Origin of the sequence: Sodalis sp. RH22 (assembly GCF_047324165.1) — a bacterium.
Classification (GTDB): Bacteria; Pseudomonadota; Gammaproteobacteria; order Enterobacterales; family Enterobacteriaceae; genus Acerihabitans.
This window is the reverse complement of sequence record NZ_CP178731.1, coordinates 803,224-918,566: the sequence shown is the minus strand read 5'-3', so window position 1 is coordinate 918,566 and position 115,343 is coordinate 803,224. Positions and strand designations below refer to the sequence as shown.

At 58.4% G+C, this 115,343-nt stretch carries 99 protein-coding genes and 1 pseudogene (2 of these 100 only partly in view); 46 read left to right on the top strand and 54 right to left on the bottom strand.

Annotated features, from left to right (window positions below; translation table 11 throughout):
* A protein-coding gene (locus ACL2XN_RS04200; protein WP_410014823.1) for a class II aldolase crosses the window boundary here: on the top strand, nucleotides 1-688 show its 3' portion. Its footprint begins 173 nt before the window's first position; only the last 688 of its 861 coding nucleotides appear in the window; its start codon lies beyond the left edge, outside the window; its stop codon occupies nucleotides 686-688.
* A 27-nt stretch (nucleotides 689-715) separates the two neighbouring features.
* Entirely contained in the window at nucleotides 716-985 is a 270-nt protein-coding gene (locus ACL2XN_RS04195) for an HPr family phosphocarrier protein (RefSeq protein ID WP_410014822.1), read from the top strand.
* Between the two features lie 12 nt (nucleotides 986-997).
* Here ACL2XN_RS04195 and ACL2XN_RS04190 read toward each other — a convergent pair.
* From ACL2XN_RS04190 to ACL2XN_RS04180, 3 genes and pseudogenes are all read right to left on the bottom strand, one after another.
* A pseudogene (locus tag ACL2XN_RS04190) lies at nucleotides 998-1,204 on the bottom strand (integrase core domain-containing protein); the annotation flags it as partial.
* Nucleotides 1,205-1,427: 223 nt separating this feature from the next.
* Nucleotides 1,428-2,213 (bottom strand): class I SAM-dependent methyltransferase, encoded by a 786-nt coding sequence (locus tag ACL2XN_RS04185; protein WP_413728227.1) that lies wholly within the window; start codon nucleotides 2,211-2,213, stop codon nucleotides 1,428-1,430.
* Nucleotides 2,214-2,853: 640 nt separating this feature from the next.
* Nucleotides 2,854-4,023 carry an MFS transporter gene (locus ACL2XN_RS04180; RefSeq protein WP_413731064.1) on the bottom strand — a complete coding sequence of 390 codons (1,170 nt, stop codon included), beginning with the start codon at nucleotides 4,021-4,023 and terminating at the stop codon, nucleotides 2,854-2,856.
* A 142-nt stretch (nucleotides 4,024-4,165) separates the two neighbouring features.
* Here ACL2XN_RS04180 and ACL2XN_RS04175 point away from each other — a divergent pair, with 142 nt between their 5' ends.
* From ACL2XN_RS04175 to ACL2XN_RS04155, 5 genes are all read left to right on the top strand, one after another.
* On the top strand, nucleotides 4,166-5,164 hold the full coding sequence (locus tag ACL2XN_RS04175) for an AraC family transcriptional regulator (RefSeq protein ID WP_413722961.1): 999 nt from the start codon (nucleotides 4,166-4,168) through the stop codon (nucleotides 5,162-5,164).
* A gap of 484 nt (nucleotides 5,165-5,648) precedes the next feature.
* Nucleotides 5,649-7,370: an IlvD/Edd family dehydratase gene (locus tag ACL2XN_RS04170; protein ID WP_413730358.1), complete on the top strand. Its 1,722-nt coding sequence runs from the start codon at nucleotides 5,649-5,651 to the stop codon at nucleotides 7,368-7,370.
* Between the two features lie 86 nt (nucleotides 7,371-7,456).
* Nucleotides 7,457-8,149 carry an RraA family protein gene (locus ACL2XN_RS04165; protein ID WP_413730357.1) on the top strand — a complete coding sequence of 231 codons (693 nt, stop codon included), beginning with the start codon at nucleotides 7,457-7,459 and terminating at the stop codon, nucleotides 8,147-8,149.
* Nucleotides 8,150-8,238: 89 nt separating this feature from the next.
* Nucleotides 8,239-9,567, top strand: coding sequence for an MFS transporter (locus tag ACL2XN_RS04160; RefSeq protein WP_413730356.1), 1,329 nt, complete (start codon nucleotides 8,239-8,241; stop codon nucleotides 9,565-9,567).
* A gap of 120 nt (nucleotides 9,568-9,687) precedes the next feature.
* On the top strand, nucleotides 9,688-10,434 hold the full coding sequence (locus ACL2XN_RS04155) for an IclR family transcriptional regulator (RefSeq protein WP_413730355.1): 747 nt from the start codon (nucleotides 9,688-9,690) through the stop codon (nucleotides 10,432-10,434).
* A 145-nt stretch (nucleotides 10,435-10,579) separates the two neighbouring features.
* Here the strand turns inward: ACL2XN_RS04155 and ACL2XN_RS04150 are convergent, their stop codons facing one another.
* Genes ACL2XN_RS04150 through ACL2XN_RS04125 form a run of 6 tightly spaced genes read right to left on the bottom strand, consistent with a single transcriptional unit; the run spans nucleotide 10,580 to nucleotide 17,037 of the window.
* Entirely contained in the window at nucleotides 10,580-11,350 is a 771-nt protein-coding gene (locus ACL2XN_RS04150) for an ABC transporter ATP-binding protein (RefSeq protein ID WP_413731063.1), read from the bottom strand.
* A 24-nt stretch (nucleotides 11,351-11,374) separates the two neighbouring features.
* On the bottom strand, nucleotides 11,375-12,241 hold the full coding sequence (locus ACL2XN_RS04145; RefSeq protein WP_410014815.1) for an ABC transporter ATP-binding protein: 867 nt from the start codon (nucleotides 12,239-12,241) through the stop codon (nucleotides 11,375-11,377).
* The gene (locus ACL2XN_RS04140; RefSeq protein ID WP_413730354.1) at nucleotides 12,213-13,118 is read right to left on the bottom strand and encodes an ABC transporter permease; all 906 of its coding nucleotides are present in this window, start codon (nucleotides 13,116-13,118) and stop codon (nucleotides 12,213-12,215) included. The genes ACL2XN_RS04145 and ACL2XN_RS04140 overlap by 29 nt, the downstream gene beginning before the upstream one ends.
* Nucleotides 13,115-14,170: an ABC transporter permease gene (locus ACL2XN_RS04135; protein ID WP_413731062.1), complete on the bottom strand. Its 1,056-nt coding sequence runs from the start codon at nucleotides 14,168-14,170 to the stop codon at nucleotides 13,115-13,117. Before ACL2XN_RS04135 ends, ACL2XN_RS04140 begins: the two co-directional genes overlap by 4 nt.
* A 2-nt stretch (nucleotides 14,171-14,172) precedes the next feature.
* Nucleotides 14,173-15,831: an ABC transporter substrate-binding protein gene (locus tag ACL2XN_RS04130; RefSeq protein ID WP_410014813.1), complete on the bottom strand. Its 1,659-nt coding sequence runs from the start codon at nucleotides 15,829-15,831 to the stop codon at nucleotides 14,173-14,175.
* Nucleotides 15,832-15,882: 51 nt separating this feature from the next.
* Nucleotides 15,883-17,037, bottom strand: a complete 1,155-nt coding sequence (locus ACL2XN_RS04125) for a mandelate racemase family protein (protein ID WP_413730353.1) — start codon at nucleotides 17,035-17,037, stop codon at nucleotides 15,883-15,885.
* A 512-nt stretch (nucleotides 17,038-17,549) separates the two neighbouring features.
* On the opposite strand from ACL2XN_RS04125, the gene ACL2XN_RS04120 reads away from it, so the two are divergent.
* Nucleotides 17,550-18,623, top strand: coding sequence for a glycosyltransferase family 4 protein (locus tag ACL2XN_RS04120; protein ID WP_413730352.1), 1,074 nt, complete (start codon nucleotides 17,550-17,552; stop codon nucleotides 18,621-18,623).
* Nucleotides 18,624-18,628: 5 nt separating this feature from the next.
* Nucleotides 18,629-20,785, top strand: coding sequence for a glycogen debranching N-terminal domain-containing protein (locus ACL2XN_RS04115; RefSeq protein WP_413730351.1), 2,157 nt, complete (start codon nucleotides 18,629-18,631; stop codon nucleotides 20,783-20,785).
* A 51-nt stretch (nucleotides 20,786-20,836) separates the two neighbouring features.
* Here ACL2XN_RS04115 and ACL2XN_RS04110 read toward each other — a convergent pair whose 3' ends face one another.
* The 3 genes from ACL2XN_RS04110 to ACL2XN_RS04100 form a co-directional block, all read right to left on the bottom strand.
* Nucleotides 20,837-22,381 carry a methyl-accepting chemotaxis protein gene (locus ACL2XN_RS04110; protein ID WP_413731061.1) on the bottom strand — a complete coding sequence of 515 codons (1,545 nt, stop codon included), beginning with the start codon at nucleotides 22,379-22,381 and terminating at the stop codon, nucleotides 20,837-20,839.
* 402 nt (nucleotides 22,382-22,783) lie between these two features.
* On the bottom strand, nucleotides 22,784-24,325 hold the full coding sequence (locus ACL2XN_RS04105; RefSeq protein ID WP_413730350.1) for an MFS transporter: 1,542 nt from the start codon (nucleotides 24,323-24,325) through the stop codon (nucleotides 22,784-22,786).
* A 121-nt stretch (nucleotides 24,326-24,446) separates the two neighbouring features.
* Nucleotides 24,447-25,358, bottom strand: coding sequence for a LysR family transcriptional regulator (locus tag ACL2XN_RS04100; RefSeq protein WP_413730348.1), 912 nt, complete (start codon nucleotides 25,356-25,358; stop codon nucleotides 24,447-24,449).
* A gap of 199 nt (nucleotides 25,359-25,557) precedes the next feature.
* Between ACL2XN_RS04100 and ACL2XN_RS04095 the strand changes: the two genes are divergently transcribed.
* Together ACL2XN_RS04095 and ACL2XN_RS04090 are read left to right on the top strand one after the other, a co-directional pair.
* On the top strand, nucleotides 25,558-26,739 hold the full coding sequence (locus ACL2XN_RS04095; protein WP_413722974.1) for an epoxide hydrolase family protein: 1,182 nt from the start codon (nucleotides 25,558-25,560) through the stop codon (nucleotides 26,737-26,739).
* Between the two features lie 91 nt (nucleotides 26,740-26,830).
* Nucleotides 26,831-27,481, top strand: coding sequence for a glutathione S-transferase family protein (locus tag ACL2XN_RS04090; RefSeq protein WP_413730347.1), 651 nt, complete (start codon nucleotides 26,831-26,833; stop codon nucleotides 27,479-27,481).
* A 130-nt stretch (nucleotides 27,482-27,611) separates the two neighbouring features.
* Here the strand turns inward: ACL2XN_RS04090 and ACL2XN_RS04085 are convergent, their stop codons facing one another.
* Both ACL2XN_RS04085 and ACL2XN_RS04080 read right to left on the bottom strand, forming a co-directional pair.
* Complete coding sequence (locus ACL2XN_RS04085; RefSeq protein ID WP_410014804.1) at nucleotides 27,612-28,268, bottom strand: GntR family transcriptional regulator; 657 nt, start codon at nucleotides 28,266-28,268, stop codon at nucleotides 27,612-27,614.
* Between the two features lie 212 nt (nucleotides 28,269-28,480).
* Nucleotides 28,481-29,365, bottom strand: a complete 885-nt coding sequence (locus ACL2XN_RS04080) for a transporter substrate-binding domain-containing protein (RefSeq protein ID WP_413730345.1) — start codon at nucleotides 29,363-29,365, stop codon at nucleotides 28,481-28,483.
* A gap of 212 nt (nucleotides 29,366-29,577) precedes the next feature.
* Here ACL2XN_RS04080 and ACL2XN_RS04075 point away from each other — a divergent pair, with 212 nt between their 5' ends.
* Entirely contained in the window at nucleotides 29,578-31,014 is a 1,437-nt protein-coding gene (locus tag ACL2XN_RS04075; RefSeq protein WP_413730344.1) for a protoporphyrinogen/coproporphyrinogen oxidase, read from the top strand.
* A gap of 416 nt (nucleotides 31,015-31,430) precedes the next feature.
* Here the strand turns inward: ACL2XN_RS04075 and ACL2XN_RS04070 are convergent, their stop codons facing one another.
* The 5 genes from ACL2XN_RS04070 to ACL2XN_RS04050 form a co-directional block, all read right to left on the bottom strand.
* On the bottom strand, nucleotides 31,431-32,411 hold the full coding sequence (locus tag ACL2XN_RS04070) for a dihydrodipicolinate synthase family protein (protein ID WP_410014801.1): 981 nt from the start codon (nucleotides 32,409-32,411) through the stop codon (nucleotides 31,431-31,433).
* A 60-nt stretch (nucleotides 32,412-32,471) separates the two neighbouring features.
* Nucleotides 32,472-33,380 (bottom strand): dihydrodipicolinate synthase family protein, encoded by a 909-nt coding sequence (locus ACL2XN_RS04065; RefSeq protein ID WP_413730343.1) that lies wholly within the window; start codon nucleotides 33,378-33,380, stop codon nucleotides 32,472-32,474.
* A 24-nt stretch (nucleotides 33,381-33,404) separates the two neighbouring features.
* Nucleotides 33,405-34,466 (bottom strand): proline racemase family protein, encoded by a 1,062-nt coding sequence (locus ACL2XN_RS04060; protein WP_413730342.1) that lies wholly within the window; start codon nucleotides 34,464-34,466, stop codon nucleotides 33,405-33,407.
* Nucleotides 34,456-35,571, bottom strand: a complete 1,116-nt coding sequence (locus ACL2XN_RS04055; RefSeq protein WP_410014798.1) for a mandelate racemase/muconate lactonizing enzyme family protein — start codon at nucleotides 35,569-35,571, stop codon at nucleotides 34,456-34,458. Before ACL2XN_RS04055 ends, ACL2XN_RS04060 begins: the two co-directional genes overlap by 11 nt.
* A gap of 84 nt (nucleotides 35,572-35,655) precedes the next feature.
* Nucleotides 35,656-36,876 (bottom strand): D-arabinono-1,4-lactone oxidase, encoded by a 1,221-nt coding sequence (locus ACL2XN_RS04050; protein WP_413722978.1) that lies wholly within the window; start codon nucleotides 36,874-36,876, stop codon nucleotides 35,656-35,658.
* Nucleotides 36,877-37,017: 141 nt separating this feature from the next.
* Here ACL2XN_RS04050 and ACL2XN_RS04045 point away from each other — a divergent pair, with 141 nt between their 5' ends.
* The 4 genes from ACL2XN_RS04045 (at nucleotide 37,018) to ACL2XN_RS04030 (ending at nucleotide 41,888) form a co-directional block, all read left to right on the top strand.
* A complete protein-coding gene (locus ACL2XN_RS04045; protein WP_410014796.1) occupies nucleotides 37,018-37,956 on the top strand; it encodes an amino acid ABC transporter permease in 939 nt (312 codons plus the stop codon).
* Nucleotides 37,957-37,958: 2 nt separating this feature from the next.
* A complete protein-coding gene (locus ACL2XN_RS04040; RefSeq protein WP_413722979.1) occupies nucleotides 37,959-38,750 on the top strand; it encodes an amino acid ABC transporter ATP-binding protein in 792 nt (263 codons plus the stop codon).
* A 19-nt stretch (nucleotides 38,751-38,769) separates the two neighbouring features.
* Entirely contained in the window at nucleotides 38,770-40,242 is a 1,473-nt protein-coding gene (locus tag ACL2XN_RS04035) for an aldehyde dehydrogenase (RefSeq protein ID WP_410014794.1), read from the top strand.
* 62 nt (nucleotides 40,243-40,304) lie between these two features.
* Nucleotides 40,305-41,888, top strand: a complete 1,584-nt coding sequence (locus ACL2XN_RS04030) for an aldehyde dehydrogenase (NADP(+)) (protein WP_413722980.1) — start codon at nucleotides 40,305-40,307, stop codon at nucleotides 41,886-41,888.
* 169 nt (nucleotides 41,889-42,057) lie between these two features.
* Here the strand turns inward: ACL2XN_RS04030 and ACL2XN_RS04025 are convergent, their stop codons facing one another.
* From ACL2XN_RS04025 to ACL2XN_RS04015, 3 genes are read right to left on the bottom strand one after another with little or no spacing between them, the layout of a single operon-like run.
* The gene (locus ACL2XN_RS04025; RefSeq protein ID WP_410014792.1) at nucleotides 42,058-43,104 is read right to left on the bottom strand and encodes a proline racemase family protein; all 1,047 of its coding nucleotides are present in this window, start codon (nucleotides 43,102-43,104) and stop codon (nucleotides 42,058-42,060) included.
* On the bottom strand, nucleotides 43,101-44,156 hold the full coding sequence (locus ACL2XN_RS04020) for a proline racemase family protein (RefSeq protein WP_410014791.1): 1,056 nt from the start codon (nucleotides 44,154-44,156) through the stop codon (nucleotides 43,101-43,103). Before ACL2XN_RS04020 ends, ACL2XN_RS04025 begins: the two co-directional genes overlap by 4 nt.
* A gap of 60 nt (nucleotides 44,157-44,216) precedes the next feature.
* A complete protein-coding gene (locus tag ACL2XN_RS04015) occupies nucleotides 44,217-45,143 on the bottom strand; it encodes a transporter substrate-binding domain-containing protein (RefSeq protein WP_410014790.1) in 927 nt (308 codons plus the stop codon).
* A 279-nt stretch (nucleotides 45,144-45,422) separates the two neighbouring features.
* Here ACL2XN_RS04015 and ACL2XN_RS04010 point away from each other — a divergent pair, with 279 nt between their 5' ends.
* The 4 genes from ACL2XN_RS04010 to ACL2XN_RS03995 all read left to right on the top strand — a co-directional run bounded on the left by ACL2XN_RS04010 (nucleotide 45,423) and on the right by ACL2XN_RS03995 (nucleotide 49,323).
* Nucleotides 45,423-46,181: an IclR family transcriptional regulator gene (locus ACL2XN_RS04010; RefSeq protein ID WP_413728218.1), complete on the top strand. Its 759-nt coding sequence runs from the start codon at nucleotides 45,423-45,425 to the stop codon at nucleotides 46,179-46,181.
* A gap of 134 nt (nucleotides 46,182-46,315) precedes the next feature.
* Nucleotides 46,316-47,596 (top strand): MFS transporter, encoded by a 1,281-nt coding sequence (locus tag ACL2XN_RS04005; RefSeq protein ID WP_410014788.1) that lies wholly within the window; start codon nucleotides 46,316-46,318, stop codon nucleotides 47,594-47,596.
* On the top strand, nucleotides 47,593-48,618 hold the full coding sequence (locus ACL2XN_RS04000) for an amidohydrolase family protein (protein WP_413730340.1): 1,026 nt from the start codon (nucleotides 47,593-47,595) through the stop codon (nucleotides 48,616-48,618). Before ACL2XN_RS04005 ends, ACL2XN_RS04000 begins: the two co-directional genes overlap by 4 nt.
* 9 nt (nucleotides 48,619-48,627) lie before the next feature.
* Complete coding sequence (locus ACL2XN_RS03995; RefSeq protein WP_413730339.1) at nucleotides 48,628-49,323, top strand: 4-carboxy-4-hydroxy-2-oxoadipate aldolase/oxaloacetate decarboxylase; 696 nt, start codon at nucleotides 48,628-48,630, stop codon at nucleotides 49,321-49,323.
* Between the two features lie 36 nt (nucleotides 49,324-49,359).
* Here the strand turns inward: ACL2XN_RS03995 and ACL2XN_RS03990 are convergent, their stop codons facing one another.
* The gene (locus ACL2XN_RS03990; protein WP_410014785.1) at nucleotides 49,360-49,740 is read right to left on the bottom strand and encodes a DUF4267 domain-containing protein; all 381 of its coding nucleotides are present in this window, start codon (nucleotides 49,738-49,740) and stop codon (nucleotides 49,360-49,362) included.
* A 114-nt stretch (nucleotides 49,741-49,854) separates the two neighbouring features.
* On the opposite strand from ACL2XN_RS03990, the gene ACL2XN_RS03985 reads away from it, so the two are divergent.
* Nucleotides 49,855-50,466: a WHG domain-containing protein gene (locus tag ACL2XN_RS03985; RefSeq protein WP_413722982.1), complete on the top strand. Its 612-nt coding sequence runs from the start codon at nucleotides 49,855-49,857 to the stop codon at nucleotides 50,464-50,466.
* A gap of 12 nt (nucleotides 50,467-50,478) precedes the next feature.
* Here ACL2XN_RS03985 and ACL2XN_RS03980 read toward each other — a convergent pair whose 3' ends face one another.
* Complete coding sequence (locus tag ACL2XN_RS03980) at nucleotides 50,479-51,186, bottom strand: GntR family transcriptional regulator (protein ID WP_413722983.1); 708 nt, start codon at nucleotides 51,184-51,186, stop codon at nucleotides 50,479-50,481.
* Nucleotides 51,187-51,387: 201 nt separating this feature from the next.
* On the opposite strand from ACL2XN_RS03980, the gene ACL2XN_RS03975 reads away from it, so the two are divergent.
* The 8 genes from ACL2XN_RS03975 (at nucleotide 51,388) to ACL2XN_RS03940 (ending at nucleotide 59,902) form a co-directional block, all read left to right on the top strand.
* On the top strand, nucleotides 51,388-52,203 hold the full coding sequence (locus ACL2XN_RS03975; protein ID WP_410014782.1) for an alpha/beta fold hydrolase: 816 nt from the start codon (nucleotides 51,388-51,390) through the stop codon (nucleotides 52,201-52,203).
* Between the two features lie 170 nt (nucleotides 52,204-52,373).
* Nucleotides 52,374-53,462 carry a substrate-binding domain-containing protein gene (locus ACL2XN_RS03970; RefSeq protein ID WP_410014781.1) on the top strand — a complete coding sequence of 363 codons (1,089 nt, stop codon included), beginning with the start codon at nucleotides 52,374-52,376 and terminating at the stop codon, nucleotides 53,460-53,462.
* Nucleotides 53,463-53,483: 21 nt separating this feature from the next.
* Nucleotides 53,484-55,055, top strand: a complete 1,572-nt coding sequence (locus ACL2XN_RS03965; protein ID WP_413730338.1) for a sugar ABC transporter ATP-binding protein — start codon at nucleotides 53,484-53,486, stop codon at nucleotides 55,053-55,055.
* Between the two features lie 33 nt (nucleotides 55,056-55,088).
* Nucleotides 55,089-56,072 carry an ABC transporter permease gene (locus tag ACL2XN_RS03960; protein ID WP_413730336.1) on the top strand — a complete coding sequence of 328 codons (984 nt, stop codon included), beginning with the start codon at nucleotides 55,089-55,091 and terminating at the stop codon, nucleotides 56,070-56,072.
* A 43-nt stretch (nucleotides 56,073-56,115) separates the two neighbouring features.
* Nucleotides 56,116-56,532: a RidA family protein gene (locus ACL2XN_RS03955; RefSeq protein WP_413730335.1), complete on the top strand. Its 417-nt coding sequence runs from the start codon at nucleotides 56,116-56,118 to the stop codon at nucleotides 56,530-56,532.
* 31 nt (nucleotides 56,533-56,563) lie between these two features.
* Nucleotides 56,564-57,448: a fumarylacetoacetate hydrolase family protein gene (locus ACL2XN_RS03950; RefSeq protein WP_410014777.1), complete on the top strand. Its 885-nt coding sequence runs from the start codon at nucleotides 56,564-56,566 to the stop codon at nucleotides 57,446-57,448.
* Nucleotides 57,449-57,517: 69 nt separating this feature from the next.
* Nucleotides 57,518-58,516: an extradiol dioxygenase gene (locus ACL2XN_RS03945; RefSeq protein ID WP_410014776.1), complete on the top strand. Its 999-nt coding sequence runs from the start codon at nucleotides 57,518-57,520 to the stop codon at nucleotides 58,514-58,516.
* Between the two features lie 219 nt (nucleotides 58,517-58,735).
* Nucleotides 58,736-59,902 carry an FAD-dependent oxidoreductase gene (locus tag ACL2XN_RS03940; protein ID WP_413730334.1) on the top strand — a complete coding sequence of 389 codons (1,167 nt, stop codon included), beginning with the start codon at nucleotides 58,736-58,738 and terminating at the stop codon, nucleotides 59,900-59,902.
* A 77-nt stretch (nucleotides 59,903-59,979) separates the two neighbouring features.
* Here the strand turns inward: ACL2XN_RS03940 and ACL2XN_RS03935 are convergent, their stop codons facing one another.
* A complete protein-coding gene (locus tag ACL2XN_RS03935; protein WP_413728215.1) occupies nucleotides 59,980-60,927 on the bottom strand; it encodes an alpha/beta hydrolase fold domain-containing protein in 948 nt (315 codons plus the stop codon).
* A gap of 89 nt (nucleotides 60,928-61,016) precedes the next feature.
* Between ACL2XN_RS03935 and ACL2XN_RS03930 the strand changes: the two genes are divergently transcribed.
* Nucleotides 61,017-61,955 (top strand): GlxA family transcriptional regulator, encoded by a 939-nt coding sequence (locus ACL2XN_RS03930; protein WP_410014773.1) that lies wholly within the window; start codon nucleotides 61,017-61,019, stop codon nucleotides 61,953-61,955.
* Nucleotides 61,956-62,191: 236 nt separating this feature from the next.
* On the opposite strand, the gene ACL2XN_RS03925 is transcribed toward ACL2XN_RS03930, so the two are convergent.
* The 6 genes from ACL2XN_RS03925 to ACL2XN_RS03900 form a co-directional block, all read right to left on the bottom strand.
* Entirely contained in the window at nucleotides 62,192-64,135 is a 1,944-nt protein-coding gene (locus tag ACL2XN_RS03925) for a methyl-accepting chemotaxis protein (RefSeq protein WP_413730333.1), read from the bottom strand.
* 649 nt (nucleotides 64,136-64,784) lie between these two features.
* Nucleotides 64,785-65,561, bottom strand: a complete 777-nt coding sequence (locus tag ACL2XN_RS03920) for a molybdopterin-binding protein (protein ID WP_410014770.1) — start codon at nucleotides 65,559-65,561, stop codon at nucleotides 64,785-64,787.
* A complete protein-coding gene (locus tag ACL2XN_RS03915) occupies nucleotides 65,558-66,424 on the bottom strand; it encodes a cytochrome b/b6 domain-containing protein (protein ID WP_413730332.1) in 867 nt (288 codons plus the stop codon). Before ACL2XN_RS03915 ends, ACL2XN_RS03920 begins: the two co-directional genes overlap by 4 nt.
* 52 nt (nucleotides 66,425-66,476) lie before the next feature.
* The gene (locus tag ACL2XN_RS03910; protein WP_410014768.1) at nucleotides 66,477-67,103 is read right to left on the bottom strand and encodes a hypothetical protein; all 627 of its coding nucleotides are present in this window, start codon (nucleotides 67,101-67,103) and stop codon (nucleotides 66,477-66,479) included.
* A gap of 209 nt (nucleotides 67,104-67,312) precedes the next feature.
* Complete coding sequence (locus ACL2XN_RS03905) at nucleotides 67,313-67,900, bottom strand: TetR/AcrR family transcriptional regulator (protein ID WP_410014767.1); 588 nt, start codon at nucleotides 67,898-67,900, stop codon at nucleotides 67,313-67,315.
* A 210-nt stretch (nucleotides 67,901-68,110) separates the two neighbouring features.
* A complete protein-coding gene (locus tag ACL2XN_RS03900; protein ID WP_410014766.1) occupies nucleotides 68,111-69,058 on the bottom strand; it encodes a LysR family transcriptional regulator in 948 nt (315 codons plus the stop codon).
* A gap of 72 nt (nucleotides 69,059-69,130) precedes the next feature.
* Between ACL2XN_RS03900 and ACL2XN_RS03895 the strand changes: the two genes are divergently transcribed.
* Nucleotides 69,131-70,066 (top strand): alpha/beta hydrolase, encoded by a 936-nt coding sequence (locus ACL2XN_RS03895; RefSeq protein WP_413722994.1) that lies wholly within the window; start codon nucleotides 69,131-69,133, stop codon nucleotides 70,064-70,066.
* A 129-nt stretch (nucleotides 70,067-70,195) separates the two neighbouring features.
* Here ACL2XN_RS03895 and ACL2XN_RS03890 read toward each other — a convergent pair whose 3' ends face one another.
* From ACL2XN_RS03890 to ACL2XN_RS03860, 7 genes are all read right to left on the bottom strand, one after another.
* Nucleotides 70,196-71,356, bottom strand: a complete 1,161-nt coding sequence (locus ACL2XN_RS03890) for a cobalamin-independent methionine synthase II family protein (protein WP_413722995.1) — start codon at nucleotides 71,354-71,356, stop codon at nucleotides 70,196-70,198.
* A gap of 76 nt (nucleotides 71,357-71,432) precedes the next feature.
* Entirely contained in the window at nucleotides 71,433-73,082 is a 1,650-nt protein-coding gene (locus ACL2XN_RS03885; RefSeq protein ID WP_413730331.1) for a dipeptide ABC transporter ATP-binding protein, read from the bottom strand.
* Entirely contained in the window at nucleotides 73,082-73,900 is an 819-nt protein-coding gene (locus ACL2XN_RS03880; protein WP_413730330.1) for an ABC transporter permease, read from the bottom strand. Before ACL2XN_RS03880 ends, ACL2XN_RS03885 begins: the two co-directional genes overlap by 1 nt.
* Entirely contained in the window at nucleotides 73,897-74,841 is a 945-nt protein-coding gene (locus ACL2XN_RS03875; RefSeq protein WP_410014761.1) for an ABC transporter permease, read from the bottom strand. The genes ACL2XN_RS03880 and ACL2XN_RS03875 overlap by 4 nt, the downstream gene beginning before the upstream one ends.
* A gap of 15 nt (nucleotides 74,842-74,856) precedes the next feature.
* Entirely contained in the window at nucleotides 74,857-76,413 is a 1,557-nt protein-coding gene (locus ACL2XN_RS03870; protein WP_413722997.1) for an ABC transporter substrate-binding protein, read from the bottom strand.
* A gap of 41 nt (nucleotides 76,414-76,454) precedes the next feature.
* Entirely contained in the window at nucleotides 76,455-77,573 is a 1,119-nt protein-coding gene (locus ACL2XN_RS03865) for a C45 family autoproteolytic acyltransferase/hydolase (RefSeq protein WP_413730329.1), read from the bottom strand.
* A gap of 9 nt (nucleotides 77,574-77,582) precedes the next feature.
* The gene (locus ACL2XN_RS03860; protein WP_410014758.1) at nucleotides 77,583-78,449 is read right to left on the bottom strand and encodes an alpha/beta hydrolase; all 867 of its coding nucleotides are present in this window, start codon (nucleotides 78,447-78,449) and stop codon (nucleotides 77,583-77,585) included.
* Nucleotides 78,450-78,749: 300 nt separating this feature from the next.
* Here ACL2XN_RS03860 and ACL2XN_RS03855 point away from each other — a divergent pair, with 300 nt between their 5' ends.
* A complete protein-coding gene (locus ACL2XN_RS03855) occupies nucleotides 78,750-79,382 on the top strand; it encodes a GntR family transcriptional regulator (protein ID WP_413730327.1) in 633 nt (210 codons plus the stop codon).
* Nucleotides 79,383-79,479: 97 nt separating this feature from the next.
* Here ACL2XN_RS03855 and ACL2XN_RS03850 read toward each other — a convergent pair whose 3' ends face one another.
* The 3 genes from ACL2XN_RS03850 to ACL2XN_RS03840 form a co-directional block, all read right to left on the bottom strand.
* Nucleotides 79,480-80,460: a D-threonate 4-phosphate dehydrogenase gene (locus tag ACL2XN_RS03850; protein ID WP_413730326.1), complete on the bottom strand. Its 981-nt coding sequence runs from the start codon at nucleotides 80,458-80,460 to the stop codon at nucleotides 79,480-79,482.
* Nucleotides 80,453-81,742 (bottom strand): D-threonate kinase, encoded by a 1,290-nt coding sequence (gene dtnK, locus ACL2XN_RS03845; RefSeq protein WP_413730325.1) that lies wholly within the window; start codon nucleotides 81,740-81,742, stop codon nucleotides 80,453-80,455. Before dtnK ends, ACL2XN_RS03850 begins: the two co-directional genes overlap by 8 nt.
* 241 nt (nucleotides 81,743-81,983) lie before the next feature.
* Complete coding sequence (locus tag ACL2XN_RS03840; RefSeq protein ID WP_410014754.1) at nucleotides 81,984-83,039, bottom strand: LacI family DNA-binding transcriptional regulator; 1,056 nt, start codon at nucleotides 83,037-83,039, stop codon at nucleotides 81,984-81,986.
* A 225-nt stretch (nucleotides 83,040-83,264) separates the two neighbouring features.
* Here ACL2XN_RS03840 and ACL2XN_RS03835 point away from each other — a divergent pair, with 225 nt between their 5' ends.
* Together ACL2XN_RS03835 and ACL2XN_RS03830 are read left to right on the top strand one after the other, a co-directional pair.
* The gene (locus tag ACL2XN_RS03835) at nucleotides 83,265-84,632 is read left to right on the top strand and encodes an MFS transporter (protein ID WP_410014753.1); all 1,368 of its coding nucleotides are present in this window, start codon (nucleotides 83,265-83,267) and stop codon (nucleotides 84,630-84,632) included.
* Nucleotides 84,633-84,668: 36 nt separating this feature from the next.
* Nucleotides 84,669-85,832 carry a mandelate racemase/muconate lactonizing enzyme family protein gene (locus ACL2XN_RS03830; protein ID WP_410014752.1) on the top strand — a complete coding sequence of 388 codons (1,164 nt, stop codon included), beginning with the start codon at nucleotides 84,669-84,671 and terminating at the stop codon, nucleotides 85,830-85,832.
* A gap of 65 nt (nucleotides 85,833-85,897) precedes the next feature.
* On the opposite strand, the gene ACL2XN_RS03825 is transcribed toward ACL2XN_RS03830, so the two are convergent.
* The 7 genes from ACL2XN_RS03825 to ACL2XN_RS03795 all read right to left on the bottom strand — a co-directional run bounded on the left by ACL2XN_RS03825 (nucleotide 85,898) and on the right by ACL2XN_RS03795 (nucleotide 93,144).
* Nucleotides 85,898-86,626: a glycosyltransferase family 2 protein gene (locus ACL2XN_RS03825; protein ID WP_410014751.1), complete on the bottom strand. Its 729-nt coding sequence runs from the start codon at nucleotides 86,624-86,626 to the stop codon at nucleotides 85,898-85,900.
* On the bottom strand, nucleotides 86,626-87,840 hold the full coding sequence (locus ACL2XN_RS03820; protein WP_413730324.1) for a glycosyltransferase: 1,215 nt from the start codon (nucleotides 87,838-87,840) through the stop codon (nucleotides 86,626-86,628). The genes ACL2XN_RS03825 and ACL2XN_RS03820 overlap by 1 nt, the downstream gene beginning before the upstream one ends.
* Nucleotides 87,841-87,844: 4 nt before the next feature.
* Complete coding sequence (locus ACL2XN_RS03815; protein WP_413730323.1) at nucleotides 87,845-88,423, bottom strand: DedA family protein; 579 nt, start codon at nucleotides 88,421-88,423, stop codon at nucleotides 87,845-87,847.
* Between the two features lie 214 nt (nucleotides 88,424-88,637).
* Complete coding sequence (locus ACL2XN_RS03810; protein WP_410014748.1) at nucleotides 88,638-89,312, bottom strand: MarC family NAAT transporter; 675 nt, start codon at nucleotides 89,310-89,312, stop codon at nucleotides 88,638-88,640.
* Between the two features lie 298 nt (nucleotides 89,313-89,610).
* Nucleotides 89,611-90,633: an LLM class flavin-dependent oxidoreductase gene (locus ACL2XN_RS03805; protein ID WP_410014747.1), complete on the bottom strand. Its 1,023-nt coding sequence runs from the start codon at nucleotides 90,631-90,633 to the stop codon at nucleotides 89,611-89,613.
* Between the two features lie 170 nt (nucleotides 90,634-90,803).
* Nucleotides 90,804-92,153, bottom strand: coding sequence for an MFS transporter (locus tag ACL2XN_RS03800; RefSeq protein ID WP_413730322.1), 1,350 nt, complete (start codon nucleotides 92,151-92,153; stop codon nucleotides 90,804-90,806).
* An 88-nt stretch (nucleotides 92,154-92,241) separates the two neighbouring features.
* Nucleotides 92,242-93,144: a dihydrodipicolinate synthase family protein gene (locus ACL2XN_RS03795; RefSeq protein ID WP_413730321.1), complete on the bottom strand. Its 903-nt coding sequence runs from the start codon at nucleotides 93,142-93,144 to the stop codon at nucleotides 92,242-92,244.
* A gap of 360 nt (nucleotides 93,145-93,504) precedes the next feature.
* Between ACL2XN_RS03795 and ACL2XN_RS03790 the strand changes: the two genes are divergently transcribed.
* Together ACL2XN_RS03790 and ACL2XN_RS03785 are read left to right on the top strand one after the other, a co-directional pair.
* Nucleotides 93,505-95,052: an aldehyde dehydrogenase (NADP(+)) gene (locus ACL2XN_RS03790; RefSeq protein WP_413730320.1), complete on the top strand. Its 1,548-nt coding sequence runs from the start codon at nucleotides 93,505-93,507 to the stop codon at nucleotides 95,050-95,052.
* Between the two features lie 202 nt (nucleotides 95,053-95,254).
* Nucleotides 95,255-96,106 carry an IclR family transcriptional regulator gene (locus ACL2XN_RS03785; protein WP_413730318.1) on the top strand — a complete coding sequence of 284 codons (852 nt, stop codon included), beginning with the start codon at nucleotides 95,255-95,257 and terminating at the stop codon, nucleotides 96,104-96,106.
* 70 nt (nucleotides 96,107-96,176) lie between these two features.
* On the opposite strand, the gene ACL2XN_RS03780 is transcribed toward ACL2XN_RS03785, so the two are convergent.
* Nucleotides 96,177-97,175: a hypothetical protein gene (locus ACL2XN_RS03780; protein ID WP_413728210.1), complete on the bottom strand. Its 999-nt coding sequence runs from the start codon at nucleotides 97,173-97,175 to the stop codon at nucleotides 96,177-96,179.
* A gap of 265 nt (nucleotides 97,176-97,440) precedes the next feature.
* Between ACL2XN_RS03780 and ACL2XN_RS03775 the strand changes: the two genes are divergently transcribed.
* From ACL2XN_RS03775 to dppA, 4 genes are all read left to right on the top strand, one after another.
* Nucleotides 97,441-98,319: a DMT family transporter gene (locus ACL2XN_RS03775; RefSeq protein ID WP_410016805.1), complete on the top strand. Its 879-nt coding sequence runs from the start codon at nucleotides 97,441-97,443 to the stop codon at nucleotides 98,317-98,319.
* A 235-nt stretch (nucleotides 98,320-98,554) separates the two neighbouring features.
* Nucleotides 98,555-99,964 carry a YeiH family protein gene (locus ACL2XN_RS03770; protein ID WP_410014741.1) on the top strand — a complete coding sequence of 470 codons (1,410 nt, stop codon included), beginning with the start codon at nucleotides 98,555-98,557 and terminating at the stop codon, nucleotides 99,962-99,964.
* Between the two features lie 65 nt (nucleotides 99,965-100,029).
* Nucleotides 100,030-100,179 (top strand): hypothetical protein, encoded by a 150-nt coding sequence (locus tag ACL2XN_RS03765; RefSeq protein ID WP_413730317.1) that lies wholly within the window; start codon nucleotides 100,030-100,032, stop codon nucleotides 100,177-100,179.
* A 29-nt stretch (nucleotides 100,180-100,208) separates the two neighbouring features.
* Nucleotides 100,209-101,783, top strand: coding sequence for a dipeptide ABC transporter periplasmic-binding protein DppA (gene dppA, locus ACL2XN_RS03760; RefSeq protein WP_410016804.1), 1,575 nt, complete (start codon nucleotides 100,209-100,211; stop codon nucleotides 101,781-101,783).
* A gap of 84 nt (nucleotides 101,784-101,867) precedes the next feature.
* Here the strand turns inward: dppA and ACL2XN_RS03755 are convergent, their stop codons facing one another.
* Genes ACL2XN_RS03755 through ACL2XN_RS03745 form a run of 3 tightly spaced genes read right to left on the bottom strand, consistent with a single transcriptional unit; the run spans nucleotide 101,868 to nucleotide 104,564 of the window.
* Nucleotides 101,868-102,842, bottom strand: coding sequence for a homocysteine S-methyltransferase family protein (locus ACL2XN_RS03755; RefSeq protein ID WP_413728208.1), 975 nt, complete (start codon nucleotides 102,840-102,842; stop codon nucleotides 101,868-101,870).
* A gap of 46 nt (nucleotides 102,843-102,888) precedes the next feature.
* Complete coding sequence (locus ACL2XN_RS03750; protein WP_413730316.1) at nucleotides 102,889-103,740, bottom strand: amino acid ABC transporter permease; 852 nt, start codon at nucleotides 103,738-103,740, stop codon at nucleotides 102,889-102,891.
* Nucleotides 103,740-104,564 (bottom strand): transporter substrate-binding domain-containing protein, encoded by an 825-nt coding sequence (locus tag ACL2XN_RS03745; RefSeq protein WP_413723010.1) that lies wholly within the window; start codon nucleotides 104,562-104,564, stop codon nucleotides 103,740-103,742. The genes ACL2XN_RS03750 and ACL2XN_RS03745 overlap by 1 nt, the downstream gene beginning before the upstream one ends.
* A gap of 576 nt (nucleotides 104,565-105,140) precedes the next feature.
* On the opposite strand from ACL2XN_RS03745, the gene rhaS reads away from it, so the two are divergent.
* From rhaS to ACL2XN_RS03715, 6 genes are all read left to right on the top strand, one after another.
* Nucleotides 105,141-106,100: a rhamnose ABC transporter substrate-binding protein gene (gene rhaS, locus ACL2XN_RS03740; protein ID WP_413723449.1), complete on the top strand. Its 960-nt coding sequence runs from the start codon at nucleotides 105,141-105,143 to the stop codon at nucleotides 106,098-106,100.
* A gap of 73 nt (nucleotides 106,101-106,173) precedes the next feature.
* Complete coding sequence (locus ACL2XN_RS03735; protein ID WP_413730314.1) at nucleotides 106,174-107,685, top strand: sugar ABC transporter ATP-binding protein; 1,512 nt, start codon at nucleotides 106,174-106,176, stop codon at nucleotides 107,683-107,685.
* 3 nt (nucleotides 107,686-107,688) lie between these two features.
* Entirely contained in the window at nucleotides 107,689-108,699 is a 1,011-nt protein-coding gene (locus tag ACL2XN_RS03730; RefSeq protein WP_410014735.1) for an ABC transporter permease, read from the top strand.
* Nucleotides 108,696-109,703 (top strand): ABC transporter permease, encoded by a 1,008-nt coding sequence (locus ACL2XN_RS03725; RefSeq protein WP_410014734.1) that lies wholly within the window; start codon nucleotides 108,696-108,698, stop codon nucleotides 109,701-109,703. The genes ACL2XN_RS03730 and ACL2XN_RS03725 overlap by 4 nt, the downstream gene beginning before the upstream one ends.
* Nucleotides 109,704-109,836: 133 nt before the next feature.
* Complete coding sequence (gene yghU, locus ACL2XN_RS03720; RefSeq protein ID WP_410014733.1) at nucleotides 109,837-110,706, top strand: glutathione-dependent disulfide-bond oxidoreductase; 870 nt, start codon at nucleotides 109,837-109,839, stop codon at nucleotides 110,704-110,706.
* Nucleotides 110,707-111,670: 964 nt separating this feature from the next.
* Nucleotides 111,671-112,879 carry an IS256 family transposase gene (locus ACL2XN_RS03715; protein WP_413729587.1) on the top strand — a complete coding sequence of 403 codons (1,209 nt, stop codon included), beginning with the start codon at nucleotides 111,671-111,673 and terminating at the stop codon, nucleotides 112,877-112,879.
* Between the two features lie 570 nt (nucleotides 112,880-113,449).
* Here the strand turns inward: ACL2XN_RS03715 and ACL2XN_RS03710 are convergent.
* Together ACL2XN_RS03710 and ACL2XN_RS03705 are read right to left on the bottom strand one after the other, a co-directional pair.
* Entirely contained in the window at nucleotides 113,450-114,808 is a 1,359-nt protein-coding gene (locus ACL2XN_RS03710) for an MFS transporter (RefSeq protein WP_413728204.1), read from the bottom strand.
* A gap of 378 nt (nucleotides 114,809-115,186) precedes the next feature.
* Nucleotides 115,187-115,343, bottom strand: partial view of a TIM-barrel domain-containing protein gene (locus ACL2XN_RS03705; RefSeq protein WP_413730313.1) — the final stretch only. It continues 2,210 nt past the right edge of the window; 157 of the gene's 2,367 nt are visible here — the last part of the coding sequence; its start codon lies off the right edge, out of view; its stop codon occupies nucleotides 115,187-115,189.

Here is a 115,343-nt window from a genome sequence, read left to right as displayed (position 1 = left end):
TTATGATTATATTTATGAAATTGTTAAGCGGCATGCCGATAAAATGGATGTCCCGGTAAGTTTGCATCTCGATCATGGTAAATCGCTGGATGATGTGAAACAGGCGGTGCGCGCTGGGTTCACCTCGGTGATGATTGATGGCGCGGCGTTTTCATTTGATGAAAATATTGCGTTTACGCGTGAAGCGGTTGATTTCTGCAAATTATTCGGTGTGCCTGTTGAAGCGGAACTCGGCGCCATTCTGGGTAAAGAAGACGATCATGTCAGCGAAGCCGACTGTAAAACCGAACCGGAAAAAGTAAAGGCGTTCGTCGAGCAAACCGGCTGCGACCTGCTCGCGGTCTCGGTGGGCAATGTCCATGGTTTGGACGATATTCCGCGTATCGATATTCCGTTGCTCCAGCGTATTGCCGCGGTGTCCCCGGTGCCGCTGGTTATTCATGGCGGTTCAGGTATTCATGAGGATATCCTGCGCAGCTTCGTCAATTACAATGTTGTCAAAGTGAATATCGCCAGCGACCTGCGAAAAGCGTTTATTACATCCGTGGGCAAAGCCTATGTTGATAATAACAATGAGGCTAACCTGGCCCGCGTAATGGCGCGCGCAAAATATGCGGTTGAAGAGGATGTCTACGCCAAAATCCTGATGATGAATAAAGGTCACCGCTATATTCGTAAAGCATCTTAAGGTTCACCGAAACCATCTGAGGATAGTATGATCAGGCAAAGCGTCAAAGTAATAAACAGTACGGGATTACATGCCCGCCCGGCGGCTTGTTTAGCCAAGATAGTAAAAAAATATCATTCATCACTTACCCTGATAAACAACGGGAAGGAAATCCCAATTAAAGGAATGATGAGTATATTAGGCGCCGGCGTGAAAGGAAATACCACGATTGATTTGCTGTGCGACGGTCAGGATGAGCATGAGTTTTTGGAGGAACTTAAAACGGAATTTGCCCGTGGCTTCGGTGAAAAAGATTAGTCATTTTAATCTTCAACTTGATGTGATTACCACTACTGCCGCATCTTCAACAAACTCGGGCGGGGTCATCCCGCCCAGGGCAGAATGGGGATGGTATTGATTATAGTGTACGCGCCAGGCTTCAATCTTGCACCGCGCATCGGCCAAGGACATGAACCATTTCTCATTCAGGCACCCCAGCCGGAGTCTGCCGTTGAACGACTCGACCGTCGCATTATCACCGCGCTGATGTTCGCCTGCCCAGAATGGGCGGGCGGGCAGTAAAGTTTCTTAATCATGAAGCGCCAGAATTTCCGCCGCTCCCATGGCATGGTCAAGACTGCTCAACCAGCCATGGCAGTTATAAAAATCATCGTCGGTCAGTTAGCTGTTCCATGGCGGCGCATCACTTTGCTGGATTTGATATTACATAGCTTCATTTCCTGTCATCCCCTATATCTCTCTACCCACGCGTGCATTCTATTATCGCTGCATGGGGTTGCTGCTGATAAGGTTGCAAAAAAGCCGTATCCTCGGCGGAGGTATTTTCCGCCCATATTAGCGGACGCCATAGTATATTGTTAAATCCAGCCGCGGCCAAGGTACTTTCAAGAGTATGAGCTGACCAATAGTAAGTTTGCAGGTCGATATCATAAGGCGGTTTATGAAGGTGCAACCCAACTTTGCTTCCATCAGCCCTGGCTTCTGTTTCAGTCAAACTGAAGCCGAATGGGAGGTAATACAACGGATCCGTATTGAAATCAGGGTGAAGTGGCAGAGTTATTAGTTTTCCGCCGGGCTTAAGCAGGGATGCAAAAGACATGAACAAAGTTGATAAATCTTCCAGGCTGTTGATATAAGGTATGACATAGATCGATAGTACAATATCAAAAGTGTTATTTAATGATTCATCAAGATGGGAAAGAAATGTGATACCCTTGGCATCCTTTTTTTCTTGATAAATGGCATGATCAAGCATACCTTTCGATATATCATAGCCAAATACCTCTTTAGCGCCATTATCTATCAGCCACCGCGCATAAAACCCCGGACCACAGCCGAAATCCATAATTCGCTTGCCGCTTAATTTTCCTAAATGAAACTTTATGGTGGGTGTTTCCAATTGTGTCCGATAGGGTTGAAGAGAAAAAGAATCATAAAGTTCAGCATATTCATCAAAAGTTGCGGGGTCAAAAGTGGTCGCGGACTCTTGGCCTATATTGTTGTCTTGAGAATTGGAATCACTCATTTGTCCTCCGTAAAGCCCTAGAAGGGTGTTACATTTTTTTAAACAGTAGGCATCTCTAATTGACAAGATAATATGATTTAACAGAATTCATTTTTCTGGTTCACCCGAAGAGCGACATGTTATAAACTTAATACCAGTGGAGACAATGATAATGTTCATGAATAACATAAATTTTTTTGATAAACATTTTGATCAAGGTATCAAGCCGGCCTGATTTACATCTTTATATATAGAAGACAGATAACGCATAGATAACATTCATATTAACTGAGAAGGGAAGCAAATCAATTGCCATTTTTGATGGGCCTGTGTCAAAAAAAGCAATTTCCATGACACCTGTGCTATCAAAGGTGAGTGAAGCCGCTTCATGTCCCGTTGATAACTGGCGGGTTGTCAGGCTGTGCGTCCAATTCAGGCACCGGGTCGACCCCATCTCCCGCCACGACCCCGGGGCTGTGACATTTGCCAGGATTATAGTTAAAGTTGAATCGGCCCCGGTCGCGCTAGCGATAGCGATAGCACGGGGCCTTTTTGCGCCGTCGGTTTACCAGCACCCGGTGGTGGGTGTTAAATATGTTCCGCAACCGGTGACGATCAGCGCCGGGATACCATCATTGACCCGCCCATGGGACTATGTTGGTCAAACGTGCGGTACTTGGCCGGCTGTCGCACCGTGCTGTGGCAACGCCACCCGAACACCCAGGGCAATCACGAGCGCAGCGAGCAGCATCACAGCGCCTGCGGCGATAAAGACGCCGGTGACGCCGCTAAAACCGAACACTATGCCGCCCACTGCGGCGCCGGCGGCTATTGACGATTGCACCGCCGCGACGACCATGCCGCCCGCGGTCTCCGCTTGATCGGGAACGGCACGCGCCACCCAGTTAGACCATGCCACCGGCACGCCGCCGAAGGCCAGCCCCCACAAAGCCACCAACAGCATCAGGCCTGTTTCGTGGACGGGGAGCCAGATCATGCCGAACGCCGCCACGCCCACCAGCACAGGCATCAATACCAACGTAGCGCGCAGGCTACGTTCCATCAGCCAGCCGGCCAGCAGCGTGCCGACGAAGTTAGCGACACCAAACCCCAGAAGCATCAGAGACAAACCGTCAGCATCAATAGGGGCCACGCTTTCCAGCGCGGGGCGGATATAGGTGAACAAGGCATACTGGCCCGTATGAGCCAGCACGCAGCCCATCATCCCGATCCCAATGCCTGGGCGGCGGAGCAATTCCAGAACCGATGCGGTGCGCGCCATCTTGCGCGCAGTCATGCGGGGCAGCGTGAACAATTGGAAGACAAGTGTTAACCCGCCAACACCCGCCGCCGCCACAAATGCACTGCGCCAGCCATAGAGTCCCCCCAGGTAGCTTCCCAACGGCACAGAAACCACCGTCCCGATCGCAATGCCGCTGAAGATGATGGATAGCGCCCGCGGCACTGATTTCGCAGGCACCAGCCGCATAGCCACGGCTGCCGCCATGCTCCAAAAACCGCCCAACGCGATGCCCAGCAAAATACGCATCACCAGTAACACTGTCAGGCTGGAGGACAACGCCACAAGCAAGTTGGAGGCGATCATCAGCACGGTAAAAGCCAACAAGACGACGCGCCGGTCAAACCTACGCGTCAGACCGGGCACCAGCAGCCCGGCAAACAGGGCGATGACGGCGGTTACCGTCACCGCTTGGCCGGCAAGCGCCTCCGACACGCCGAGATCGGCTGCCATTGGCGTCAACAGGCTGGCGGGTAGATACTCCGCCGTCAGCAACCCGAACACACCCATCGCCAATGAAAACACGGCCATCCACGCGGGTGCCGCAGGCGCTACGCCGGCCGCACTGCCTGTGTTGGCGGTGGGTCGGCCATCAAAAACGTCATTACTCATCTCGAACATCCCTGGCTATTGGTTGTAGCCGCAAGTCTAGCGGCGCAACACAGGATGATCTATGATGCTAAGTCTTGATGTTTTGCTCGAAACGCCGAAAATGACTGAACAAGAACAATTTGCCCTATCGTCAGATCTCATCAGCGAACTGCTGACCGGCATGCGCCTGCAGGGTGTTCAGTACCGTCGCATCCAGACCGGCCCCACCTTTGGCCTGGGTTTCGATGCCAGGCCGGGACATGCTTACTTCCATTTCCTGGCCGTCGGCAATGCCGTACTGCGCACCGATGATGGTACATTGCATGCATTGTCTGCGGGTAGCGCCGTGTTCATGCCTCAAGGCGAGGCTCATCAACTGCTGTCCGCGGCCGAAGTTTCATTTCAGGACATCGGCATGTTCGACGCGGCGCCCCTCGGCGAGGCCGTGAGCGGGGTGAACACATGCCCCAGTACGCATGCTACGCCCAGTGCGGTTCTCTTTTACGGCTGCATGGAGTTCGATCTCGGCGCCATGCAGGGACTCGGCAAAATGATGCCAAGCGTCATGGTGGCTGACACACAAGAGCAGCGCTACCCTGGTTTGCTGGCGATTCTTGACGCAATGAAACGTGAAATCTGCGCAGGCCGCATCGGCTTCGCCGGTATTCTGGCCCGGCTCGCTGAGGTGGCAGGAGCCATGATCGTGCGCGGCTGGATCGAATGCGGTTGTGAGAACGCCTCTGGTCTTGTCGCGGCATTGCGTGATCCGCGCCTGGCCCGCGCCATATTGGCGTTGCACCGCCAGCCTGGCCGTGCATGGACAGTTACAGCGTTGGCCGCGGAGTCGCATGTCTCTCGTTCTGTCTTCGCGCAACGCTTTCACGCCACCATCGGGATGCCGCCCCTGCGCTATGCCACGGAGCTGAGGATGCGTCTTGCCAGTCAATGGCTGCTTCACGAGAGATTGTCCATCGACGCCGTCGCCCAGCGTCTCGGCTACACCTCTCAAGCTGCATTCAGTCGCGCCTTCAAGCGCGTCATCGGCCAGCCGCCGGGCGCCAGTCGGCATCGGCTTACATAAGCAAGCGCTTTGGCCGCACTGGACTGACGTTATTTGCGCCGCGCGCACGCTAGGATAAGGCGGACTTTGATCGCGGGTGGAGACCAGACATCAGGTATCATACTCATCACATAAGCGTGATTTCCGTCGCAAATTCAATATAAGAAGAAAATTTTTTGACTTTTATATATAAAAATCATTATGCATCTTTACGCGATTAACTCTCTGAATCAAATACTCTTTATTCGCACAACGCCTCTCAGACAATCACCGGATTTTTATATATAAAAGTCCGAGATGCGCCCTCGCACTGAAATGCCTTTTTTATCGCAAAACCGAAAAAAAGAGTGATGCCGCCCCCAGGTTGACTTGATCGGCAAGCCTCCTAGAATCCGTCATTATGTCAACACATTGAAGCCAAGATAACAGGTCGGCACGTGATAAAGACCAGTCATGATAGGCGGATAACCACGGGCGCCATTGCGCGAAACAGAGTGCATAAACGATGACGAACAAGAGACGAAGCCAGGAATGGTTTGGACGAACGGATAAATCCGGTTTTATCGCCCGCAGCTGGTTGAAAAACCAAGGCTTGCCAAACGATGTGTTTGACGGCCGGCCGGTTATCGGCATTTGTAATACGTGGTCGGAGCTCACGCCATGTAATGCGCATTTGCGCGACCTGGCCGACCAGGTAAAACAGGGCGTGCTGGAAGCCGGCGGCATCGCGTTCGAATTCCCGGTGATGTCCCTGGGCGAAGCGCTCATGAAGCCCACCACCATGTTATTTCGCAATCTTGCCAGCATGGACGTGGAAGAAACGATCCGCGCCAATCCCATAGACGGGGTGGTGCTGCTGGTCAATTGCGATAAAACCACGCCCGCCTGCCTGATGGGCGCCGCCAGCGTCGATCTGCCCACCATCGTGGTCAGCGGCGGCCCGATGCTTAACGGCAAACACCATGGCAAAGATCTGGGTTCCGGCACCGATCTGTGGAAATTCAGCGAAGATTTGCGCGCGCAAAAAATCACCCAGGAAGAGTTTAATCAGGCGGAAAACAGCATGTCCCGCAGCCCCGGCGCCTGCAACACCATGGGCACCGCCTCCACCCTCGCCTGCATGGTGGAGGCCCTGGGCCTGACGCTGCCGGGGGGCGCCGCCATTCCGGCGGTGGATGCCAACCGCCGGCGCCTGTCGCGCCTCGCCGGCCGGCGCATGGTGGCCATGGTCAAGCAAGACCAGCGGCTATCGCAGATCCTGACGCGGCAAGCATTTGAAAACGCCATCGTGGTCAACGCGGCGATCGGCGGCTCGACCAATTTTATCCTGCACCTGCTGGCCATTGCCGGACGGCTGGGGGTGGAATTGACGCTGGATGACTTTGATCGCCTCAGCCAACACGTGCCGCTGCTGGCTAACCTGAAACCCTCGGGCGACTACCTGATGGAAGATTTTTATTACGCCGGCGGGGTACCGGCGGTCATCGGCCAGTTGGCGCACCGGCTGCACGGCGAGGTGATACAAGCCAACGGCCTGTGCCTGGCGGATAACTACCGTGGCGGCCGCAGTTATAACAATGCGGTGATCGCCGATGCCGCCGCCCCGGTGCAAGAAGACGCCGGCACCGTGGTGTTGCGCGGCAATCTCGCCCCCGACGGCGCAATAATCAAGCCCTCCGCCGCTTCACCTGATCTGTTGTGCCATACCGGACGGGCGTTCGTATTCGAGAATATCGAACACTATAACGCGGTGATTAACGATTTGACCCTGCCGGTGGAAAAAGACGACATCCTGGTGATGAAAGGCGCCGGCCCGCGCGGCTATCCGGGAATGCCCGAGGTAGGCAATTTCGGCTTGCCGAAAAAACTTTTGCTCGAAGGTGTGCGGGATATGGTGCGCATCTCCGACGGACGCATGTCCGGCACCGCTTTCGGCACTATTGTCCTGCACGTCAGCCCGGAATCGGAGATTGGCGGCACGCTGGCCCTGGTGCAGACCGGCGATTTTATCGAGCTGAACGCCCGGGAAAAAATCCTGCATTTGCGCGTGTCCGAGGATGAGCTGGCCCGGCGCCGGCAGCGCTGGACGCCGACGCTGCCCGCCATCACGCGCGGCTATGCCAGTTTATATATCGCGACCGTGCAGCAGGCTCATCTCGGCGCCGATCTGGACTTCCTGGTAGGTCACTCCGGCGATCATATCGACCGGGAACCGCACCCCGAGTAGCGCCTGCGTATTACCCTCAGCCCAGGCCGCCATGACGGCGACCATTCCAACCCTTGCACTTGATGATGAATCGACTGGAGAGAACGATGAAAAACCATTGGCCTGATGATGCCGCCCTGTTTGCCCTGGCGCGTGAAAAATTATTCGTGGCGTTGGTGGGCGATATCCTGGATACCATGGGTTTGCAGCACCAGTATTTACATCCGCACTTGAAACCCGTCGATCCCGCCGCGGTGATCCTCGGTCGCGCCATGCCGGTACTGGAAGCGGATTTTTTCGATACGCAATATGAGGGTCATAATCCCCTGAGCGCCCAGCCATTCGGCCTGATGTTCCAGGCCCTGGACGACCTGCAAAAGGACGAGGTTTACATTTGCGCCGGCGGTTCCCATCGCTATGCCCAATTTGGCGGATTAATGGCGACCCGCGCCCTTTATTGCGGCGCCGCGGGCGCGGTCGTTCACGGTTTTCACCGCGATACCAACGAAATTCTGAAATTACGGTTTCCGGTAGCGTCTTTCGGCAGTTATGCGCAGGATCAAGGGCCGCGCGGCAAAGTGGTGGACTGGCGGGTACCGATAGAATTGGACGGCATCAAAGTGATGCCCGGCGACGTCATTTACGGGGACCGCGACGGCGTACTGGTGGTGCCTGCCGCCGCAGTGGACGATGCGTTCCACGGCGCATTCGAGAAAGCCAAAGGCGAAAATAACGTATTGGAGGCGTTACGGCAAGGTATGCGCACCACCGATGCCTTTGCGAAATTCGGCATTATGTAGCCGCCGCTTATTGCGGTAAGCCTATCCTTCTGCGAGACAATAAGCGGTTCACTGGGTGCCCTCACCTTTTATTGCCTGGAGTCTGAAAAATGGAAAGTCATATCCACCTCGAAGAAAAGGCGCTGATGAAAAAAATAAGCGTCAAAATTATCCCTCTAATGTTATTAATGTATATTATTGCTTATATCGACCGGCAGAATATCGGTTTTGCCAAATTACATATGGTTGATAGCCTGGGCTTAAGCGAAACCGCCTTTGGCCTGGGCGCATCGCTATTTTTTATCGGTTATTTATTTTTTGAAATTCCAAGCAATATCTTTTTGCATAAAATAGGTCCGCGTATTTGGTTTGCCCGCATCATGATCACGTGGGGTATCATTACCATTCTGCTGGCTTTTACCACCAGCGCCACCATGTTTTATATCTTACGGTTTTTAATCGGCGCGGCCGAGGCAGGACTGTATCCCGGTTTGCTTTATTATATGACCCGCTGGTTCCCGCTTGAATATCGGCCAAAAGTCGTCAGCTATCTCATTATGGCCAGCCTGTTTGCCAATCTGGTCGGCGCCCCGCTCAACGGGATGTTGCTCAGCATGCACGGCGTACTGGGGCTTGACGGCTGGCAGTGGATTTTTATCGGCACCGGCGTGCCGGCGGTGCTGTTGATTATTCCGGTCGTGATGTTTTTAGCCGAAACCCCTGAAAAAGCCAACTTCCTGGACGAAACGGAAAAGCGCTGGCTGGTCAACCGTCTCGACCTTGAGCGCGAGGCCCATCAGGATCATCGCATAACCGGCGTATTGCAGACGTTGATCGACCGCCGCGTCCTTCTGCTGGCGTTGGTGCTTGGGTTTATTTCCTTTGGCGCCTACGGCTTGAGCTACTGGATGCCCACTATCGTCAAAGGATTCGGCGTATCCGACTTGCATAATGGCTTTATTAATATGCTGCCCTGGCTGATGTCGATTCTGCTGCTGTGGTGGTTAACCGCGAAACCGGGTCGCACCGCCAGCCCGGTGCTCAACATTGCGCTGCCGATGTTCGTCGCGGCGGTGTTCCTGGTGGCCAGCGCCTGGTTTATCAACACGCCCGTACTGAGTTTTTTCTCGATTACCCTGGTGATAATGGCGATATTTTCCATCCAGCCGTGCTTTTGGAACCTGACGCGTTTTCTGAGCGGCAGCGCCGCGGCAGCCGGGCTGGCCGCCATCAATTCCCTGGCCAACCTGGGCGGATTTTTTGCGCAGAATACGGTTCCGGCGATCCGTGATATGACCGGCAGCAGCAGCGCCCCTATGTATTACCTCGGCGTTTGCATGGCCGTCGGCGGCGTGGTCACCTTGCTGGTTATCCGCTATTTGCGCCGCAGCGAAACGCCGCAAAAAGCCACCGAACGGGCGGATATCATCCCGCGCTAGGCGCGGCGCCCTACTGCTGCGATTCTTGCCCGCGCGGATAGCAGCAGTTATTTTTGACAGCGCCAGCGGGGTTACCTAAGGTAGGATTTATCCTTTTGCGCCTGATAACCGAAAGCCACCATGAATACGCCCAGCCAGGAATACAAAGCGCCGGCCCTCACTCGCGGACTTAAAATTATCGAATACTTCGCCAAAACCGGGGCGCCGAAAAGTATGGGGCAATTGGCGGCTGAACTAGGGCTGTCATTCAATCACATTTATCGCATCGTGCAGTGCCTGTCGGCAGAAGGCTATTTGTATCAAGATGCCGCCCGGCTTTACCATCTGACCGATAAGGTGCAAGTCAAATACGCCGTCAGTCCAATCCAGCAATTCGCCCTTTCCGAGCAGTGCCAGCGCCTGATGCGCGATTTCTGCTGGCAAACCAATCAGCCCTGCCACTTAGCCTCGTTGAAGGAAGATGATTTTGTGGTGCTGGCGCATGCTTATCCTGAATTCTCCCCCGCCATTGGCGCCCGCGCAGGGGCTACCCTGAATGCGGTCAAATCCAGCTCGGCGTTGTTGTTCCTGGCAATGGCCTCCGACCAGGCCGCCCTGCGCCTTATTCGTCATGCCCCGCTGGGACCGGAACTGCGGGCCAACCTGCATCAACAATTAGCGCAAATCGGCGAGCAAGGATTTTCCGAGATCAAACACGATCGGATAATCGGCCTGACATCGGTTTCGTTTCCTGTTTTGGGCCATGACGACCGGGCCGAGGCGGTGATAACCTGCCCCTATTTTGATCATGTGCCCGGTGATTATGATGAACTCAAAAAAAGCTTGCGCGAACTGGCCTCGGCATTAACCCAAATGTATCGCCGATAGACATCCCGGTCCTACTTTTAAGCGGCTTTTTAAGGGCCATCCAGGACCCATTCCGGCGCGATAGAGAATTGCCCCACATGCCTCAATCCGACAATGTTATCCAGCAAGCCAAACCCCGCTGAACGCTGAAGGGAAGGTGCGGTCCCTATAACATCACTTTTGCCGCCATTTCCCTGCTGTAATTGCGGCTGGCATCGACCAGCACGCGGGTGTAATCCTGCTGAATATCGCCGCGCAGCAGCGCGTCGGTTTCCAGCGTTTCGAGGATTTTGCCGTATTGCATGACGGCAACACGCTGGCAGAGGTGGGCGATGACGCCCAGATCATGCGTCACCATCAAATAGGTCAGCCCTTCCTCTTTCTGCAGGTCGAACAACAAATTGAGGATTTCCGCCTGCACCGACACATCCAGCGCCGAAGTCGGTTCGTCAAGCAGCAGTACGCGCGGCTTGAGGATCAGCGCGCGGGCGATAGCGACACGCTGCCGCTGGCCACCGGAAAGCTGATGCGGATACCGCCGGCGGAACGCGCGGTTCAGACCGACTTTGTCCAGGATAATGTTAATCCGCCGATCACGCTGATCGATACGGTGGATTTGCAACGGCTCCTCAACAATATCGCCGATCGTGTGACGGGGATGCAGCGAGCCATAGGGATCCTGAAACACCATTTGCACCAGACGGCAGCGGTCGCGGCCAATGCGGTGCTGGAGCGGCTGACCGTCGATTTCCAGCTCACCGCGCCAATGGGTAAACAGCCCGGCGAGACATTTCAGCACCGTGGTTTTCCCGGAGCCCGACTCCCCCACCAGCCCGAAGATTTCTCCTTCACGGACATCGATATTCACCTCCGTCAGTACCTGGGTGGTTTTCGCGCCTTCACCGAACGCAAGATTCAGATTGCGCACGTCGATCATGGTTTTCGTTTGCATTTCGGCTCCTTAATCGGTAAGCCAACTGGCCTGACGGTGCATCACCGGCAGCGGATAACGACGGTTATCCATGTCCGGCAGCGCGCTAAGCAAACCGCGCGTATAGGGATGCCGCGCATTATCCAGATCGGTGGCGGCAATCGACTCCACAATGCGTCCGGCATACATCACCAGCACGCGGTCGCAGAAGCTGCGCACCAGATTGATGTCATGGCTGATAAAAATCAGTCCCAGTCCACGGGTTTTCACCAGATCGTCGAGCAGCGCCAGCACCTGTAAACGCACCGAGACGTCCAGCGCGGAGGTCGGCTCATCGGCAATCACCATTTCCGGGTCAGTGATAAGCATCATGGCGATCATGATGCGCTGCCCCTGCCCGCCTGAAATCTCATGCGGATACAGATGATAAACACGTTGCGGATCGCGGATGCGCACCACATCGAGCATATTGAGCACTTTGCTTTTCGCCTCCCGATAGGAACAGGTGTGATGCGAACGCCACGCTTCGGCAATTTGATCGCCGACGCACAGTACCGGATTGAGCGAGTATTTCGGGTCCTGCATAATCATCGATATGCGTTTCCCGCGCACCCGCCGCATCTGCCGCGGGCTGGCGTTAAGCAAATCGATATCACCGAACTGCATTTTTTCAGCGGTAATGCGTGCTTTTGCCGGATGAAGCTGCAACAGCGCCCGTCCGACGGTGGATTTGCCCGAACCGGATTCACCGACAATCGCCAGTTTTTCCCGCCCGAGTTGGAAGGAAACGCCGCGCACCGCCTGCGTTTCCTGACGTCCATTGACAAAGCTGACGTGCAGATCGCGCACATCGAGTAACGCCGGGGCGTCATTCACTACGGGGATCGAGGATGTCACGCAGGCCATCTCCTAAAAAGTTGAACGCCAGGCTGTTAATCATGATCGCCAGACCGGGAAAGGTCGCAACCCACCAACACTCCATCATGTACGTCCGGCCACTGGAAATCATTGCGCCCCACTCGGGATCGGGCGGCTGCGCGCCCAGGCCGAGGAACCCCAGGCCCGCGGCGGTGAGAATAATTCCCGCCATGTTCATGGTGATACGGATAATGACCGACGGCAGACACAGCGGCACAATGTGGCGCCACAACACCCGCGCCGGGGATGCGCCCAGCAAACGCACCGCCGAGATAAAATCGGCCTGGCGCAGCGAGAGCGTTTCAGCGCGGGCCAGGCGCGCAATCGGCGGCCAGGCGGTGAGCGTAATGGCGATCACCACATGTTCCAGCCCCGGGCCGAGCGCGGCGACAAACGCCAGCGCCAGCACCAGGCTCGGAAAGGAGATGAAAATATCCGTCACCCGCATCAGCACCATATCCGTTTTACCGCCGAAATAACCCGCGGTGACGCCGAGCAGCAACCCGAGCGGCCCGACGGTGACGGAGACCAGCAGCACGATATACAGCGTGATGCGCGAGCCGTAAACCAGCCGGCTGAAGATATCGCGGCCAAACTCATCGGTGCCAAACCAATGCGCCGCCGACGGCGGGCTGAGCGCGTTATTCAGGTCCTGCACCAGCGGATGGAAGGGCGCGATCCAGGGTGCGAAGAGCGCCACAACCATCAGCAGCAGAACAATGGCGCCGCCGATAGCCGTCAGCGGGTTGCTCGCCATCCGCCACAAAAAATTGCCGATGCGGCCCAACGCCTGCTTCACGCGCCGGCGTTTTTCATCACCGGCGCTGAGCGCCGCAGAATCAAGGGATATCGTCATACTTTTGTCCTCGGGTCAAAAACCTGGTACAGCAGGTCAGAGAGCAGATTCAGCATCACGAAAATTAAACCGACCACCAGCACGCAGCCCATCACCGCGTTCATGTCGCCAAGCATCAGGCTGCTGGTGAGATACGAACCGAAGCCCGGCCAGGAGAAAACCGTTTCAATCAGCACCGCGCCTTCGAGCAGCGAGCCGTAAGCCAGCGCAACCACGGTCAGCAACTGGACCAGAATATTGCGGAACGCGTGATTCCACAGCACATGCCATTCGCTCAGGCCTTTCACCCGGGCGGTGATAATGAATTCCTGCGATAGCTGCGCCAGCATAAAGCTACGCGTCATGCGGCTGATATAGGCCAGCGAGTGAAAGCCGAGTAACGACGCAGGCAGGATCAGGTGATTCAGCGCGTCGCGAAATACCGTCCCGTTGCCGGCAATCAGCGCGTCGATCAGCATAAAACCGCTGTGGCGCGTGACCTGTCCGTCGAGGCTGAAATCCAGCCGGCCCGCACCGCCCACCCAACCGAGCCAGGCGTAAAACACCAGCAGCCCCATCATCCCGACCCAGAATATCGGCGTGGAATAGCCGGCCAGGCTGATAATCCGCACGACGTAATCCGCAATGCTGTTGCGTTTTGCCGCTGCCAGCACGCCCAGAGGAATGCCGACGCCGGCACCGAGAATGATCGCCAGCGTCGCCAGTTCCATGGTGGCCGGGAACACGCGCAAAATGTCCCGCGTCACCGGCTTGCCGGTCAGCAGCGCATTGCCCAAATCACCGTGCGCCAGGCCGGAAAGGTAAATGCCGAATTGTGTCCACAGCGGTTTATCAAAACCGAGCTGATGGTAAACCTGTTGATAAGTGCTGTGGTCGGCGTCGGGGCCGACAATCGCCAGCACCGGATCCACCGGCATTACGCGGCCAATAAAAAACGTCAGCAGCAGCAGGCCGAACAACGTCACCAAGACCTGGAGCAGGCGTTTGCCGATCCGCCCCGCGGGGAAAGGCGCGCGCGCGGTTTGCTTTGTAACCGGCGCCGGAATGGGCATGGTCATAATCCCTTCCCTCCGGCTGGCTGCGCACCCGGCGACACAGGCTGCCGGCTCTCGTCTTTATAGACATCGCGCAAAAAGGTGGTGGCCGACGGATGCGGCAGATAGTTTTTGACGTCCCTGCGCACCACGATGGAATCGATCATTTGCGAAACCGGCACCAGCGCCGGGATCAGGGCGTCGTAGCGTTCCTGAATGGCAAAGTACTCCTGCTTTTGTTTTTCAGGATCACGTTCCAGCAGCGCCCGGTCGATGTCTGTATTGAGCTGTTTATCGTAAAAACCCGTGCGCCAGCCCTGGAAATTGGTGAGACGCGCCGCGTCGCTGTTATCCGGGTTATAGACCAGCGCGCGCAGGCTGGAATGCGGATGCGGTTCCACACCGCTGCCGCCGCGCCCGACCAGCATGGCGAACTTGCGTTCACGCATGGCGCCGTAGATCTGGTTGCCGGTGCCGGTGACTATTTTGGCGCGTATCCCCGCCTGCATCAGCGTGGACTGTACGGCAATCGCGATATTGAGAAACGGCTGATCGGCCAGCACCCGCAGCGTGGTATCAAAGCCGTCGGGATAACCGGCATCGGCCAGCAACGCTTTGGCGCGCGGGATATCCAGTTTGTAGCCCGGATCCGGCAGGGTTGCCGGCATGCCCACCTGGATCGGCCGCTGGTGCACAATGCCGTAACCGGTCATCAGCGCTTTACCGATGCCCTGATAATCGATGAGATAGCGCACCGCTTCGCGTACTTTCGCGTTGGCGAAATGCGGATCTTTCATGCTCATCGCCACGTAATAAATCGTGCCTTTCTTTACCTGCTCGACAACCAGCGCCGGGTCGTGGCTGAGCGCGTTGACATCGGCAACCGCCATGTTATTGGCGATATCCAGGTCGCCCTTTTCAATCATCAAACGCAGTGTTTGCGATTCCTGAAAATGGCGGAACACCACGCGGGATAGCCGTGGATTTCCGCGCCAGTACTGCGGGTTGCGGCTCATATTCAGCACGTCTTTGGCCTGCCACCCGTCGAGGCGAAACGGGCCGGAACCCGCTTCATTGGTGGTTAGCCAGCGGTTGCCCCAATCGCCGTTCACCTCGTGGGCCTGCACCGTTTTGCGATCCAACGCCACCACGCTGCCGAGCGCGGCCAGCGAATAGATCACCAGTTTCGGGTCATTCGGTTTCGGCAGTTGGATTTCAACGGTATCAGGCGACGGCGCGCGTACCATTTCATCGACGTTATCTTTGCTGAATCCATAGGATTTCCATACCGATGCCTGCGCCAGGTTCAAATGCAAAATGCGGCGCATCGACCACACCACATCGTCTGCGGTGACCGGATTGCCGGAGTGGAATGTCACGCCTGCGCGCAGATGGAACGTCAGAAGATTGCCGGCATCGTTGACCTGCCACGAGGTCGCCAGCGCAGGACGCACATGCGTCAGCTGTTGCGGATCGAGCTCAATGAGCGGGTCATAAAGGTTGACCACGATACCGACGATATCATTACCGGTCATCGCTGCCGGATCGAGCGTCAGCAGGTTGTTCATATTCATGCCGACGATCAGCTGGTCGGGCGGCGTTTTCGCCTGCGCCGTCCAGCAGCTCATCATCAGCAGGAGCGCGAATAACCACGCCCCGGGGGGTGTGCCAGTGTTCATGATGTACCTTCCGGGTAGAGTCAGAGGTTTAGTATTTTTTCTGCCCGCAGGTCAGTCGCGGCTGACGGTATGCGTTTCTATGTAGTCAAAATTAATGTCCTCTCCGAGGCCGGGGCGATTGGAAAGATGGACAAAACCCTGCTTATCCATCGGGTCGACAATACTGTTCAGGTAGGCGGCGGGTTCGTCGTATTCGAGGAACGGATGCAACAGGCCGCGTTCGTACCACCGGCAATTGCGGATCGCGCCGACCACGGCCAGGCTGGCCGCGCCGTTGCCGTGCACTTCGCAGTCCATGCCGAACGCTTCAGCCAGACCGGCGACTTTCATGCACGGCGAGATCCCGCCGACGCCGTTGGCTCCGGCGCGTAGGATGTCGCAGGCGCCCGCCTTCACCCAGTCGGCGCGGCTGTGGTGTTTGCCGCCCAGGCTTTCCGGGCCGATCACATCGATAGCGAGGTTTTCCGCCAGCCAGGCATAGGAGGCCATGCTTTCTTCTTCCATCGGCTCTTCGAACCAGGCAAAGTTGAGTTTTTCCAGCGCCTTGCCGATGGTCAACGCCTGGCTGCGGCTGTACCAGTGATAGCCGTCGAGCATCAGTTCAATGTCCGGCCCGACGGCTTCGCGCACGGCGGCGCAGGCTTTGATGTCCATTTTCGGGTCCGGCGCGAACGCCACCGGCGGCATCCAGGTATGCAGCTTGATGGCCTGATAACCGCGCGCCACCAGCTTCTCGGCAAACCGGGCGAACTCATCCGGCGTGGAAAGGCCGCCCTTCAGCTCATCACCGCACATGGTGCTGCCGTATGCCGGCACTTTTTCCCGGAATCCGCCCAGCAGTTTGTGCACCGGCATGTTCAGTTTACGGCCGATTAAATCCCAGAGCGCCTGCTCAACAAACGACAGCGCGCGCTCGGTCAGCTGGTTTGCGCTGCCGCGCTGCCAGTGCGCCAGATCCTGCCACAGCCGTTCGCGGTCAAACGGATTCTGCCCCACCAATACTTTTCTAAAGAAAGCGTTGACCACGTGTGGCCGCACCACTTCCGGCGGCGCGAATGAATATCCGCAGTCACCCTCGTCAGTGGTCAGCGTCAACAACGCCATTTTTGCCTGACTTTCTTCACCCGGATGCGAATGGCCCGCGCTATCAGAAACGCGACGTGTCGGATACGTAAAAACAGAGACCTCAACTGACGTTATTTTCACAGCGATACCTACCATTTCTGGGAGAGTTAACGCCCGCCTGGGCGCGCCGGAGTTACGGCCACATCGAGTAATGTGAGCGCACTCACAATTTTATGAAACTTACAATCACAAATAATAAAATGGCATTTCATTATCGAAGTTAGTCAGTTTGTTTTCATATTTCCTCTGCCAGACGCCGAAAATTTCACCGTAAGTTTGGGCATCCGCATAGGGATATGTGAACAGCTTCACGAAAGAGAGGGGAAATGAGCGCGGCGCAGAAAATAGGCGTAGAGAAAGTGGGGGAATTATTGGCCGGCCTGATGTTGCCAAGGGCTTTCGCTACCGGGCTAGGATGCGCGCAGTTCGCCCACTATCCTATCCCAACCCTCTGGCCGCGTTAGGGTTTTATCCGCGGCCGGCAAAATCCTGTCGCGGACTTGAAAATTTTGCGCACGCACCCTATTTTCTTTTTTGCTATCGCTGCGTTTGACGCGCCTTTCATCACTTATTGTTGGTATGGAGATAAGCTAATGAAAATTGCTCAAATTGCGCCGCTGTACGAAGCGGTTCCCCCCAAACTCTATGGCGGCACCGAACGGATCGTCGCCAATCTTACCGACGCATTGATCAAAAAAGGACACGATGTCACGCTGTTTGCTTCCGGCGACAGCCAAACCCTGGCGCCATTGCATGCCGGCCGCGATCGGGCGCTGCGTCTTGATCCCGCTCCGCTGAAATCGGATCTGGCCGCCCATTATGTGATGTTCGATGAGCTGCGCGAGCGCGCCGGCGAGTTCGATGTGCTGCATTTCCATACCGATCTGCTGCATTTCCCGTTTTTCGAGCCCATGGCCGCCAAGACCCTGACCACGTTGCACGGCCGGTTGGATATGACCGATCTGCCCACGGCTTTCCATCGCTGGCGGCAATATCCCCTGGTATCCATTTCCGATTCGCAGCGCCAGCCGCTGCCGTTCGCCAACTGGGCCGGCACGGTATGGCATGGGCTGGATCCCGAACGCTATAGGTTCACCGCCGCTCCCCGGGGGGACTACCTGGCTTTCCTCGGCCGCATCTCGCCGGAAAAACGCCCGGATCGGGCTATCGCCATCGCCCGTCAGGCCGGGATTCCGCTCAAGATTGCCGCCAAGGTGGATGATGCCGATAAAAACTATTTCCGCCAGGTGATTGAACCGCTGCTGCAGGGCGGCGGCGTGGAGTTTATCGGTGAAATCAACGACCGGCAGAAAGCGGATTTCCTCGGCCAGGCGCGGGCGTTGCTGTTCCCCATCGACTGGCCGGAGCCGTTCGGGCTGGTCATGATTGAAGCGATGGCCTGCGGCACGCCGGTCGTGGCCTGGCGCTGCGGTTCGGTGCCGGAAGTGATCGAACCGGGTGTCACCGGCTTTATCGTAGAAGACGAAACGCAGGCGGTGGCCGCCTGCCGCGCCGTGGACACGCTGGACCGCTGCCGGGTACGGACAGAGTTCGAGCAACGCTTTTCGGCCGACGTCATGGCCGATCGCTATGTACAACTGTACCGCCGTTTGCGGCAACCGGCCGCCAACAGCGATGCCCTGCTGCATGTGGAAAAGGCGGGGTAAGCGCCATGGAAAATCAGCCCCGCTTATCATGCGACGTGCAGGAGCAATCCCCGCACACGGAAGCGAAACGTCCCTCGCTGTATGTCCTTAAGGAAGGCGACAGCTTTCTGGTGACCGATGATTTCGGCGATATCACCGGCCGGAGCGACGGACTCTTTACCGATGATACCCGCCTCTTGTCCGGACTAGGGCTGACTATTGGCGACAATGTGCAGCCGGCGTTTCTCTCCTCGACCGTCAGCCGCGACAACGTATTCTTTACCGCGCATCTGACCAACCCGCCGCTGACGGTAGACGGCCAAACCTTGCCCGCCAACGCGCTGCATATCGAACGCACCTGCTTTTTGTGGCAAAACCGCTTGTATCTGCGCATCGCCATCCGCAATTACAGCGAATACGCGCTGAGGTTGCCGGTCGGCCTGCGTTTCGCTACCGATTTTCGCGACATCTTTGAGATTCGCGGAGCCCGGCGGCCGTTGCGCGGCAGCACGCTGGCGCAACAGCCCATTGAACAGGGCGTCGCCCTGGCCTATCAGGGACTGGACGCGGTTCGCCGGCAAACCGCGCTGACGTTTTCACCGCAGCCGGAGGCTTTGGGCGACGGCCTGGCGCGCTTTCAGGCACCCTTGCCGCCCCATGGCCACTGGCAATTGCTGATGGAAGCCGGCCGGCAAGCCAATATCCCGACCGCCGGCCGTTTCCGGCGCGGCGCGGTGGAGGCGAGACGCAAGATGCGCCAGCGCCGGCGCCGGGGGGCGCAACTGACGTGCTCCCAGCCGCTGTTCCAGGCCTGGCTCGACAAAGCGCGCGCCGATTTGGCATTGCTGACCAGCGATTTGCCCACCGGCCCGTATCCTTATGCCGGTATTCCCTGGTTTTCCACGCCGTTCGGACGCGATGCCATCATCACCGCCCTGCAAACGCTTTGGATCGATCCGGCCCTGGCCAAAGGCGTGCTGGCCTATCTGGCCGGCCATCAGGCGGCGGAAGCGTCCACCTTCCGGGATGCCCAACCGGGCAAGATCATGCACGAGACCCGCAAGGGCGAGATGACCGCCACCAATGAGCTGCCGTTCGGGTTTTATTATGGCGGAGTGGATACCACGCCGCTGTTTATCATGCTGGCCGGCGCCTGGTATAAGCGCACCGGGGACGAGGCGTTTATCAGCCGGATCTGGCCGCAGCTGACCGCCGCCATCGCCTGGATAGAATCCAGGCTGGATGCCAGCCCGCTCGGGCTGCTCGACTACCAGCGCGGGGAGCGCAGCGGGCTGGCGAACCAGGGCTGGAAAGACAGCCATGATTCGGTGTCCCATGCCGACGGACGGCTGGCCGAAGGCCCTATCGCGCTGGTGGAGGTGCAGGGCTATGCCTGGCGCGCGCTGCTGGACATGGCGAGCATGGCGGCCAGACGGGGCGAGGCGGAACCCGCCGGGCGCTGGCGCGAACGGGCGGAACGGTTGCGCCAGACCGTGGAGCAGCGGTTCTGGCTGCAGGAGCGCCGTTTTTATGCTTTGGCGTTGGACGGCGCCGGCCGGCCCTGCCAGGTGGAGGCGTCCAATGCCGGCCATCTGCTGTACGTCGGCCTGCCGGACCAGCAACGCGCATCCCAGGTGATCCGCCGGCTGCTGTCGCCCGCCTTCAACACCGGCTGGGGCATTCGCACGCTGTCCGGCGAAGCGGCCCGCTTCAATCCGATGTCATATCACAACGGCTCGGTATGGCCCCATGATGTCGGTTTGTGCGCGGCCGGCCTGGCGCGCTACGGCGAACGCCAGGGCACGGCGGCGCTATTAAGCAATCTGTTCGAAGCGGCCCTGGCGTTTTCCCTGCGTCTGCCCGAGCTGTTTTGCGGCTTTTCCCGCGCGGCAAGCGAGCAGCCCATCGTCTATCCGGTGGCGTGCCAGCCGCAGTCATGGGCTTCAGGTGCGGTATTCATGCTGCTGCAAGCCACGTTGGGACTGGAAATCGACGCCGACCGCCGCCGGATCCGCGTCAACCGTCCCGCATTGCCGGACGGCGTGGACCGCCTGACGGTGGATGACTTGCCCCTTGGGGAAGGCAGGGTATCGCTGGAATTCCGCCGGGTAGCGGGCCGCACCGTCGCTTTCCTGCAACAGCAAGACGGCATCGACGGAGTCACGCTACAATTCAATCAATAACCATGATGCCCGGCTCGCATCGAGACCGGGCATTGTCGTCTGTTACGGAAATTACCTGCCAGTATTAAAAAAGGCCACGGTTTCGGTCAGCCTACGGGTTTGCTCTTCCAGGCCACTTGCCGCCACCACCGCCTGCTGCACAAGCACGGAGTTCTGGTGCGTCACCGCATCGATTTGCACTACGGCTTCGTTAACATGGCTAATGGCTTTGCTTTGTTCATCCGTGGCGTAGGAAATTTGCGACATAATATCCGAAACCCGCTGCACGGCCTCTATCATGTCGTCGATATTGCTCCCGGCCTTTTTGATCTGTGAGGAGCCGCTGTTGACGCGAGCCATGGACTCTTCCACCAGCCCTTTTATCTCCTGCGCCGCCTGAGAGCAGCGTAACGCCAGGCTGCGCACCTCGCCGGCGACCACGGCGAAACCCCTGCCTTGCTCACCGGCCCTGGCCGCTTCCACCGCCGCATTCAGGGCAAGGATATTGGTCTGAAAAGCGATACCGTTTACCACTTCAATAATACTGGCTATTTTGATGGCGCTTTCAGAAATACCGGTCATGGTGTCATTCACGCTCTGCATCATCACGCCGCCGCGAGAAGCAATATCCACCGCGCCGCGCGCCAGTTCGCGCGCTTGCCCCGAATTCTCCGCATTTTGTTTTACGGCGGCGGTAATCTCTTCCATGCTGGAGGAGGTTCTTTCCAGCGATATAGCCTGCTGCTCGGAATGAGCGACTATCTCCTGATTTCCGGCGACGATATCATGGGTGCTGGCGTTGATGATATCAGCGCCATCGCGGATCTCTTCAATGACCGTGGTGAGTTGTTTGCGCATAACACCCATTTCATATATCAGGCTTGAGCTGTCACTGGTTTTTTTATCCACCGCGTGGGAAAGATCGCCTGAAGCAATCCGGGCGGCGACTTCAACGGCATAGCGCGGCTCGCCGCCCAGGGTTCGCAATATACCCCGGTTGATCACATAGACGAGCAGCGAGAGCAAAATGCTGATGGTAACGAATTCAACGATATTCTGATAAAGAGAAACCAGAAATGCCTCGTTAATATCATCAACATACAGGCCGGTCGTGATGATCCAGCCCCAGGGCGACCACGGAATGCTGTAGGCGATTTTCGGCTGAGGTTTCGTCTCGCCCGGACGGGGGAAAACATAGGCGGTATAACCGGCATTATTGTCCCTGGTGACGGCCACCATGTCTCTGAAAATATAGGCCCCGTTGGCATCAGCGATGTCAGACCCTTTGCCAATCAGCATTGCATTGATGGGGTGCATGATGACCTGCGCCTGGGTATTCAAAATCGTGAAATACCCCGTTTTACCATAACGCAGATTCTTGATGGTCTGGAGTGCGCGCTGTTGCGCTTCCGCTTGTGAAATCAATCCTTTGTCAGCAAGATCAGCCTGCATTTTCACTACGCTCTGGGCCAGTTGCGAGACATCCTGTATCGCATTTTTCCGCAGTGTCAGTTGGTCTTGTTTAATCGTCACCGAGCCAAAAAATAACGTTCCGGCCAGGCACACCAGCGCGACAACGAGCGGGAGCCATAGTTTATGGGCAAGTGATAATTTCATGGCATGATTCCCTGTGGTTTTATATGGCTGGCATCGCATCGTGCCCCGGAAGTCGGACTGCGCCTTCATATGTTTATCGGAAATAAAAAAAAACAAATTAATCGTTAAAAGTGATATAGAGGCTCAATATGTTAGTTTTTTGCTATAAGCGAATTAATTGTCTAATAATTAATGATATATTTTCGACCAGGTAATTAACGCGTTGATTTATTAAGATGTAAACACGCGCGTGATCACACTATTAATGGGCAAAGCGTGGGAAGAACGCAGGCTTGTTTGATTGATAGGAAGCAGCGCCACAGCGGGAATACCGGGGGGCTGCGATGGCATGATGATTAACTGCGGGAAGCCCCCGCGGGAGCGGAAACCGGGGGCTAAGACCCTGCAACCCGCGGCGGGCCGTTATTCCGTCAGCGTCCGATCCGGGCACGGCGTTCCCGCGTCCCGGGGTGAAAGCAGGATAAATACCGAGACCGCGGCGGCCAGGGTGACGGTCATCAATACATAGAGCAGCATGGTGAATGCGGTGTCATAGGCCATGGTCAGGGCATCGCGTCCCAGAGGGGCGAGCATGCGCGTTGCCTGATCGAGGTTGCCGGTAGCGAGCTGGCGCGACGCCTCGACGAGAGGCTGATGTGCGCCATCGCCGGCGCCCGCCCGTGTCACCGCCAAGAACACAAAAGCCGATAGCAGCGCATTCACCATGGCCAAGGCGATACCTTCACTGGCCACCTTGGTGGTGTTGAAGATGCCACTGGCCATACCGGCCTGGTCCCGCGGCACGACGGTCACCGACAAGCCGTCCATCAGGCCCCAGGGAATGCCGGTCCCGAGGCCGATCACCAGCAGCGGGCCGGTCAACGCCAGCATTGAGCCGCCGGATCCGACCCGGCTCAGCCAGAACAACCCGCCGGCGGCGACGAACAGGCCTGCGCTTGCCAGCCAGCTTGCGGGTATCGTCCGGGCAAGGATGGCGGCGCCGGCGGGAACGATAAGCATGGGCGCGGAAAGCGCAAGCATCAGCAGACCGGTTTGTATTTCGCTGTAACCCTCCACGCCGATGAAACGCATGGGGAGCACGATAAGCAGGACGACATACGCATAGCAGGTTGCGATGGGCAGGATCTGAACGCCGACGAATCTTCCGTAGCGGAACAGGGAGAGTTCGAGCAGCGGTTGTTTAATGCGGGTCTCTATCGTTGCGAAGAGGACAAACGCAGCGATGGACAGGGCAAACGCGCCGAGCACGATCGCCGCGGACCAGCCGCGATCGGGCGCTTCGTTCAGCCCGAGCGTCAGGAAACCGAGCGCGGCGATAAAAGCCACGGCGCCGGCGCTGTCGAAGCGGGAACTGCCCGGATTGCGCGTTTCTTTCATCACGCCTTGGGCGATAACCAGGGCAATCACGTCCAGGATCGTGCCCGTCAGGAAGATTGAGCGCCAGCCGAAATGTTCTATCAGGCTGCCGGAAACGATCGGCCCCAGGGCAAGACCGATGCCAAACGTGGTACCGATCATACTGAACGCCCGGGTCTGCGCATGGCCGGTAAACTCCTGCGCCAGCGCGGCCGAGCCGCCGGCCAGGGCCGCGGCGGCTCCCGCCCCCTGTAGCGCGCGCAGCAGGTTCAGCGTAGTGATATCAGGTGCAAAATCGAGCGCAAGGGAGCCCATGGCGAACAGCGCGGCCCCGCCCATAAAAACGCGCTTCCTGCCGTAAACATCCGCCAGTGCGCCTGCGGGGAGCATAAAGCTGCCGAAGGTGAGCATAAAACTATTGGTGATCCAGTTAAGTTGGGCGGCGCTTGCCGAGAACTCAATCCCGATGGTATGCGTGGCCAGCGCCGCGCCGGTAAAGCTGAGCGGCAGGGCCAATGCCGCCAGGCAAACGGCAAACAGCACCAGCGGGCCGCTGCGGGCGTACGAAGACGCCGGGCTTGATGACATGATAAACACCTCGTATGAAAGGGACGATATTGTCCTTCACCGCGACGATAGGCGTTGTTGATGCGGGGATAAATACCGGCAGCGGCGCAGCTGTGTCTCCGGTGAGGAGACAATCACGCGCTTATTCCGCGGTCGCTGAACGCATAAGATCGGCCAGGTGATCGAGTACCACGCGCGTTTTCAGCGGCATTCGCCGGCCAAGGGGGAGAAGCGCATGCACCGGGGGTCCCGCAACGGATGCCGCCGGCAGCACCCGCCGCAGTTCGCCGCAGGCGACATAGGGGTCGCCGACGCGGTCAAAAACCTGCGCAATGCCAAGCCCGCCCCTGGCGGCATCCACCAGCGACCGGCCGTCGGACACAATGGTGCTGATATTGGGGGAAAATTCCCGCACGCGGCCCTCGTCAAAGATATGCCATTGTCTGAGCTTGCCGGAGGCAGAACGGAAAATAACCGCTTCGTGGCGCATCAGCTCGCTGACGGAACGGATTGAGGGCCGGCCGTCGAGATAGGCCGGCGCGGCATACAGGCACAGGCGCAGGCCACAAAGTTTTCTTACGGTCATTTCACCGTCCGCCGGCAGTTCTCCCACCCGCACCACGATATCCCATCCTTCGCCCACGGCATCAGTGGCCTTATCGGTGAGTGAAATATCCAGGGTCACCAGGGGATAACGCGCACGAAGCGCGGGAAGCGAGGGAAGAATAAATCCGCCGAACCCCACGGGAATGTCCAGTCTGACCCGGCCGGCGGGATGGTCGCGGCGGGCGGCCAATGCCGTTTCCGCTTCGTGTAAACCGCCTAATGCCGCACGGGCCGCGTCAAGATAGGTATTGCCATCTTCGGTCAAGGTTACCGATCGGGTGGTACGCTGAAAAAGCTTGGTCCCGAGGCGCGCCTCCAGGCGCTGCACCGCTTTACCCACGTTTGCCTTGCTGGTTCCCAGCTGTTCGGCCGCCCGGGTAAAGCTTGCATGCTGGGCCACGGCCACAAAGGCGGCGATATCCTGCAGTGAGGGAGATGATTGGGTCATGATTGATCTTCCGCAAACAATAACGTCCTAAATTAGGGTATCGCCGTCGTTTAGTAAATGGTTATCCCAACGGCATTGTCGCTCCAGGAGCTACAGAGCGTCGCTTTTACCGGCGTTTATTTCCCCGGCGCGGCCGGTTATGTTTTCCGTCATCGAAACGCCGCGCGTCTGCCGGCGATCGCCTTAACGGAGCCCTGTTATGCAAAACATCACTGAAAGCGAGCTGAACACTACCCTTTCGCCTTTCGTTATCAACATCCCCCAGCCAGTGCTGGACGACTTAAAGCGCCGCCTGGACGCGACCCGGTTTCCCGAGCGGGAAACCGTACCCGATGCTTCCCAGGGGCCGCAGCTGGCGCGGGTCAGGGAACTCATCGAATACTGGCGCACGCGGTATGACTGGCGCCGCGTGGAGCAACGCCTGAACCGGTATCCCCAGTTCAAAACGAAAATCGATGGGCTCGGCATTCATTTCCTGCACGTCCGATCCCGTCATCCGCATGCGATACCGCTGATCATAACCCACGGCTGGCCGGGTTCGGTGCTGGAATTCCTGGATACCATCGACTTGCTGGTCGATCCCACCGCGCACGGCGGCCGGGCGGAAGATGCCTTCCATCTCGTTATTCCCTCCCTCCCCGGCTATGGCTTTTCAGACAAGCCGGCCGAGACCGGCTGGAACCGGGACCGTATCGCCAAAGCCTGGCATGAACTGATGCACAGGCTGGGCTACGCCGAATATGTGGCCCAGGGCGGCGATTGGGGCAGTCATATCACCATTGCAATGGCCCGGCTTGAACTCCCCGGCTTGCGCGCCATCCATACCAACCTGCCGCTGGTGGCGCCGAAAGAAAAACCGGCGAACCCGACGCCTGATGAACAGCGAGTGTTTGATCAGCTTGACGCGTTCGCTCGGGATGGCTCCGGCTATTATTGGGAAATGGTCACGCGTCCCCAGACTATCGGCTATGCCCTGGCGGATTCCCCCGCCGGACAGTTAAGCTGGATTTACGAAAAATTCGAGTCTTGGTCGGACTGCGACGGCGACCCGGTAAGCGCCTTTGGTTACGATAAAATCCTCGACGATGTGACCTGGTACTGGGTAACCAACTCGGGCGCTTCTTCTGCGCGCATGTATGCCGAACATCCGCACCTGGATTTCTACTCGCTGCCGGTGCGGATCCCGGTCGGCGTATCGGTATTCCCGCGCGAGATCTGGACCGCGCCGCAATCCTGGGCGCAGCAAACCTATCCGAACCTTATCTATTGGAATAAAACGACGCGCGGCGGCCATTTCGCGGCATTCGAACAGCCGCGGATCTTCGCGGATGAAATACGCGCGGCCTTTCGCAGCCTGCGCCCGGCGCACGCGCCCCGCTGAGCAAGACCGGGTTTTGCCTCACGGCCCGTTTATCCGGCACGCGGGCAACCCTATACATCCCATAACGCCGCAACTATCCTAGGATCACCCAATGAAACTGTATATCGCTGATAAAACCTGCTCTGAAGCCGTCCAGATTATCGCCAACGAACTCGGCCTCGAGCCTGAGCTTATTCACTTCGACGTGTTCGGCAAATCCACCTCGAACGGCGATGACTTTACGCAGCTCAACCCCATGCAATACGTTCCTCTGCTGGTTATCGATGAAAAAGAACATCATCCGATTTCCGAGACAATCGTGATTATTTCCTACCTCGCCGACCAGTATCCCGCGACCGGACTGATCCCATTGCGCGGCACGCTTGAGCGCGTCAGGTACGACCAGCTCCTGGTGTTTATCGCCACCGAAATCGCCCAGAAACATATCCCTCTGATGCGCAAACTGATGACGGAACAAGGCATTGCCTGGACCAGCGGCAAAATCGCCGCGGCCTACAGCATCCTTGATGACCGTCTTGCCGACGGCCGCGCTTTTCTGACCGGCGAGACAATGACGGTGGCGGATGCCTATCTCTGGGCCACATTCTGGGGCGATCGCTCGGGGGTCGACATCAGCCACCTTAAAAACGTGGCGAGCTGGAAAGATCGGATGGACGCACGGCCATCGGTGCAAAAGGCGCTCAGCGACGAGAAACGCCTTGTCAACGCGCACCGCGCCGCGCTGACCGCACCGGCGGAATAAGGCAAGCGGGCTCACTTCGCCGTGGTCCAGGCACGGCGTAACCCTTATATTCGCGCCGGCCGGCGGGCCACGAGCACGGCACGGCGCGCCGGCGAATTACGAGGAAAGATAACCAGGGCGGCGGCGGAAATCAGCCCGCCCAGTCACTCATTAAATGGCTCAGATGATCAGTCATCAATTGAGTGGTTAATTCACCATCCCCGGATAACATGGCATCAAGGATAGGTTGATGCTCTTGCGCGGATTTTACCAGCCCGCCACTTTCACGCAGCGCCTTGAGACCATACTGACGGGACTGATCGCGCAGGTTTTCAACAATGGTCACCAAGGGTTCATTTTCGAGCAGCGACAGCAGGCCAAGATGGAACTGGCGATCCATTTCCAGATAACCCGCAATATTCCCTTCCTTGGCATACCCCACCATGTCGGAGGCAATATGTGAAAACTCCTCCCGGCGCGCTTCCACCCGCGGCCTGAGCCTAGCAAGTTTGGCCATCGACGGCACTTCAAGCAATAACCGCAGCTCATAGACGTTATGACGCTCTTTATCGCTGAAATGCACCACGCGAAAACCGCGATTACGCACCGTTTCCATCAATCCCTGGTTAACCAGCGTCAGCATGGCCTCACGAACCGGGCTATTGGAAACGCCTAATTCTTCGGCCAAGGCCGAGGCGGAATAAATTTGGCCCGGCGCCAGATCGCCGGAAACCAGACGCAATTTCAAAATGGACAGCGCCTGATCGCGCAGATTGGCTTGCCGCAGTATAGGATGTTCCTGTTCCATATAAACCTCAGACTGACATCTTAGTAGTCGATAACATGCTACATTTTAGCCCGAATGAAGGTTCTACTCAATATAGATTCTATTTTCTTATGACCCGGCCGCTAAATTGTTGCTCACCGTGGCGGTACCAGGGCGATGACATAACATTTCCTTATTATAATAAGTAATAGTTATCTGCCTAATCGTTAAACTTCCCATCCCTGGGAGCCTCATCAGAAACTGTATTTCGGCGGCGTTGACCCTTCCTGGTAAATTTCCGCGCTTTTGACGGCGCCGAAGGCGGTATCGTTCTTTTCTAGGATCTTGGCGTATTCGCCGTTCTGAATCAAACGATCGTAGGCGGCTTTCAATGCTTGCAGCAATTGAGCCGAATTCGCGTTACGCGCCACCGCCGTCGCGGTCGGTCCCCCGCCGATTTCGCCCGAGGCGCTAAGTCCCGCATCGACGCGTATCGATTCCTGCGCCCCGCCGCGGTTAATCAACACGCCGTCGACCCGGCCGCTGTTAAGGGCCAGCACGGCATTATTAATGGATGGAAATGCGCTGACCACAGACGCCTTGTCCGTACATTTCAGCGCGGCGGAGTTGAGCGTGGCCAGCTCAGCGGAACCGGCCATGGCGCCGACTTTATGGCCGCAAATATCAGCCAGCGCCTTGGCCTGGAAGGGATGGCCTTTTTTCACCAGGAAAGTGCTGTAATCCTGCCAGTTAGTCACAAAATCGGCGACTTTTAATCGTTCCGTCGTGACATAGAACTCGCCATAGGAGATATCGTATTTATTCGATTGCAAGCCGGCCAGCGCGGTGGCGAAAGGGATCAGGCGAATATCGGCCTTCAGACCCAGTATGGCGGCAACCGATTGCGCGAGATCGACATCCATCCCCTTAAGCACGCCGCCTTCTTTATAAGCCAAGGGTTTTCCGGTGTCCGGAACGGCGATGCGCAGTTCGCCGGCGTCCTTTATCGATTGCGGCAGCTGCGCAGCCACGTCATCGGCCTTGCCAATCGCCTCCTGAGACCAGGCGCCGGCGGCGGGAAGCGCGCCTGCCGCCAGCGCGGCAATCAGGCACAAAAGTCGTGAATAATTGAATTTCATATAACTCTCCTGGGATGAATTAAGGGCGCGACGCGGGCTTGAACACTCACTGAACGTTGACAATAGCGTGTTACACGTAATATATTACCCGTAACACTTAGCTGCTGCAAGCGCGATGTTTATCCCACCGTCCGGGCCAGGGTCCTCCAGGAACATCCTCTGCGAGGCGAGGCAAGTCAATTCAACACGTAAGCGATTGAGGTGAAATAAAAATGGTTAAACCGGAATTTGATGTTGTGATTATCGGCGGCGGCCCATCGGGCTTGTCGGCGGCCTGGGAGCTAAGGGACAAGAATATTCTGGTCCTGGAAAAATCGCATCGTCTTGGCGGACGTCTCTACTCGGTATCACGGGGAGACTATTGGCTGAATCTCGGCGGTCACTTGTTTCCACCGCCGGGATCGCATATGCGCAACATCCTTCATTCCATAGGCCTGGATATCATCAAGATCCCCGGCAATAAATTCGCGATTTATTGGGGCGGTAAAGTGTATAAGCCCAAAATGGTTTCCGCCCTGCCGCTGACCATGCCGATGACCCTGCGTGAGCGTTTCGCCCTGGCGACCAAAGGCATGCGGATCCTAAAGGCGGTGAAAGGCTGGCAAAAAGCGATGGCGCCGGTATATGGCGAAAGTAACCAGCGCCGCCGGGCGCGGGTCGCCAGCTATCTGTCGGATAAATCCTTTCGCGAATTTATGGGACCGCTGCCCAAACGGCTTGAAGCGCTTTTTCAATCCGCGGCCCGGCGCGCGGCGGCGGAAATGGAAGACCAGCACGCGGGAGTCGGCGTTTCGCTTTTTGGCGCCGTATGGGCCGGTAAAGGCGATGCCATGGCGCTGAATCTTGACGGGGGTTCGGGCCGTTTCGGCGAGGTAATGATGGAACTGCTGGGCGATCGCGTGCGCTATGACGCTACCGTGAAATCAGTGAGTAAAACCGGCGACCTGGTTACCGTGGTCTATGAAACCGACGGGCGTGAACATAGCGTAACCGCCGCGGAAGTGGTGGTGGCGGTGCCGGCTTACCAGGCATCTGACATGGTCCGCGATATACCCGATGATGTTCGCCAGACCCTTATAAGCGTTCAGTACGGTCCGTTCCCCACCATGGGAATCATCACCGACGAGCCGGGCCCGATGCCCTATGACGATATCTATGCCATCACCACGCCGGATGCCTCGTTTGACATGTTTTTTAATCATGCTAATCCGCTGAGAACAGGCCCGCGCAAACCGGGCGGCAGCCTGATGGTTTATTCCGGCGGTACCCCGGCGCGCGAAATGCTTAAGCTGACCGATGATGAGATTCGTGATCGTTATCTTGCCGATATCTACAAAATGTTCCCGCAATTGCAGGGGCATGTGAAGGAAACCATTGTGCAACGCTGGGTGCCCGGCAATACGTATCGCCCGGCCGGGTTCAATTTTGCCCCCATGCTCGCCTACTGCGAACGCAACGACGTCAATATCCATTTTGCGGGTGACTACTTTGCCGAAATCGGCAATATGGAGATCGCCACCGGCTCCGGCCACGAAGCGGCGCGGCGCGCCCGCGTGCACCTGATGAGCCAGGCGCAAAAAAAGACGCAGCCGAGCATCGTCGAACGGGACCGTATCGCCACCGCCGGGCAGGTGAAGGAAAATGTCTGAATAAAGCCGCGCTCCCGTTTCGCATCGGCATTATTGGGGCGGGCGTGGCGGCAGAACCCCCTGCCCGCGAGTTAACGCGGGTCGAAGGTGCGGTCGTCTGCGCCGTTTTCTGCCGTGACATGGACAAAGGGGCGGCCTTGGCGGCCGCTTTTTCAATACCGCAGGCCTGTCACCGCCTGGACGCGGGGCCCTGCCCTCAGTGAGGCCGATCGGGCGCAGGCCACGGTCAAGGTGGTGGATGCGCTTCACCGCCCGGCCGCCACGCGCCGTCTGCCGCAAGCACTATAGCGCCCCGCATGCCGGCTCCCGGTTTCCCCTAAAGCCGGCCCCACGTCAGCGTAAATAATCCCGTGGCGCGCAAAAAAAAGCGTGGTTTTTACTGCCAACCACGCTTGAATAGAGCGATTGAACCCAACCTAAGCGGCTCGTTCCATGCCGTTTTTATAGCGCTGTACCGCGCCCGGCAATTGGCTCCATTCGGTATACCATTGATTGAACAAGCGGAATTGCGCCTCCACGTAGCCGCGCTGACTGTCGGTAAGCGCATCGGTCCGATTGAAATGCAGCGCGTACTCCTTATTCCCCTTCAGCACCATCATATATTTGAAGAACAGCACCAGATCCGGACCGGCATCGAATGACGACAGAATCGCCAGCGCCTGTTCAAGCTCCTGCGCCCGTTGGCGCGCGTCGCTATCACCGGCCGCCGCCGCCTGAGAAAGATGACACAGATGCAGCACTTCTTCGGGCAGCACGTTGCCAATGCCGGTGATGGCGCCGGTGGCGCCACAGTTGACGAAGCCATGCACTACGGCGGTATCGACGCCAATCATCAGCGTGACGTCATCGTCGCGGCTGGTGATATTCTCCGCGGCGTAACGCAGGTCATCCATGCCCCCGAACTCTTTAAAACCGACCAGGTTGGCATGTTCGCCGCGCAAGGCGAAAAACAGATCGGCGCGGGTGGCGAAACCATAATAGGGACTGTTATAGATAACCGCCGGCAGCTCCGGCGCGGCGGCAAGGATGGCTTTAAAGTGTTCTTTTTGCGCCGCGATCACCGAACCGCGCGATAGCACCCGCGGAATAACCATCAGGCCTTTGGCCCCAACGCTCTGCGCGTGGGCGGCATGGGCCACCGCAGCGGCGGTATTCACCGCGCCGGTGCCGACGATGACCGGAATGCCGGCCTGGGTCAGGCGCTCCACCCCTTCCATGCGCTGCGCGTCGGTCAGCAATGGCCAGTCGCCCATCGAACCGCAATAGACCACCGCCGACATACCCGCGCCGATCAATTCCTGCGCTTTACGCACCAGGGCATCAAAATCGGGCTGCCTGGCCTGTGTGCAAGGCGTCATCAACGCCGGGATCACCCCGGAAAATATATCTGCTTTCATACTACCTCTCCAATGATGGTTCTTAACGGACGGCGTAACGGGATTGCCGGTGCCGTTGGGTTACCGGCGCGCCGCGCCGGTCAGCAATGCCGGATCTATGGCGGAAATGGCCTGCCTGAGCGCCGCTTTCTGCACGGTGGAATAAGGCGGAATCGGCGCGCGCACCGGCCCGACGCTCAGCCCCAGGATTTCACAGGCGGCCTTGATGCCGCTGTTGTAGCGGCCCGCGCCTAGCAGGCGGATCAGCGGATACACTTGCCGCCAGAGATCCGCAACCGCCTGGTCGTCGCCGCTTTCGCTCGCGCGCTGTAATTTCACCAGCCCCGGCGCCATAAAATTGCCGGTGCCCATCACCATGCCGGGCGCTTTCAGCATCAGCGCGGGCAGCATCAGCACGTCTTCGCCGTTGAAAAAAGTGATTTCACCGGCATGATCCATCAGCAGCGCGCTCATTTGCATGATGTTAGCCGACGAATCCTTGACGTATTTGACCTGCGGTATCTCCCTGGCCAGTTTTAGCAGGAAATCCACGTCGAGATGCAGACCGGTGGCCGGGGGAAAGTTGTAAGCGCAAATGGGCAGGCTGGTGGCCGCGGCGACTTCGGCGTAATACGCGAACGCCTCATCAAAACCGATGGGCTCATAGTAGGGGGTCGCCAGCATGATGGCGGTGGCGCCCACGCTTTCGGCGTGCCTGGAAAATGCAATGGCTTCCCGGGACGAGGTTGCGCCGGTATGGGCCAGTACCGTGGCCTTGCCAGCCGCCTGCTCGGCCACGATCGCGACTAAACGTAATCTCTCCTGGTGGGAAAGGACAGAAAACTCGCCGGTACCGCCGGCAGGAACAAAACCATCGACGCCGTCAGCGATATTTTGGTCTACGAGTTTGCGTAGCGCCGCTTCATCGATACCTTCACCGTCAGCGGTGAACGGCGTAACAATAGCGGACAGTACTCCCTTAAGGATCATAAGCTGAATCTCCATTGATAAAAGTCAGAGGGGCGGAAAACCATCGGCGAGCTCGTCTTCCGAGTCCGCCGCAATAGTCAGAAAGCCGTTGATATAGGCACGCCCGGTCAGCGCCGGCGTAATAAACGTACGCGGGCCGGCGCCGCGCACCTGCGCAGCCGTTACCGTAAAAGTAGAACCGATAATGCTCTGCGTGGTGACGGTATCCTGCGGCCGGACCTTGCCTTCGGTGACCAGTTTGGCGAACAGCGCGCTGGTCCCGGTACCGCAAGGAGAACGGTCTATAACGCCCGGCGGCGCCACCACCACGATTTTCGCCCGCAGGTGTTGCGCGGGATCGCAGCGGTAAAACAATACCTGATAGACATCCAGCGCCGCGCTGGTAAGCGGATCGGTGACGCCTTCCCTGGTATAGGCCTCGCGCAGCAGCCGGGCCAGGCGGACAATTTCAGTGGCGTTGTCGCGATCGAGCGACAGGCCGATGCTCTCGGCGGCCACAGAAATATAATAATCGCCGCCATAAAGCAGCTCGACCTGAACCAGACGGCCTTCCAGCCGGCATTCCCCCCGGCCGACCACAAAAGATTCAACGTTGGTAAGCGTTACGGTCGTGAATTTTTCGCCCTCACGCCTGGCCGTCACGCCAACCGGCCCCGCTGGCGTGCGAATGCGAAATGACGTGCTGTCCGCGCGCTCGCGCCACAGATTGGGCAAAAGATTCAGCTCGACTATCACCGAGGCGAAGCCAATCATGCAGTGTCCGCACATCGGCGGGTACGAACCGGGTTCCAGGATCACCGCCCCGATATCGCAGCCATCTTCCTGCGACATAATCGGCACTACGGCGCAGGTGAGCCCGCCGCCGCGCGGCTCGTGCACTAGACGGCGCCGCCAGTGGTCGGCCCGGTCGCGCAGCCAGCGCCGCGCGCCGTCAACGGTTGCCGCCTGCGCGGGCAAATCAATACCCGAGAGCACGATGCGCGTCGGATTGCCGCCGGTGTGCGAATCCACCGCGAATATCACCTGCCGATCCCGGCGGCTAAGCCAATCGATGGCGCTTTGCGGCAAGGCGCGGTTATCGGCCATGGTTTTCCACCCGGAACAGCGGCGCGCCTAATGAACGGGCATCAACGGCGATCCCTAGTCCGGGCGCGGTGGGCGCTTTGCCCCGTCCCCGCACGGAGCGCGGGGCATAACCGGCGACATGCTCAAGCGTCCAGTCGTTGAAAAAGGAGGCGTGCATCAGCGCATCCGCGCGGGTACTGGCGGCAACGTGCGCTACTGCGGCGGTGGTCACATCGCCGCCCCAGACATCCTCAATACAAACCGTCATGCCTAAATCCTGCGCCTGGTCACGCATACGCACCGCGCCGGTGATGCCGCCTACCCGCGCCAGCTTGATATTGACCGAGACTGCGCCCGCGTCGTATTTCGCCCGGTACAGCTCCGCGGCATTGATCACCGACTCGTCCATCACCAGCGGCAGCGAACTCATGCGCTGCACCAGCGCGCAATCGGCGGTATCGCGGCAGGGTTGCTCGATAAAAATATTCAGGCCGGCCAGTTCCCGCACCGCGATCGCCGCCGACTGCAGATTCCAGCCGCCGTTGGCGTCGGCGACGATCGTCACATCATCGCGACAGGCTTCCACGACGCTGCGGGTCCGCGCGGCATCATCGAAAGGATCGTTGCCCACTTTCAGTTGAAAACGGCTGATGCCCGCCTCCCCGCGCATGCGCACAAAGGCGGCCATGTCGCCGGGGGATGACAGGGGCACCGCTTCATATAAAGGAAAATCCGGCTGGGTCACGCCGCCCAGCAGCGTGGCGATCGGCAGGTTCGCCATTTTGCCCAACACATCCCAACAGGCTATATCGATGGCGCTTTTGGCGCTGTTTTGACCCAGCAGGCAGGCATTCATGCGTTGATGGATGACCGCCAGGTTGGTGGGGTCCAGCCCCAGCAGCGCGGGCGCCATAAGGCAAATTCCCGCGCGCGTCCCTTCGGCGAAATCCGGCAGATAGGTGCCGCCGAGGGTGCAGCTTTCCCCCCAGCCTTCCAGCCCCTCATTGGTAATAATCCGCACCAGCGTGGATGCCTGTCGCTGAGCGGCGCGGCCTTGGGACATCACGTATTCGCCATGGGCGTAGGTCAGTTGATAGCCGTAAACTTCAATTGCCGCGATCTTCATTGTGCTCTCACTTATAGTGATTGGTTATGGGTAATATATTACATTCAACGTTAAGTCTGTCAATGCGCTTTTTCAAACACGGCGTTATGCAAACAGCTCGGCAAAATGCGGATTCAAAAACAGATCGAGCGGGTCCATCTGCCGGCGAATTTGTATAAAACGCGAGTAATCGGGGTAAAGTTCGCTCACCCGCCGGCGGTCGAGAAAGTGCAGCTTGCCCCAGTGCGGCCGGGCCGAAAGCGGTCGCAAAGTCTGATCCACCGCCTGCAAGAAGGGAAAATAATTGCTGCCTATGGCGCCTGAAACGGAGATGGACGTGCTGTCACGGCCGCTCTGCGGCGAAATATAGCCGGTATCGGCTTTCTGCCAGCGGACCTGCAGCGGCGAGATCTCATGGGGAAATCCGCTGCGCATCAGATATTGCATGCGTTCGACCGCCTCCCGCGCATCGGCGGCGTCCACCATGTACTCCAGTTCATGGAATTGCGCATCGGTAGTGCCATCGGGATAGATGCGATACGCCCGATCCGTGCGCCGATTCATTGCGCCCTGAGGGAGGTCGGGTCCATCGGCGGACACTTCCCGCAGCAGTTTGACAAAGCAGTGATCGGCCGGCACCTCGCCCAGTTGGTACATCTGGGCGGAATGCGCGCTGGGCATCCACCAAAAAGAAAAATGCCGGTATGCGCCGAGCAGGTAATCCCACTGGCGCAGCACCTCCGACATGGGCAGAATGATATTTTCCTCTTTTAGCCGGTAGGCTGGGACCAGTTGTAAACCAACGCGCACCACCGGCCCGAGCAAACCGAGCGAAACCTGGCCTGCGCGCAGATAATCCGCGGTTTCACCATCGATATCCACCACCTCCCCGAGCCCATTGACGATACGCAGGCTGACCACCTTTGATGACAGCGACCCAAAAGCGGTGCCCGAACCTTTGGTGCCGGTGGCGACGGCGCCGGCGATGGATTGCACGTCGATATCCCCCTGGTTTTCAAGCGACAGTCCCGCGGACCACAGCGGTTCGCCGAGGGCGGCAATGGAGGAACCCGCCGCGACCTGCGCCTGTTGATGCCCCTTATCGATGGCGATGACGCCGCTCAGCGCGCTGAGATCGAGCAATAAACCACCCGTGCGAACGATAGGCGTAAATGAGTGGCCGCTGCCGGCAACCCGCACAGGCTGTCCTTGGCTTACCGCCTGGCGAATGCCTGCGATTGCCTCCTCTTCGCTTGCCGGCCGGAAACAGTTGTCCACGGTGAAGGTTTGATTGCCACCCCAGTTGGTCCATTTGAATTGAGACATCGTCATCACTCCCATTTTTGCGCGATTGAACTTGACGGATAAAAACTAAACTAACATTATGTAAACGGCTACCGGTTATCGATTACCGTAAAGTCTCACATACATCCATAGCGAGTTTCAAGTATGTTTAGGGGAACGAAAGTGACACAGACACAATTGTTAAATCGGCAGGTAGTGGGAGACATCGGAGAACATCAGAGCATGCCCGTGGTGCCGTTGAAATATCATGGGCGTTGGATTGCGGCGGGACTTCTTATCATTGTGGCGGCGGGGTTGATCGTTTCACTTATCACCAATCCGCGTTATCAATGGCAGGTGGTTTCCCAATACCTTTTCGATGCTTCGATTCTCTCTGGCCTGATGGCAACCGTCTGGCTGACACTCGCCGCCATGAGCATCGGCGTGGTATTAGGTACGCTGCTCGCCCTGATGCGCATGTCAAAAAATCCGGTGCTCAACAGTATCTCCTTTATTTATTTATGGATGTTTCGCGGCACGCCGCTGCTGGTGCAACTGATATTTTGGTACAACCTGTCCGCGCTTTATCCGGAGATTACCATTGGTTTTCCGTTCGGGCCCAATCTGGGCACCTTTGACGCCAATCAGTACATTACGGTCTATGCCGCGGCGCTGCTTGGCCTGGGGCTGAATGAAGGAGCCTATATGTCCGAGATCGTGCGGGCGGGCTTGAATTCAGTGCCTGGCGGACAACGGGAAGCGGCGGAAGCGCTGGGCATGTCAAGCTTTCGCGTGATGGTGAAAATCATCCTGCCGCAGGCGATGCGCATTATCATTCCGCCAACCGGCAACCAGCTGATCGGCATGCTCAAAACCACTTCCCTCGTCAGCGTGATCGCCCTGCAGGAATTGCTCTACTCCGCGCAGCTCATCTATACCGCGAACTTCCAGACCATCCCGCTGCTGATTGTGGCCTCGCTATGGTATCTGGTGCTCACCTCTGTTCTTTGTGTGCTGCAGCACTATACCGAGAAGCATTTTTCCAAAAGCGATCATCATTCCCAGGCGCTGCCAGCGCCGGCGGACGAGAAACTTGACGATCACACAGTAAGGAATGCCTGACTATGCCTTTTTCCCCATCTTCCCCGCACGGACACCACTTTGCGGTAGTGGCGCGCGGCGTCGAGAAATCATATGGCCATCTGCCGGTGCTCAAGGGCATTGACCTGACCGTCGAATACGGCAACGTATGCTGCATCCTCGGACCTTCCGGATCGGGTAAAAGCACATTTCTACGCTGCATGAACCATCTTGAGCGTATTGAAAAGGGGTTATTGCAGGTCGGCGGCGAAACGGTCGGCTATCGCGAACACAACGGCAAGCTTTATGAGATGAAAAAGTCCGAAGTGGCCCGGCAACGGGCCGATATCGGCATGGTTTTCCAGAGCTTTAACCTGTTCCCCCATATGACGGTAATGGAAAACATCATTGAAGCGCCGATGCACGTCAAAAAAATCCGTAAATCACACGCCGTCGAACAGGCGATGGTGATGCTGTCCAAGGTGGGGCTGACCGGTAAGGCCAATGCCTATCCCCGTACGCTCTCCGGCGGCCAGCAGCAGCGCGTCGCCATTGCCCGCGCGCTGGCGATGAAGCCCAAATTGATGCTGTTTGACGAGCCGACCAGCGCCCTCGATCCCGAACTGGTCGGCGAAGTGCTGAGCGTCATGCGCGAACTGGCCGACGAGGGCATGACCATGATCGTCGTGACCCATGAGCTTGGTTTCGCCCGCGAAGTTTCCGACCAGGTGGTCTTCATGGACAACGGCGTGGTGGTAGAGCAAGGCAACCCGACTGAATTTTTCAGCCATACCAAAAATGAACGCGCCAAAGCCTTTCTTGGCAAAGTGCTATAACATCCCTTCTGGAGTGCATATGATTGCTTTACCTGACACTGTACGGACCCGCGCTTTTATCAACGGCGAATATGTCGACGCTGAACACCAGCGGGTCTTCGATAACTTTAATCCCGCGACCGGTAAACTGCTCAACCAGATTGCCGCCTGCTCCGCCGCCGACGTTGATAAAGCGGTTAAGGCCGCCCGCGCCGCCTTTGAGCGCGGTGAATGGAGCCGCATGGAGCCGCGCGAGCGTAAGCGCATCCTGCATACTTTTGCCAATCTTATCGAACAACATGCCGCCGAGTTAGCCCTGCTGGATTCGCTGGATGCCGGCAAGCCGTTGGCGGATTGCGAAAATTTCGACCTACCCGATGTGGTCAACAACATTCGCTGGTATGCCGAAGCCATCGATAAGGTCTTCGGCAAGATATCGCCCACCGGCGCGGGCAACCTTGGCCTGATTATTCGTGAACCGGTGGGCGTGGTCGGCATGGTATTGCCGTGGAACTTCCCTGCCGCCACCTTGTCATGGAAAATTTCGCCGGCGCTGGCGGCTGGCAACTCGCTGGTGATCAAGCCGGCGGAACTGGCCTCGCTGTCGACGATACGTATCGCCGGGCTGGCGCGGGAAGCGGGCATCCCCGCAGGCGTATTCAACGTGGTGCCCGGCTTAGGCCATATCGCCGGTAAAGCCTTAGGGCTGCATAACGATGTCGATGCGCTGACCTTCACCGGCTCAACAGAAATCGGCCGGCAGTTCCTGCGCTACGCCGCCGACAGCAACCTGAAGAAAGTGGTGCTGGAATGCGGCGGCAAAAGCCCGCAGATCGTCATGGCGGATATGGCGGAAGACCTGGACGCCATCGCCGAAAACCTGGCCAATGCGGCATTCTGGAATATGGGGCAAAACTGCACCTGCGGTTCGCGCATCCTGGTGCACTCCGCCATTAAAGAACCCTTTATGAAGGCTTTTATCCGGGCCGCGCAGGTATGGAAAACCGGCGACCCCACCGACCGCGCCACCAGGCTGGGGCCACTGATCGAGCCTGACGCGCTGGCGCGGGTATTGAGCGCCATCGCGCAGGCCCAACAGCAAGGCGCCACTGTGCTGCACGGCGGTAGCCAGGTGCGGCAGGATAGCGGCGGCTGGTTTGTCGAAGCCACGATTATTGATGGCGTCACGCCGGATATGGCCTTGGCCCGGGACGAAATCTTCGGTCCGGTGGTGGCGATCCTCACTTTCGACAGCGAGGAACAGGCGGTAAAAATCGCCAATGACTCCGCTTATGGCCTGGCGGCTACGGTATTTTCCAATGACATCAACATTGCCGTGCGCATGGCGCGTCAAATACAGGCCGGCACCGTGGCGGTTAACGGTTACGGTGAAGGCGATATCACCACGCCGTTTGGCGGCCTCAAAACCTCGGGTTTCGGCGGCTATGACAAAGGATTCGAAGCCTTTGATCAATACACCCAAATGAAAACCATCTGGGTAACCCTCAGTTGACGCTGAACGCGGCACCGTCCGCCGGCGCTGATCTTATTTTCAACACGTATCAAGGTTCCGCTATGCAAATTCTGGGTGAAAACTTTATCCGCGGTGAACGCAGCCGGCAAAACAGCGTCACGCTGGCCAGTTATGATGCATTTACCGGCGAGGCGCTGCCCTACACTTTTTATCAAGCCACGGAGCAGGAAGCCGTCCAGGCCTGCCTGGCCGCCGAACAGGCTTTTCCAGCCTATCACAGCGCGCCTGCGCGTGACCGCGCCCTTTTTCTCGATGCCATTGCCGATAGGCTGGATGCGCTGGGCGATGAGTTTATCCAGCTGGCGATGCGGGAAACAGCGCTGCCTGAAGGCCGTATCCGCGGGGAGCGCGCGCGTACCAGCGGGCAAATGCGGCTGTTTGCTTCCGTGCTGCGGCGCGGGGATTGCTTTGGCGCCCGTATCGATACCGCGCTACCGCAGCGCGCCCCGCTGCCGCGCCCCGATGTGCGTCAGATAAAACGGGGCATCGGGCCGGTGGCGGTGTTCGGCGCCAGTAACTTTCCCCTCGCATTCTCCACCGCCGGCGGCGATACCGCCTCCGCCCTGGCGGCGGGCTGTCCGGTAGTCATGAAAGCGCATAATGGCCATATGGGCACCGCCGATTGCGTGGCTAACGCCATCGTGCTCGCCGCCCGGCAAACCGGCATGCCTGCCGGAGTGTTCAATATGATTTATGGCGGCGATATCGGACAAGTCCTGGTGCGGCATCCGGCTATTCAGGCGGTGGGGTTTACCGGTTCGCTGAAAGGCGGCCGCGCGTTATATGATCTGGCCGCCGCGCGCCCCGATCCGATCCCCGTGTTTGCCGAAATGAGCAGCATTAACCCGATGATCCTGCTGCCCGGCGCGCTGGCGGCGCGCGGCGAGGGGATCGCCCGTGAGCTGACGGCTTCCGTGGTCGCCGGCTGCGGGCAATTTTGCACCAATCCAGGGTTGATAATCGGTATATCTTCGCCTGACTTCAGCGCTTTTTTGCAGATGATGCGGCAAAATATCCGGCGCAGCCCGCCGCAAACCATGCTCAACCGCGGCGTACTCGCCAGCTATGAACACGGACTCGCGCAATTACATCAACACCAGGGCATCACCCATCTCGCCGGGGAGCCGCAGCAGGGTATGCAGGCGGTGCCCCAGCTGTTCCAGGCGCAATCCGGTTTGTTGACCACAGGCGATCCACTGTTGCAGGAAGAGGTTTTCGGGCCGGTGACCATCGCCGTCGCCGTGGCGGACCAGGCCGAGCTGACGCGGGCCCTGACGGGGCTGCGGGGGCAGTTGACCGCGACGCTGGTGGCGGAAACGGAAGATTTGCGCCATTTTGCCCATCTGGTTCCTTTACTGGAACGCAAAGCCGGCCGCCTGCTGTTAAATGCTTATCCCACCGGCGTCGAAGTCTGTGACGCCATGGTACACGGCGGCCCCTGGCCGGCGACCTCCGATGCCCGCGGTACCTCGGTGGGCACGCTGGCAATCGATCGTTTCCTGCGCCCGGTCTGCTATCAGGATTATCCGCAGGAATTACTGCCCGATGCGCTAAAAGATGACAACCCGCTGAATCTTTCGCGTTTGGTCAACGGCGTTTACACGCGCGAAAAAATCCGTGCGTAATCAGGTGGCGACGTAAGAAAAGATAACGCTTATCACGGTGCGCTGCGCCCCGAAGGCCAAATGATCTTCGGGGCGTTTTTTTTGATAACCGATACGCTTTGGCGTAACAGGCGCTGGCATGGGTGCGTTTGCCGCGTGGCAGGGCACCGCTATTCCTGTACATCCATTCCTAGGCGGTCCGGTTTGCCGGCGGCAACGCATCGCTGCCGTAGCCGACGCCGAAACCCTCGGCAAAAGGGTCTTCGGGATCAAGCAGGAAGGTCGATTGCGCAATAATATGGGCGCGGCCGCGTATTTTCGGGATAATGGCTTCGACATGGGGAGTCAGCTTCGTCGTCTCCTCGAAAGTACCCTCAAAGACTGAACCGATAATGCTTTCGTGCCGGAACCTGTCGCCTAGCCCCTGCTGGCGGCGATAAAAGCGCTGGGCCATGCGCGCCGACGTTCCCGTGCCGCCGGGAGATCGGTCAACGCCTGCTTCGCCGAAAAACACCAGGTTACGGTAGCTGCCGGCGCTGTTTTGCTCTTCGGTGAATATCACCATCGGCACGTGGCAAGCCTTGCCGGTGGCGGGATCGATGATATGCAGATCGCGATTGACGCTATCGCGAATGGCGCGACCCGCGCTCACCAGTTGCTCCGCATACGCCGGTTGCACCGCCAGCCCCAAACTTGATGCGGCGACCAGCGCATAGTAATTCCCGCCGAAGACGATATCCAGGGTAACGGGACCGCGCGCCGGCAAGTCCACCACCTGGTCTGGGGCCACCATATAAGAGGCGACGTTTTGGATGGTGACCCCTTTCACCACGCCATTAGCGACCTCGACTTCCGCGGTGACCAGGCCGGCGGGGGTATCAAAAGAGATGCGCGAAAGGGGTTCGGTCACCTCGACATACCCGTTTTCCACCATCACCGTTGCGGCGCCGATGGTTCCCGCGCCGCACATTAACGGCCACCCGCCGGTTTCGATAAAGACGATGCCAATGTCGGCCCGTGGATCGCAGGGCTGCATCAAGATGCTGCCGCACATTTCCGAACTCCCGCGCGGTTCATACATGAGTAGCTTCCTGATGGCGTCGTGATGCTCCATCAGATAGGCGCGCTTTTCGCTGATACGCGCGCCGGGAACGGGCGCGACGCCGCCGATAACCACCCGTGCGGGCGCGCCGGCGCTATGGGCATCAATCACGGAATACTGGACGCTTGACTTCATATGTGATCCTTACCGTCTGAAAAAACGGGACGCTTCGCATCCGCCGCATAGCCGACCCCAAATCCCTCCTGGAACGGATCCTCCGGATCGACAAAAAAGTTGCGCAGGCCAATAACAAACGCCCGCCCTGTGATAAGAGGTAGCACCATTTCTTTTCCAGCCACGATGTGTACGCCGGTCAGCTTGCCGGTGAAACGGGAGCCGATAATGCTTTCATGGACAAAGGTTTCATCCAATGCCAACGCACCCCGCGCATACAGCTGCGCCATGCGCGCCGATGTCCCCGTCCCGCCGGGAGAACGATCGACACCGGCTTCACCAAACAACACCAGATTTCGATGGGTGCCGGGATGCGAGCCAGGCCCGGTGAAAATCACGTTGGGGATCGGCGTCGCCCCCGTTTCCAATGGATGCCTGACGGCGAGGGTGGCGTTAGTGCTTTCCCGTACTTGCCGGCCAATCAACACCAGCCGTTCCGCACAGGCCGGGACCAACGCCAGATCGAAGCGGTCAGCGGGGACAATGACGTAAAAATTGCCGCCATAGGCAATATCGACATCGACACGACCCTGTCCGGGCACATCGATCTGGTGGTCCTTGACCGCGAGGTATGACGGCACATTAGAGAGCGAGACGCCCTGGACCGCGCCGTCTTTAAGAGCAATATGCGCCGTCACCAGACCGGCCGGCGTGTCAAATACGATCTGCGCGCGTGCGCCGGCCGCTTTAAACATGCCGGTCTCGATCAACGCGGTCGCCGCGCCGATGGTGCCTGCGCCGCACATGGTCAGCCAGCCGCCGCTTTCGATAAACACAATACCCACATCGGCGCGCGGATCGCAGGGCGCCATAATCAGGCTTCCGCTCATCTGTGAACCGCCGCGGGGTTCATACATCAGCAGCTTGCGCACATGATCATAGTGAGCAGCCAAGTACAGCCGCTTTTCATTCATGGTATTGCCCTTGGCTTGCGGGACGCCGCCGATCACAACCCGCGCTTGCGCTCCGGCGGCGTGCATATCAACAACAGAATAGTGAGATCTTGAATGCATCAGGTCTCCTGGGGAATAAAAGAAGCGATAATATCTACCTATCAGAGCGTTGGATAACCTTTACTCGATGGTATAAGCCGGCAGGGCGTCGCCTTGTTTATAGATAGTGGGATCAGTGATCATGCCGTAATCCGTGCCCCACCGCTTATGGATTTGCGCATATTTTCCCGACGCGATCAGGTGCACATAGGCGGCCTGCAGGGCTTGCAGCAACCCCGCGCTTGACTCATTGCGCGCCACGGCCGTGGCGCAGGGACCACCGCCCACACGGCCTGTAGGCACAAAAGGCTGTCCCGACGCCACCAGGGTTAACCCCACTTCGCGGCCGGTCAGCACCGCCTCGACGCGTTTGCTGGCGAGCGCAAGCACGGCATCCGCCATTTGCGGAAAGACGCTGACCTGAGGCGCCGGTTTGCCTTCATCCGCACAGCGCGCCTTGCCGGTTTCCATGGCGGGAACGCCGGAAGACCCCCCCAGGATCGCTATCTTATGCCCGCAGACATCCGCGATGCTTTCAGGCATATATTTGCTGCCTTTATTCACCACGAACGCATCGAAATTACTCCATTCGGTGACAAAGTCGGCAACTTCGACACGGTCTTTGCGCACGAAAAACTCGCCCATGCCGATATCGTATTTCTGTGCCTGCAGCCCTAACAGAATCGCGGGGAAATCCATACCCTGGATCTCCGCTTTCAGCCCCATCGTTTGGGCGACAGCGCTAACCATCTCCGGGATCATGCCGACAGTTTTCCCGTTGGCGACAAAAGAAAAAGGCTGGTATTTTGTCATGGTGGCGACGCGGAGCACCCCGCGTTTTTTTATCGCCTCGGGCACCAGCGCGACAATCTCGGGCACAGCCGCAATGCCGCCCTCCTCACCGGTGGGCATGCTGTTGGCGGGCGCCGCATATGCATATGTTGAGGCGGCACACAGCATCAGCGCGGAACCGACCCATGCCACGCCGATAGTTTTTCGAAAGCGCATTACCCTTCTCCTCAGTCAGTTGTTATCTGTAAGGTGTTATATATTACCGATAGACGATAGCATGTTACGATTTTGTGTCAATCCCTTTCCCCGTCGCCATGATCTGCGCCAGGATTATCCGCTTTGCTGCAGCCTGGCTAAGTGGCCTCTTGCCGGCACACCCCGCCTCCCTCCCCTTATTAACCTGTGATGAAACACACAGAAATTATCCCCTGCGCTGTCTATAGTTGTTCTATTAGATGATATCTAGTTCTATCAGACAGAACACGAGGCAATATTATGGCGCGAACAGAGGGGACAAATCCCCAACCCCTGGGCGTAACCCCCAGCGGCGTCGATGTGATCGATCGGGCGATGGCGCTGCTGTTCGCCTTCAGGCAAGAAGATCGGTCGTTAACCTTGACCGAACTCGCCAGGCGCACCGGCTTGTATAAAAGCACGGTGCTCAGGCTGGCGGCGGCGCTTTGCCATCACCGGATGATGATCCGCCTGGAGGATGGCCGTTACAGCCTCGGCTCCGCCACCTTCAGCCTGGGAAACCATTACTTAGCCCACCTGAATCTCAGCGATGTGCTGCTGCCGTTAATGCGTGAGCTTAATGAACAACTTGGCGAAACCGTGTCTTTTCATATCCGGGAAGGGGATCACCGCTTGTGCCTGTTTCGGATTAATTCGCAATTTGCCGTGCGCGTAAACGTACAGCAGGGCGATGTGCAATCCCTGGAGCGCGGTGCCGGCGGCAGGATCCTGCTGGCCTTTTCCGGGGAGCCCGGCGACATCTACGAACAGGTGCGCCGGGCCCATACCTACGCGTCGCACGGCGAGCGCGACGAGGAAACCGCCGGCATTTCCGCGCCGGTATTCGGCCCCGGCCAGCGGCTTATCGGCGCGCTGGGCATCGTGGCGCCCATCAGCCGGCTGGACATGGCGTTGATGGCGCGGTATCGCCCCATCCTGCTGGAGATTGCCGCCCGCGCGACGGAACGGCTGGGCGGCGACGCGCTACCGCTGCTACGTGCAAAAGAGATAGCTGTTTAATACGTGCTCATCGTTTGGAGTTCGGCGCAAAACGAATCCCATGCTGTCGATAAGTGAAACGATATTGCCTGTAAAAGCCCTTTCAATACCGGGGAGACGGTTTATAACGCCGGTGGCGAAGGCATAAAGGGGACATGATGATGTTTCAATGGTTCACATCGCTTAACAAAATCGAAAAACGCACCTTCTGGGCCTGCTTCAGCGGCTGGGGGCTGGACGCCATGGATACGCAGATGTATGCCCTGTCCATCCCGACGCTTATCGCCCTGTGGGGCATGACCAAAGGACAGGCGGGCATCCTGGGCACCACCGTGCTGATCATGGCGGCGCTGGGCGGCTGGATTGCCGGTATTTTATCCGATCGCTATGGCCGGGTGCGGATCCTGCAGGTGACCATCGCCTGGTTTTCCCTCTTTACGTTCCTGTCGGCATTTACCGATTCCTTTTGGCAGCTGATGATCACCCGCGGCCTGCAGGGCATCGGTTTTGGCGGCGAGTGGGCGGTCGGGGCGGTGCTTATCAGTGAGACCATCAACGCCCGGGTGCGCGGGCGCGTGGTCGGCGCGCTGCAGGCGGGCTGGGCCATCGGCTACGGTATTACCGTTATTATTTCGACCATTATCTTTAATTCTTTTCCCGCAGATACCGCCTGGCGCATCCTGTTTGCCCTGGGACTGCTGCCCGCGCTGCTGGTATTGTGGATCCGGCGCAATATCCAGGAAGCGCCGCTGTATAAAAAAGAACATGCCGACGTCCAGGATCAGTCCAACAGTATTTGGGATGTTTTTTCCTCCCCTTATCGCGCCACCACCCTGAAGGCCATTCTGCTGACCTTTGGTATTTACGGCGGCAATTACGTGATGATTACCTGGCTGCCGGCTTACCTGAAACTGGTGCTGCATCTGTCGATTAACAACGTCGGCGGCTATCTGGCCATTAATATCCTCGGGTCGTTCGCCGGCGCCTTCCTTAATGGCTGGATGGCCGATGCGTTCGGCAGGCGTAAAACCTTTATGATCATCGCCTGCTGCCAGGCCGTGGCGGTAGGGGTCTATACGCTGGCGCCGATCAACCTGACCATCACCCTGCTGCTGGGATTTGTGCTCGGCACGCTGCAATCGGGCACCGCCGCAGGTACCGGCGCCTTTATCGCCGAACTGTTCCCCACCCGGGTGCGCGGTTCGGCGCAGGGCCTGTGCGGTAACGCCGGCCGCGCCCTGGGCGCGGTGATGCCGACCATGGTGGGATTACTGAGCATCAATATGGATTTGGGACCGGCCATGGGCATATGCGCCTGCGCGTCCTATGTCATCGTGGTGCTTGCCGCCATGATGCTGCCGGAAACCCGGGGGCGCGATCTGGGTCATATCGTCATGGCTGAAAACCACACCGCCGAGAGGGCAAAAATGCAATGATTATCGATATCCACGGGCACTACACTACCGCGCCGGATGCCCTTGAGGACTGGCGCAAACGCCAGGTGGCCGCCCTGACCGACCCCGCTTCCGACATCAGCGCCGCCGATTTGCGTATCACCGATGAGCAAATCAGGGCAAGCATCGAGCAGAACCAACTGCAAAAAATGCGCGAGCGCGGTATCGACGTAACCCTTTTTTCGCCGCGCGCCAGCTTTATGGCCCACCATATCGGCAACGCCGCCACCAGCGCGGCGTGGGCCGGGATCTGCAATGAATTATGCTATCGGGTCAGCGCGCTGTATCCGGCCTTTTTCGCCGGCGCCGCCATGCTGCCGCAGTCGCCGGGCGTCGACACCCGCTCATGCCTGGCGGAAATGGATCGCTGCGTGCGGGAGTACGGTTTCGTCGCCATCAATCTTAATCCGGACCCCTCCGGCGGCCACTGGACGTCGCCGCCCTTGTCCGATCGATATTGGTATCCGATTTACGAAAAAATGCAGGAATATGATCTGCCGGCGATGATCCACGTCAGCACCAGCTGCAACCCGGCGTTTCACACCACCGGCGCCCATTACCTGAACGCCGACACCACGGCCTTTATGCAGTGCCTGGCCTCGGATCTGTTTACCGATTTCCCCCGGCTGCGCTTTATTATTCCCCACGGCGGCGGCGCCGTGCCCTACCACTGGGGCCGCTTCCGTGGACTGGCGCAGGCGATGCGCATCGACGATATCGAGGAAAAGCTGCTGAACAATATTTTCTTCGATACCTGCGTCTACCATCAGCCGGGCATCGACCTGCTTACCAGCGTGATCCCCGTCAGGAATGTGCTGTTCGCCTCGGAAATGATCGGCGCGGTCAGGGGTATCGACCCGCAAACCGGGTTCGCGTTTGACGATACCCGCCGTTATATTGAATGCGCCCGGCTTGACGACGCTGAACGCCAACTGATATTCGAGGGCAATGCACGCCGCGTCTATCCCCTTCTCGATCAACGACTTAAGGCCCAGGGCCGTTAAGGAGGCAGTATGCATACCCGAATCAATGCATTAGGTATAGTCAAACGCAACATCGAGCGGACCGATCCGGCCCTGGTCAGACGGCTGGGGGATTTTGGCGTGGCCACGCTGCATGAGGCCATGGGCCGCACCGGCCTTATGCGACCCCACATCCGCCCGGCCTTTGCCGGCGCCCGGTTATACGGCAACGCGGTGACCGTGCTGGCCCAGCCCGGCGATAACCTGATGCTGCATGTCGCCGCAGAGCAGATCCGGCAAGGCGATATCGTGGTGGTGGCCTGTACCGTGGAAAACGGCGACGGCATGTTCGGCGAACTGCTGGCCACCTCTTACCGCGCCCGCGGCGCCGCCGGCCTGGTGAGCGAGGCGGGCGTACGCGATGTCGGCGCCCTGCGCGACATGGGGTTCCCGGTATTCTCCCGCGTCATCAGCGCCAAAGGCACCGCCCGCGCCACCCTGGGCTCAGTCAATGTGCCGGTGATTTGCGCCGGCGCGCTGGTCAATCCCGGCGATGTGATCGTCGCCGATGACGACGGCGTGGTGGTGGTGCCGCGCGACCTCGCCCGGCAAACGGCCGACGCGGCGCAGCAACGCGAAGATAACGAACAGGCGAAGCGCGAGCGCTTCGCTAAGGGCGAGCTGGGCCTGGATATGTATCATATGCGCGATATGCTGGAGCAGGCCGGGTTAAAGTATATCGATTAAAGCCCATAGGGATGGCCGGAAAGCGAATGAACCCTCTCAGCGTCCCCCCGGCAGCATCAGCATGGCCGTTAAGACCATAAGCGCGGCAGTAGGCAGATGGATGCCGAAGGCGCTTTTGGCGGAGCCTTTCGCGGCGAGAATAAGCAGCATGTCGCCGACCGGAATAAGGGCGCCCACCAACAGGATAAGGCCGACGCCGCGCGGGGTATCCCACGCCATGAACGCCAGTACCATGAATCCCGTCGTCAGGTCGCGCACGCCCTTCAGGCGCAGCCACCATGGAATGTTGACGCCGCTTTCCGGCAGCGGCAGGCCGAAACTGCGGGTCGCGGCGGTGGGGTTCACCATATAGAGGCTGCCAATCGCGATAATCGCGAGTGCCAGGAACAGCGCCAGTCCGAACGTTAGCCAATGCATTTGAGTGTCCCAGGGTGGTAATATAGCAATAGAATATAATCTATCATTGCTATATTATCAAGCCATCGTATAATAACCGGCAATGACGGCTAAGGTGGTCCGGGAGATAAAAGCATGAGTATCGCCGAGCGGAAAGGCAGGCAGCGGGCGGAACGCGAATCCCGCATTATCGCGGCAGCGCGCGCGATCGCAGAGCGCGAAGGATGGAATGCGGTGACCATCCGCCGCCTGGCACAAGAGATAGAATACAGCCAGCCCGTGCTTTATTCACATTTCGAGAACCGGGATGCGATTGTTGCCGCTGTGGCGATCGAGGGTTTCCAAGAGATCACCGCGGCGCTTCGTGCCGCGGCGCGTGAATCGGACGGACAGCGGAACGCCCTGGAGAATGTCGCCATGGCTTATCTCGGCTTTGCCTTCCGCTGGCCCGCGCTCTACGAGGCCATGTTTGTCCTCCCGACCCCTCTGCGGTTCGCCGAGGCGGATACTAGGCCGGAACTGCGGGCTGCTTTCGACGCCATCGCGACGGTGGTCACGCCGTTTTGCGCCGACGCAGAGGTCATGACCGAGACGTTTTGGGCGACCCTGCATGGCCTCGCCGAACTCGAGCGTTCAGGTCGAATCAGGCCCGGCGCGCGGGTTGAACGCATCCTGCTCGCCGTGCGGGCGCTGCTCGCGTCCCGCAACGATGCTCCCGACCCCGGCGAACAGCCGGGACCCGCATAATCCCGCCGCCTGTCAGTGGGAAGCAGAGGTACTGCGCTCGGCACGAACGGCGGTGCCCAGCGCGCTTAGCATCACATCGCGGGTATGGTTCAGATGTTCAGACAAAATAGACACGGCACGGTCCGCGTTGCCGTCTAATATTGCCTGCAACAGTTCATTGTGATCGCTGTTGCGTTCCCCCTGCTCTGTTGAAACCGGTAAAAGCACCCGCTGATAAATTGAAAACGCCTCGGCAAGCTGTTTGACCATCAAAAATAGCCATTTGCTGCCGCAGTTTTCCATCATGATAAAATTGAACACCTCATGGCGCGTATGCCATTCAGGATTAAATTTGTCCGGCGACTCCGGTAAGGTCTGGGGAGTATGGACCAGGCGGTGATTAGCGGCGATAAGGCGCGCCTGCCACTCAATATCCCCGCTGGCGATCGACTTGCGCAAGGCAATCCCTTCCAACGTAATCCGCTGTTCCGTTAAATCGATAAGCTCGCCCGCATTCAGCCCGCGCACGCTGAATCCTTGCTGCGGCGCAACGTCCACCAGCAATTCGCCCGCCAGGCGGCTCAGGGCCTCGCGTATGACATTCATGCTCACATCAAACCGCTGGGCAAGTTCGGAAATCTTAAGTTTATTCCCCGGCAGAAGCTGTCCGGTAAGAATCAAGCCCCGGACATGAGAATAAATCGTCTCATTTAGCGACCTTCCCTCTTTGAGAACCTTCATTTTCCTTCTCCAGTGGATTCTTATTTTTCAAATAGTTAAAAGCTTGCTCTGCTAATTAATTCCCATAATAACATAGCCAAAATTAAAAGGATATTCATACATAAAACTTATAATATGCCAAAAAATCCATTTTTTGCTTTAAAAAAGTTTTTTGCCGCGTATTATCAATTTCACCCCCACCGGTGTCAGCCAGGAGTCAGCATGAATGTTCCACTGAATAAGGCGTCCATTGAATTTGAAGGCATGCAGGCAGGCTATTACCACGCAGGGAAAGGCAAGCCGCTGATGCTGATTCATGGTTCCGGCCCTGGCGCCTCCAGTTTAGGCAACTGGAGCCGCGTGCTGGAGCCGCTGGGCCATGACTATCACATCTTCGCCATGGATCTTATCGGTTTTGGCATCAGCGATCGCAAGGCGGAACCACCCTACTTTGATTTCCCCCTGTGGATTCGCCAGGCTAAAGCGATGCTGGATTATATCGGCGCGGCCGAGATCGGCATCATCGGCCATTCGCTGTCCGCCGCCATCGCACTGTCACTGGCGTCTTCCGACAAGCGGGTGTCGGCAGTGCTGACCACCGGCGCTATCGGCGCGCCCTTCCTTGCCACGGCCGCGACTCAGCGCATCTGGCGCTGTCCGCAAAACCGGGACGAACTGATCGCCACGCTGGGTACGCTTATTCATGATCAATCGATCATTGATGACAACTATATCAAGGCAAGAGAGCCGGTCGTGTTTGCGCCCGGTTATGCCGAATATTTCAATGCCATGTTTACCGGCGAACCGCAGCGTTATGTCGAAATGACCACCCTGGGTGATGAGGTGTTGTCCGCGATTAACTGCCCGGTCGTCATGCTGCACGGGCGCGATGATATTCCTTTTCCCAAAAGTACCTCTGAATATTTATCAGCAAAGATTAAATATGCCGATTTACATATCCTGAGTGAATGCTCTCACTCTGTGGCATTTGAAAGAACCAGAGCCTTTATGGCGGCAGCGCATCAACTGTTTCAGTAATTCCATCGCTGAGCCCGAGATGACAAGAATAAAGCGATGTGCGTGGCGGTAACGCATCGCCGCAATGCTTAATGACGGTCCGATAATAAGTCGGCTTTTCACTACAAAACACCCTTTCACAGGGAATGATGTTTTCTGTCCTGTCGCGGTATTACAACGAGGAAATTATAATGAATTGGCTGTCTCACTTTAAAAAACGCACGTCCCCTTTATTCTTTTCCTATATTCTGGCATCAACGGCGCTATCAGCCTTTATGACTACCCCGGTAAAAGCAGAGGAAGACAGATTAGTCGGGTTGATTCCCGCGCTTAAAGCGGAAAAGCCGTTCAAGCTGGGGGTGACCGTAGTCCATCTGAACGATGATTTTTATAAAGGCATTATTTACGGCATTACCGATGAAGCCAAACGCTCCGGCGTGGACGTGGTCCAGGTGTCGGTGGCCGGCGCATACGGCAATGTGCGTGAACAGTTTGCCCAGCTAGAGGCGTTGAAAAGCATCGGCGCCGACGTGGCGGTGTTGGCCCCGGCCGCCTTCAACGGTTTTGACCCCATCATTAAATCCCTCAAAGCGGGCGGCATGAAGGTCGCATCGGTCGGCATCCCCGTGGACAGTAAAAATATCGACTTCGGCGTTCTGCAGGATGATACCTATATCGGCAAACTTATGGCGGACGCCGTCTGTAAATCCCCGGTCACGCCGAAAAATGTCGCCATGATCCCAGGACCCGCCGGGGCCGAATGGGTACGCCTTCGTTATGAAGGTTTCAAGGCGCAGGCAGGTAAATGCGCAACGCCCGTTTCCGTGGTTGAAACGGGATTTGGCGGCGGCATCGATCTGCAGGAAGGTCTGGCCAAGGCCTCCGACCTGATGCTACGCAACCCTGAGGTCAATTTTATCTATACCCCGCAGATTACGCTGGGCATGGGGGCGGTCCAGGCTATCCGCCAGCAGCACCGGCAGGCGTCCGTCGTGAGCTCGGCCATGGTTAAAAGGGCCGTGCCGATGATAGAAGACGGGAAAATGCTGGCCGTGGTATCCGAGCCGGGCATCATCATGGGACGCCTGATTGTTCAGTACGCCATCCGCGCCATGGCGGGAAAACCGCTGCCTAACCTGGCGCCGGCAGGTACCGATGGACTGAATTACGCCCATTACAATGTGCCGAATAAGGTGCTGGACAAGAGCAACGTGGCGACACATCCCTTTGAAACCTATGAAATCGCGCCGGCTGAATGGAAAGTGCCTGCAATGCAGTAAGCCTGGTACGAGGTAACAACGATGTCGACAGAACAGGTAACGGGTAAGGCGCTAAGTCAGGGAAGCTCGCCGCTGCTGCGGATCAGCGGCTTGTCCAAGCGGTTTGGCGCCACGCAGGCGCTGAACCAGGTTTCCATCCAGTTCCAGGCCGGGGAGATCCACTGCGTGCTGGGCGAGAACGGGGCCGGCAAGTCAACTATCGGCAAGATCATCAGCGGATTATATCCAGCAGACGAAGGCGCGATCTGGTATGGCGAACGGCAGGTCTCGTTCAGCAGTTCCCGTGAAGCGCGCCATGCCGGCATAGTGATGGTGTATCAGGAACTGTCCCTGGCGCCGAGCCTGTCGGTCCGCGCCAACCTGTGGCTGGGCGCGGAGAAAGGCAAAACGGTGTTTTCGTTTATCCGCAAAGCCCGGGAAGTCGCCCGGGTGCAGGAAGTCCTGGCCCAGCTTGGGCTGGCCGACATTGATATGGAACGGTCGGTAAGCGCTTTCCCGGTAGCCATACAGCAGCTTATCGAAATCGGGAAATCGTTACTGTCCCAGCCGCGGGTGATTATCTTCGACGAGCCGACGGCCATGCTGGGCGCCGTCGAGAAGGAACGCTTTTTCCGGGTGCTGGAAAAACTGCGGGCAGCGGGCCTGGCCTCGGTTTTAGTGACTCATCATATTGATGATGTGATCGCGGTCAGTGACAGGGTCACTATTATGCGCAATGGACAAGTCGTGGACTCATTCCCCGTCGGCGGCGATGTGGATGCTGATGTCATTGTCTCGCGCCTTACGGGCAAGGCGCCCGGCAGCCACGACATTAATGACAAAGGCAACCTGCGCTTCCCGCCCTTGCTCGACGTGGAAAACCTGCCGGTCAGCAGCGGCGGAACCCGGGTTTTTTCTGTCGGTCGCGGCGAAGTGGTTGGCATCTATGGGGTGGTCGGCTGCGGAGGCGAGGCCTTGCTGCATAACCTGGTCGGCTTCCTGCCCATACCAGGCGACACCCCTCTCAGCTTCAAATTAGAGGGTTATGCATGGCGGCCCGCAAACGTGTCCGAGGCGCTGAAAAAAGGGGTTTCCTGGCTGCCTGCCGGCAGGGCGGCCAATGGCGTGTATCCGTCCCTGTCCATCGCGGAAAACTTGATGATGACCCAGTTAAAACGGTTCGCTCGCAGCGGATTTATCCGTATTGGCCGGGCAGAATCCATGGCGGACCAACTGCTGCAAGCCTGCGGCGTGAAATACGCTGATAAGCATGACCCGCTTACCAGCCTCAGCGGCGGCAACCAGCAGAAGGTTCTGCTCGCCCGGGCCATGGCCAGCGCCGGAAAAGTGCTGGTACTGGAAGAACCCACCGCCGGCGTCGATATCGCGGCCAAACATGAAATCCATCAGCGCATTCGCGCGCTGGCCTCGACCGGGGTATCGGTGCTGATGTTATCAAGCGATCTGGCCGAAACGATGGCGCTGTGCGACACGGTGTGGACAATGTTCCACGGCAGTATCGTCACGGCATACCGCAACCCTGACGAACATGACAAAGCGTCGATTATCGCAGACGTTGTCGGCCAGGCCGGTCAGGACCAGCCAGATCATTAACCCTTACGTAATGATGAAGCAGGAGTTTGCATCATGAGTACAAGCAGAGAAGCGGGGCTCCTGGCGTCGGGAAAAGGCGTGAAAACCAGACGATTTTCGCTTTCGGACTGGATGCTTCCCCTGTTGATTGTGTTAACCGCCGTCATCGCGGGCTTTATCCAGCCGAGATTTATGTCCGTCAGTAACGGGATAAATCTGGCCTGCCAACTGGCCCCTCTGCTTATTATCTCACTTGGCCAGGCCGTGGCCGTAATAAGGGGGGGACTGGATCTGTCGCTTTCTTCTGCCATGTCCCTCGCAGGCGTCGCGGGCGTGATGATCATGAATCAGTTCGGCGTCCCCGCGGGCCTGGTCGCCATGCTGCTGGTCGGCACGTTAACCGGCGCCGCGTCAGGCATCCTTATCGCGGTTTTTAATACCTCCCCCCTGGTGATTACCCTGGGGATGCTGTCCGTCGCTCAGGCATTCGCTTTAATATTGTCGGGCGGCGTGCCCATTTACGACGTTCCCGCCTCATATATCGAAGCCGTGGGCTATGGCACATTATTAGGGCTTCCCGTCATGGTATGGATTGCCATCGCCTTGACCATCATGATTGGCGTATTGCTCAAATACACGCTGTTCGGCCGCTATGTCTATGCCATGGGCTCCAATGTGTCCGCGGCGTCCAAATCGGGAATCAACGTAAAATGGAATACGGTCCTGGTCTATATGGTCAGCGGTTTCTGCGCCGGAACGGGGGCCATCATCTTAACCGCCTGGACCAGCTCCGCCCAGCCCATCGCGGCGGCGAACCTGACGCTGCAGTCCCTGGCGGCGGTCGTTCTCGGGGGCGTGGCGCTGACCGGCGGCGTAGGCAATCTTCGGCAGGTGATTACCGGTGTGGTGGTATTAACGCTGCTGTCAAACGTGATGAACATGGTAGGCGTATCCGCCTATTACCAGACGCTCGCCGTGGGTGTCGTCATTATTTTCGCCGTTATTCTCGATCGTTTCCGCCGCCATGATTCGCATTAACATTATATTGGCTTCATCCCTATTATCATCGAGGAGTATTACCGTGTCCGATAAGGTGCAATACATCAATCCGGAAAACGCCAGCCCCGCGCAAGGACTCTATTCTAACCTGACCAAAGTGAGCGCGGGAGACCTTTATTATATCTCCGGTCAACTTTCAGTAGGTTCCGATGGCGGCGTGGTAGGTAAAAACGATTTTGACGCGCAGTTTGCGCAGGTGTTTGACAATTTAGGCGCGGTGCTGGCAGCGGTAGGCTGCGATTACAACGATGTGGTGAAATTTAATACCTATCTGGTGGCATCCCAGCATATTGACGCTTTTATGAAAAACCGGAAAGAACTGTTTCCAACACTTTTCGCCACGCCGGATTATGCGCCGAATACGCTGCTGGTAGTGGACCGGCTGGTTAAAGAAGAATTCCTCATTGAAGTGGAAGCCGTGGCCCGCGCGCGCGATTAATTAATATAGCGTTTTTATTGTAAGGTAAAATATGAAACTGGTTACGTATCTGCTTTCCGGCGAGAAAAAAATCGGCGTAATTAACACTGCCGGAAAAGTAGTCGATGTCACTGATATTGTTGCTACCAATGATATGAATGTGCTGATTGACAGCTATGCGACATTTGCCGACAGGCTGCAACGCTACAGTGAACGTCCCGATGAGGATGGTCTGGCGCAGGAAGACGTGCGTTTACTGGCGCCGATTCCCTGTACCCGGCGCAATATTTTTTGCGTCGGCAAAAATTACTCGGCCCATGCGCAAGAGTTTGCAAACAGCGGGTTTGATTCGAGCGCCGCGGCGGGAAATGTCCCCGCGCATCCTATTATCTTCAGCAAACCCTCCACCTCGGTCAGTGGCCCCGGCGACGAGGTAGACAGTACGCTCGATCCCTTCCATACCCTCGATTACGAAGCCGAGTTAGCCGTGGTGCTGGGCAAAAAAGGACGCGTGACGCAGAGCGACGATCCCATGTCTTATGTCTTCGGCTACACGCTGGTCAACGACCTCACCTCGCGTCATCTGCAAAAACAGCATAGCCAGTGGCTGCTCGGCAAGGGCATTGACGGATTCTGCCCGATGGGCCCGGTCCTGGTGACTGCCGATGAGTTTGGCGAACCCGGTTCCCAGACAATAGCCTGTACCGTCAACGGCGAAAAACGCCAGGAGGCCGCCATTGCGGATCTTATCTTTGACGTTGCGACCCTAATCAAGACCATTGGACAAAACATTACGCTGCTGCCCGGCGATATTATCGCCACCGGTACGCCTGCTGGTGTTGGAATAGGTTTTACGCCGCCTAGATATTTAAAAAAGGGAGATAAAGTGACGGTGGCAATGAAGGAGATCGGCGAATTAACCAATACGATTATTTGATTTGCAGATAATACATTTTCTCAGGCGTTCACGTTGAAAAATCACCTATTCAGATAACGAGGTTATGATATGGCTAAGATTGTCAGTGCCATCAGTATGTCCCATGTTCCCGGTGCGCTTGGCTGGGCAGACGCGCCCTCCCCCGAGCAGCGAAAACGCCTGGCCGCCATACATGCGCGGTTGAAACACTGTATCGACGATACCAAACCAAATCTGATTATTGCGTTTTTAGACGATCATTTTGAAAACAATTTCCGCAACTTAATGCCGACCCTGGGCGTTCCAGTCAGTGACGCGAATATCGGGCCGGCGGAATATATGATGGAAGCGCTGAAATTCACTACTCAGCACAGCATTGCCAGTAATGCCGGCATTGCGCAAACGTTGCTTGAAAAATTGATTCATGGCGGGTTTGACGCAACACGCATGGGCGCGATTGAATATGGCAATAATCTGATGATGCCCCTGGTCTTCATCAACCCGGAATTCAATATTCCGGTGGTGCCAGTCTATATTAACGTCTTCTCTCCGCCGCTTATGCCGTATTCACGGGCCTACGATCTGGGGTTAAAAGTCCGCGAAATCATCGACACATTGCCTGATGACTATCGTATTCATTTTCTGGCGACAGGCGGGCTTTCGCACTGGCCGCCGGTATGGACTGAAGGCGCGCCGGAAGATGATAAGCTGCTGCAGCGCATGAAGGTGTATCAGACCATCGGTAAGGAAGCGCTGATTGACGACCCGACGCTGTATACCGATTTCGCCCAATATGAAATAGATATGATGAGCAAAATGGAATGGCCGCTCGGTAATAGCCATCCGCTGGTCAATGAAGAATGGGATAGGGAAATGCTGGAGCGCTTTGCCGCGGGTGATGTGGAATATATGCGCGCGCTGACCTATGAGGAAGTGGAGGAGCGCGGCGGACACGGCGGCCATGAGGCGCTCAACTGGGTGGCGCTGATGGGGGCGATGAAAGGCGCGCGCCCTGACTACGTTGCATATGAATCCGTACCGGAATGGATAACGGGAATGAGTTATTTAACTTACCCCGGTCAACAATAAACTTATTTCATACACATTTATCATCGGGAAAAGGAATTTCCTGCGTAAGCTACATTTAAATTAATTAATCTGGTCATAAGGCCATGGGAATATTTTATTCAGCCTGCGGCCAAGCCTTATTTTAAATACTGCCGATTATTGTTTTATTTAAAGATAAATGCGTACTTCATCTGAAAGTTGTAAGACGATGTTTACCAACATGAGTGGAGAAGAACTGCCATGGCACGAATTGCAGTAGTTGGCGCTGGCATGGGCGGGCTGGCCTTTGCCAGCGCCATGAAAAACAGCAAACATGAGGTTATTGTGTATGAGCAGGCCAGAGAACTGGTTGAGCTTGGTGCGGGCATCTCGCTGTGGGCGAACGGCACGCGCCTGTTTGCCGAGCTGGGCATTGCGGCGCGCATGGCGGAATGTTCCTGTGAAACGGAAGCCGCGTTTTTTCGCAATGAAGACGGCAGCGTGGCGGCCTCGCAGTTGCTCGCCCGCGATAACTGGTACAGGAATGAATACGGGCACCCCTACTACGGCGCCTTCCGTACCGACCTGCAGGCGGCCTTGCTTGACGTTATCGGCAAAGAACATATCCGGCTGGGCAAACAGCTTACCCGTCTGGAGGATGCAGGCAGCGAAGCGAAACTTTACTGGGCTGATGGTTCGGTGGCGACGGCGGACCTGGTGGTGGGCGCCGACGGCATTAAATCCGTCGTCCGCAATGCGATCAGTGCCTCCGCCACGCCGGTATTCACCGGCAACAGCGCGTTTCGCGGACTGGCCAAAACCGCCGATCTCGACCTCCTTCCCGAACCGCATTCCTTTACCGACTGGATGGGCGATGGCAAGCACGTACTGAATTTTCCCATCGGGAAAAACTTTGCATATCAGACGATCGTGGTTTTTATGGATGGTCCGGAAATATGGCGGCAGGAAGCCTGGCGGGTCCCCGCCGACGCCGGCGCCATCGCCGGGATGTTTAACGGCTGGCATCCCGCCGTCGGGCAGCTTCTTGAACACGTTAACCTGTCCGAGCGCTGGGGGATGTTCCAGGTCAGCCCGATGGCGGCCTGGTATCGCGGGCGCGCCGTGCTCATCGGCGATGCCGCGCACGGCATGATGCCCCATCACGGCCAGGGCGCGATTTCATCGTTCGAAGATGCCGTCGCCCTCGCACACATCATGAATAATGATGCCCTGGATTCCATCGAATCAAAGCTCGAGAGCTACCAACGCGAACGTAAAGCCCGTGGTGAAAGAATTCAGGCATCGTCGCGCCGGGTGAATGACTGTCTGCATCTTGCGCAGGGACCTGCCCGGGCGGAGCGTGATGCCGTGCTCAACAGTCTTGGCCGGCATTTTTCATGGCTACACGGCTACACGCTGGCCGTGTAACTTTCAGCGCAACGCGCGGCCGCGACGCCGAAGCAGGATACACCGGCGGTTCGCGGCCCTGGCTGGAAGTACCCTGCTTACGCCGTCAGACGGCGAATGGCCGAACAACGCAGCCGCATGGCCTGTTGGGCGATGGCTGAATGCGGGGCCAGCAACTCAAAACCGTGATTGACGCCGGGGTAGAGATGAAATTCCACCGGCACGCCGGCGGCGGCCAGATTTCCCGCCCAGGCCAGGTTCTCCGCGCAAAAGAGATCCAGCTCGCCCACGTCAATATACGTGGGGGCAAGTCCTGTAAAATCGTCCAGCCTGGCCGGGATAATGCGGTTCAGTTGTCCGTCATCCGCTCCGTCCGGTATCCTGGCGCGCCATGCGGTCTGTATTTCGCTGGCGGTGATGGTAAGAAAGGGCGATATTTCCGCTGTCGCATCCGTCGTCCGGTCATCCAGCATGGGGTAAACGAGGATCTGCCCGGCTAAGGCAATGTGTCGATCCCGGGCGAGAATGGCCGCGGACGCCGCGATACCCCCGCCGCCGCTGTCACCCATCAGCACAATACGATCCGGTTCGATGGACAACTGCGCGCTGTTTTCCTGTAGCCAAGCCAGACCGCTAATAATTTGTTCCGCCTGGCTATCCCCCGCTATCTCTGGGGCAAGGTGATAATCCAGCGCCAGAAAACTGACGCCGCTTTGTGCCACATAGTTCGCCACTATTTTATGATAGGCGGCGATATCGGCGGAGACGCCGCCACCGCCATGCACAAAGAGCACCGTGCCGCGCGAGGGCTCGCCCGCGTTCTGATACCAGCGCGCCAGGCGTTTTTCATTACCCATGGGAATGAAAAATTCCCGGGTCTCTATGCCGGTCGCCTCGGGAAAATGGTCGTTAAGCAATGCGTAAAAGGCGTTGCTCTTGTCCCGCCAGCTCAGAACATCGCCGGGTTGAAAGGCGGGAAAACGTGCAAGCTCGGGCTGCAATTGTGCTAAACGTGCCGCAAGTTCACTGTCCATGACATAAGGCATCACATTTCTCCTGAAACCGTTGATTGACGCCGGTCAGTATTCCACACCATACTTTTGTCTGAAATGACATAAAAAGGGCTTTTTAGGACATGACGCGTCGCATTGGTTTTCTGATTTTTCCCGGTTTCAATCTGCTTGACCTCAGCGGGCCGCTCAGCGTGTTCGAGACCGCTAATCTCCACCTGCCGCCAAAGGAACAATTCCAGCTGGATGTGTGCGCCGTGCGGGCCGGGATGTTCGCCAGTTCCAATGGCCTGGCGGTACACGCCAGCGCTGGCGGAGGCAAACGATTCGATACCCTGGTGGTGGTGGGGGGCAGCGGCGTCGGCCGGGCAAGCTGCGATCCCGCGCTATTGGCGTTGCTGCGGGAGGATATTGCCCACCGCTATGTCTCCGTCTGCACCGGCGCTTTTGTGCTGGCGGCGGCGGGCAGGTTGGCAGGAAGAAAGGTGACCACCCACTGGCGCCGGGTGGCGGAACTGCAGCGTCTGGTCCCTGACGCCCGGCTGCTGGCCGACAGTATCGTGGTGCAGGATGATGATATCTGGACGTCGGCCGGAGCCACTGCCGGAATGGATATGGCGCTCGCGCTGGTCGCGGCGGAACACGGCGAGCCGCTGGCGCATCTTATTGCCCGGGAGTTGCTGATCCCCCGCCGTCGTACCCATGGCCAGTTGCAGTTTATGCGCATGCGGGATATTACCCCGCCTTCGCCACGGATCCAGCGGGTGCTGGCGTTTATCAACCGCAATCTTCGGGGTGACCTCTCCGTTACCATGATGGCGGAAGAGGCGCATCTCTCACCGCGCCAGTTTTCCCGGGAATTTGTCGCCAATACCGGTCTTTCCCCGGCGCGGGCCGTGGAGCGCTTGCGGGTGGAGTTTGCCCGCAGCCGGGTGGAAAACAGCAACCAGACGCTGGCGGCCATCGCGCTGGAGGCGGGTTTTAGTGATACTGCATTAATGCGAAAGGCCTTTTTACGCTGCCTTGGATCCACGCCGCAAAGAATGCGCAAGGTGCCATGGTGAATACCGCTTCAGTCAGGTGAAATACAGCGCCGGATGAGCACAAAAGCCCGGCCATACTCTCCCTGGCAGGAAGCATACGTATAAGGGGATTCGGAAATACGCCGCGGCAAAAATAAACGCCGTCAGGATACGATTATAGCCGGTGGTCTACCCTTTATAAGCCGGTAAAGTCCGTATTAGCAGGATGACGCCTTCGAAAGCCACCCTGCTGGAGGATATGAATAGAAGATTAACGTTTAAAATGAAGTCCATTCTTCATTAAGCGCTTTATTCATTGTGCCAGGCTTGGACGGGCTTTTTCTTTTCGCCATCCCCAAGGATTCACCAGCGGCGCTTTCCTGCGCGCGACCCGCTCTGACCTTAAAGATAGCGACCATATCATTGAGATTTCTTGCCTGCTGTTCCAGGGAAATGGCGGCGGCCGAGGATTCCTGAACCAGCGCCGCGTTTTGCTGCGTGGTGGAATCCATCTCCACCATGGCTTTACTGATCTGATCAATGCCGTGGCTTTGTTCGGTTGATGACGTGGCGATTTCATCGATGATTTGGCTGACATGCGTCACCGACTGCACGATATCCCCCATGCTGGATCCCGCATGATTGACCAATTCCGTACCTGAGCTAATGCGCAGCACCGACTCGTTAATCAGGGATTCAATTTCTTTGGCGGCGGTAGCGCTTCGTTGCGCCAGCGTTCTTACCTCGCCGGCCACGACGGCGAATCCCCGTCCCTGCTCGCCTGCCCGCGCCGCTTCGACCGCGGCATTCAAGGCCAGGATGTTGGTTTGGAAAGCGATACTGTTGATGACACCGATAATGTCGGTGATTTTATTTGAACTGTCGGCAATGCCGTTCATGGTCAGCACCACATTGTCGACGATTTCACCGCCTTTGCGCGCGTCGAGGGTGGCGCTGGCGGCCAGTTTATTTGCCTGCAGGGCATTATCCGCATTCAGCCTGACGGTCGAGGTCAGCTCTTCCATACTGGACGCGGTTTCCACTACGGCCGCCGACTGCTGTTCAGTCCTCGAGGCCAGATCCGTATTCCCGGCCGCGATTTGCGAAGACGCGCTGGCAAGATGACCGACGCTTTCACGTATGCCGGTAATCATTTCGCTCAGCCTGGTGTTCATTGCGCCCATGGCGCGCGTAAGCTGGCCAAGTTCATCATTGGAGTGGGATGCGATCTCCGAGGTCAGATCCCCGCGGGCGATGCATTCCGCCATCGCCAGGTTTGCGATGATGGGCCGTGTGATATGGCGGGTAATGAACCAGGCCGCCAATAATCCGACGAAGACCGCGGCTACCGCGAGCGCGGAGATGAGGACGATGGCGTCCGTAATGACTTTTTCATTATCATAATCCTGTGCTTCAATGAGATCGCTTGTCGCACTGTTAAGTTCATCGGCAACACTGCTCATGCTGTCGGAGGATTTTTGACTTGCCAGCGCTGCCGAAAAGTAAGTGTCGGTACTGGACTTGATTTTTTGGAAATAGGCCCACACGGGAATGACTACCGCTTTTTCCGTGTCGGGAAGCTGCGTAATGCTGGCGGAATACAGGGTTTCGGCATCATGGTACGACTTATTAAAAGCCGCAAATGCGTTATCGGTATGCTGGGTTATCAGTGTATTCGCGGCATCACGCAGGTCGTCGAGCGACAGCGAAATGTTAAAGAGCGTTGCCCGGATACCAAGGTCAACGGCGGGATCCTGCATTTTTCTCTGCAGCTCAATCAAAAAGCTCTGTCCATTATCCTGCGTGATTTCTTTGGCAAGTGCATTACTGTGAACAATATTAGCGAAAAACACATCACGTAACTGCTTATAAAGCTTTATCTTTTCAGTTAAGATTTCAAATTTATTTTTTGCATTGCCCTGCCAATGAGAGACGTCTTCTTTTTCGATTAAGGCTTGCATACTGCTTAACGCTTCGCCATTGGCTTTGATCATCTGCTCATCCCCCGTTTGCATATACAACAGGCGATTCCTTCGGGCCAACTCAAGCAAATCGCCAATTTTGTTGGTGTGGTTTGTCCTGACCGCATTACGTTGAATCACATCTAAAGAGTAAATACTGTAGAACGACATGCCAATGATAATGACAATTAACGCTATAAACCCAGTAAAAAGTTTCTTGCCTATGGAAAAATCCCGAAACATCAATCTGCCGCTAATCATGTGTAAGCCTTTGTTAACATATGGATATGCTTTTTAGAATAATATTTAAGTATTCCAAAATGATAATATTTTCACGCTAAAAAGCTTATCGGCACCGAAAGGGCTTTTCTTAAGATTAAATTAATAAACAGAGTATAAATAATAACCACATGATTTGCATGAAATAAATATTTTTTATTTACCTTAAAGCCAAAAAAACGCAGCAATTGTGCCTTTAATGAGGTTTTTCAGCATGGAAAATAAATAAATTTAAATTCCCTATCCGCAATTTTAGCTGCCATACCCTCCTGTTATTCACTTAACCGAAATAAGCAAAAAAAAATCCTGACCAAGATAAAACAAACAACGAAAATCAGGGTGTTCACCGCTTTTTGATGTGATGTAAAGAAAACCCGGTCGTAATGAATCCAGGATTTTAAAATAATCATCTATCCAAAAAAAGAACAAGCGTAAATATCCCATGGATTAAAGCTAAGCACCGCCAAAGTTAACCAGCAAGAACCTATTCCAGGTGGTCTCATTGCCTTTTTACCCTGGATGACTTTCCGCCAAAAGCGGCGCAATAACAGGCCCTGGCATCCCGTTGAACGCCAGGGCGTTTTTTATGGCCGGCATAACGGGATAGTGTCAAAATCCCTATTGCACGACATTATATGCCCGCATACCACTCATAGCCGCGATCTTCCCAGTAGCCGCCTTTTCCGCTGCCCAGAGCATCAAACGCGGTAACGACTTCGATGCGCATCAGATACTTCGCATGCTTATAGCCGAGCTGTCTTTCAACCCGCAGACGCAGCGGCGCGCCATGGGCCACGGGCAGATCCCCGCCGTTCATGCCATAGGCCAGGAGAGTCTGGGGGTGGTAGGCATCGAGCAAATCGATACTTTCATAATAGCGGCCGCTGCCATCCAGCGTCCTCTCCAGCTCGTCCGCGCAATGGAACACCACGTAGCGGGCGCCCGGTTTCACTCCCGCCGCATCCAGCACCCGCCCCAGCGGAACGCCTTGCCATTTGCCGATGGCGCTCCATCCCTCGACGCAATCGTGCCGGGTGATCTGGGTACGGGCCGGAAACCGTTTCAGGTCGGACAGCGACAGGCTCAGCGGTTGCCGCACCAGCCCATCCACCTGCAGACGCCAGTCGGCAAAGCCGCGCTCCAGCAAGCGGGCATAGTCCTCCGAGTCCGGCATCTGCGTTCCATTGGCGCGAAAGACCGGCGACAGGTCGGCCTCAGTGTATTCCCGTGCCAGCGATTGACGCCCGAGCAGCATGCGTTGGCTGCCCATGGTCAGCTTTTCCACCTTATCCAGCCACGCGGTCACTTGCGCGTTCTGCGTCAGGCCATCGCACCCGGTGAGCAATGTCCCCCCCGCCCCGGCGAGCAGGCCGGCCAGGAGACGCCGGCGTGAAAACTGAGGTTTCATGGCTTGTCTCCTGTTTCGTCAATGGCGTATCGGCCGCTAATCATCGAGCGCAGATTGTTCCAAAGGCCCGAGGCGACCACCATCGCCACATGCACGATGACGAACAGCACCAGGAAAGACGCGGTGAGGAAGTGCAGCGTGCGCGCCGAAGGACGTCCGCCGAACAGATCCGGCAGGAATGGAAACACGGCGTTGAGACCCGGCGACATCGCCAGTCCGGTCAACACCATAAGCGGGATCGCGCCGCCGACGACCGTCAGATAGGCCAGCTTTTGCAATGCGTTGTAGCGCCGCGCCGCTTCCCCCCTGGCGAAGCGCAGGCGCGCGTGGTCGATCACTTCCCGCCACAAATGGCGTAATGACAGCTGAGCCCTGGTAGGCAACAGGTCCCGCCGTAGGTGGCCGCGCCATAGCCCATGCGCCAGGTAGACCAGGCCATTAATGACCAGCAGCCAGGCGAAGAAAAAATGCCAATGCCGTCCGGCGCCCAGATCGTGATAGGACGGTAGGGTAAGCCAGGGCGGGAATGCGCGTGCGGCCGCGGCGCCGTCTTCGCTGGAAACGCCGAGAAAGCCGGTGGTTTCGATGCCCAGCGGGCCGATTTGGATATAGCCGCGCGATGTATCGCCCAGTTGCCTGGCGCCAATGGCGATAAACGCCCGATCCGCGTCGGCGCCGTATTGCCCCCAGTAGAGCCGGGGATGGGCATTAAAAATCTGCAATCCGCTCAGTAACAGAATCGACAGGCAGAGGACGTTCACCCAATGCGTAATGCGTACAGGCAATGAGTGCCGCTTAACGAGCCGGCGGCGCCCAGGCGGGGCTGATGGGGTCGGCGCGCTTGATGTATCAGGTTTGTTCATGACAGGCTCCTTGACCGGCTGGCCGACACCGCCAGCCGGCGGGGGTGATTGATTACATCGGGGGAACAACGCCGTTTTTGCCGACGATAAGATTACCGGCGGAAAGCTCGCCGTCCGCGCCCTTCTCTGCGCTGACGAAAACCACCGAGCCGGGCTTCACATCCTCAGGTGTGGCCGGCGCCAGCGTGACGACCGGCGTGCCTTGCGCAATGGAAATCTTTTTTTCCCGGCCGTGATAGCTGACCGTAACGTCGCTGCTGCCCACCGACTTGACCGCATCGGCCACGGTGGCATTGGTCATCGTGCTGTTGGGCTTCAGATCCCAGCCGAAACTGCCTTCCGCCGCGCCTTTCAGCTGGGGCGGGAAGATCAGCACTTCCAGCGCCCCGTCGCCTCCCGCCGATGTGGGGAGCGACGCGATGCCGACGTAGTCGCCCGGCTTAATGTCGGCGATACCGGCCTTGGCTACCGCCGAGACCCTCCAGCCGGGTTTCAGGGTGACCATGACGGCTTGGCCCTCGCGCGACGTCACCTGGAGCCGGTCACCCGTCAGGGCGGCGACGGTACCCCGTACCCTGACGCTGTTATCGGCGGCGGCAGCCGGCGTCAGAGCGCTGGACATAAGGAGCGCGCCGGTCAGGCCGAGGGCCAGGAAGCGGGTTATTCTTGGAACAGTCATGTTGAATCTCCTGAGCGATGCGGGCACCGCGATAGATTGATATGGCGCATTAAAAAGAAAAACCGTCGCAGGCGGCGCCTGGAAAGCCTGCGACGTGATAACAAACCCCGGTTGGCGGGTATGCACCCGCGACAGCGTAATCAACCTACTAGTTGGTAGGCTTACTGCAGCGCAAAAAACCCCCGGCCACCCCGTTCCGCTGGAGCGGATCAGGCTGACGCGGTCAAATGATGGATCGTAGGCTGGATAATGGACTGAAAAGTTTGCGGATTGCCATAGGCCCGGGCGGCCAGCATCGCGCCGTGGACCGTGGCCATGAAAGCGCCGGCCTCGACGGCCGCACTGGCGCGCAGGTGGAATTGCCCCTGGGCCGCGCCGTTCTGGAGCAGCGACGCGAGCCAGTCAGACTGATCCTGAAAATGCCCGCGGACTTCATCCGCCACCCGGACCGGGATCGTCAGCAGTTCGGCGGCCAGCATCGCGCAAATGCAAAAAGAAGACGTACCATCGCGAATGCAGGTGATCCAGTAATCGGCATAGGCGTTAAGCTCCGCCAGCGGGTCGGCGAGCTGGCTATCAAGGGCCGCCATGCCTGCCCGCGCCTCTTCCCGATACAGGGCGACCACGGTTCTGACCAGTTCTTCCTTGCTGGGGAAATGATGATGGATGCTGGCCTTGCTGATGTGTACCCGGGCGGAAATATCAGCATAGCTGAAGCTGTTATAGCCGCCGGCGGCCAGCAGTAACCGCGCATGGGCGGCGATTTCCGCGGCCTTGGGAGAAAGCTCTGCGTTCATGATAAAAGTCCATCGACCAAACAAAGGGGGTGCGGCGAATGCTGCTTTACCGGCATTGCGGCCCCCGCAATAATGCGGGCGGGGCCCGACACAGGAAAGCCAGAACGCCATCGCGTGCAATCACCCTACTAGTTGGTAGCCTGGCTGTCAAGAGATCGATCACGCAGGGGCGGCCGGCTATATCCATGACGGCTGCCCGGCCGGAGCCTTTTAGCCCGGTTGCCCTTCCTTATGAAAATGCTGCACCAGCATATCGATGAACAGGCGTACCTTCGCCGCCAGATGTCTCCTGTCGGGATAAATGGCATGGATGGGTATCTCGCTGCCCTGGTATTGCGGGAATAATTTTACCAGCCGGTTTTTCCTCGCGTCATCCTCAGCCAGAAAGGACGGCAGGTAGGCAATGCCCATGCCTTCTACCGCGGCGTCCTTGATGGCCTCGCCGCTGTCAAAACGCAGGCGGCGGCGGCCGTCGATAAGGACCGGCGTCCCATCGGGCCCGGCCAGAGGCCAGGCGCCCGATGCGGAATGAAGGCCGTAGATAAGCCGCTGATGGCCGCTGAGGTCCGCTATGTTTTCTGGCGTGCCATAGCCTTGCAGATAGGCCGGCGCGGCATAAAGACAGGGACGGTATTTCGCAATCAGCCGGGCGACCATCAGCGAGTCGACGGGCATATCGCCCATGCGGATACCGAGATCGAACCCCTCTTCCACCAGGTCGACGACCCTGTCCGTAAAGCTGACCTCGACTTCCAGCTCCGGCCATGTTTTCAGGAATTGATTCAGCAACGGCAGGATAACTATCCTTCCGAAGGCCGCGGTCACGGTGAGGCGCAGCGTACCCCTGGGTTGCAGGCGGCCCTGCCTGACGCTGTGCTCGGCCTCGTCCAGATCGGACAGTATCTGCACGCAGCGCTCGTAAAAATTTTGCCCATCGGTTGTCAGCGACACCCTGCGGGTGGTGCGGTGCAGCAAGCGCGTACCCAGGTAGGCTTCCAGCCGTGCCAGCGACTTTCCGGCCGCGGAGCGGGTCAATCCCATGATTTTGCCGCCGGCGACAAAGCTGCCTGACTCGGCGATGGCCACAAAGGCACGCATGGTGTTGAGTTCAATTCCCCCGCCGCCATGCTGGCCGGCCGCGACGTGACGGACACTCACTGTAGAATCCTTTTCCCGAATGGTTGCGATAGAGTGATTGTGTAGAAACTTATTCACCCAGAAGGATATGCAATGTTACCTGTAAATGCCAGAAAAACGCTGGATGGCTGGATACAAGCGGCACTGCCTGTGGTCCAGAAAATGAATGGCCAGAGCGAGGCCGGATGGCCCGAGGCGCGCGCGGCCTATACGGCTGGACTGGAAAGGTTATTCCCGGCGCCTGGCGGGGTGTCGTTTACCCCTGTTGATTTGGGCGGCGTCGCCGCGCTGCGGGTCACGCCGGAAAATGTGCTGGAGGACCGCGTGCTGTTCTATATACACGGGGGCGGCTATGTCCATGGCGGGATAAACGCCTACCGCGGCCTGGCCGGAAAATATGCCGCGCTGCTGCGCGCCAGCGTCTATGTGCCCGATTACCGGCAAGCCCCGGAGCACCCGTTCCCGGTACCGATTGAAGATACTTTTACCGCCTATCGCGCGCTGCTTGATAACGGCGTCGACCCGCGTTCCCTGGCGATATCCGGTGATTCGGCCGGCGGAGCGATGGTGGTGACCATTATGAGAAAAGCCAGGGACGCCGGCGTGCCCCTACCCGCCGCCGCCGTCGCCCTTTCACCCTGGGCGGATCTCACGCACAGCGGAAATTCGGCAACCGTCAGGGACGGTATCGATCCGCTGTGCAGCACGGCGTTTCTTAACCAACTGGCCCGTATATTCCTGGCCGGAGAATTGCCGACTCACCCTGATGCCTCGCCGATCTTCGCCGATGTCCGGGGGATTGCGCCCACCCTGATCCAAATTGGCGAAAATGAGGTCATGCTGAGCGGGGCCCTCCGCCTTGCGGCCCATCTCGGGGAAAGCCGGGTACGGACATCACTTGAGGTCTGGCCCGGCATGTTCCATGTCTGGCATTTGTTCTCCGGGGTTCTCCCCGAAGCCGACCAGGCGCTGCGTAATGCGGTGAGGTTTTTGGACGATGCCCTCCCCGCCGCGCCAGGCAATCCGTAAGCCCGCAACGCCGCATCGGTGGTGCGGCGTTTTCACCTACGCGACGCGGCACAGCGGCTATCAGGCCGCCGGGCGGCCCCCGTCACGCTCAGTGGGCAGGTTGCTGGCCGCTGGACGACTGGCGTCCGCTTATTTTTTCCACAGTTTTTTACTGGCGAGGTCGGCGCCCGCGCGCAGGGCGCGGAATTTTTCCCGCACCACCGTGGGATGCACTTCCGTGCGATAGGTGGCCTGCGAAGAGAAACCGCAGTCGGCGCCGGCAATAACATTGTCGCGACCTACCCGTTCGGCAAAGCGGACCAGGCGTTCGGCAATCAGTTCCGGATGTTCCACGGTGTTGCTGGCATGGCATATCACGCCCGGGATCAACCGCTTGCCCGCCGGCAGCGTAATCTCTTCCCAGAGGTGGTATTCATGTTCGTGGCGTACATTGCCCGCCTCGAAGGAATAATCCGATGCGTTAATATTGAGCATATAGCGCACAAACTCCACGAAGGGCACATCGTGAATGCGCGGACCTTCGTTAATGCTGTAGCAGGTATGGTAGCGAATTCTTTCCTGCGGCAGGCCCCGCAGCGCATGATTCAGGATCTCGACATACTCACCCGCTTTGCGGTGAATCGCCGCATTGTCCAGGGCGCGATCGGCAAACAGATCGGGCAGGAACGGATCGTCGATTTGCAGGCTGAATCCCGCGTCAATCACCGCTTTATACTCGACGCGCAGCGCCTCGGCCACCGCCGAGAGATACTCGCCTTCGCTGGCATAAAACGCATTGCTGCCCACGCCGGTCGGCGCCACCGACGGGACAAACGCCGAATGGGCGCTCACTTTACCCAATGCGGCCGCCAGGTTGGCCAGGTCGCGCTGCAATTGCGCCGTGCCGTGATAGGCGATAGGTCCGGTGCAGGCCACCGGGACGAATGGCACCAGGTTGCCGCCGAGCATCGCTTCGCCGAAATAGTGCTGATAATAATCGGGAAACGCCTCGATCTCCGCGTCAAAAGCCGTATAGCGTTGCCCGGGGCGCGCAGAGAAGCCGCTCATGCGATCGCGGACATAGGCAAAGAAACCGACTTTGGATTGTTCACCGTCGGTAACGATATCAATGCCGTCATCGACCTGTTGCTGAACCGACTCGATCACCGCGTCTTTAATGCAGCGGTCCAGCTCCGCCTGATTATCCGCGCCGTCAATATTCGCCTTCATCAGATCCAGCAATTTCACGGGCCGTGGGAGACTGCCGACATGGGTGGTTAAAATACGATCAGAGCCTTGCAGTGTGGACATTATTACCCTTCATCTGATGTCAAAATAGGTGAGAAAATAACTTACTACGGCCACAGGCGGATGGGAAGTCTCCCGGCTACGGCGCCTGGACCGGCGCCTCCAGCTGATAGCCGCCATTCTCCAGCAGCTTAAGCTGCGGCAGGCAGGAAAGCAGCCGCCGGGTATAGTCGTGCTGCGGCCGATCCAGCACATCGTCGCTCCAGCCGTTTTCCACCAGCCGGCCTTTTTCCATGACCATGATGCGATCGGCGACCTGCTCCACCGCGCCCAGGTCGTGGGTGATAAACAGGCAGGCGAAACCGTAGCTGTCCTGCAGGCGGCGCAGCAGCGTCAAAATCTGCTTTTGCACGGTCATATCCAGCGCCGAGGTCGGCTCGTCGGCGACGATAAAGGCCGGTTTGCGGATCACGGCGCGGGCGATGGCCACGCGCTGGCGCTGGCCGCCGGAAAGCTGGTGCGGATAGCGGTCGATGAAAAATTCCGCCAGGCCGACTTCGTTCAATACCTCTTTGACGCGCGCCAGGCGGTGCGCGCGCCCGGTATCATTGAAGACCCGCAGCGGCTCCTCCAGGATCTGGCCGATTTTCATGCGCGGATTGAGGGAGGAATAGGGATCCTGCTGGATGATCTGGCAGGCCAGGCGCCACCGGCGTTTTAACGCCGGGTCCCGGTCGTTGACATCCCGGCCCTCGAACAACAGCGAGCCGGCGCTCACCGGCAACATACCGGCAATCGCCTTGCCGATGGTGGTTTTTCCCGAGCCGCTGGCGCCGACCAGCGCCACCGTTTCGCCCCGGCGCACGTTAAAACTGACGCTGTTCACCGCCCGGGTGACGCGCGCCGGTTGCAACCATGTTTTCTGCCCCGGATAATCGATACTCACGTCGCTCAGCGTCAGTACCGCCGATGCCGACAGTAGCGAGCGGCGATCGGCGGGCGCTTTTCTGACGGGCATCGCGTCCAGCAGCCGGCGGGTATAGGGATGCCGGGGTTCGGCCAGCAGCAGCCGGCTTTCACCCTGCTCCACCAGCGCGCCCTGCTCCATCACCATGATGCGCGAGGCGTAGTTGGCCACCATCGACAGATCGTGGCTTATCAGGATCACCGCGCTGCCCTGCTCGGCGGTCAGGGACAGCATCAGGCTCATCACTTCGTGCTGCACCAGCACATCCAGCGCCGTGGTGGGTTCATCGGCGATAATCAGTTTCGGTTCCAGCAGCATCACCGCGGCAATCATCACCCGCTGGCGCATCCCGCCGGAAAATTGGTGCGGAAAGCTGGCCAGCAACGTTTCGCCGCCGTCCAGCCCGACGCGGCGCAGCATGGCGACGATTTTCTGTTTGCGCTCCTGCGGCGTCAGTGTGGTGTGCAGCGCCAGCCCTTCATCCAGCTGGCGACCGATGGTCATGGCCGGATTTAGCGAGGTCATGGGTTCCTGGAACACCATGCCGATACCGGCGCCGCGCACCTGGCGCAGCTGCTCGTTATCCAGCGCCAACAAATCCTGGCCGGCGAACCGCAGCCGATCGGCCCGGCGCGCGACATTGGACGGCAGCAGCCCCATCAGCGCTCGCATCGCCAGGGTTTTGCCGCTGCCCGATTCGCCGACCACCGCCAGCACTTCGCGCGGCTGCAGACAAAAGGAAATGCCGTTCACCACCGTGCGATCCTGCACGCTAATGGTCAGGTTACCGACGTCCAGCAGAGGCTGCGCGGTGTTATTCATTATTGCATCCTCGGGTCAAGATAATCGCGCAGCGCGTCCCCCAGCAGGTTGACGCCCAGCAGCGCAAGGGAAATACAGCACCCCGGCAGCAGGGCCAGGTAGGGCGCCTGGGAAAGATAGGTACGGCTTGCCGCCAGCATATTGCCCCAGGTGGGTTCCGGCGGCGGTACCCCGAGCCCGAGGAATGACAGGGCGCTTTCCGAAATCAGCACCCAGCCCAGCATGGACGTGGCCAGCACCATAAGCGGCGCGATGCAGTTGGGCAGGATATGATGCAGCAGGATAAATCCTTCGCGATGTCCCATCACCCGGGAGGCGTGGACAAAATCCGTCTCGCGCAGCCCCAGCACCGTTCCGCGCACCACCCGCACCACCGAGGGGGTATAGGCCAGGCCCAGGGCGAGAATAATGCCGTAGCGGTTACTGCCCAGGATGCTCAGCAGGCCGAGTGCCAGCAGGATGCCCGGAAACGCCAGCAGCGTATCGGTCACCATCATGATGACCCGGTCGGTCACGCCGCGCAGATAGCCGCTCAGCAAGCCCAGCACAATCCCCGTCAGCAGCGCGAAGGCCACCGTCAGCACCGAAATGCTGATGCTGGCGCTGGCGCCGAGCATAATGCGGCTCAATACGTCGCGGCCGTATTCGTCGGTGCCGAACCAGTGCGCGGCGCCGGGACTTTGCAGCCGGGCCAGAATATTGATCCGGCTGGGGTCGAACGGCGTCCAGAAGAACCCCACCAGGCTGGCGCAGACGATAATCCCGATCATTAGCCCGCCCAGCAGGGCGTTGGGCGCCAAAAATATTGAGCGTTTCATGATGCGGCCACCCTGGGATCAAACAGCGGATAAAGGGCATCTATCACCAGATTGGTCAGGACATAGATACCGGCGATAAACAGCATGCACCCCTGGATAACCGGATAATCACGGGCATAGATACCGTCCACCAGCAGCCTGCCGAGGCCCGGCAGGCTAAACACCGTTTCGGTTACCGCCACGCCGCTCAGCAGGTTGCCGAGCGTAAGGCCTATCAGCGTCCAGGTCGGCCCGAAGGCATTGGGAAACACATGGCGCGACAGTACGGTACGCTCGCGCAGCCCCTTGGCGCGGGCGTGGGTGACATAATCCAGGCGCAGCACCTCCAGGGTGCTGGCGCGCATCATGCGCACCAGCGCGCCCACTTCCACCAGCACCAGCGTCAGCACCGGCATCAGCAGATAGAGCACGCCCTGCCAGGCGTTGTCCCGAATCGAGACATACCCCACCACCGGCAGCCAGCCGAGCTTCAGGCCGAAAAACATCAGGATCAGCAGCCCCATCCAAAAACTCGGTATCGACAGCAGAAACGTCGAGAACATCACCAGGCCGACATCAAGACGGGTGTTCTGTTTCCATGCCGCCAGCATGCCGAAAGGCACGGCGACCAGCGCGGCCACGACCACCGCCGCCAGCACCACGCTCATGGTGACGGAAAACCGTTCGAGGATCAGCGGCAGTATCGCTTGTCCGCTCTGGATGGAGTGACCGAAGTCGCCGTGCAGCACCTGGCCGAACCAGATAAAAAACTGCGTCAACAGCGACTGATCCAGGCCCATGTTATGGCGCAAATCCGCCAGGCTGCTCTCGGTCGCCAGATCGCCAAGCATCAGCAGCGCCGGATCGCCGGGCACCAGCCTGGTCAGCAGGAAGACGATCACCGTCACCAGCAGCAGCGTCGGGATCGCCGACGCCACCCGCCTGAAGATAAAACTCAGCATGACGACTCCTTGCCGCTATGACTTAACGGATACGTTCCACAGGCGGGCGGCGGCGGCCAGCCAGGGTTTATAGCCTACGATAACCTTGCGGTGCGCGATAATATCCAGCCCCGGATAGAAAATAATCAGCGGCACCTGTTCGATCATCATGCGGTGCAGCTGGTCGACGATATCCTGCCGCTGTTTGCTGTCGCTGACATAGGCCAGGCTGTCCACCAGTTTGTTGGCCTGGGGATCGTCCCAAACCTTGCGCGGCTGCTTGGCTTTATCGCCGTTGATTTGCTCAAACGCCAGCGCCGGTTCAAAGCGCGCCGAGAAGGTAAAGGTCATCATCTGGTAGCGGCCGGCCTGGTAGCGTTCAAGCTGGGTGGCCCATTCCATGGTGGTGATTTTGGCGTTGATGCCGGCGGCCTGCAGCATCGCCTGCACGATAACCGCCATATCGAAGCTGGGCACGGTGGAGCGTTTATTGGCGATGATTTCAATCGTCTCGCCTTTATATCCGGCTTCCTCTAGCAGCTGTTTGGTACGGGCGGGATCATATTTATAGCCCTGCTTTTCCACTTCTTTATAGTAACCGGAGGCCACGGAAATATTGGAATTGCTCGGCGTGGCCAGCCCCTCGCTGGTGCCCATGGCGATTTGTTCGGTATCCAGCGCCGCGGCGATCGCCTGGCGCAGCTTGAGGTTTTTCAGCAGCGGATCCGCCGTTTGGATAAGCAGCGCATGGCGCTGGGCGTTGGGCGCCACCGCGATGGCCACATTGGGGTCGGTTTTCAGGTCCGACGCGTCGATGGGGCTGACCTGGGCAACATCCACCGCACCGGAGCGCAGCCCCGCTTTCACCGTGGCGGCGTCCGGCACGGCCATAAACCGCACTTCGTCCACCAGCGCTTTCTTGCCGCCGACAAAACCATCCGGCGCGCCGGCGCGGGAGCTGTAGCCGTCAAAACGTTTCAGCGAAACGTATTCACCGTGCTTCCAGTTATCGAAGGTAAAAGGACCGGTGGCGATAGGCTTGATCCAGTTGCCCTGCCCGTCCACGGATTTGGGACTGACGACCGCCGCGGCGCCGCAGTCGGTGCGGGCCAGCGTATCGAGAAACAGCGCCACCGGCTGCGCCAGCGTCATCACCACCGTACTGTCGTCCGGCGCGCTTACCGACGTGACGTTGATCTGGCTGCTGCCGTCGAATTCCCGCAGGCAGCGCCACTGGGTTTTCGGATCGGTCCAGTGCTTCCAGCTCCACAGCACATCCTGCGCGCCCAGGGTATCGCCGTTGTGGAATTTGATATTTTTGCGCAGATGGAACACATATTTTTTGCCGCCGTCCTGCACCTCCCAGGTGTCGGCCAGCATCGGCCCGACGGTGCCGTCCTCCCGATAGCCCACCAGCCCTTCCACCACGTGCATCAGCACGTCGTCGGTATTGCCGTCGCGGTTCACGCCCGGCTGGCTGCTGCGGATGTCCTGGTTTAAGGCAAAACGGATGATGCTGTTGTCGGCCGCGCCGGCCCGGGCCGCCATCATTCCCGGCAGGAGCATAACGATACACGCGATTATCTGCTTCATAGTATCCTCAATGGGTCGTTGTTTCGTTCGGACGGCGGCTGTCAGGACAGGGCCAGGGAATATCGGGTAAATTCGCGGTTAATCGCCGGCAGCGGCGCCACCTCCATCGTGCCCGCGGTGGAGTCCATAACGATCATCGCCACGGTGGCCGACAAATCGCTTTGAAAACCGGGACGCGGCGGCCGGCATACCGAATACGGCGCGCCGAAGTCGTCAAAAAAGGCATTTTTCAAATCGTCTGCGCTGAGCTTGGGCTTAGCGCGCAGCAATTGATTCACCCGCCAGGCGCGGTACAGGGTATCGGGCGACGTGCCAATGCCCATTTCGCGGATTTTGCTTTTTGCCGCGTCGCTTTCCCAATGGTTGGCGTGCACCAGGATGCCGTCGGTGGGGTACAGGGTAAAAGACTCATCCGGCGCGCATTCAAAATCAATGGCGAACCCCTCGCGGGTGCTGAGCATCATATTGTTGGAGCAGGACTTCGGCGTGACCGCCACCACCCGCATCGCCAGCGCCATATGCTGCTGCTCCAGCACCTTGCGGCGGATCAGGGAAATCGGCACGCCTATCTGGCGGTAGTCGCGCTCGCAGCGCAGATAGTTGGCGGTGATGGCCAGGCCGGCCTGGTTTACGCCGCTGCGCGCCAGGCCGCCGGCCTCCACAAAGGTCAGGTAATCGGGGCCGTCGTCGCGGTGCACTTTCAGTACGATGGAACTGTCGGCGCATTCGGCGCGCCAGTCCCAATTCTGCCCGTGGATCAGCCGTCCGCTGGCGCTGCGCTGCGGCAAAATCACCGCGCCGCTGCAGCCGTCCTTGATAGTATCGTCATGGGCGTCGCGCTGCTCTTTCAGCAGCCGGGCCTTGGCGATCACCTCGGTGCGGGCGTTGATCATCACGATGCCTTCCAGCGGTACGGCCGCCCCGGTCGCGATGCCGGTCATTTCCGTCAGGTAGTCGGCATCGAAATCGCGGATGATGGCGCTGAAGGCGGTAATGAGTTCCTCGCGCTGAGCTTGGCTTAATCCCAGCTCGCGCAGCTGATCGCCGTAAAGGCCGACGCTCAGGCGGATGCGATCGCGGGCGATTTCGCCGTATTGCAACCCGCGTTCATGGGCGCTGCCGGATACGGTAACCAGCGGAAAGGGGGTAATCTGCGACATCGTGTCTCCTTAACGGGGGGGTGGCGCGCAACGGTGGCTGCGCAGCACGCGCAGGAAAAAATCCTTTACGGTATCCAGCACTTTCATGCCGTCATGGCCGACATTGGGCACGATGTCCTGGCGCGCGTCGACGCCGTGCCCGAGCAGGCTCTGGTAAAGCGCGGTATTGCGCTCGATGCGGGTCGCGCCGGCGTCGTTACAGCCCGGCATATAATATTTGCCTCCCGGCCGGTGGGTAATTTCCCAGGTTTCCACATCGACCTTGCCCACCACCAGTTGCACCGGCACCTGCCGCAGGGCGGCATAATTCAGCGGTTTGCCGAACATCTGCTCAAAATTGCGCACGCCCACCCACCAGTCCTGGTGTTCATCCAGCAGGGTAACGGAGCCCGGCGCGCCGATGGAGACGCCCAGCAGGCGTTCGGGATGGATATACAGGAAGCGGTGCACAAAATGGCCGCCGCCGGAATACCCGAACAGTAAAAACCGGTCGAACGGCGTGCCGAGGGATGCGGCGACTTCATCCACCATCGACAGCAGTACCCGATCATAGCGGATGCCCTGCTCGATGATGTACTTAAAACCATGGGAGTTGCCGTCTTGCAACGGTCCCACCGGGAACAGCGGCGCCAGGATCACGCAGCGGTTATAGCGGCCGAATTCGGCGAAAGCGTCGCGGTAGGCGGTCATGCTGCGCCCGGTGCCGTGCATGACCACCGCCAGGCAATGTCCGGCGGGATCGGCATCAAAATCGGGCGGAACGTACATGCAATAGGCAAAACGGGGGTCCTGCCTGCTGGCGAAAATGGTGGTATGGCCGCGCTGATAAAGCGCGCGTCCGCGGGTTTCCGCCAGTTGGGTTTCGTCGAGGGCCATTTTTTTCCTGTAGAAATGACAGGGTGATGAGTGATTTTCATTCAAACATAAAACCAAAATTGGCGCCAATTTAATTGGATAAATATGCGCAAAAACTATCGCCCCCATCACATTTCCCGGTAATATAAAAGTATCCTCTGCGGCAATAACCCAGTAACACGATGATTTACGATAAGAAGCCGCGCGCCGTCCCGCCCATTTCTCCATAGGGTTTTATTATGGCGGCGGTATTTCAGGCGGCGCAAAACGCCTTATAATGCTTTGAATCGACGACCGCCAGGTTAATGAAGGACGCTAAACATGAAGCAAAAAAAGCCCGGCGCATCCGCCAATGTCGCCAACGATATCGCCAAGGATATTAATACCGGTGAATTCACCGCCGGCATGTGGCTGAAACAGGCCGAGCTGGAGGAACGCTATGGCTGCACCCGCGCCGATGTGCGCCGCGCCCTTGACCAACTGGTGATTGAACGGCTGGTGCAGCACGTGCCCAACAAGGGGTACCACGTCTACGCGCCCAATTTGCAGCAGCGCCGGAATATTTCGGCTATCCGTTGTATCCTGGAGTGCGCGGCCGCGCCGGATATTGTCGAGAATATCGGCGAACAGGGCATCGCGCGCCTGACGGACTGCGCGCAGGCGTTCGCCGACGCCACCTGGCACGGCACGTTGCTTGGGCAGTATGAGGCCAATATGGCTTTTCACCGGGCGCTGCTGGCGCCCTGCCTGAACCAGGATATGGTGGAGCTGATTTTCGATCTGCGCAGCCGGGTGCCCTCCGCCCCGCTGGGGCAATGGAGCTCCCATGCCCGGATAGAAAAATCGTCCGGCGAACATTTCGCCATGGTGGCGGCGATCCGCGATCGGGATGCGCCAAAGCTGGCGCGCCTGATTGCGCAACATATCCAGCAGTTGGAATCCAGCGGGGAATAAAGGAAAGCGGCGTCCTCATGTCAGGATTCGGATGATGGCGAGGAAAAAAGACCATCATCCGCTTGAGACGGCGCGGCGCGACAGGGTGCGGCGTCCCTCAGGCCAGCTGCATGGCCAGTTTTATCGCTATCGCCATGCTGTCGGCCTTGGCCTTGCCGGTCCAGGCAATATCAAACGCCGTGCCGTGATCGGCTGAGGTGCGGATGAACGGCAGGCCGGCGGTAATGTTGACACCGTCATAAAACCCTAGCAATTTCAACGGGATATGCCCCTGATCGTGGTACATCGCCACCACCATATCATAATGGCCTTCATAGGTTTGCAGAAAGACGGTATCGGGCGGGCACGCGCCGGTGACGTCCAGCCCTTTGTCGCGCATGGCGGCCACCGCGGGATTAACGACGGTAATTTCCTCGTCGCCGAACAGGCCGTGCTCACCCGCGTGCGGGTTGACGCCGGCTACCGCGATGCGCGGGTGGGGGAAACCGACCCGCCTGAGAAAGGTATCCGCCATTTGAATGACCGTTTCCACCCGCTCGCGGCTCAGCGTGTTGAGAAATTTACGCAGCGCGATATGCGTGGTGACATGAATCACCTTCAGCCGGTCGGTGTACAGTACCATGGCGTAATCCCGGCTCTGCGTCAGCTTGGCCAGCAATTCGGTATGGCCGGGGTAAATATGGCCGGCGGCATGCAGCGCCTCCTTGTTCAGCGGCGCGGTGGCGATGGCGTGGACCTCGCCGGCCAGCGCCAGTCCGGTGGCGTGTTTTACGCAGCGATAGGCCAGGTCGCCCGCCTGCGGCTGCACCTGGCCGGGAACCAATGCCGCGGGCTGTTGCAGCGGCTCATCGATGACATTGATAACCCCGGGCGCAAACCGCGCGTCGGCGGGACGGGCAATGATTTTCAATTCGGCGGGCGGTGTGATCCGCAGCGACAGGATACGGCGCAGGGTGGAAACACAGCCCACCACCACCACCGGCGCACCGGAAAATTCACCTTCAGCCAACGCTTTAATGATAATTTCCGGACCAATGCCCGCCGGATCTCCCATGGTTACCGCAATTGTCTTAGTCACGCGACATCTCCTCAATAAAGCGAATAACTTCTGATAGCGTGGTTTCACCGCCGAAACCGCCCGCTTTGGTCATTACCGGTATGTTTTGCGCCACGCCGCCCAGCAAGCGGCCGTAAGGGACGCAGGCGGCAATCTGTCCCCGGATGTGGAAGCCGGTCGCATCCAGCGCGGAGGCGACCGCGACGGCAACGTCGCCGCCGGTCAGATACAGCCCGCCGATGGGTTGGGCGTCGACCACCCGGCGCGTCAGGCGGCCGAGCGCCAGGCAGATATCCTCGCCCAACCGCTGGCGGCTGATGCCGTGTTGTCGACAGACCGCTTCGATATGCCGTCGCTGATCTTCATCCTGGCAGGTACGAACCACGCAGTGCCTGCCCGCGCGCAATGCCGCGCTCACGTCACCGACCCATTGATCGATCAAGCTCGCCGGGTTTGCGCTGAACAGACGCAGCACATCAATATCCACCAGCCTGACCGCCGCGTTATCCCGCGCGTGGTCGATTTGCCGCCGGGCCGCGGCGCTCATGGAGCCGATAACCGCCAGCAGGGGCGGCGCCGGCGCGAACGGCAGGCTGCGCGCCAACGGGTCAATCAAGCCCGCCGATCCCACCAGCAGCGGCTTGAACGGCAACTGCCGCAGCGCCGCGACGATACGCTGTAAATCGTCGTCCAGCAGGCTGTCGAGCACCACCAGCCGGCAACCCTGTTCCGCCAGGGCGGTAATCCGCATTGCCAGGGAAGCGTCGCGCACCGCCGCTACATCCAGCTCCGCCAGCGGCAGCGCGCTTTGCTCGTTGATCCGTCCGGCTATGGAGGAGGTGGCGACCGGCGTATTGGGATCGCTGGCAAATTCGGTATCGGTTAACCTGCGGCCGTTGACTTCGCAGTGGCCGTTGCGGATGCACCGGCCCATGGCGGGCGCGGCCGCGGCGATAATCGCCAGCGGCGCCTGCGCGCCGTTGAGGGCCGCCTCGATTTCGGCGCCCAGGTTGCCGCGCAGCGTGGAATCGATCTTTTTATACAGCCAGCCGTCCGGCGCGACGGCGCGTAATTGCCCTACCGCCCTGCCCACCCTCCGCGCCGCCTCCCCGGCCGGCAGGGCGCGGCTGTCGGTACTGATAACCCAGGCGTCGGCGCGACCGCCGTCGGTGATCGCGTCCGCGCCGCCGAACAGCACATTGACCCGGGCGCCGTGGCGGGTCAGCCCCACGCCCGCATCATTGGCCCCGGTAAAATCGTCGGCGATCACCCCTATCTGCGCGTTGTTTTGCCCGGCCGGCATAGACATTCCTTAGGTTATTATCGGTGGTCACGAGTTATAATGATTATATTTAATCATATTTGATTAACCGTGAGCAAGATCAAATTATCCAAACGGAGACTTAACGCTGATACATGCCACATGGCAGTAGTTTATGACATATTATGATTGAAATCGCGCAATGAGACTAACCGCGGTCAAACAACGCCGGATATCGTTGGCCAACAGCCGCCAACGCGTCGGCCGTGGCAGGTTGCATGCCTTATACGTCTGCCTGACCCGGCGTGGGCGGTACCGGGCCGCAGCTGGCGCGGTTTTCAAACCAGGTTGGCAAGAGAATATGTTCTTTATCATGAGGATGCCGCAGCTGTCCCAGTAACAGCTCCGCGGCACGTTTGCCCAATAAGCCGTTATCGCGCATCACGGTGGCAATCGGCGGCGAAAACAGGCGGCCGATGGCGACATCGTCACAACACACCAGCGACAGATCGCGGCCGAGGACCAGGTTGCGCTGCCCCACCGCTTTCAGCGCACCCTCCAGTAATTGGTTACCGCCCAAAATCACCGCGGTCGGCGGGTGGGACAATGCCAGTAAGCGCGCCATAGCCCGCTCGCCGTGGGCGACCGACAGGATACCTGCCTCTATCATAAAATCAGGCGCCGCCTGGCATGCCTGATAGGCCTCCCGCACGGCACGGATACGCTCCCGGGTCGGGCGCACATCTCGTCCGACGATCAGGCCGATACGCCGGTGGCCCAACTGCAATAGCGCCCTGGCGGCGGCGCCTACGCCGGTAAAATGATCGGATAATACCGTATTGGCGTTGACATCATCCGGCAACGTACGGTCAATCACCACCATGGGAATGGTGCTTTTACGCAGCACGCTCAGGGTCGCTTCATCATTTTCCAGCGACGGCAGCAAAATCAGCCCGTCCACCTGGCGTTGTTGCAATACGTCAATATGTTCCGCATCCATTGCCGGCACCCCGCCGGAATTGGTCAGCAGCAGGGAAAACCCCGAGGCCGTCAGGACACTTTCCGCGCCGCTGACGATTGAGGCCAGCAACGGATTGGTGATATCCGAACAGACAAAACCGATAGATTTGGTTGAACGGCGACGCAGGCTTTGCGCCAGGACATTGGGGGTATAACGTAACTTCTCCGCCGCAGCCAGTACCCGTTCCGTCATTTCTTTACTGACGCCCGGTTGCCCTGACAGCACGCGGGAAACGGAGGCGATCCCCACGCCGGCCAGTTCAGCAACTTGACGGATTCCGGCCCGTTCATTGACCGGTGTCTCATTTTTTGAACTCATATACATCCTCGCGCCAAAGAAACTTGACAGTCTGTGGCAACCGCTTTTTAATCACTGGAAACGTTTCCGGAAACGTTTCCAAACATCATATAACAACATATCGCCGATTATTTTAGGGTTATTATCACCGCCTCGCTCGCTGGATGCGAAGGTAAGCATAACTCGTATGTGGTTTTTTATTCCAACGTTGGCCAAACCTGTACACCTACCTATAAGGGGCTCGTCGTGGAACAAGCAATCGCGCAAACGCCGGCAACCCGGCAAGTCATCCGTAATACCATTCTCAGCGCCATCATCGGCACGACGGTTGAATGGTATGATTATTATCTGTATGCCACCGCTGCGGCAACGTTATTCAATACCTTATTTTTCCCGTCTTTCGACCACTTGACCGGTACTATTCTGGCTTTTGCCAGCTTTAGCATCGGCTTTTTCGTCCGCCCGTTCGGCAGCGTGCTGTTTGGCTATCTCGGCGATCGCATCGGCCGTAAAAAAGTGCTGGTGATCACCTTACTCTTAATGGGAAGTTCAACCACCCTGATGGGGCTGTTGCCGACCTATGCCCAGGCGGGTATAGCGGCGCCTATCCTGCTGACCCTGCTTCGCGCCCTGCAGGGGCTTGGCTCAGGCGCTGAATATGCCGGCGCGGTATTGATCGTTGTTGAAAATGCGCCGGCTGAACGGCGCGGTCTTTATGGCGCGATGCCTTATATGGGAGTGGCCCTGGGCCTGTTGTTATCGCTGGCCACCTTCAACTTCTCTTCGCATTTATCTAAAGAAGCATTTGAGGTATGGGGATGGCGCATACCGTTTTTATTAAGCACCGTGGTCATTGCGTTTGGCGTTATTATACGCATGAAGTTAAAAGAGTCGCCCATCTTTGAAGAATTAAAACGCAAGAACGCCGTTATCAAAAACCCGGTGCGTGAAGTATTCAAAACGTCGAAACGCCAGCTGTTTTGCGCCTGGGGCGCCCGGTTAGGCGATAATTCCCTGGCGTATATCTACGAATCATTTGTCATTGTGTATGTCACCCAGCAATTACATATCGCCAGGGACGAAATTGTCACCGCGCTAATGTTCAGCACCGCCTTGCAATTCATTACCGTGCCCTTATTTGGCTGGGTCTCCGATAAAGTGGGGCGTAAACCCGTTTACATGGGGGGCGCGATTCTTTCCGGCCTGGCGATTATTCCCTTTTTCCATCTGCTGCAAACCCGGGAGCTGGTATGGATTTACGCCGGCCTGTTTCTGGTCTCTTCCATTGCCAAGACCATGATGACCTCGGCGCAAAGTCCATGGCTGGCGGAGATGTTCCCTTCACGGGTGCGCTATACCGGTTTTTCACTGGCGAGGGAAGTCACCTCGCCCATTTCCGGAGGGATAGCCCCCATCATCGCCCTCAGTTTATTAGCCGTGGGCGACGGGGATCCCAAACTGGTTTGCGCCTACGTCATCGTGCTGTCGGTCCTGACGGCCGTATCGGTATTTCTCGGGCCGGAAACCCGTGGTCGTGATTTACGTGATGTCGAGGCCGAAGGCGGCAAGCAGGCGCATGAGCACGGCGCCTATTCGTCACATCCAAACCGGTAAAAAAATTTCGCGATATAAACAGTCAGTGAGGAGCCTATGAAAATAACCCGAGTTGAGCCATTGCATATTGGTCAGTTCATGTTTGCCCGCGTGGAAACCGACAGCGGATTGGTTGGCTATGGCGAAGCCGGTGCCTGGGGCCATATTGAGGCCTCGGGCGCCGCTATCCAGCGTTTCGCTGAATATCTGGAGGGAAGATCAGCGTTTGATATCGAACACCACTGGAATGTAATGCATCGGTTCAGCTATTTCCAGGGACTGGCCATCAATGCGGCCATTTCGGCGATAGATATCGCGCTTTGGGATATTAAAGGCCAGGCCCTGAATGTGCCGATTTATCAATTATTGGGAGGACCGGTGCGCAAAAAAGCGCGGATATATGGCCATATTTATGAACAGACCATTGAGAAAATACTGGAAGAATGCCAGGCTAAAATGGATGCGGGATTTACGGCATTCGGTCATCTCAATCCTTTCCTGGATGAAGGTAATGACAAGGTTTATTTTAAAACTCATATCCGCAAAATGCGTGATGCCATCAATAACGTCAGGCGTATGCGGGAAGTGGTCGGCGATCGGGTCGATTTGTTGATTGAGTTGCACCGGCGCCTGACGCCGCCGGAAGCGGTGACCTTTACCCGCGGCATAGAAGAATATCATCCTATGTTTGTGGAAGACCCCATCCGGCCGGAAAATGCCGATGCCATGGCGCGGGTGGCGGATAAAATCCATGTTCCCATCGCCACCGGGGAGCGCTTTTCCACCCTCTATGAATTCCAGGCCCTGCTGAGCCGCAACGCGATGGAGTTCGCCCGCGTGGATTTGTGCCTATGCGGTGGAATTACCGGCGGCAAAAAAGTCGCGGCGATGGCCGAAGCGCATCATGTCCAGGTGGTTCCCCATAATCCGCTCTCACCCATCGGCCTGGCCGCCTGTCTGCAATTGGCGGCCGCTATTCCTAATTTCGCCATTCAGGAATATGCCACCGGCTTTGAAGCGGGCATTTTCGCATCCCGCCCCGAGCATTTGGGGAGCAATATCGTGGATAAAGTTCCCCTGCCGCTGGACGGTTTTGTGGATATTCCCGACGGGCCAGGCCTGGGAATGAAATTACTGCCCGACGCGCAGCGTATCCGTCCGCCGTTAAGCAAACCCATTTCCATGCGCCCGCACCTGGATGGTTTTATTGTCGATCAATAACGGCCTGAAGGCGGAAGCGGCACCGCGTGCGTGGCTCGGCGCGTGGCGCACTACGCCGGCGGCCCTTAGCGGATATCCCGATATTCGGAGGTGGCGGGCTTATTGCGGATGGCCTCGGACATAAAGTTCAGGACGTAGCGTAGCGCCGTGGTGGCGAAGCCTTCCTCTTTCAGGCGGCGTGCCGACGTTTCCATCACCATATCCAGGTCAAACTGTACCCGCCCCTCGCCCGCCAGCCGACGGGCGATATTGGTATCTTCGCCATAAAACGCGATAGACGTATCAAAGCCGCCGATACGCAGCAAGGCCCGTTTACTGGCGGCGAAATTACCGCCCACCGCCATATAGCCGGTGCACCAGTAAGTGGGTTTCGCCAGCGCCAGCCAGTAGAATTTCACCAGGACGCTTTTTATTCCCGGCAGGTCGAAATAACGGTATGGGCCGCTGATACAGACCAGATCGCCGCGCTGCGCATAGGCATGCAGCACTTTATCCAGCCAGCCGGACGGCATACGCGTGTCGGCGTCGATAAAGGCCAGAATATCGCCGCAGGCCGATTCCAGCCCTTTCTGGCGGGCGCGGGTGAGGCCTTTTATCGGTTCGTATACGACGCGAACCCCACTGAAGCCGGCGGCGATGTCCGACGTCCGGTCGGTACTGGCGTTATTAACGACAATAATTTCGTACTCACCGGGATGTGCGTGCGCCGTCAGCTCCCGCAGGGCGTATTGCAGGCAGGTCGCAAGATACAACTCTTCGTTATACGCTGGGATTATTAAACTGAGTTTCATCATTACGCTCCTGAGATACGCGACATGCCCTCGGGTACTGCCAGACCGATCCGGGCATAAATCTCTTCCCAGCGGCTTGTCACGGTAGTGATGGAAAAATGCCTGGTTTGCCGCGCGGCATGCTCGCCCATTTTCTGGCGCAGCGCTTTCGCGCGCAGCAAGTGGGTCAGCCTGCGGGCAAAATCCTCAGGGTCCCCCGGCTGCGCCAGGAACCCCGATTGCGCGTCGATATATTCCGGCAGCGCGCGCCAGCGCGCCCCGACCACGGGCAGGCCCGCGCTCATTGCCTGGATCAATACCATGCTTTGTGTTTCAGACGTGCTGGCGATGGCAAAGATGTCCGCCGCGTGAAACACATCCGCCAGCGTGGCTTTATCCAGCGTGCCGGTAAACCTGACGCGATCGCTGACCCCCAGCGCCCGCGCCAGGTGCTCCAGGCGATGGCGGGCGGAGCCGTGCCCCGCCAATACCAGCATCGCTTCGGGCACCTCCGCGGCGATAAGCGCCAGGGCGCGAATCAGCACATCGATTTTTTTTTCGTCCGCCAGCCGGCCGGCATAGACAATGGTTGCGTCGCTGAAACCGTGCGCCCGTTTAAGCATGGCGCGGCGTTCGTCCGGGACCGGATGGAACTGGGCGGGATCCACCGGATTGGACAGCACGCAGTGGGGACTGCGCAGGCCAAACGCGCGCATTTCGTCAATCACGGAATGGGAAGGACCGGTCACTAATGCGCAGTGGTTGTAATAGCGGTTGACCGCCCGCAGGCTGACGTTGCGGAAAAATTGCGCCGAAAACGGCGTATAGCCGGCAAACTCCCCGATGGCCCAGTGATTGGTGCCTACCAGCGGAATATCCAGTTGGCGCGCGGCGCTCAGCGCTTCCAGACCGGCGCCGAGAAAAGTATGGGTATGGATAATATCCGGCGCGAAAGACAACAACTGGCGCCAGCGCCGCCCGGTGGGCACCACCAGGCGGGATTGCCCGGTCGAACTGGGCACCGGCAGCGAAAACAGCCGGCGGACGGAAACATTTTTCCCCGCGTCGACTTCCCGTGCGGGTACGCCGGCCACGGCAAAGTCATGTCCGGTGGCGCGTGGCGCAAGAATCACCACCTGATGACCGCGTTTGCCCAATTCCCGGCATCCGGACAATACCGAATCCTGGATACCGCCCAGCTCCGGATAAAAACTGTCGGTAAATACAGCAATACGCATGGAATTACCCCCCTGGCAGCTCAACTCCGTTATTCCGGCGCCGGTAGACGACCACCGCGATGGCGAGCGACACCAGCAACGCACAGGAAAACAGCCACAGCCATACATTGATACGCTCCCATGCGGCGCCGGCAAACCAGCCCAGCAAGAGCAATAAGCCGGACTTGGGCAGCGTCGCCAGGAGATTGAAACCAAGAAACAGCCCGAGCGGAATTTTTGCCGCGCCGGCGCTTAACAACACCACGAACCCCGCCGCATGCGTCAGCTTCGCCGTGACCAGCACGCGCCCGGGATGGCGGCGAAACCGCGCCATCAGCGGCTCCAGTTGCCGGCCGCCCTGGAGGTCGAAACGGCGCCGCAGCAACAACGTGGTGATGCGCCCACTCCGGCCCAGCCCATAGAGAATCACGTCCCCGGTCAGGTCGCCCGCCACGCTGACGGCATAAACGCCGCTGATATGCAGCAGGCCCTGGGATGCCAGGATCGCGCCAAAGACTGTCGCCATCGGGCCTTCCACCAGAACGGCGATAAACAGGGCGGCGTATCCGTAGTTGGCAATGGCGGTCGATATCCATTGCGGCATAGTCCCTCCCGGCATCATTGTTGTTCGCCATTTACCAATACGCTATTTCGCGCCGATATTCTGCGGTAGAAACCATACTATAGAGTTGTTACTGGCATATTACCAAGCTTTGACGAATAAAAATCGGCGGTGCTTTTTTTCTGGCGACGTATGATGATTAAAGATTAAGACCGGTATTTTAATAGCCGGCTTAATCTTTTAATTAAGTAATGTATTAATGCACCGCGATGATTTCTAAAACGCCATTTATTATAAACTGCACCCCTACGCATACCAGCAGAAAACCCATTAATCGGGATATGGCATCGATACCGCTTTTGCCAATCAGGCGCATAATAACGCCGGAGCCGTTCAGGCAAATCCAAAGGATAAAAGAGATGGTGGCAAAGGTCAGCGCTGGACTGACCAGCAATACCCAGCTTTCAAACCCCAGAGAATTATCTTTTAACGTGGAAACCGAACTGATGATCATGGCGATGGTGCCGGGCCCGGCGCTGCCCGGCATGGCCAACGGCACAAAGGCGATGCTTTCCGAACCCTCGTTCAGCATCTCTTGATGTTTGGCATCCACGATAGAGGATTTTTCATGGCGGGGATGGGGAAAAAGCATGCGAAAACCGATAAACGCGACAATCAGCCCGCCGGCAATCCTGAGTCCCGGGATGGAAATGCCAAAGGTGTTCATCACCAGCTGGCCGGCATAAAAAGCGACGATCATGATGAAAAAGACGTACACCGAGGCCAGAAACGCCTGATGTTTGACTTCTTTATAGCTCATGTTGCCGGAAAGGCTTAATAACAGCGCAACCGATGTTAACGGATTCACCAGCGGCAACAGCAATACCAAACCCAAGGTTACCGCTTGCAACAATTGGGAAAGTCCTAACATGGGGCGTACCTCAAACAATCACAGGAACAGACGGCGCATAGCTTAGCATGAAAAAATTACCCTGGCATGGCGCGGCAGGGACAATATTGGCTGACTGCTGTTATAAGCATCTCCTGTAAATAGGTTATATCTTAACGAATGTTAACGGCGGCGAAATAGTGATTCCCGTCCGGAACAGGGTAATGATAAATTTAATTTAAGCGCTGGCGTGGCGCAAATAAGTAAAAATACCGGCGGGCAATGATCCATGCCGCCATGACCGCCGCGCCGCTAATGCGGCGCGCAGGCGCCGGTACGGTCAGCGCCAGCCCAGGCCGGGCGCGACATGGTGCAATATCGCCTCGATCACGTGCGCGTTATAGTCGACGCCTAACTGGTTCGGTACGGTTAGCAGCAGCGTATCGGCCTCGGCAATCGCTTCATCCTGCGCCAGTTCCTTTATCAGCACATCCGGTTCGGCGGCGTAGCTGCGGCCGAAGATGGCGCGGGTCTTTTCGTCGAGGAAACCGATCTGGTCGCCGTCGCGGCTGCTGTTGCCGAAATAGGCGCGATCGCGCTCGTCCATCAGGGCGAAGATGCTGCGGCTCACCGATACCCGGGGCGCGCGCGTATGCCCGGCTTCCTGCCAGGCCGCGCGGTAGGCGCGGATCTGCGCGGCCTGCTGCACATGGAACGGCTCGCCGGTCTCGTCATCCTTTAGCGTGGAGCTTTGCAGGTTCATCCCAAGCTTTGCCGCCCAGACCGCGGTGGCATTTGAGCCGGCCCCCCACCAGATACGCTCGCGCAGGCCGGCGGAGTAAGGTTCGAGACGCAGCAGTCCCGGCGGGTTGGGAAACATCGGCTGCGGATTGGGCTGGGCGAATCCTTCTCCGCGCAGCACCTCAAGCAGGGTTTCGGTATGGCGCCGGGCCATATCGGCATCCGTCTCGCCTTCGGCGGGCCGGTAGCCGAAGTGGCGCCAGCCCTCGATGACCTGCTCGGGCGAACCCCGGCTGATGCCGAGCTGCAGGCGCCCGCCGGCGATAAGGTCGGCCGCGCCGGCGTCCTCGGCCATATAATGAGGGTTTTCATAACGCATATCGATAACGCCGGTGCCGATCTCGATACGGCGGGTCCTGGCGCCGACCGCTGCCAGCAGCGGGAACGGAGAGCTGAGCTGGCGGGCGAAGTGGTGCACGCGGAAATAGGCGCCGTCCGCGCCCAGTTCCTCGGCGGCGACGGCCAGCTCGATGGATTGCAGCAGCGCATCGGCGGCGGAGCGGGTCCCCGACTGCGGGGAAGGCGTCCAGTGGCCAAACGACAAAAATCCAATCTTCTTCATGGCGTATTGTCCTTCTCTTCAGAGTGGCTGGCCGGCATGGTCACCATAAACCTTAGCAATGAGGTTAAATAAATACACAATACTGCTAAGAATTACAACGCCGGCCGTTCAGGCCATCCTGAGAAAAGCGCGCCCCGCGACTCCTGGCGGCGCGCGGAGGTTTCCACCGGTTATACCGGCAGGCGCCGGCGCAACGCAATGCCATACATGACGGCCGAAACAAGCGCCATGGCGCCGGCCACCACCAGCGCGGGGACAAAACCGCCGAACCTGTCGACCACCACGCCGGTGACGATGGGCGAACAGGCGCCGCCGAGGAAGCCGCCGAAATTCTGGATACTGCCCACCGAGGCGACCAGGCGTCTGGAGGTGACGGCTTCGGCGGCCAATGTCCAGTAGTTGCCGGAGGAAAGGCTGTAGGTAAACATGCCAAGCGTCAGCAGCGCCACCGCCAGCGCCGGCCCGTTGGACGCGGCGGTGACAAACATCGCCAGCGCGGTCATTACCGCGGCCCCGGCGATGGTGCAGCGGCGGGCCTTGAACGGATCCACGCCGCGGCTCACCAGCCGATCGGAGAATCGGCCGCCGATCAGCACCGCCACGCCGCCGGCAATATAAGGCAGCGCCGAGAGCAGGCCCGCGCGGTTAAGGGTAAAGCCCTGCGCCTGCTGGAGGTAGGTCGGCAGCCAGGTGATGTAGAACCAGAAGACGTATTGCAGGCAAAAGCCGCCGATTACCATGTACCAGGTGGTGGCGTAGGTGAACAGGCCGCTCCATTCGCGCAGCGAAACCCGGCCCCGGCCGGCAAGCACGGCGTCGCGGCGCTGCTGCTGGCCGGCGCTGATATAGCGCAGCTCGTCCCGGTGCAGCCGGGGATGCCGCTCCGGTTCGCGGTAGATAACCAGCCAGCCGATGAGGGCGATAAAACCCAGCATCCCCATGATGATAAACATTACCGGCCAGCCGAATTGCGCCATCAGCAGTGTCGAAATGGGCGGCGCCAGCGCCAGCCCCACTTGGGTGGCCGCGATATAGGCGCTGGTGGCCGCCGCTTTTTCCCGTTCGGGAAACCAGGTGTCGGCCGCTTTCAGCGCGGCGGGAAATAACGGCGCCTCGCTGATGCCCAGCGCGACGCGCAGGCCGATAAACGCGCCGACGCCGCGGGCAAAGCCGGTAAGAATGGCGACAATCGACCACAGCCCCGCCGCCAGCGCGAGCAACAGCCTGACGCCAAAACGGTCCACCGCCCAGCCGGCGGGCAAATTCATGATGGCGTAAGGCCAGACAAAGGCCGAGAGGATCACCCCCATCATGGCGTTGCTGATATGCAAATCCCGCATAATCTGCGGCGCCGCCACGGAGAGATTGCCGCGATCCAGATAATTGGTAATAGTGAGTAGTGCAATGATGCCAATAATGAGCCATCGCAGATTATGGTGTTTAGGCCTGGTCAGGTTCAGGTATGCCGGCGCGGTATTTTCATGCGCATCGGCCGCGAATGCAGAGTGATAAGATTTCATCGCCGTTCGCCTCCATCGCGCCGGGTACGGGGGCGCTGGGCTATGATTATGGGCCTGCGTCCCAGCGTGGACACAGGCCGGAGTGGCTTTACCCCATCAGGTGATCAAAAGCCTGTTTGATCTGGTGTTTCAGCGCTTCGCTGACCGGCTGCATCGGCGGACGCGGCTGGAACAGCGGCACCCCTTGCAGCGACTGGATATATTTTACGCAGGCGGGCAAATTATCGTGGGGCAGCGTATTCCACAGCCCGGCCAGGCCGAAATGCAGGGCGCGCGCGGTGGCGTGATCGTTGTTTTCCACGGCGGTAAACAGGTCATGCACCACTGAGGGCACCGCGCTGGTCAGCGCCGAAATCGCGCCCTGGCAGCCCAGGGCAAAAGCGGGATACAGCAGCGCATCAACGCCGCTGAGGATAATTTTATCCGGGCAGCTGAGCAGCAGATCGGACACGGCTTTCAGGTCGCCGGAGCTTTGCTTCATGCCCACCACGCCGGGCACTTCATCCATAATGCGGCCCATCAGCTCCAGGCTGAGGTAGTTCCAGGGGATAACGTTATAGATAAGGATAGGAACGCCGGTGGCATCGTAGATTTCACGAAAATGCCGCACCGTGGCCTCGGCATCCGGCTTGAACAGATAGTGCACCGGCGTGACCTGCAGCGCATCGAGTTTCATGCCGGCCAGCATTTTGACGCGGGCAATCGCCTGGCGGGTGCTGTTAACGATAAGTCCCGCGACGAAGGGCACGCGGCCGTTATTGGCTTCATATGCCTCGGTCATCGCCTGTTTAAATTCACTGTCGGAGAGCGTATGGCCTTCGCCGGTGCTGCCGCCGACCACAATCGCGCCGGCGCCGCTGTTGATAATAAAATCAATCTGCGGTTTCAGCCCGCCGGTCACCAGTTCACCCCGGGCATCGAACGGCATGGCGATAGGCGGCAGCACCCCGCGCAGTTTAGCCTTTAGATCAGCATGGTTATTCTGACTCATTTTACACTCCTGTTATGGGGATGTTGCGAATACGATATACATCTATTAGTGTGAGATAATTTTTCTTTGATCAATACTAAATCCATCAATATGGGATTTAAATCACATTTAATAGCAATAAAATCCAAAAAAATAACCACTATTATAAAATAATTACATTCAACTTTATGATTAATAGCTATTTAATCAAATAACGAATGAAAACCCAAGCGTATCCGCAGTAAAATCACAGCGGGTTCTATTTACATCACGGTATATAACCGTAAAATTATTTATTCATATCCCACATTATGGGATTTACGCGATAATTATGGCGCCGGGTCAGAAGATACGCGCCGCGTTTTCATGAGGAGGCAGGCGATGGAGCTTACAGGCAACCTGATTATTGGCAGCGAAATGCAACAAGGGGGCGGCACGCGGTTCCACGCCGCCGATCCCGCCGGCGACAGGCCGCTGGCACCTGATTTTTATGATGCCGCGCCCGCGCAGATCGATCGCGCCTGCCAACTGGCGGAACAGGCCTTTGATGTTTACCGCGCGCTGCCGCTGACGCTGCGCGCCGATTTCCTGACGCGCATCGGCGACAATATTCAGGCGTTGGGCGATGCGCTGATTGCGCGCGCCGTACAGGAAACCGGGCTGCCGCGCGGGCGTATCGAGGGCGAGCGGGCCCGTACCCTTGGACAGCTGGCGCTGTTTGCCGAGGTGGTGCGGCGCGGGGAATTTTTGCAGGTCATCATTGAACAAGCGCTGCCCGCGCGCAAGCCGCTGCCGCGCCCGGACTTACGCCAGCGTCATATCGCGCTCGGGCCGGTGGCCGTATTCGGCGCCAGTAATTTTCCGCTGGCGTTTTCGGTTGCCGGCGGCGATAGCGCCTCGGCGCTGGCGGCCGGTTGCCCGATTGTGGTCAAGGCGCATCCGGCGCATCCCGGTACCAGCGAGCTGGTGGGACGGGCCATCCAGCAGGCGGCGGAGCAACTGCGGCTGCCGCCCGGCGTGTTTTCGCTGCTGCATGGCGCCGAACACAGCGTGGGCGAACGGCTGGTGGCGCATCCGCTGATCCAGGCGGTAGGCTTTACCGGCTCGCGGGCGGGCGGCCTGGCGCTGGTGGCCCAGGCGCGGCAACGCGCCGTGCCGATACCGGTGTATGCCGAAATGAGCAGCGTTAATCCCCAGATCCTGTTGCCGGCCGCGTTGGCTCACCGGGGCGCAGCCATCGCCGGCGGCTATGTGGAGTCGCTGACCTTGGGCGCCGGCCAGTTCTGCACCTGCCCCGGACTGGTGTTGGCCATCGACGGCGAACCGCTGCGGCATTTCTGCCGGCAGGTAACACTGGCGCTGCGAGAGAAGCCCGCCGCCACCATGCTGACCGGCGCCATCTGGCGGGCATGGCGGGAAAACACCGCGGCGCTCGGCGCTGCCGGCGGCGTCGGCCGGCTTGCCGCGGGACAACCGGCGCGGGCGCCCAACCAGGCGCAGGCGGCGGTGCTGGTGACGGATGCCGGCGATTTCCTCGCCCAGCCGTCGCTGAGCCAGGAAGTGTTCGGACCCACTTCACTGGTGGTGCGCTGCCGGGATAACCGGCAATTGCTGGCGGCGGTACAGGCGCTGGAAGGCCAGCTGACCGTCAGCCTGCATCTGGACGATGCCGATCACGACGATGCGCGGGCGCTGCTGCCCACCCTGGAGCGCCGCGCCGGACGGCTGCTGGTCAACGGCTTCCCCACAGGAGTGGACGTGGGTTACGCCATGGTGCACGGCGGTCCCTTCCCCGCCACCAGCGATGCGCGCACCACGTCAGTGGGCGCCGGCGCCATTAGCCGCTTCCTGCGTCCGGTCTGTTACCAGGATTTCCCCGCCGCGCTGCTGCCCCCGGAACTGCGGCCGCATGGCGCCGCGCCGGTATAAGGCGGCGCGCCGGGCGTGATTGACTCAGCGCGTGAACATCCCGCAATTCGGGATATAATGGCGATGAAGGTTTTTTTTAAGCAAAAACGGCGCATGCGCGCTGGCAAAGGGCGGCCACGCCCGGACCTGGCCCGGGCATGGTAAGCTAAGCGACGGTAGGTAAGCCATCGCGGTGGTCCGTTATCTGATGCAGGGAGTAGGTATGAAAACACGCGCCGACGCTGAGGTCGCCCAGCAGGCATCGATCAAAAGCCTGATCAAGGTTATGCAAATCCTGGAATGCTTCTCCCAACGCGACGCCGATCTGACGCCGGCGGATATTGCCGCGCGCACGGGATTGCCGCGCGCCACCACCCATCGCCTGGTGTCGTCGCTGCGGGATATCGGTTTGCTGGAACAAAACGGCAAACGGGATACCTACAAGCTGGGCATGAAATTATTTCAGCTGGGGAGCCTGGTATTGCAAAACCTCGATCTGGACAGCCATGCCCGTCCTTATGCTACCCGGCTGCAGCTGATCACCGGCGAAAATACGCATCTGTGCATTTTTGACGGCGCGCAGATGGCCTTTGTGGAACGGCAGGCCATGAACAGCAGCGGCAATACCATGATAACCCGCATCGAGGCGGCGCCGGTGCACTGTACCAGCGTCGGCAAGGCGTTTCTCGCCTGGCAATCCGCCGGCCTTATACATAAAATCATTAGCGATTCCCTGCCGGAACGCACGCCGCACACCATTACCGACGGCGATCTGCTGCTGGCGGAACTGCGGCTGATTCATGAACGAGGCTGCGCTTATGATTTGCAGGAAAATGAACTTGGCGTGCACTGCGTCGGCGCGCCCATACGCGGCGCCAATGGCCAGGTTTTCGCCGCGCTCAGTGTGTCCGGGCCGGCGGAACGGTTGCCCCTCCCCCGCCTGGAGGGACTGGCCGGGCTGGTGATGGAGACCGCCCACAAAATTTCGCTGGAGCTGGGCTGTTTGCCGGGCCGCACTGTCGCCGCGGCAACGGCATTCACGCGCCACGATAGCCGCCCGGACCATGCCGGCTGATAGCGGGACGCCCTAAAAAAAGAAGACCGCCAGGCGGCCTTCTCAGGATAACATCACGACCCGGTGCGCTTTATGAGGTTAGCGCCTCCGTGTCGGGCTGCGCAGGCACGGTCGCCTCGCTGCTGGCCAAACGGCTGCGGGGGACCTTGCTGAGATCGAGAATACCCTTGTCCGATATCGCACCGGCCATCGCCGCGTTTGCCGCGCCAAGCGGGGATTCCCCGGCTATTGCGCCAACCATCGCGCCGCCGGGCACGCCGCCGGTGGCGCCCTCGATAATCCCATTGCCGGGTAAGCCGCCGGCGGGGCCGTCAATGATTCCAACGCCGGGCAAATCTGGGACGGGGTCGCCAATTATGCCATCGCCGTGCAAGCCCCCGGTTAACCATCCAGGCAGTACTCCCCCCAGCAATGCGCCGGCGCTGAACAGCCCACCGGACAGCAGGATGCCGGGCAGCATCTTATCGATTAACGATGCCAGCGGGGTATTGGCGATATACAGCTTTAATGTCCCCGACAGATTGGCGGGTAAGCGTGCCAACTGGGTATCGGAGGCATGGATGATCGCCAAACCCTCGGGTAACGTGGGCAGCTCAGTTAGCATCGTGTTACTGACGTCGAGGCTGGTGAGCGTCGAAGGCAGTTCGGGCAAAGCGGTCAAGTTTGTGCGGTTGGCGGAAAGCGTCTGCAACCCCTGGGGCAGACCGGCTGAAATGCTTTCCAGCGGCGTGTTGCTGACGCTCAGTGTCTGTAATCCCTCCGGCAGAGTATCCGATAACTTCGCCAGGTGCGTATTATCAAGGTAAAGCGACGTCAGCGTCGGCGGCAAGCTTGCCGGCAAGCTTGAAATATTCAGGCAGTTCAGGTTCAGATAGGTCGCGCCGCGTTCCAGACAATCTTTTAGCATAAGCACGGCTTTGTTGCGATATTCAGCCTCGCCGTCCGGCGCCAGCTTAGCCCAGTTGTCCCACTCGGCCAATAGAGCGTTATTTTGTTGTGTATCAGCGTGGTCAAATCCATTTACAATTCCCGGAGAGAGACCGGCGGATGAGATTGCGGGGATATCCATATATTTCCTCATTGAAGTGCGTCGAAAATGTGGCACTGAAGAATTCTCAGGTCTGTTTATATCCAGCGGCATGCCCAGGTCTCACAGGCCGGCGGGTGTCCGCCCTGTGCTGGCCGCCGCCAAACACCATAAGCGTAGATATTGATTTATGGATGGGTTAAGTCATTATGGTAAAAGAGATAATGACCACGGCCGGCGATGGTTCTTTTCCGGCGGGTACAACGGCGAAATATTCATATAAGCACAGGCTGGTAAGCGGATAATGATAAGCCAACAACGGCGCGCGGATTTGTTATTAGTGGCAACAACGTTAATTGCGGGTTTTGGATGGATCTTCTCCAAGGAATCGTTACAGGGAATGCCGACGTTCGGTTTTATCGGCGCGCGGTTTTTACTTGCCGCCGCGTTCCTGCTGCCCTTTTGCTTCGGCCGGCGAAACCACATCATCCCGGCGGCGATCCCCGGCATTATCGGCGTGGGTTGCCTGCAGGCGGTATCGCTATTGCTGTGGATCTATGCGGTATCGCTCAGTCATGCCCTGGGAGAAGGCGCGTTTATCATGAGCCTGTCCATGCTGTTTGTGCCGTTGGCGGCGTGGATTCTATTCAGGATGCCGCCGTCGCGCCCGTTTTGGGAATCGTTGCCGCTGGCGCTGGCGGGTCTGGCCCTGCTTACCCTGACCCACGGCTGGCAACTTTCCGTTAGCCAGTTCTGGTTTCTCTGCGCCGCGCTGGCCCAGGCGGTATATTTTTGTGTGAACAGCCGTTTTGCCCGTTTAATGCCGGTATTGCCCTTAACCTGTATCCAGTTGTTTTGCACCGGCCTCTGCGGCGTGGCGCTTTCATGGTACTACGAGACATGGCCCGCCGCGATCGGCGCCGATATTTGGCTATGGTTCGCGGCCAGCGCGATTATTGCCACCTCGTTACGATTTTTATTGCAAATGGCGGGGCAGAAAAAAACCAGCGTGGCCAATGCCGCCATTATCATGGTATTGGAACCGGTATGGACCGTTCTGCTCGCGACCCTATGGTATGGAGAAAATATGCCGGCGCAAAAGGCCGTGGGCTGTTGCCTGATTTTGCTGGCGTTAATACTGTATCGCGGCCGTCAATACCTGCTGCTGAAAAAAATTAACGCCTAGCGGCGCGGCGCCTATATCTTGATTTCAGGTTTATAAAGTACATTACGGCAATAGCCGGCCCTGGGTTGTTTATTTTCGGCGCCATTTAGCCTCACGTCCTAATATATAATCATTAGTTATTAACCATAACTTAATAGTAATACCCAGTCCGTGGCATTTCCGCTATTTTTCGGGGAACAGCGGCTTTTTACCCGCTGATTATTCTAATAATCACTTCTCCATTAGGGCAGGAATAATGAGCATAAGCGAACATAACGGCGCGGCAATCGTCCCGCCTGAAGAGCCGCGGGCGTCCCGCTGGTGGCAACAGGAGGACTGGTGGTCGATCATCCTGGCGCTCGCGTTAATCGGGACCGCGTTTATCCTGTTTTCACAGGGCGGCAGTATCAAATGGCTGGCTACCGCGCCGGCGAAATGGACCACCCTGGATGAGGCGGGCCGGGATCTGGTCAGCCGCCTGCCCGCGCTGGCGGGGCTGTACCTGGTCTGGGCGGTGCTGCTTACCGTCAGCGGCGCCATTATCGGCCACCGGCCCGGCACGTTCCTGGCCGGTTTTACCGTGCTGTTTATTGTGGCGGTATTTATTTTCCAGCTCGGCGCCTGGGCCAGCGCCTCGCGTTATAATCTGGAACCGCCGCTGCTGGCCCTGGTGCTGGGGCTGGCGGTGTCCAATCTCTGGCGGATACCGGACTGGCTGGCGCAAAGCCTGCGCGTGGAATACTTTATTAAAATCGGCATCGTGCTGCTGGGCGCCACGCTGCCGCTGACGCTTATCCTCTGGGCCGGTCCGGTGGCGATCGGACAGGCGGCTATCGTGTCGCTGGTCACCTTTTTTGTCATCTATTACGCCGCCCGCCTGCTGGGGCTTGAGCAGCGTTTCGCCGCGGTGCTGGGCGTCGGCGGCGCCGTTTGCGGCGTGTCGGCGGCCATCGCCGTGGCGGGCGCGGTGCGCGCCAAACGCGAGCAGGCCTCGGTGGCCATTTCGCTGGTGATTATCTGGGCTATCGTGTCGTTGCTGGTGCTGCCGTTTGCGGCGCGCGCGCTGGGGCTTTCCACCGGCGTCGCCGGCGCCTGGATAGGCACGTCGGAATTTGCCGACGCGGCCGGCATCGCGGCGGCGCAAACCTACAGTGATTTTGCCGCCCATTCGGCCGGCGCCATCGCCGGCAAACCGGATGCCGCGGTGCAGGCGTTTACCCTGATGAAAGTGATTGGCCGCGATATCTGGATCGGCATCTGGGCATTTGCATTGGCTATCGTCGCCACCACCCGCTGGCGCAACGCGGATAATGACATCGACGCCAGGACCGGGGCGGCGGAAATCTGGCAGCGCTTCCCCAAATTCGTGTTGGGTTTTGTGCTGGCCTCGCTGTTCGTTACCTGGCTAAGCAGCCACTACACTCTGGCGGAATACCGCACCACCCTGACGCCGGCCTTTATCGCCCCGATCACGGCGCTGCGCACCTGGGCGTTTATTTTCTGCTTTTTAAGCATTGGCCTAAGCACCCGCTTCTCCCGCCTGACCAGCACCGGCCTGCGGCCGTTTTGGGCATTTACCCTCGGGGTCGTGGTCAATGTCATCCTCGGTTATTTCCTTTCCGCCCATGTCTTTGCGGACTTTTGGAACCAGCTGGGTAATCTGTAATGCCACGGCAAAACCACGCTGTCCGCTGTGCGCACTGTCGTTTTTGCCGGCGCGACCGGGCCGAGATGGAACGTAAGGTGCCCGGGCTGTCGGCGCTGGGGTCGGCCTTCGGCGCCAGCCTGGGGGACTCCCGCCTGTGCCTGCATCACGACAGGCTGGTTTCGCCGGACGACCACTGCGCGGCATTTGCCGCCACACTGATAACGCTACTCTGAAGCCACCGAGGTATGACGTGAAACCACGCCTGTTAACGACCGGATTGCCCTTAGGCATCCTCCTTTTTTCATCAACGCTTGCCGCGCAAACGCTGGTGTATTGTTCGGAAGGCTCCCCCGAAGGATTCAACCCGCAGCTCTTTACCGCGGGCACCACATACGATGCCAGCTCGATACCGATATACAACCGCATCGTGCAGTTCAAAATAGGCACCACGGAAACACAGCCGGGATTAGCGGAGAGATGGGATATCAGCGACGATAAAAAAACCTACACCTTTCATTTGCGCCATGGCGTGAAATGGCAGAGTAATGCCGATTTTACCCCCACGCGCGATTTTAACGCCGACGACATCCTGTTTACCTTTAATCGCCAGAAAGACGCCGATAACCCCTATCACAATGTCTCCGGCGGCAACTATCAATACTTTTCCGGCATGGGTCTGGACAAGCTTATCGCCAGGATAGAGAAGGTCGATGATGATACCGTCCGTTTTGTCCTGAACCGGCCCGAATCGCCGTTCCTTGCCGACCTGGCAATGGATTTCGCCTCCATTACCTCCGCCGAATATGCCGCGAAGATGCTGAAGGCGGGCACCCCGGAAAAAATCGATCTGCAGCCCATCGGCACCGGACCTTTCCAATTAGTGCAATACCAGAAGGATTCCAAAATTGTTTACAACGCGTTTGCCGGCTATTGGGGCGAGAAACCCAAAATAGACCGTTTGATTTTTTCCATTACGCCCGATGCGTCCATACGCTACGCGAAACTGCAAAAAAATGAATGTCAGGTCATGTCATTCCCCAACCCCGCCGATATCGCCAAAATGAAAGACAATAAAGACATCGTGGTAAAGGAACAGGCGGGCCTGAACGTCGGCTATCTTTCCTTTAACGTGGAAAAAAAACCGCTGGACCAGCTTAAGGTCCGCCAGGCGCTAATCCAGGCGGTGGACAAGCAATCCATCCTTGACGCGGTCTATCTCGGCGGCGGACAGGCGGCGAAAAATCTCATCCCCCCGATCCTGTGGGGCTATAACGACGCCGTGCAGGACTATCCCTACGATCCGGCCAAGGCCCGGCAATTACTCAAGGAGGCGGGGCTGGCGGACGGGTTCGCCATCGACCTGTGGGCCATGCCGGTACAGCGTCCTTATAATCCGAATGCGCGCCGCATGGCTGAGATGATCCAGTCGGACTGGGCAAAAATCGGCGTCACCGCCAGGATTGTCACCTATGAATGGGGGGAGTACCTGAAACGGGCAAAAAACGGCGAGCATCAGACGATGATGGCGGGCTGGACCGGCGATAACGGCGATCCGGACAATTTTTTCGCCACGTTATTCGGCTGCGACGCCGCGCACAATGGTTCCAATTACTCCAAATGGTGCTACCCGCCTTTTGAGACGGTGATCCAGGCCGCCCGGATCGAGTCGGACCCGCAAAAACGCGCCGCCCTGTACCGGCAGGCCCAGGTGATCATGCACGACCAGGCGCCCGCGCTGCTGATTGCCCATTCCACGGTCTACGAGCCAATCCGCAAGGAGGTGAAGGGCTATATCGTCGATCGCAAACATCATTTTGAAATCGTCTCGGTAGAGTAAACGGCGCGGCCGGGCTGATGAAGCCCGGCCGTTTCTCCGCCCCCCCTCCTTGGCAAACATCTGCTGGTCTGCATCCCATGTCCGCTAAGATTCATCAACCCCGCCGGGAAAAATATCTTTCCCGGCATTGCGTATGGCGGCGATATGCGCGGGGCCGATGCCGCAGCAGCCGCCGACCATGGTGGCGCCCTGGCCGACCCAGCGGCGGATCCACTTCAGGTAGTTTTCCGGACTGAGATCGTCCCTGAGACGCGAAATGCCGGCATAGGGTTCATCGGAAGGAGGCTCCGGCATAAAGGCGTTGGCGTAGACCCCAAGCGCCGCCGTGGGGGTTGCCGATGCGTCAATGACGCGCCGGGCCGCGACGATCGCCTCGCCCATCGCCTCGGGCTGGCTGCAGTTAAACAATATTCCGGCGGCGCCCGCCCGCAGCGTCGCGGCCGCGGCGTCCGCCACCGGTTCCCCCGAGCGCAGCTCCGGCGGACCGGTGCGCCCGGCCTCGTCCTTAAGGGTATACGCGACATACACCGGCAGAGGGCTGACACGCCTGACCGCGTTCAGCGCCGTCAGCGCCTCGCGCGTCGAACTCTGGGTCTCAATCAGCCAAAAGTCGATCCAGGGGGCCAATCCCGCGATCAGCGGCGTCAGTATTTCATCCGCGCGGGCGGGGATGAATTTATCCGGCCGATAGCTTTCAAACAGCGGCGGCAGCGAGCCGGCCACCAATATGGCGGACGGCGGACGGGCGGCGCCGGCCTGGTCGGCCACGCTGCGCGCCAGTTGTCCCGCCAGCCCGGCCAGCGACCTGGCCCGGCGGTGAAAACGCGCCTCCCCCAGCATATGCGGCACCAGCCCGAAGGTATTGGTGGTCAGCACCTGGGCGCCGCTGTCGGCGTAGATTTGATGGGCGCGCGTGACATACTCCGGCGCCTCGATCAGCGCCAGCGCCGACCATTCGGGCAGGCGGAACGGCGCGCCCAGCTGTTCCAGCAGGCGGCCCATGCCGCCATCCAGAACAGTGATGCCGCGGCGGGTGTTTTTTTGCTCGGCGTTGCTCATGATTTGCGACTCCTGAATAAAGTGAAGTGATGCTGCCCGCGCAGGCTCACCGGGGCGTGCCGCGCTGCGGGTAACCCCGGCCGAAACGGCGTTCCAGCCGCCCCTGGAACAGTTCGAGCACCATGGACATCAGCCAGTAAATGGCCGCCGCGGTCGTCAGCATTTCCATATAATGATAGGTGCTGCGGCCATAGGATTGCGCCAGGAAATTCAGCTCCCATAGCCCCATCAACGACACCAGCGACGAGTCTTTCAGCATGGAAATAAACAGCGACCCCACCGGCGGCACGATAATCCGCAGCGCCTGCGGCGCGATAATATGGAAGATAATCACCCCGCGCGGCAATCCCAGCGCCATGGCGGCCTCGGTCTGGCCCCGGGGCACGGCAATGACGCCGCCGCGAATGGTTTCGGCCAGGTAGGCGCCATAGTTAAGCGAGAGGGCTATGATGCCGGAGCTGAAGGCGCCGAGCACAATGCCCGCCTGCGGCAGCGCCAGATAGATAATCAATACCTGCACCAGCAGCGGCGTGCCGCGAAACAGCGAGGTATAAAACGTCGCGCAGCCGAAGGCGACGGCGCTGGACGACAAGCGGCCGGCGGCGGTCGCTATGCCCAGCAGCGTGCAAAACAGCATCGACAGCGCGGTAATCACCAGGGTTAAGGCCGCGCCCTGGATAAAGCCGTCCGGGGACAGGCGCAGGCCGAGCATAAACGGCAGTTTTTGCCCTATCAGCGCAAAATCCAGATCCAGGCGGGAAAACAGCCCCAGCAGCAGCGCCAGCAACAGCGCCCAGGTCAGGGTGGCGCGCAGCCGGAACCCGGCGCGGCCCTGCCGCGCGAACGCGGCGCCGGCGGGAGCCGGTTTTTCCGTGCCGGCGACGGACGACGGCGGCATTACTGCGGCGCCCGGGTAATATCTTCTCCCAGCCAGCGGCGCGAAATCTGCGCCAGCGTTCCGTCGGCGCGCAGGGCGTTTACCGTATCCGCCACGGTCTGATCCCATTGCGCGTCCCCTTTATCGGTGGCGACCCAGTTTGGCTCGGCATACAGCTCGCCGGCGATGCGGAAACGATCGCTTTTGGCGATACGCGCATTGGCGGTGGCCAGGTCGGACACTACCGCGTCCAGGCGGGCGCCGGCGCCCAGGGCCAGGTTCTGGAACGCGACGGTTTCATCCGTCGGCACCACCTGCACATGATCAAACGGGAAAACAATGGGACGGGCGCCGGGGATCACCAGGCTTTTATTGAGGTAACTTTCATAACTGGAGCCAATACCGACACCGACTTTTTTATTGGTGAGGTCGGCGGCGCCCTTAATATTTTTCTCATCTTTATTCACCACCAGCACCGCCGGCGAACTGTAATATGGCACCGGAAAATTAAGGACTTTCGCCCGTTCGGTATTGGGGGTCATGGAGCAGATGCATATATCCCAGCGCCCCCGCCATTTGCCGCCGACGATGGCCTCCCATCCCGGCGTGGCCAGCTCGAGCTTTACGCCCAGTTTTTGCGCCACGGCCCTGGCCACATCGACATCAAACCCGGCCAGCTGGTTATTGTCATCGATAAAACCAAACGGCGGATAATCGTTCACCAGTACGTCGCGCAGCACCTTGGTCTGGTTAACCCGGTCCAGGGTGGCGCCGGCATAGGCCGCGGAAGCGGCGGTGAGTGAAAAAAGCGTTAAAAACGTCAGGGCGGTTAACAAGCGCTGCATAATTTTTCCTGCCGGGATAAGGGAGTGACTGTCATGACCTCACCATACAGAATGGACGGAATTTGCAAAATATCATCGCAGCATATCTTATATATTTATCAGCTAACAACTTGAAATGACGTTGAAAAGCGCGGCGCAGGCGGTTCGGCCGCACGGAAACGGGATGCGCCGGGGGATGGTATTAACCGCGCCAGGATAGCGTGCCGGCGCCGCCAGGCGCGTGACGGCGTCGCCATCCTGTCCCGGTTTTACGCCCGGGAATAAATGTTATTAATTTGTGATACCGCTCATCCGCATCTTTCTGTCATTGCCACTGTGTGGCAAGAGATGGCAATGGCGTAAAGGCGGCGCGCGGCGCCAGGTTCTAGAGTCATAACACTACCTTCCAGGAAGGTTCATGCTTATGATTGCCGGCCACGACCCTACAGCGGCTTTGCCGCAGCCTCAATCCGGAACCGCAATTGCGCCGGGCGTCACGACCATGCCGCGTCCTTTTTATTACCCTGTATTTCCCACGCAGTATTATCAGCTGGAGTACATACGATGACATTAAAAAAAATACTCAGTTGTGCCCTGATGGCGTCTTGCCTGGCGTTGGCCGGCACGGCGTCCGCCGAAATCAAAATCGCGCTGGTGGCAAAATCCCTGGGCAACGGCTTCTTCGAGGCGGCGAACGTCGGCGCCCAGCAGGCCGCCAAGGAACTGGGCGACGTGAAGGTGATTTATACCGGGCCCACCACCACCACCGCGGAAGCGCAGATTGAAGTGCTTAACGGCCTGATTGCGCAAGGCGTGGACGCCATCGCCGTCTCGGCCAACGACCCGGACGCCCTGGTGCCGGTATTGAAAAAAGCCATGCAGCGCGGCATCAAAGTGGTGTCCTGGGATTCCGGCGTGGCCAAGGAGGGTCGCCAGATCCATCTCAATCCGTCCAGCAACGACCTGATTGGCCAGATGAACGTACAGTTGGCGGCCGACGCCATCACCGCCCTGGGCCTGCAAAAGGGGGATACGGCGATCTTAAGCGCCACGCCCACCTCCACCAACCAGAACCTGTGGATTGCGGAAATGAAAAAAGTGCTGCCGCACTATCCGTCGGTCAACCTGGTGACCGTGGCTTATGGGGATGACCTGTCGGATAAAAGTTACCGTGAAACCGTCGGCCTGCTGAAGACCTACCCCAACCTGAAGGTGATCATTTCCCCGTCGTCCGTGGGCATCGTCGCCGCGGCGCAGGCGGTAAAGGACCAGGGCAAGATCGGCCAGGTCTACGTGACCGGCCTGGGCCTGCCTTCGGAAATGGCCGGCGCGGTCAAATCCGGCGCCACCAAGAGTTTCGCCATCTGGAACCCGATCGATCTGGGTTATGCGGCCACGTATCTCGCCTATGATCTGGTGAAAGGCAAAACCACCGCCACCCAGGCCGGCATGGGCCGGTTGGGCAACGTGCAGCTGGATGCCGACGGCAACGGCGCCATGTCGAAGCCCTTTGTCTATGATGCCGGCAATATCGATAAATTTTCCAAAATATTCTGATGTGGGCCCCGGCTTATCCCCGGGCGGGATAAGCCGGCGTTTATGCTGGCGGCAGGGTAATGCGGAGGACGTCATGGCCGATGCCACACCATTGTTAGCGTTAAAGGGGATCACGAAAATCTTTCCGGGCGTGCGCGCGCTGGAAAATGTGCGGGTCGACCTCTATCCCGGCAAAGTGACGGCGCTGATTGGCGAAAACGGCGCGGGCAAATCGACGCTGGTGAAGGTGATGACCGGGATTTACCAGCCGGAGGAAGGCGAGATACTCTATAAAGACATCCCGGTAAAACTGGCCACCCCGGACGCCGCCCATAAGCTGGGCATTACCGCCATCCATCAGGAAACCGTGCTGTTTGACGAGCTGTCGGTGACGGAGAATATTTTTGCCGGCCACTACCTGGTCAGCGGGGTATTTAAACGTCTCGACTGGCCGCGGATGCACCGGCAAACCCGCGCGATCCTCAGCCGGCTGGACGTGCAGATCGATCCGCGCGCGGTGTTGAAAGAGCTGAGCATCGCTCAGCGCCATATGGTGGCCATTGCCCGCGCGCTCTCCTTCGACGCCCAGGTGGTGATCCTCGACGAACCGACCGCGGCGCTGTCGCAACATGAAATCAGCGAATTTTACCGCATCGTGGCGCGGTTAAAACAGGAGCGCAAAGCGATCCTGTTTATTTCGCATAAATTCGATGAGATTTTTGCCATCTCGGACTATTACACCGTCCTGCGCGACGGCAGTTATATCGGTTCGGGACATATCAGCGCGATGACCGAGGCGAAAATGGTCACCATGATGGTCGGGCGCGAAATCAGCCAGGCCTATCCCGCGCCCGCGCACCAGCCCGGCGACACCGTGCTGGAGGTCCGCGATCTGAGTCATCCGACCGAGTTTTCCGCCATCTCCTTCAAGCTGCGCCAGGGCGAAATCCTGGGGTTTTACGGCCTGGTCGGCGCCGGGCGCACGGAGTTAATGAAAGCGCTGTTCGGCGTCACCCAGCCCAGCCGGGGGGACATCATTATCGGCGGCAAAGCGCGGCGCTTCGCCAACCCCGCCGAGGCTATCGACGCCGGGATCGTTTACGTGCCCGAGGAGCGCCAGCAGCAGGGGGCGGTAATCGCCTTGCCCATCTATCAAAACATCAGCCTGCCGCAGTTGAGCCGGTTGAATCCGCACGGCATCCTCAATGAAAGCAAAGAAATGGCCCTGGCCGACGACTACGCCCGGCGCCTGCAGGTCAAGGCGTTCAGCTGGCGGCAATCGGTGGAAACCCTCTCGGGCGGCAATCAGCAAAAAGTGGTTATCGGCAAATGGCTGGCGACGCGGCCGCGCATCGTGATCCTCGATGAACCCACCAAGGGGATCGATATCGGTTCGAAAGCGGCGGTGCATCAGTTTATGGCCGAACTGGTCGGCCAGGGGCTGGCGGTGATTATGGTCTCGTCCGAGCTGCCTGAAATCATGGGCATGGCGAACCGCATTATCGTGATGCACGAGGGATTGATGGTGGGCGAATTCAACGCCGCCGACGTCACGGCGGAAACGATAGTCAGTGTCGCCAGCGGCGCCGGCCTTGAGGTGGCATAAACGATGAAAACATTACTTAAACACCGCGAACTGTTCCTGGCCGTGGTGATCCTGCTGATGATCCTGGGGGTGGGCGGCCGCGCGCCGGAATTTCTGCAGCCCGGCAACCTGCTGGAAATGTTCAACGATACCGCGATCCTGATTATCCTGGCCCTGGGGCAGATGATGGTGCTGCTGACCAGGGGCATCGATTTATCGATGGCCGCCAACCTGGCGCTGACCGGCATGATCGTGGCGCTGCTGAACTTTCATTACCCGGCGCTGCCGATCGGGCTGCTGGTGGTTATCGCCACGGCCGGTGGTTTAGCGATGGGCGCCATTAACGGCCTGCTGGTGTGGAAACTCGGCATTCCCTCGATTGTCGTGACGCTCGGCACCATGAGTATTTACCGCGGCATTATCTTTTTACTGTCCGGCGGCGGCTGGATCAACGCCCACCAGATGAGCCCCGGTTTCCTGAGCCTGCCCCGCACCCTGTTCCTGCATTTGCCGATCCTTGGGTGGTGCGCGCTCGCCGTCCTGGCCGCGGTGGGCTATTTCATGCGCTACAGCCGCACGGGGCGCGCCATGTATACCGCCGGCGGTAACGCCACCGCGGCGTACTATGCCGGCATCAACGCCGGCAAAATGCAGTTTATCAGCTTCTGCATCTCCGGCGCGCTGGCCGGCTTCAGCGGCTATCTCTGGATCACCCGGTTCGCGGTGGCCTACGTGGATGTCGCCAACGGTTTTGAACTGCAGATCGTCGCCGCCTGCGTTATCGGCGGCATCAGCACCATGGGCGGCATCGGCACCGTGGCGGGTTGCCTGTTGGGCGCATTGTTCCTGGGGGTTATCAATAATGCCCTGCCGGTTATCGGCGTATCGCCATTCTGGCAGATGGCGATTTCCGGCGGCGTGATTGTTATCGCCGTGATGATGAATGAACGCGCCAACCGGCGTAAGGGACGCCTGATCCTGCATGACGCCGCGCTGGCGCCGCAGCCGGGGCTGAAAAAAGAGGGCAGTATATGAACAAGACCTTATCCTCCCATCCGCAGCCCGAGCCGGTCCCCCTGCGCCAGCATCCGTTGGTCCGCCGCCTGCTGAGCTGGGAGGGGTTTCTGCTGGTCGTGACGCTGCTGGTTTTCGCCGTCAACGCCGCCGCATCCCCTTATTTCCTCAATCTCTGGAACCTGTCGGACGCTACGTTTAATTTCACCGAAAAAGCCATTATCGTCCTGCCGATGGCCATGCTGATTATCGCCCGGGAAATCGATCTGTCGGTCGCATCCATTATGGCGCTCAGCTCCACCCTGATGGGATTTTGCGCGCAGGCCGGGCTGGCGACGCCGGGCCTGGTCTGCGTCGGCCTGGCGGTCGGGCTGCTGTGCGGCCTGATCAACGGCCTGCTGGTAACGCGCCTGAATCTGTCCTCCATCGTGATCACCATCGGCACCATGAGCCTATTTCGCGGCATCACCTATGTGCTGTTGGGCGACCAGTCCATCAACCATTACCCCGCCGGCTTCGCTTTTTTCGGCCAGGGGTATGTGTTCGGCGCGCTGTCGTTCGAGTTCGCGTTATTTATCCTGCTGGCCCTGCTGTTCTACTTCCTGCTGCACCGGACCAACTTCGGGCGCCGCACCTTCGCCATCGGCAATAATCCCGTCGCGGCCTATTATTCCGGCATTAACGTCAAACGCCATAACCTGACGCTTTTTGTCCTGGTGGGACTGCTATCCGGCCTGGCGGCGGTGCTGCTCACCTCGCGCCTGGGCAGCACGCGCCCTACCCTGGCGCTGGGCTGGGAGCTGAGCGTCATCACCATGGTGGTGCTGGGCGGCGTCAACGTACTGGGCGGATCGGGCAGCATGACCGGGGTCATCATCGCCGCCTTTCTGATGGGGCTGGTGACCTTTGGCCTGAGCTTGCTGAACGTGCCCGGCATCGTGATGTCCATTATCGTCGGCCTGATGCTGATAGCGGTGATCTCGCTGCCGATCCTCACCCGCCGCGTTATGGCGCGCAACGGTTAACGCCTCGCGGCATGGCACAAGAATGGCCTGCGCCCGCTGCTTTTTTGCCAGGCGATCCCACAGAGGGTTAAACCTGCTTCCGCCGGGCTGCTACACTTAACTCACGTTTTTTACCTGAAGGCTAACCCGCACTATGTCGGAAAATAACTATCAACCGCCCAAAGTCTGGACCTGGCAGCCGAAACAAGGCGGCGCGTTCGCCAATATCAACCGCCCCATCGCCGGCCCGACCCACGAGGCGACGCTGCCGGTCGGTAAACATCCGCTGCAGCTTTACTCCATGGGCACGCCTAACGGGCAGAAAATCACCATCCTGCTAGAGGAGCTGCTGGCGCTGGGCGAAAGCGGCGCGGAGTATGATGCGTTCCTTATCCGCATCAGCGAAGGCGATCAGTTTTCCAGCGGTTTCGTGGCCGTCAATCCCAATTCCAAAATACCCGCGCTGCTCGATCGTTCGGCGTCGCCGGCTATCCGCGTATTTGAATCCGGTTCCATCCTGCTTTATCTGGCGGAAAAATTCGGGCGTTTCCTGCCTCAGGAGCGCGCCGCGCGCACCGAAGTGCTGAACTGGCTTTTCTGGTTGCAGGGCTCCGCGCCTTATCTGGGCGGCGGCTTCGGCCACTTCTATAATTACGCACCGGTAAAAATTGAATACGCCATCGATCGTTTCACCATGGAAGCCAAACGCCAGCTCGACGTGCTGGACCGGCAACTGGCCGAACACCGTTTTATCGCCGGCGAGGATTATTCGATTGCGGATATCGCCATCTGGCCATGGTACGGCAGCCTGGTGCAGGGTGGGCTGTATGACGCCGGCGAGTTCCTGGATATTACCTCCTACCGGCATTTCACGCGCTGGGCCGAGGACATCAGCCGGCGCCCCGCCGTGCAGCGCGGACGCAAGGTCAACCGTACCTGGGGCGATCCCGCCGAGCAGTTGCATGAACGCCACGACGCGGCTGATTTCGAGCACAATACCGCAGACAAACGCGGCGCGTCTTAAAGCCCGGCACCAGGGAGCGTTAAAGCCGGTGTAGCGCCCCATGGCACGGTATGTGATTTGATTTAGCGCCATTGGACACCCGGCGGGGGTTTCGCTAGCGGGGAGGCTTATGTTGCCGCGGCGGTGAGGTTTATGTGGCCGCGGCGGTGAGGTTTATGTGGCCGCGGCGGTGAGGCTTATGTGGCCGCGGTGGTGAGGTTTATGTGGCCGCGGCGGTGAAGTTTATGTGGCCGCGGCGGTGAGGTTTATGTGGCCGCGGCGGTGAGGTTTATGTGGCCGCGGCGGTGAGGTTTATGTGGCCGCGGCGGTGAGGTTTATGTGGCCGCGGCGGTGAGGTTTATGTGGCCGCGGCGGTGAGGTTTATGTGGCCGCGGCGGTGAGGTTTATGTGGCCGCGGTGAGGGTTTCGCTTGCCGTGCGTGAGGTGTTCATATGTATTGCCGGGCGCCGGCAAGCGACAAAGAGGCCGTACCGCGACGGCCTCCTTGACCTCCGCGCGCCCGGCAGGTCGCGCGTCGCTGCGCGATGCCTTCCGTCGCCCATGCCCCCGTGATGCACCGGCCCGGTATGCGCTCCCGGCGCCACCGGGCCTTTCGCCGCTCCCGGCGGCTCATGCCGGGGGCACAGGCGCCGTCAGCGCGCTTTATGCCGGTCCACATGTCGCTGTTGGCGATGCATATTATGAAACAACAGCGGCGCTGTAGTTTTGGATAGGGTCTGGCGTCGGAATGCGATTGACGGTTCTGGAATACAACGGGTACGGAATGCAGCTGGCACAGCGAAAAGTTGGACATGCAGTCATGCAGTCATGCAGTCATGCAGCCATGCAGCCATGCAGCCATGCAGTCATGCAGTCATGCAGTCATGCAGTCATGCAATAAGGCGTTCATCATGAGCCTGTACATAAGATTGTGTAATCGCCTGATTTTGATATGTTCAATCCATCATTAGAATTAGGTGAATTTATGGACGAAAAATTGCTACAGGCTCTCGCAACTGAGCTGGCTAAAAGTCTCAAAACCTCTGAGGATCTGAGCCAATTTGATCGGTTTTTAAAAAAATTAAGTGTTGAGGCTGCCCTTAAAGCTGAACTGACTCACCATTTGGGGTATGAAAAAAATCAGCTCAAATCGGGTCCCAACGCCCGTAACGGTTATTCCTCTAAAACGGTTACCACAGGTGATGGCCCGCTGGAGCTGAGGACACCTCGTGATCGCGAAGGGACCTTCGAGCCCCAACTAGTGAAGAAAAATCAGACCCGTATTACCGGAATGGATGACCAGATCCTGGCGCTTTATGCCAAAGGCATGACCACCCGTGAGATATCGGCGATGTTTAAGGAAATGTACGATGCGGATGTCTCGCCAGCACTGATATCGAAAGTCACTGAGGCGGTTCTGGAGCAGGTCACTGAATGGCAGAATCGCCCACTCGATACGCTCTATCCCATCATTTACCTGGACTGCATCGTGGTAAAAGTTCGCCACGACGGTCGCGTCATCAATAAATCCGTGTATCTGGCGTTGGGAATTAACATTGAAGGCCAAAAGGAACTGCTGGGCATGTGGATGGCAGAGAACGAAGGCGCGAAGTTCTGGCTAAGCGTGTTGACCGAGCTTAAAAACCGGGGATTACAGGATATTTTTATCGCCTGCGTCGATGGCCTGAAAGGCTTTCCTGACGCTATCAATACGGTCTACCCGAGGACCTGCATTCAGCTTTGTATCGTACACATGGTGCGTAACAGCCTGCGCTTTGTCTCCTGGAAAGACGCCAGAGCCGTCATGCGAGACTTGAAGGCAGTGTACCAGGCACCGACGGAGGAAGCGGGACAGCGGGCGCTGGAGACGTTCGCCAGCGTATGGAACTCCCGTTATCCGCAAGTAAGCCGGAGCTGGCAGGCTAACTGGACTAACCTTGCGACATTCTTCGCCTATCCGGAAGACATTCGCAAAGCGATCTACACCACAAACGCCATCGAGTCGCTAAACAGCGTGATCCGACACGCTATTAAAAAACGCAAGGTATTCCCGTCAGACGAATCGGTAAAAAAAGTGGTGTGGCTGGCCATCCAGGCGGCGTCAAAAAAATGGTCGATGCCGGTGAGGGAGTGGAAGATGGCATTGAATCGTTTTAGTATAGAATTTGGAGATCGTTTAGGTGGTCATTTATAAAAAGGCGTTTACACAGATTCCTAAACAGGCTCTTCATCATTCATGCAACTTAAACCTTACGCTTTCAGCCATCAGCCCAAAATAAATACTGATATTTTTCCCGGTAATCACATACCGCGATGGCCCCCAAAACGCTATTTTACTCACAGGCGATGGTGTTGACGTGGTGCCGGCATAGAGTGCGCCGGCAGCGCGCATCTTGGCTGGATGAGCCGCCGGGAGCGGCGAAAGCCCGGTTTGCGCCGGGAGCGCATACCGGGCGGTCCACAAGCCGGGATGGGTGATGCCGGGGACCGCGCAGCGGCGCACGATCTGCCGGACGCGCGGAGGTCAAGGAGGCCGTCGCGGTACGGCCTCTTTGTCGCTTGCCGGCACCCGGCACTACATAAACCCCCAAACGCAGGGCAAGCGAAACCCTCACCGCGGCAACATAAACCTTACCACCGCAGCAACATAAGCCTTACCGCCGCGGCACCATAAGCCTCACCGCGCACTACAAACGAAACCCTTACCGCAAACATAAATCTCCCCGCCAGCCGCCACGGCAACATAAGCTCCGCCGCAGGCGAATTACGCCGCATCCTCCAGGGTGCTCAGCTCGCGATCCCTCACTTCCGGCATACAGGCGGCGGAGAATAGCCCAATACAGGAATATACGACGATCATCGCGGTAATCGGCCACCAGGAACCGGTCATACTGCAAAAAATACCGGCCAGGACGGGACCGAACCCAACGGCGACCAATCCCCCCAGCTCCTTGGAAATCGCCATCCGGGTGAAACGATTACGCGAGCCGAACATTTCCGCCATGGTAATATTTTCCAGCGCGAACAGCCCCAGCACGGCGAAATTATGGATAATGATAATACAGGCCATAATGGTGTTAACGTCGTTGCTCTTGTCGACAATCATCGACAGCATAGGATACGCCAGGATAATCGCCGAAATATTCAGCAGGATATAAGGCAACCGCCGGCCGATTTTATCGGACAGCCAGCCAATCAGGGGAATACTGAGAAAGCCTATCACCGAACTTATCATCAGCGCGTCGGTGGGGATCTTTTTTTCAAACAACAGCGTCTGCACCAGATAGCCGGCCAGGAAGGTCTGGATCAATCCTGAATTGCCGGCCTGGCCAAAACGCAGCCCGGTCGCCAGCCAGAAGGCCTTGCTGCCGAACATCGCCGCCAGGGAATGGGTATCAAGCACCGCGTCGGTAACCGCGACCTTGCCTTCGCCGCTGTCCTTCACCTCTTCAAAAACCGGGCTTTCTTTCAGGTTCAGGCGCAGCCAGATGGCAAAAATCATCACCACGATGCTGGATAAAAAAGGAATACGCCAGCCCCAGGCCACCAACTGCTCTTTATCCAGCACAAAAAACATCACGGCCCAAATCGCGGTGGCCGACAGGGTGCCGCAGTTGGTCCCCATGGCGACCAGGGAGGAGATAAGCCCCCGTTTTCCCTTGGGCGCATATTCGGCCAGCATGGTGCCGGCGCCGGAGATTTCGGCGCCCGCGCCCAGCCCCTGGATAATACGCAGAATGATCAACAGTAACGGCGCGTAGATGCCGATCTGGGCGTAGGTAGGCAACACGCCGATTAACGTGGTACAGATACCCATCATGGCGATGGTGATGAACAGCACCCGTTTGCGCCCGATGGTATCGCCCATCCGGCCGAAGATAAACGCGCCGACGATACGGGCGATATACCCCGCGCCGTAGGTGCCCATGGCCAGGATCAATGCCATGGCGGCGGATTGTTCCGGAAAAAACACCTCATGAAAAACCAATGCCGCGCCCAGCGAATACAGCTGGAAATCCATAAACTCCAGGGCGGTGCCCAGCCAGCCGGATACGGAAACCTTGACCAGATCAGCGGTGCTTCGTACCGGCTGATGGCGTGTTGACTCTGTTTTTATACTCATAGGGTTATTCTCTGCAAATTGTCTCAGGCACAGTTTCAGGTACAGAGAGGGGATATCTCCGTTATACATGCCATCAGCGGCGCGCAATGGCGCCCGCCGAATGAATGTGGTGAAAAGATATGCAGATGCTTACTACCATACAAGTATTTTTTGTTCGTTTACCGATCTCCATCACATTTAATTTACATACCAGTGACACCCGCGCGAACGGCGAAAAGCGGCATAAGAGCAGGCGGCCAGGCCGCATGGCGCTGATGCGCGCCAGGCCCGCGGCGCCGTCGCCATGCGGCCTGGCCCGTTCAGCGGATAAAAAGCCGGGACCTGCCGGGCGGCGGACACGGGGCGAACGCGCCGTCCCAACCTGCAGGCGTCGCCGGCCTAGGCCAGCAGGTATCGGGTGGTGCGCGCGCCGTCGATATACAGCGCGCGCGTATCGCCTGCGGGCAGTTGCAGGACCAGCTCGCGCCAGGCCGGCCGGTAATCGCCGCGCCGCCGGAACCGGATATCCACCCGGCCGGGACCAGCCTGCATATCC

Excerpts from the sequence above, each read along its gene's own strand:
- ACL2XN_RS04195 (WP_410014822.1), top strand. The coding sequence starts at position 716 with ATGATCAGGCAAAGCGTCAAAGTAATAAACAGTACGGGATTACATGCC.
- ACL2XN_RS04185 (WP_413728227.1), bottom strand. The coding sequence starts at position 2,213 with ATGAGTGATTCCAATTCTCAAGACAACAATATAGGCCAAGAGTCCGCG.
- ACL2XN_RS04180 (WP_413731064.1), bottom strand. The coding sequence starts at position 4,023 with ATGGCCGTGTTTTCATTGGCGATGGGTGTGTTCGGGTTGCTGACGGCG.
- ACL2XN_RS04175 (WP_413722961.1), top strand. The coding sequence starts at position 4,166 with ATGATGCTAAGTCTTGATGTTTTGCTCGAAACGCCGAAAATGACTGAA.
- ACL2XN_RS04170 (WP_413730358.1), top strand. The coding sequence starts at position 5,649 with ATGACGAACAAGAGACGAAGCCAGGAATGGTTTGGACGAACGGATAAA.
- ACL2XN_RS04165 (WP_413730357.1), top strand. The coding sequence starts at position 7,457 with ATGAAAAACCATTGGCCTGATGATGCCGCCCTGTTTGCCCTGGCGCGT.
- ACL2XN_RS04160 (WP_413730356.1), top strand. The coding sequence starts at position 8,239 with ATGGAAAGTCATATCCACCTCGAAGAAAAGGCGCTGATGAAAAAAATA.
- ACL2XN_RS04155 (WP_413730355.1), top strand. The coding sequence starts at position 9,688 with ATGAATACGCCCAGCCAGGAATACAAAGCGCCGGCCCTCACTCGCGGA.
- ACL2XN_RS04150 (WP_413731063.1), bottom strand. The coding sequence starts at position 11,350 with ATGATCGACGTGCGCAATCTGAATCTTGCGTTCGGTGAAGGCGCGAAA.
- ACL2XN_RS04140 (WP_413730354.1), bottom strand. The coding sequence starts at position 13,118 with ATGACGATATCCCTTGATTCTGCGGCGCTCAGCGCCGGTGATGAAAAA.
- ACL2XN_RS04135 (WP_413731062.1), bottom strand. The coding sequence starts at position 14,170 with ATGCCCATTCCGGCGCCGGTTACAAAGCAAACCGCGCGCGCGCCTTTC.
- ACL2XN_RS04130 (WP_410014813.1), bottom strand. The coding sequence starts at position 15,831 with ATGAACACTGGCACACCCCCCGGGGCGTGGTTATTCGCGCTCCTGCTG.
- ACL2XN_RS04120 (WP_413730352.1), top strand. The coding sequence starts at position 17,550 with ATGAAAATTGCTCAAATTGCGCCGCTGTACGAAGCGGTTCCCCCCAAA.
- ACL2XN_RS04115 (WP_413730351.1), top strand. The coding sequence starts at position 18,629 with ATGGAAAATCAGCCCCGCTTATCATGCGACGTGCAGGAGCAATCCCCG.
- ACL2XN_RS04110 (WP_413731061.1), bottom strand. The coding sequence starts at position 22,381 with ATGAAATTATCACTTGCCCATAAACTATGGCTCCCGCTCGTTGTCGCG.
- ACL2XN_RS04105 (WP_413730350.1), bottom strand. The coding sequence starts at position 24,325 with ATGTCATCAAGCCCGGCGTCTTCGTACGCCCGCAGCGGCCCGCTGGTG.
- ACL2XN_RS04100 (WP_413730348.1), bottom strand. The coding sequence starts at position 25,358 with ATGACCCAATCATCTCCCTCACTGCAGGATATCGCCGCCTTTGTGGCC.
- ACL2XN_RS04095 (WP_413722974.1), top strand. The coding sequence starts at position 25,558 with ATGCAAAACATCACTGAAAGCGAGCTGAACACTACCCTTTCGCCTTTC.
- ACL2XN_RS04090 (WP_413730347.1), top strand. The coding sequence starts at position 26,831 with ATGAAACTGTATATCGCTGATAAAACCTGCTCTGAAGCCGTCCAGATT.
- ACL2XN_RS04085 (WP_410014804.1), bottom strand. The coding sequence starts at position 28,268 with ATGGAACAGGAACATCCTATACTGCGGCAAGCCAATCTGCGCGATCAG.
- ACL2XN_RS04080 (WP_413730345.1), bottom strand. The coding sequence starts at position 29,365 with ATGAAATTCAATTATTCACGACTTTTGTGCCTGATTGCCGCGCTGGCG.
- ACL2XN_RS04075 (WP_413730344.1), top strand. The coding sequence starts at position 29,578 with ATGGTTAAACCGGAATTTGATGTTGTGATTATCGGCGGCGGCCCATCG.
- ACL2XN_RS04070 (WP_410014801.1), bottom strand. The coding sequence starts at position 32,411 with ATGAAAGCAGATATATTTTCCGGGGTGATCCCGGCGTTGATGACGCCT.
- ACL2XN_RS04065 (WP_413730343.1), bottom strand. The coding sequence starts at position 33,380 with ATGATCCTTAAGGGAGTACTGTCCGCTATTGTTACGCCGTTCACCGCT.
- ACL2XN_RS04060 (WP_413730342.1), bottom strand. The coding sequence starts at position 34,466 with ATGGCCGATAACCGCGCCTTGCCGCAAAGCGCCATCGATTGGCTTAGC.
- ACL2XN_RS04055 (WP_410014798.1), bottom strand. The coding sequence starts at position 35,571 with ATGAAGATCGCGGCAATTGAAGTTTACGGCTATCAACTGACCTACGCC.
- ACL2XN_RS04050 (WP_413722978.1), bottom strand. The coding sequence starts at position 36,876 with ATGTCTCAATTCAAATGGACCAACTGGGGTGGCAATCAAACCTTCACC.
- ACL2XN_RS04040 (WP_413722979.1), top strand. The coding sequence starts at position 37,959 with ATGCCTTTTTCCCCATCTTCCCCGCACGGACACCACTTTGCGGTAGTG.
- ACL2XN_RS04035 (WP_410014794.1), top strand. The coding sequence starts at position 38,770 with ATGATTGCTTTACCTGACACTGTACGGACCCGCGCTTTTATCAACGGC.
- ACL2XN_RS04030 (WP_413722980.1), top strand. The coding sequence starts at position 40,305 with ATGCAAATTCTGGGTGAAAACTTTATCCGCGGTGAACGCAGCCGGCAA.
- ACL2XN_RS04025 (WP_410014792.1), bottom strand. The coding sequence starts at position 43,104 with ATGAAGTCAAGCGTCCAGTATTCCGTGATTGATGCCCATAGCGCCGGC.
- ACL2XN_RS04020 (WP_410014791.1), bottom strand. The coding sequence starts at position 44,156 with ATGCATTCAAGATCTCACTATTCTGTTGTTGATATGCACGCCGCCGGA.
- ACL2XN_RS04015 (WP_410014790.1), bottom strand. The coding sequence starts at position 45,143 with ATGCGCTTTCGAAAAACTATCGGCGTGGCATGGGTCGGTTCCGCGCTG.
- ACL2XN_RS04010 (WP_413728218.1), top strand. The coding sequence starts at position 45,423 with ATGGCGCGAACAGAGGGGACAAATCCCCAACCCCTGGGCGTAACCCCC.
- ACL2XN_RS04005 (WP_410014788.1), top strand. The coding sequence starts at position 46,316 with ATGATGATGTTTCAATGGTTCACATCGCTTAACAAAATCGAAAAACGC.
- ACL2XN_RS04000 (WP_413730340.1), top strand. The coding sequence starts at position 47,593 with ATGATTATCGATATCCACGGGCACTACACTACCGCGCCGGATGCCCTT.
- ACL2XN_RS03995 (WP_413730339.1), top strand. The coding sequence starts at position 48,628 with ATGCATACCCGAATCAATGCATTAGGTATAGTCAAACGCAACATCGAG.
- ACL2XN_RS03990 (WP_410014785.1), bottom strand. The coding sequence starts at position 49,740 with ATGCATTGGCTAACGTTCGGACTGGCGCTGTTCCTGGCACTCGCGATT.
- ACL2XN_RS03985 (WP_413722982.1), top strand. The coding sequence starts at position 49,855 with ATGAGTATCGCCGAGCGGAAAGGCAGGCAGCGGGCGGAACGCGAATCC.
- ACL2XN_RS03980 (WP_413722983.1), bottom strand. The coding sequence starts at position 51,186 with ATGAAGGTTCTCAAAGAGGGAAGGTCGCTAAATGAGACGATTTATTCT.
- ACL2XN_RS03975 (WP_410014782.1), top strand. The coding sequence starts at position 51,388 with ATGAATGTTCCACTGAATAAGGCGTCCATTGAATTTGAAGGCATGCAG.
- ACL2XN_RS03970 (WP_410014781.1), top strand. The coding sequence starts at position 52,374 with ATGAATTGGCTGTCTCACTTTAAAAAACGCACGTCCCCTTTATTCTTT.
- ACL2XN_RS03965 (WP_413730338.1), top strand. The coding sequence starts at position 53,484 with ATGTCGACAGAACAGGTAACGGGTAAGGCGCTAAGTCAGGGAAGCTCG.
- ACL2XN_RS03960 (WP_413730336.1), top strand. The coding sequence starts at position 55,089 with ATGAGTACAAGCAGAGAAGCGGGGCTCCTGGCGTCGGGAAAAGGCGTG.
- ACL2XN_RS03950 (WP_410014777.1), top strand. The coding sequence starts at position 56,564 with ATGAAACTGGTTACGTATCTGCTTTCCGGCGAGAAAAAAATCGGCGTA.
- ACL2XN_RS03945 (WP_410014776.1), top strand. The coding sequence starts at position 57,518 with ATGGCTAAGATTGTCAGTGCCATCAGTATGTCCCATGTTCCCGGTGCG.
- ACL2XN_RS03940 (WP_413730334.1), top strand. The coding sequence starts at position 58,736 with ATGGCACGAATTGCAGTAGTTGGCGCTGGCATGGGCGGGCTGGCCTTT.
- ACL2XN_RS03935 (WP_413728215.1), bottom strand. The coding sequence starts at position 60,927 with ATGCCTTATGTCATGGACAGTGAACTTGCGGCACGTTTAGCACAATTG.
- ACL2XN_RS03930 (WP_410014773.1), top strand. The coding sequence starts at position 61,017 with ATGACGCGTCGCATTGGTTTTCTGATTTTTCCCGGTTTCAATCTGCTT.
- ACL2XN_RS03925 (WP_413730333.1), bottom strand. The coding sequence starts at position 64,135 with ATGATTAGCGGCAGATTGATGTTTCGGGATTTTTCCATAGGCAAGAAA.
- ACL2XN_RS03920 (WP_410014770.1), bottom strand. The coding sequence starts at position 65,561 with ATGAAACCTCAGTTTTCACGCCGGCGTCTCCTGGCCGGCCTGCTCGCC.
- ACL2XN_RS03915 (WP_413730332.1), bottom strand. The coding sequence starts at position 66,424 with ATGAACAAACCTGATACATCAAGCGCGCCGACCCCATCAGCCCCGCCT.
- ACL2XN_RS03910 (WP_410014768.1), bottom strand. The coding sequence starts at position 67,103 with ATGACTGTTCCAAGAATAACCCGCTTCCTGGCCCTCGGCCTGACCGGC.
- ACL2XN_RS03905 (WP_410014767.1), bottom strand. The coding sequence starts at position 67,900 with ATGAACGCAGAGCTTTCTCCCAAGGCCGCGGAAATCGCCGCCCATGCG.
- ACL2XN_RS03895 (WP_413722994.1), top strand. The coding sequence starts at position 69,131 with ATGTTACCTGTAAATGCCAGAAAAACGCTGGATGGCTGGATACAAGCG.
- ACL2XN_RS03890 (WP_413722995.1), bottom strand. The coding sequence starts at position 71,356 with ATGTCCACACTGCAAGGCTCTGATCGTATTTTAACCACCCATGTCGGC.
- ACL2XN_RS03885 (WP_413730331.1), bottom strand. The coding sequence starts at position 73,082 with ATGAATAACACCGCGCAGCCTCTGCTGGACGTCGGTAACCTGACCATT.
- ACL2XN_RS03880 (WP_413730330.1), bottom strand. The coding sequence starts at position 73,900 with ATGAAACGCTCAATATTTTTGGCGCCCAACGCCCTGCTGGGCGGGCTA.
- ACL2XN_RS03875 (WP_410014761.1), bottom strand. The coding sequence starts at position 74,841 with ATGCTGAGTTTTATCTTCAGGCGGGTGGCGTCGGCGATCCCGACGCTG.
- ACL2XN_RS03870 (WP_413722997.1), bottom strand. The coding sequence starts at position 76,413 with ATGAAGCAGATAATCGCGTGTATCGTTATGCTCCTGCCGGGAATGATG.
- ACL2XN_RS03865 (WP_413730329.1), bottom strand. The coding sequence starts at position 77,573 with ATGTCGCAGATTACCCCCTTTCCGCTGGTTACCGTATCCGGCAGCGCC.
- ACL2XN_RS03860 (WP_410014758.1), bottom strand. The coding sequence starts at position 78,449 with ATGGCCCTCGACGAAACCCAACTGGCGGAAACCCGCGGACGCGCGCTT.
- ACL2XN_RS03855 (WP_413730327.1), top strand. The coding sequence starts at position 78,750 with ATGAAGCAAAAAAAGCCCGGCGCATCCGCCAATGTCGCCAACGATATC.
- dtnK (WP_413730325.1), bottom strand. The coding sequence starts at position 81,742 with ATGCCGGCCGGGCAAAACAACGCGCAGATAGGGGTGATCGCCGACGAT.
- ACL2XN_RS03840 (WP_410014754.1), bottom strand. The coding sequence starts at position 83,039 with ATGAGTTCAAAAAATGAGACACCGGTCAATGAACGGGCCGGAATCCGT.
- ACL2XN_RS03830 (WP_410014752.1), top strand. The coding sequence starts at position 84,669 with ATGAAAATAACCCGAGTTGAGCCATTGCATATTGGTCAGTTCATGTTT.
- ACL2XN_RS03825 (WP_410014751.1), bottom strand. The coding sequence starts at position 86,626 with ATGATGAAACTCAGTTTAATAATCCCAGCGTATAACGAAGAGTTGTAT.
- ACL2XN_RS03820 (WP_413730324.1), bottom strand. The coding sequence starts at position 87,840 with ATGCGTATTGCTGTATTTACCGACAGTTTTTATCCGGAGCTGGGCGGT.
- ACL2XN_RS03815 (WP_413730323.1), bottom strand. The coding sequence starts at position 88,423 with ATGCCGCAATGGATATCGACCGCCATTGCCAACTACGGATACGCCGCC.
- ACL2XN_RS03810 (WP_410014748.1), bottom strand. The coding sequence starts at position 89,312 with ATGTTAGGACTTTCCCAATTGTTGCAAGCGGTAACCTTGGGTTTGGTA.
- ACL2XN_RS03805 (WP_410014747.1), bottom strand. The coding sequence starts at position 90,633 with ATGAAGAAGATTGGATTTTTGTCGTTTGGCCACTGGACGCCTTCCCCG.
- ACL2XN_RS03800 (WP_413730322.1), bottom strand. The coding sequence starts at position 92,153 with ATGAAATCTTATCACTCTGCATTCGCGGCCGATGCGCATGAAAATACC.
- ACL2XN_RS03795 (WP_413730321.1), bottom strand. The coding sequence starts at position 93,144 with ATGAGTCAGAATAACCATGCTGATCTAAAGGCTAAACTGCGCGGGGTG.
- ACL2XN_RS03790 (WP_413730320.1), top strand. The coding sequence starts at position 93,505 with ATGGAGCTTACAGGCAACCTGATTATTGGCAGCGAAATGCAACAAGGG.
- ACL2XN_RS03785 (WP_413730318.1), top strand. The coding sequence starts at position 95,255 with ATGAAAACACGCGCCGACGCTGAGGTCGCCCAGCAGGCATCGATCAAA.
- ACL2XN_RS03780 (WP_413728210.1), bottom strand. The coding sequence starts at position 97,175 with ATGGATATCCCCGCAATCTCATCCGCCGGTCTCTCTCCGGGAATTGTA.
- ACL2XN_RS03770 (WP_410014741.1), top strand. The coding sequence starts at position 98,555 with ATGAGCATAAGCGAACATAACGGCGCGGCAATCGTCCCGCCTGAAGAG.
- ACL2XN_RS03765 (WP_413730317.1), top strand. The coding sequence starts at position 100,030 with ATGGAACGTAAGGTGCCCGGGCTGTCGGCGCTGGGGTCGGCCTTCGGC.
- ACL2XN_RS03755 (WP_413728208.1), bottom strand. The coding sequence starts at position 102,842 with ATGAGCAACGCCGAGCAAAAAAACACCCGCCGCGGCATCACTGTTCTG.
- ACL2XN_RS03750 (WP_413730316.1), bottom strand. The coding sequence starts at position 103,740 with ATGCCGCCGTCGTCCGTCGCCGGCACGGAAAAACCGGCTCCCGCCGGC.
- ACL2XN_RS03745 (WP_413723010.1), bottom strand. The coding sequence starts at position 104,564 with ATGCAGCGCTTGTTAACCGCCCTGACGTTTTTAACGCTTTTTTCACTC.
- rhaS (WP_413723449.1), top strand. The coding sequence starts at position 105,141 with ATGGCGTCTTGCCTGGCGTTGGCCGGCACGGCGTCCGCCGAAATCAAA.
- ACL2XN_RS03735 (WP_413730314.1), top strand. The coding sequence starts at position 106,174 with ATGGCCGATGCCACACCATTGTTAGCGTTAAAGGGGATCACGAAAATC.
- ACL2XN_RS03730 (WP_410014735.1), top strand. The coding sequence starts at position 107,689 with ATGAAAACATTACTTAAACACCGCGAACTGTTCCTGGCCGTGGTGATC.
- ACL2XN_RS03725 (WP_410014734.1), top strand. The coding sequence starts at position 108,696 with ATGAACAAGACCTTATCCTCCCATCCGCAGCCCGAGCCGGTCCCCCTG.
- yghU (WP_410014733.1), top strand. The coding sequence starts at position 109,837 with ATGTCGGAAAATAACTATCAACCGCCCAAAGTCTGGACCTGGCAGCCG.
- ACL2XN_RS03715 (WP_413729587.1), top strand. The coding sequence starts at position 111,671 with ATGGACGAAAAATTGCTACAGGCTCTCGCAACTGAGCTGGCTAAAAGT.
- ACL2XN_RS03710 (WP_413728204.1), bottom strand. The coding sequence starts at position 114,808 with ATGAGTATAAAAACAGAGTCAACACGCCATCAGCCGGTACGAAGCACC.